At 42.5% G+C, this 112,642-nt stretch carries 123 protein-coding genes and 1 tRNA gene (1 of these 124 running past the window's edge); 29 read left to right on the top strand and 95 right to left on the bottom strand.

Going from position 1 to position 112,642, the window contains the following annotated elements:
• The first annotated feature begins 30 nt into the window (after window positions 1–30).
• Window positions 31–1,281 (top strand): ABC transporter permease, encoded by a 1,251-nt coding sequence (locus CDH51_RS08055; protein ID WP_026945283.1) that lies wholly within the window; start codon window positions 31–33, stop codon window positions 1,279–1,281.
• A gap of 204 nt (window positions 1,282–1,485) precedes the next feature.
• Here the strand turns inward: CDH51_RS08055 and recA are convergent, their stop codons facing one another.
• On the bottom strand, window positions 1,486–2,514 hold the full coding sequence (recA, locus tag CDH51_RS08060; protein ID WP_026945282.1) for a recombinase RecA: 1,029 nt from the start codon (window positions 2,512–2,514) through the stop codon (window positions 1,486–1,488).
• A gap of 171 nt (window positions 2,515–2,685) precedes the next feature.
• Here recA and CDH51_RS08065 point away from each other — a divergent pair, with 171 nt between their 5' ends.
• The 3 genes from CDH51_RS08065 to CDH51_RS08075 all read left to right on the top strand — a co-directional run bounded on the left by CDH51_RS08065 (window position 2,686) and on the right by CDH51_RS08075 (window position 5,380).
• Window positions 2,686–3,474 carry a DUF3108 domain-containing protein gene (locus CDH51_RS08065; RefSeq protein ID WP_100628168.1) on the top strand — a complete coding sequence of 263 codons (789 nt, stop codon included), beginning with the start codon at window positions 2,686–2,688 and terminating at the stop codon, window positions 3,472–3,474.
• Window positions 3,475–3,628: 154 nt separating this feature from the next.
• The gene (locus tag CDH51_RS08070) at window positions 3,629–4,318 is read left to right on the top strand and encodes a response regulator transcription factor (protein WP_024284887.1); all 690 of its coding nucleotides are present in this window, start codon (window positions 3,629–3,631) and stop codon (window positions 4,316–4,318) included.
• Between the two features lie 3 nt (window positions 4,319–4,321).
• Window positions 4,322–5,380 (top strand): sensor histidine kinase, encoded by a 1,059-nt coding sequence (locus CDH51_RS08075; protein ID WP_100628169.1) that lies wholly within the window; start codon window positions 4,322–4,324, stop codon window positions 5,378–5,380.
• A 16-nt stretch (window positions 5,381–5,396) separates the two neighbouring features.
• Here CDH51_RS08075 and CDH51_RS08080 read toward each other — a convergent pair whose 3' ends face one another.
• The 3 genes from CDH51_RS08080 to CDH51_RS08090 are packed head-to-tail and all read right to left on the bottom strand — an operon-like array spanning window position 5,397 to window position 7,459.
• Window positions 5,397–6,032: a hypothetical protein gene (locus CDH51_RS08080; protein WP_157807074.1), complete on the bottom strand. Its 636-nt coding sequence runs from the start codon at window positions 6,030–6,032 to the stop codon at window positions 5,397–5,399.
• 58 nt (window positions 6,033–6,090) lie between these two features.
• Window positions 6,091–7,206: a hypothetical protein gene (locus CDH51_RS08085; protein WP_198514287.1), complete on the bottom strand. Its 1,116-nt coding sequence runs from the start codon at window positions 7,204–7,206 to the stop codon at window positions 6,091–6,093.
• Complete coding sequence (locus CDH51_RS08090; RefSeq protein ID WP_100628172.1) at window positions 7,199–7,459, bottom strand: hypothetical protein; 261 nt, start codon at window positions 7,457–7,459, stop codon at window positions 7,199–7,201. Before CDH51_RS08090 ends, CDH51_RS08085 begins: the two co-directional genes overlap by 8 nt.
• 214 nt (window positions 7,460–7,673) lie before the next feature.
• Here CDH51_RS08090 and CDH51_RS08095 point away from each other — a divergent pair, with 214 nt between their 5' ends.
• The 6 genes from CDH51_RS08095 to tsf all read left to right on the top strand — a co-directional run bounded on the left by CDH51_RS08095 (window position 7,674) and on the right by tsf (window position 11,774).
• On the top strand, window positions 7,674–8,174 hold the full coding sequence (locus CDH51_RS08095; RefSeq protein ID WP_100628173.1) for a hypothetical protein: 501 nt from the start codon (window positions 7,674–7,676) through the stop codon (window positions 8,172–8,174).
• A 101-nt stretch (window positions 8,175–8,275) separates the two neighbouring features.
• Window positions 8,276–8,986: an RluA family pseudouridine synthase gene (locus CDH51_RS08100; protein ID WP_100628174.1), complete on the top strand. Its 711-nt coding sequence runs from the start codon at window positions 8,276–8,278 to the stop codon at window positions 8,984–8,986.
• Window positions 8,987–9,154: 168 nt separating this feature from the next.
• On the top strand, window positions 9,155–9,598 hold the full coding sequence (gene rplM / locus CDH51_RS08105; protein WP_026945277.1) for a 50S ribosomal protein L13: 444 nt from the start codon (window positions 9,155–9,157) through the stop codon (window positions 9,596–9,598).
• A 10-nt stretch (window positions 9,599–9,608) separates the two neighbouring features.
• Window positions 9,609–9,995 carry a 30S ribosomal protein S9 gene (gene rpsI / locus CDH51_RS08110; RefSeq protein WP_100628175.1) on the top strand — a complete coding sequence of 129 codons (387 nt, stop codon included), beginning with the start codon at window positions 9,609–9,611 and terminating at the stop codon, window positions 9,993–9,995.
• Between the two features lie 39 nt (window positions 9,996–10,034).
• Entirely contained in the window at window positions 10,035–10,796 is a 762-nt protein-coding gene (gene rpsB, locus CDH51_RS08115; protein WP_100628176.1) for a 30S ribosomal protein S2, read from the top strand.
• 147 nt (window positions 10,797–10,943) lie between these two features.
• A complete protein-coding gene (gene tsf, locus CDH51_RS08120; protein WP_100628177.1) occupies window positions 10,944–11,774 on the top strand; it encodes a translation elongation factor Ts in 831 nt (276 codons plus the stop codon).
• Between the two features lie 173 nt (window positions 11,775–11,947).
• Here tsf and CDH51_RS08125 read toward each other — a convergent pair whose 3' ends face one another.
• The 12 genes from CDH51_RS08125 to CDH51_RS08180 form a co-directional block, all read right to left on the bottom strand.
• Window positions 11,948–13,147 carry a phosphoglycerate kinase gene (locus tag CDH51_RS08125; protein WP_100628178.1) on the bottom strand — a complete coding sequence of 400 codons (1,200 nt, stop codon included), beginning with the start codon at window positions 13,145–13,147 and terminating at the stop codon, window positions 11,948–11,950.
• An 83-nt stretch (window positions 13,148–13,230) separates the two neighbouring features.
• Complete coding sequence (locus CDH51_RS08130) at window positions 13,231–14,196, bottom strand: L-threonylcarbamoyladenylate synthase (protein ID WP_100628179.1); 966 nt, start codon at window positions 14,194–14,196, stop codon at window positions 13,231–13,233.
• Between the two features lie 2 nt (window positions 14,197–14,198).
• Complete coding sequence (locus tag CDH51_RS08135; protein WP_232724778.1) at window positions 14,199–14,906, bottom strand: tetratricopeptide repeat protein; 708 nt, start codon at window positions 14,904–14,906, stop codon at window positions 14,199–14,201.
• A gap of 32 nt (window positions 14,907–14,938) precedes the next feature.
• On the bottom strand, window positions 14,939–15,352 hold the full coding sequence (locus CDH51_RS08140) for an acyl-CoA thioesterase (RefSeq protein WP_232724779.1): 414 nt from the start codon (window positions 15,350–15,352) through the stop codon (window positions 14,939–14,941).
• A gap of 20 nt (window positions 15,353–15,372) precedes the next feature.
• Window positions 15,373–15,924, bottom strand: a complete 552-nt coding sequence (locus tag CDH51_RS08145; protein WP_100628181.1) for an NUDIX hydrolase — start codon at window positions 15,922–15,924, stop codon at window positions 15,373–15,375.
• Window positions 15,917–16,516 carry a hypothetical protein gene (locus tag CDH51_RS08150; protein WP_026945268.1) on the bottom strand — a complete coding sequence of 200 codons (600 nt, stop codon included), beginning with the start codon at window positions 16,514–16,516 and terminating at the stop codon, window positions 15,917–15,919. Before CDH51_RS08150 ends, CDH51_RS08145 begins: the two co-directional genes overlap by 8 nt.
• Window positions 16,509–18,425, bottom strand: a complete 1,917-nt coding sequence (locus CDH51_RS08155; RefSeq protein WP_100628182.1) for a RecQ family ATP-dependent DNA helicase — start codon at window positions 18,423–18,425, stop codon at window positions 16,509–16,511. The genes CDH51_RS08150 and CDH51_RS08155 overlap by 8 nt, the downstream gene beginning before the upstream one ends.
• A complete protein-coding gene (locus tag CDH51_RS08160; RefSeq protein ID WP_100628183.1) occupies window positions 18,426–19,202 on the bottom strand; it encodes an enoyl-CoA hydratase/isomerase family protein in 777 nt (258 codons plus the stop codon).
• Window positions 19,203–19,248: 46 nt separating this feature from the next.
• The gene (locus tag CDH51_RS08165; protein WP_100628184.1) at window positions 19,249–21,165 is read right to left on the bottom strand and encodes a ComEC/Rec2 family competence protein; all 1,917 of its coding nucleotides are present in this window, start codon (window positions 21,163–21,165) and stop codon (window positions 19,249–19,251) included.
• Window positions 21,166–21,248: 83 nt separating this feature from the next.
• On the bottom strand, window positions 21,249–21,815 hold the full coding sequence (locus tag CDH51_RS08170) for a DUF3575 domain-containing protein (RefSeq protein ID WP_100628185.1): 567 nt from the start codon (window positions 21,813–21,815) through the stop codon (window positions 21,249–21,251).
• A gap of 46 nt (window positions 21,816–21,861) precedes the next feature.
• Window positions 21,862–22,296 (bottom strand): GNAT family N-acetyltransferase, encoded by a 435-nt coding sequence (locus CDH51_RS08175; RefSeq protein WP_100628186.1) that lies wholly within the window; start codon window positions 22,294–22,296, stop codon window positions 21,862–21,864.
• Window positions 22,265–23,254 (bottom strand): PhoH family protein, encoded by a 990-nt coding sequence (locus tag CDH51_RS08180; RefSeq protein ID WP_100628187.1) that lies wholly within the window; start codon window positions 23,252–23,254, stop codon window positions 22,265–22,267. Before CDH51_RS08180 ends, CDH51_RS08175 begins: the two co-directional genes overlap by 32 nt.
• Before the next feature lie 103 nt (window positions 23,255–23,357).
• Between CDH51_RS08180 and CDH51_RS08185 the strand changes: the two genes are divergently transcribed.
• From CDH51_RS08185 to CDH51_RS08195, 3 genes are all read left to right on the top strand, one after another.
• Complete coding sequence (locus CDH51_RS08185; RefSeq protein WP_100628188.1) at window positions 23,358–24,128, top strand: SAM hydrolase/SAM-dependent halogenase family protein; 771 nt, start codon at window positions 23,358–23,360, stop codon at window positions 24,126–24,128.
• A 3-nt stretch (window positions 24,129–24,131) separates the two neighbouring features.
• The gene (locus CDH51_RS08190; protein ID WP_100628189.1) at window positions 24,132–24,431 is read left to right on the top strand and encodes a putative quinol monooxygenase; all 300 of its coding nucleotides are present in this window, start codon (window positions 24,132–24,134) and stop codon (window positions 24,429–24,431) included.
• Between the two features lie 156 nt (window positions 24,432–24,587).
• Window positions 24,588–24,669, top strand: a tRNA-Leu gene (locus CDH51_RS08195).
• Between the two features lie 132 nt (window positions 24,670–24,801).
• Here the strand turns inward: CDH51_RS08195 and CDH51_RS08200 are convergent.
• Window positions 24,802–25,497 carry an ABC transporter ATP-binding protein gene (locus CDH51_RS08200; protein ID WP_100628190.1) on the bottom strand — a complete coding sequence of 232 codons (696 nt, stop codon included), beginning with the start codon at window positions 25,495–25,497 and terminating at the stop codon, window positions 24,802–24,804.
• Window positions 25,494–26,984, bottom strand: coding sequence for a DUF5687 family protein (locus tag CDH51_RS08205; RefSeq protein ID WP_100628191.1), 1,491 nt, complete (start codon window positions 26,982–26,984; stop codon window positions 25,494–25,496). Before CDH51_RS08205 ends, CDH51_RS08200 begins: the two co-directional genes overlap by 4 nt.
• A gap of 92 nt (window positions 26,985–27,076) precedes the next feature.
• Between CDH51_RS08205 and CDH51_RS08210 the strand changes: the two genes are divergently transcribed.
• Entirely contained in the window at window positions 27,077–27,808 is a 732-nt protein-coding gene (locus tag CDH51_RS08210) for a nitroreductase family protein (protein ID WP_100628192.1), read from the top strand.
• Between the two features lie 289 nt (window positions 27,809–28,097).
• Here the strand turns inward: CDH51_RS08210 and CDH51_RS08215 are convergent, their stop codons facing one another.
• From CDH51_RS08215 to CDH51_RS08300, 18 genes are all read right to left on the bottom strand, one after another.
• On the bottom strand, window positions 28,098–29,093 hold the full coding sequence (locus CDH51_RS08215) for an adenosine kinase (protein ID WP_100628193.1): 996 nt from the start codon (window positions 29,091–29,093) through the stop codon (window positions 28,098–28,100).
• A gap of 353 nt (window positions 29,094–29,446) precedes the next feature.
• The gene (locus CDH51_RS08220; protein ID WP_100628194.1) at window positions 29,447–30,610 is read right to left on the bottom strand and encodes a hypothetical protein; all 1,164 of its coding nucleotides are present in this window, start codon (window positions 30,608–30,610) and stop codon (window positions 29,447–29,449) included.
• A 115-nt stretch (window positions 30,611–30,725) separates the two neighbouring features.
• Window positions 30,726–32,042 (bottom strand): toxin-antitoxin system YwqK family antitoxin, encoded by a 1,317-nt coding sequence (locus tag CDH51_RS08225; RefSeq protein ID WP_100628195.1) that lies wholly within the window; start codon window positions 32,040–32,042, stop codon window positions 30,726–30,728.
• Between the two features lie 149 nt (window positions 32,043–32,191).
• A complete protein-coding gene (locus tag CDH51_RS08230; RefSeq protein ID WP_198514288.1) occupies window positions 32,192–32,869 on the bottom strand; it encodes a LytR/AlgR family response regulator transcription factor in 678 nt (225 codons plus the stop codon).
• Window positions 32,866–33,876 (bottom strand): sensor histidine kinase, encoded by a 1,011-nt coding sequence (locus CDH51_RS08235; protein WP_100628196.1) that lies wholly within the window; start codon window positions 33,874–33,876, stop codon window positions 32,866–32,868. Before CDH51_RS08235 ends, CDH51_RS08230 begins: the two co-directional genes overlap by 4 nt.
• Complete coding sequence (locus CDH51_RS08240) at window positions 33,873–34,775, bottom strand: hypothetical protein (RefSeq protein ID WP_100628197.1); 903 nt, start codon at window positions 34,773–34,775, stop codon at window positions 33,873–33,875. Before CDH51_RS08240 ends, CDH51_RS08235 begins: the two co-directional genes overlap by 4 nt.
• A gap of 254 nt (window positions 34,776–35,029) precedes the next feature.
• Window positions 35,030–35,575 carry an REP-associated tyrosine transposase gene (locus CDH51_RS08245; protein WP_100628198.1) on the bottom strand — a complete coding sequence of 182 codons (546 nt, stop codon included), beginning with the start codon at window positions 35,573–35,575 and terminating at the stop codon, window positions 35,030–35,032.
• A 431-nt stretch (window positions 35,576–36,006) separates the two neighbouring features.
• Window positions 36,007–37,116 carry a DUF4221 family protein gene (locus CDH51_RS08250; RefSeq protein ID WP_100628199.1) on the bottom strand — a complete coding sequence of 370 codons (1,110 nt, stop codon included), beginning with the start codon at window positions 37,114–37,116 and terminating at the stop codon, window positions 36,007–36,009.
• 55 nt (window positions 37,117–37,171) lie between these two features.
• Window positions 37,172–37,435, bottom strand: a complete 264-nt coding sequence (locus CDH51_RS08255) for a hypothetical protein (protein WP_157807075.1) — start codon at window positions 37,433–37,435, stop codon at window positions 37,172–37,174.
• Between the two features lie 97 nt (window positions 37,436–37,532).
• Window positions 37,533–38,843, bottom strand: a complete 1,311-nt coding sequence (gene rimO / locus CDH51_RS08260) for a 30S ribosomal protein S12 methylthiotransferase RimO (RefSeq protein ID WP_100629385.1) — start codon at window positions 38,841–38,843, stop codon at window positions 37,533–37,535.
• Between the two features lie 152 nt (window positions 38,844–38,995).
• Window positions 38,996–39,784, bottom strand: coding sequence for a pseudouridine synthase family protein (locus tag CDH51_RS08265; protein ID WP_100628201.1), 789 nt, complete (start codon window positions 39,782–39,784; stop codon window positions 38,996–38,998).
• A 183-nt stretch (window positions 39,785–39,967) separates the two neighbouring features.
• Complete coding sequence (locus CDH51_RS08270; protein WP_100628202.1) at window positions 39,968–40,714, bottom strand: hypothetical protein; 747 nt, start codon at window positions 40,712–40,714, stop codon at window positions 39,968–39,970.
• Window positions 40,707–41,843, bottom strand: a complete 1,137-nt coding sequence (locus CDH51_RS08275) for a DUF4221 family protein (RefSeq protein ID WP_100628203.1) — start codon at window positions 41,841–41,843, stop codon at window positions 40,707–40,709. Before CDH51_RS08275 ends, CDH51_RS08270 begins: the two co-directional genes overlap by 8 nt.
• Window positions 41,840–42,049 (bottom strand): hypothetical protein, encoded by a 210-nt coding sequence (locus CDH51_RS08280; RefSeq protein WP_024284838.1) that lies wholly within the window; start codon window positions 42,047–42,049, stop codon window positions 41,840–41,842. Before CDH51_RS08280 ends, CDH51_RS08275 begins: the two co-directional genes overlap by 4 nt.
• A gap of 486 nt (window positions 42,050–42,535) precedes the next feature.
• Entirely contained in the window at window positions 42,536–43,147 is a 612-nt protein-coding gene (locus CDH51_RS08285) for an alpha/beta hydrolase (protein ID WP_100628204.1), read from the bottom strand.
• Window positions 43,140–44,096, bottom strand: coding sequence for a ring-cleaving dioxygenase (locus CDH51_RS08290; protein ID WP_100628205.1), 957 nt, complete (start codon window positions 44,094–44,096; stop codon window positions 43,140–43,142). The genes CDH51_RS08285 and CDH51_RS08290 overlap by 8 nt, the downstream gene beginning before the upstream one ends.
• A gap of 85 nt (window positions 44,097–44,181) precedes the next feature.
• Entirely contained in the window at window positions 44,182–44,709 is a 528-nt protein-coding gene (locus CDH51_RS08295) for a YceI family protein (protein ID WP_198514289.1), read from the bottom strand.
• A 78-nt stretch (window positions 44,710–44,787) separates the two neighbouring features.
• A complete protein-coding gene (locus CDH51_RS08300) occupies window positions 44,788–45,240 on the bottom strand; it encodes a MarR family winged helix-turn-helix transcriptional regulator (protein ID WP_024284832.1) in 453 nt (150 codons plus the stop codon).
• A 362-nt stretch (window positions 45,241–45,602) separates the two neighbouring features.
• On the opposite strand from CDH51_RS08300, the gene CDH51_RS08305 reads away from it, so the two are divergent.
• Together CDH51_RS08305 and CDH51_RS08310 are read left to right on the top strand one after the other, a co-directional pair.
• Entirely contained in the window at window positions 45,603–47,021 is a 1,419-nt protein-coding gene (locus CDH51_RS08305) for a COG1361 family protein (RefSeq protein ID WP_157807076.1), read from the top strand.
• Window positions 47,022–47,085: 64 nt separating this feature from the next.
• Window positions 47,086–47,973: a glycoside hydrolase family 16 protein gene (locus CDH51_RS08310; protein WP_232724780.1), complete on the top strand. Its 888-nt coding sequence runs from the start codon at window positions 47,086–47,088 to the stop codon at window positions 47,971–47,973.
• 23 nt (window positions 47,974–47,996) lie between these two features.
• Here the strand turns inward: CDH51_RS08310 and CDH51_RS08315 are convergent, their stop codons facing one another.
• The 10 genes from CDH51_RS08315 to CDH51_RS08360 form a co-directional block, all read right to left on the bottom strand.
• The gene (locus CDH51_RS08315) at window positions 47,997–48,797 is read right to left on the bottom strand and encodes an alpha/beta fold hydrolase (protein WP_100628209.1); all 801 of its coding nucleotides are present in this window, start codon (window positions 48,795–48,797) and stop codon (window positions 47,997–47,999) included.
• A gap of 24 nt (window positions 48,798–48,821) precedes the next feature.
• Window positions 48,822–50,405 (bottom strand): amidohydrolase family protein, encoded by a 1,584-nt coding sequence (locus CDH51_RS08320; protein WP_100628210.1) that lies wholly within the window; start codon window positions 50,403–50,405, stop codon window positions 48,822–48,824.
• Window positions 50,406–50,680: 275 nt separating this feature from the next.
• Window positions 50,681–51,496, bottom strand: a complete 816-nt coding sequence (locus tag CDH51_RS08325) for an enoyl-ACP reductase FabI (RefSeq protein ID WP_100628211.1) — start codon at window positions 51,494–51,496, stop codon at window positions 50,681–50,683.
• A gap of 62 nt (window positions 51,497–51,558) precedes the next feature.
• Window positions 51,559–53,211 carry a DNA repair protein RecN gene (gene recN, locus CDH51_RS08330; protein ID WP_100628212.1) on the bottom strand — a complete coding sequence of 551 codons (1,653 nt, stop codon included), beginning with the start codon at window positions 53,209–53,211 and terminating at the stop codon, window positions 51,559–51,561.
• A 35-nt stretch (window positions 53,212–53,246) separates the two neighbouring features.
• Entirely contained in the window at window positions 53,247–54,149 is a 903-nt protein-coding gene (gene porD / locus CDH51_RS08335; protein WP_100628213.1) for a type IX secretion system protein PorD, read from the bottom strand.
• A 21-nt stretch (window positions 54,150–54,170) separates the two neighbouring features.
• Entirely contained in the window at window positions 54,171–55,385 is a 1,215-nt protein-coding gene (gene coaBC, locus CDH51_RS08340; RefSeq protein ID WP_100628214.1) for a bifunctional phosphopantothenoylcysteine decarboxylase/phosphopantothenate--cysteine ligase CoaBC, read from the bottom strand.
• Window positions 55,385–55,696, bottom strand: a complete 312-nt coding sequence (locus tag CDH51_RS08345) for a DNA-directed RNA polymerase subunit omega (RefSeq protein ID WP_024284823.1) — start codon at window positions 55,694–55,696, stop codon at window positions 55,385–55,387. Before CDH51_RS08345 ends, coaBC begins: the two co-directional genes overlap by 1 nt.
• Before the next feature lie 2 nt (window positions 55,697–55,698).
• A complete protein-coding gene (locus CDH51_RS08350; RefSeq protein ID WP_198514290.1) occupies window positions 55,699–56,607 on the bottom strand; it encodes an outer membrane protein assembly factor BamD in 909 nt (302 codons plus the stop codon).
• 66 nt (window positions 56,608–56,673) lie between these two features.
• Entirely contained in the window at window positions 56,674–57,390 is a 717-nt protein-coding gene (locus tag CDH51_RS08355; protein ID WP_100628216.1) for a T9SS type A sorting domain-containing protein, read from the bottom strand.
• Window positions 57,391–57,524: 134 nt separating this feature from the next.
• Window positions 57,525–59,198: an OstA-like protein gene (locus CDH51_RS08360; protein ID WP_100628217.1), complete on the bottom strand. Its 1,674-nt coding sequence runs from the start codon at window positions 59,196–59,198 to the stop codon at window positions 57,525–57,527.
• A gap of 48 nt (window positions 59,199–59,246) precedes the next feature.
• Here CDH51_RS08360 and tilS point away from each other — a divergent pair, with 48 nt between their 5' ends.
• The 5 genes from tilS to CDH51_RS08385 all read left to right on the top strand — a co-directional run bounded on the left by tilS (window position 59,247) and on the right by CDH51_RS08385 (window position 66,635).
• The gene (tilS, locus tag CDH51_RS08365) at window positions 59,247–60,569 is read left to right on the top strand and encodes a tRNA lysidine(34) synthetase TilS (protein WP_100628218.1); all 1,323 of its coding nucleotides are present in this window, start codon (window positions 59,247–59,249) and stop codon (window positions 60,567–60,569) included.
• Window positions 60,569–61,084 carry a Crp/Fnr family transcriptional regulator gene (locus CDH51_RS08370; RefSeq protein ID WP_100628219.1) on the top strand — a complete coding sequence of 172 codons (516 nt, stop codon included), beginning with the start codon at window positions 60,569–60,571 and terminating at the stop codon, window positions 61,082–61,084. The genes tilS and CDH51_RS08370 overlap by 1 nt, the downstream gene beginning before the upstream one ends.
• Before the next feature lie 132 nt (window positions 61,085–61,216).
• Complete coding sequence (mdh, locus tag CDH51_RS08375) at window positions 61,217–62,152, top strand: malate dehydrogenase (protein ID WP_100628220.1); 936 nt, start codon at window positions 61,217–61,219, stop codon at window positions 62,150–62,152.
• A 92-nt stretch (window positions 62,153–62,244) separates the two neighbouring features.
• Complete coding sequence (locus CDH51_RS08380) at window positions 62,245–64,941, top strand: hypothetical protein (protein ID WP_100628221.1); 2,697 nt, start codon at window positions 62,245–62,247, stop codon at window positions 64,939–64,941.
• Between the two features lie 35 nt (window positions 64,942–64,976).
• The gene (locus CDH51_RS08385; RefSeq protein WP_100628222.1) at window positions 64,977–66,635 is read left to right on the top strand and encodes a mechanosensitive ion channel family protein; all 1,659 of its coding nucleotides are present in this window, start codon (window positions 64,977–64,979) and stop codon (window positions 66,633–66,635) included.
• On the opposite strand, the gene CDH51_RS08390 is transcribed toward CDH51_RS08385, so the two are convergent.
• Genes CDH51_RS08390 through CDH51_RS08405 form a run of 4 tightly spaced genes read right to left on the bottom strand, consistent with a single transcriptional unit; the run spans window position 66,632 to window position 72,862 of the window.
• Complete coding sequence (locus tag CDH51_RS08390; protein WP_100628223.1) at window positions 66,632–68,251, bottom strand: TonB-dependent receptor plug domain-containing protein; 1,620 nt, start codon at window positions 68,249–68,251, stop codon at window positions 66,632–66,634. The two genes, CDH51_RS08385 and CDH51_RS08390, sit on opposite strands and share 4 nt — an antisense overlap.
• Window positions 68,251–69,408, bottom strand: coding sequence for a DUF4249 domain-containing protein (locus CDH51_RS08395; protein ID WP_100628224.1), 1,158 nt, complete (start codon window positions 69,406–69,408; stop codon window positions 68,251–68,253). The genes CDH51_RS08390 and CDH51_RS08395 overlap by 1 nt, the downstream gene beginning before the upstream one ends.
• Window positions 69,408–72,149, bottom strand: coding sequence for a TonB-dependent receptor (locus CDH51_RS08400; RefSeq protein ID WP_100628225.1), 2,742 nt, complete (start codon window positions 72,147–72,149; stop codon window positions 69,408–69,410). The genes CDH51_RS08395 and CDH51_RS08400 overlap by 1 nt, the downstream gene beginning before the upstream one ends.
• 2 nt (window positions 72,150–72,151) lie before the next feature.
• Window positions 72,152–72,862, bottom strand: a complete 711-nt coding sequence (locus CDH51_RS08405; RefSeq protein WP_100628226.1) for a hypothetical protein — start codon at window positions 72,860–72,862, stop codon at window positions 72,152–72,154.
• A gap of 115 nt (window positions 72,863–72,977) precedes the next feature.
• On the opposite strand from CDH51_RS08405, the gene CDH51_RS08410 reads away from it, so the two are divergent.
• Window positions 72,978–73,889, top strand: a complete 912-nt coding sequence (locus CDH51_RS08410; RefSeq protein WP_100628227.1) for a sugar phosphate isomerase/epimerase family protein — start codon at window positions 72,978–72,980, stop codon at window positions 73,887–73,889.
• Between the two features lie 422 nt (window positions 73,890–74,311).
• On the opposite strand, the gene CDH51_RS08415 is transcribed toward CDH51_RS08410, so the two are convergent.
• The 5 genes from CDH51_RS08415 to CDH51_RS08435 form a co-directional block, all read right to left on the bottom strand.
• On the bottom strand, window positions 74,312–74,815 hold the full coding sequence (locus CDH51_RS08415; RefSeq protein ID WP_157807077.1) for a hypothetical protein: 504 nt from the start codon (window positions 74,813–74,815) through the stop codon (window positions 74,312–74,314).
• 220 nt (window positions 74,816–75,035) lie between these two features.
• Window positions 75,036–75,914, bottom strand: a complete 879-nt coding sequence (gene cysM / locus CDH51_RS08420; protein WP_100628229.1) for a cysteine synthase CysM — start codon at window positions 75,912–75,914, stop codon at window positions 75,036–75,038.
• Between the two features lies 1 nt (window position 75,915).
• Window positions 75,916–76,746: a serine O-acetyltransferase gene (locus CDH51_RS08425; protein WP_100628230.1), complete on the bottom strand. Its 831-nt coding sequence runs from the start codon at window positions 76,744–76,746 to the stop codon at window positions 75,916–75,918.
• Window positions 76,747–76,766: 20 nt separating this feature from the next.
• Window positions 76,767–77,315, bottom strand: a complete 549-nt coding sequence (locus CDH51_RS08430) for a hypothetical protein (RefSeq protein WP_100628231.1) — start codon at window positions 77,313–77,315, stop codon at window positions 76,767–76,769.
• Window positions 77,296–77,583, bottom strand: coding sequence for an FtsB family cell division protein (locus CDH51_RS08435; protein ID WP_100628232.1), 288 nt, complete (start codon window positions 77,581–77,583; stop codon window positions 77,296–77,298). The genes CDH51_RS08430 and CDH51_RS08435 overlap by 20 nt, the downstream gene beginning before the upstream one ends.
• Window positions 77,584–77,775: 192 nt before the next feature.
• Here CDH51_RS08435 and CDH51_RS08440 point away from each other — a divergent pair, with 192 nt between their 5' ends.
• The 4 genes from CDH51_RS08440 (at window position 77,776) to CDH51_RS08455 (ending at window position 84,889) form a co-directional block, all read left to right on the top strand.
• The gene (locus tag CDH51_RS08440) at window positions 77,776–78,654 is read left to right on the top strand and encodes a sugar phosphate isomerase/epimerase family protein (protein ID WP_100628233.1); all 879 of its coding nucleotides are present in this window, start codon (window positions 77,776–77,778) and stop codon (window positions 78,652–78,654) included.
• Window positions 78,655–78,699: 45 nt separating this feature from the next.
• Window positions 78,700–80,058, top strand: coding sequence for a Gfo/Idh/MocA family oxidoreductase (locus tag CDH51_RS08445; protein WP_100628234.1), 1,359 nt, complete (start codon window positions 78,700–78,702; stop codon window positions 80,056–80,058).
• Between the two features lie 3 nt (window positions 80,059–80,061).
• A complete protein-coding gene (locus CDH51_RS08450; protein WP_100628235.1) occupies window positions 80,062–81,120 on the top strand; it encodes a DUF6807 domain-containing protein in 1,059 nt (352 codons plus the stop codon).
• Window positions 81,121–81,646: 526 nt separating this feature from the next.
• Window positions 81,647–84,889, top strand: coding sequence for a VPS10 domain-containing protein (locus tag CDH51_RS08455; RefSeq protein ID WP_100628236.1), 3,243 nt, complete (start codon window positions 81,647–81,649; stop codon window positions 84,887–84,889).
• 105 nt (window positions 84,890–84,994) lie between these two features.
• On the opposite strand, the gene CDH51_RS08460 is transcribed toward CDH51_RS08455, so the two are convergent.
• The gene (locus CDH51_RS08460) at window positions 84,995–85,660 is read right to left on the bottom strand and encodes a TetR/AcrR family transcriptional regulator (protein ID WP_100628237.1); all 666 of its coding nucleotides are present in this window, start codon (window positions 85,658–85,660) and stop codon (window positions 84,995–84,997) included.
• Between the two features lie 459 nt (window positions 85,661–86,119).
• On the opposite strand from CDH51_RS08460, the gene CDH51_RS08465 reads away from it, so the two are divergent.
• Window positions 86,120–86,791: a hypothetical protein gene (locus tag CDH51_RS08465; RefSeq protein WP_100628238.1), complete on the top strand. Its 672-nt coding sequence runs from the start codon at window positions 86,120–86,122 to the stop codon at window positions 86,789–86,791.
• Window positions 86,792–86,817: 26 nt separating this feature from the next.
• On the opposite strand, the gene CDH51_RS08470 is transcribed toward CDH51_RS08465, so the two are convergent.
• The 6 genes from CDH51_RS08470 to CDH51_RS08495 all read right to left on the bottom strand — a co-directional run bounded on the left by CDH51_RS08470 (window position 86,818) and on the right by CDH51_RS08495 (window position 92,529).
• Window positions 86,818–87,882, bottom strand: coding sequence for a PCMD domain-containing protein (locus CDH51_RS08470; protein ID WP_100628239.1), 1,065 nt, complete (start codon window positions 87,880–87,882; stop codon window positions 86,818–86,820).
• The gene (locus CDH51_RS08475) at window positions 87,879–88,583 is read right to left on the bottom strand and encodes an outer membrane beta-barrel protein (protein ID WP_100628240.1); all 705 of its coding nucleotides are present in this window, start codon (window positions 88,581–88,583) and stop codon (window positions 87,879–87,881) included. Before CDH51_RS08475 ends, CDH51_RS08470 begins: the two co-directional genes overlap by 4 nt.
• Complete coding sequence (locus CDH51_RS08480) at window positions 88,580–89,035, bottom strand: hypothetical protein (protein WP_100628241.1); 456 nt, start codon at window positions 89,033–89,035, stop codon at window positions 88,580–88,582. Before CDH51_RS08480 ends, CDH51_RS08475 begins: the two co-directional genes overlap by 4 nt.
• Before the next feature lie 12 nt (window positions 89,036–89,047).
• Window positions 89,048–90,784, bottom strand: coding sequence for an alginate export family protein (locus CDH51_RS08485; protein ID WP_157807078.1), 1,737 nt, complete (start codon window positions 90,782–90,784; stop codon window positions 89,048–89,050).
• A gap of 132 nt (window positions 90,785–90,916) precedes the next feature.
• Entirely contained in the window at window positions 90,917–91,723 is an 807-nt protein-coding gene (locus CDH51_RS08490; RefSeq protein WP_157807079.1) for an SDR family NAD(P)-dependent oxidoreductase, read from the bottom strand.
• A gap of 29 nt (window positions 91,724–91,752) precedes the next feature.
• Window positions 91,753–92,529: a glucose 1-dehydrogenase gene (locus CDH51_RS08495; RefSeq protein WP_100628244.1), complete on the bottom strand. Its 777-nt coding sequence runs from the start codon at window positions 92,527–92,529 to the stop codon at window positions 91,753–91,755.
• Window positions 92,530–92,736: 207 nt separating this feature from the next.
• Here CDH51_RS08495 and CDH51_RS08500 point away from each other — a divergent pair, with 207 nt between their 5' ends.
• Together CDH51_RS08500 and CDH51_RS08505 are read left to right on the top strand one after the other, a co-directional pair.
• On the top strand, window positions 92,737–93,765 hold the full coding sequence (locus CDH51_RS08500; RefSeq protein ID WP_100628245.1) for an NAD-dependent epimerase/dehydratase family protein: 1,029 nt from the start codon (window positions 92,737–92,739) through the stop codon (window positions 93,763–93,765).
• A 34-nt stretch (window positions 93,766–93,799) separates the two neighbouring features.
• Window positions 93,800–94,615: an SDR family oxidoreductase gene (locus CDH51_RS08505; RefSeq protein ID WP_100628246.1), complete on the top strand. Its 816-nt coding sequence runs from the start codon at window positions 93,800–93,802 to the stop codon at window positions 94,613–94,615.
• 236 nt (window positions 94,616–94,851) lie between these two features.
• Here the strand turns inward: CDH51_RS08505 and eno are convergent, their stop codons facing one another.
• From eno to fusA, 33 genes are all read right to left on the bottom strand, one after another.
• On the bottom strand, window positions 94,852–96,135 hold the full coding sequence (gene eno, locus CDH51_RS08510) for a phosphopyruvate hydratase (RefSeq protein ID WP_100628247.1): 1,284 nt from the start codon (window positions 96,133–96,135) through the stop codon (window positions 94,852–94,854).
• An 18-nt stretch (window positions 96,136–96,153) separates the two neighbouring features.
• Window positions 96,154–97,251: a glutamine-hydrolyzing carbamoyl-phosphate synthase small subunit gene (gene carA, locus CDH51_RS08515; RefSeq protein ID WP_100628248.1), complete on the bottom strand. Its 1,098-nt coding sequence runs from the start codon at window positions 97,249–97,251 to the stop codon at window positions 96,154–96,156.
• Window positions 97,252–97,364: 113 nt separating this feature from the next.
• Window positions 97,365–97,931, bottom strand: coding sequence for a 50S ribosomal protein L17 (rplQ, locus tag CDH51_RS08520; RefSeq protein ID WP_100628249.1), 567 nt, complete (start codon window positions 97,929–97,931; stop codon window positions 97,365–97,367).
• A gap of 5 nt (window positions 97,932–97,936) precedes the next feature.
• Window positions 97,937–98,926 carry a DNA-directed RNA polymerase subunit alpha gene (locus CDH51_RS08525; protein ID WP_026945215.1) on the bottom strand — a complete coding sequence of 330 codons (990 nt, stop codon included), beginning with the start codon at window positions 98,924–98,926 and terminating at the stop codon, window positions 97,937–97,939.
• Window positions 98,927–98,962: 36 nt separating this feature from the next.
• The gene (gene rpsD, locus CDH51_RS08530) at window positions 98,963–99,571 is read right to left on the bottom strand and encodes a 30S ribosomal protein S4 (RefSeq protein ID WP_026945214.1); all 609 of its coding nucleotides are present in this window, start codon (window positions 99,569–99,571) and stop codon (window positions 98,963–98,965) included.
• Between the two features lie 18 nt (window positions 99,572–99,589).
• Window positions 99,590–99,988 carry a 30S ribosomal protein S11 gene (gene rpsK, locus CDH51_RS08535; protein ID WP_024284790.1) on the bottom strand — a complete coding sequence of 133 codons (399 nt, stop codon included), beginning with the start codon at window positions 99,986–99,988 and terminating at the stop codon, window positions 99,590–99,592.
• Between the two features lie 15 nt (window positions 99,989–100,003).
• Window positions 100,004–100,381 (bottom strand): 30S ribosomal protein S13, encoded by a 378-nt coding sequence (gene rpsM / locus CDH51_RS08540; RefSeq protein WP_024284789.1) that lies wholly within the window; start codon window positions 100,379–100,381, stop codon window positions 100,004–100,006.
• A gap of 4 nt (window positions 100,382–100,385) precedes the next feature.
• Complete coding sequence (gene ykgO / locus CDH51_RS08545; protein ID WP_081701372.1) at window positions 100,386–100,502, bottom strand: type B 50S ribosomal protein L36; 117 nt, start codon at window positions 100,500–100,502, stop codon at window positions 100,386–100,388.
• A gap of 63 nt (window positions 100,503–100,565) precedes the next feature.
• Window positions 100,566–100,784, bottom strand: coding sequence for a translation initiation factor IF-1 (gene infA, locus CDH51_RS08550; protein ID WP_008202999.1), 219 nt, complete (start codon window positions 100,782–100,784; stop codon window positions 100,566–100,568).
• 1 nt (window position 100,785) lies between these two features.
• Window positions 100,786–101,559, bottom strand: a complete 774-nt coding sequence (map, locus tag CDH51_RS08555) for a type I methionyl aminopeptidase (RefSeq protein ID WP_026945213.1) — start codon at window positions 101,557–101,559, stop codon at window positions 100,786–100,788.
• Window position 101,560: 1 nt separating this feature from the next.
• A complete protein-coding gene (gene secY / locus CDH51_RS08560; protein ID WP_100628250.1) occupies window positions 101,561–102,880 on the bottom strand; it encodes a preprotein translocase subunit SecY in 1,320 nt (439 codons plus the stop codon).
• A gap of 4 nt (window positions 102,881–102,884) precedes the next feature.
• Window positions 102,885–103,331, bottom strand: coding sequence for a 50S ribosomal protein L15 (rplO, locus tag CDH51_RS08565; RefSeq protein WP_100628251.1), 447 nt, complete (start codon window positions 103,329–103,331; stop codon window positions 102,885–102,887).
• A 2-nt stretch (window positions 103,332–103,333) separates the two neighbouring features.
• Complete coding sequence (gene rpmD / locus CDH51_RS08570; protein WP_024284785.1) at window positions 103,334–103,513, bottom strand: 50S ribosomal protein L30; 180 nt, start codon at window positions 103,511–103,513, stop codon at window positions 103,334–103,336.
• A 4-nt stretch (window positions 103,514–103,517) separates the two neighbouring features.
• On the bottom strand, window positions 103,518–104,036 hold the full coding sequence (rpsE, locus tag CDH51_RS08575; RefSeq protein WP_024284784.1) for a 30S ribosomal protein S5: 519 nt from the start codon (window positions 104,034–104,036) through the stop codon (window positions 103,518–103,520).
• 6 nt (window positions 104,037–104,042) lie between these two features.
• Entirely contained in the window at window positions 104,043–104,393 is a 351-nt protein-coding gene (gene rplR, locus CDH51_RS08580) for a 50S ribosomal protein L18 (protein WP_024284783.1), read from the bottom strand.
• 6 nt (window positions 104,394–104,399) lie between these two features.
• A complete protein-coding gene (gene rplF / locus CDH51_RS08585) occupies window positions 104,400–104,957 on the bottom strand; it encodes a 50S ribosomal protein L6 (RefSeq protein ID WP_024284782.1) in 558 nt (185 codons plus the stop codon).
• A gap of 9 nt (window positions 104,958–104,966) precedes the next feature.
• Window positions 104,967–105,362 (bottom strand): 30S ribosomal protein S8, encoded by a 396-nt coding sequence (rpsH, locus tag CDH51_RS08590; RefSeq protein ID WP_026945209.1) that lies wholly within the window; start codon window positions 105,360–105,362, stop codon window positions 104,967–104,969.
• A gap of 82 nt (window positions 105,363–105,444) precedes the next feature.
• Window positions 105,445–105,714 (bottom strand): 30S ribosomal protein S14, encoded by a 270-nt coding sequence (rpsN, locus tag CDH51_RS08595; RefSeq protein ID WP_024284780.1) that lies wholly within the window; start codon window positions 105,712–105,714, stop codon window positions 105,445–105,447.
• Between the two features lies 1 nt (window position 105,715).
• The gene (rplE, locus tag CDH51_RS08600; RefSeq protein ID WP_026945208.1) at window positions 105,716–106,276 is read right to left on the bottom strand and encodes a 50S ribosomal protein L5; all 561 of its coding nucleotides are present in this window, start codon (window positions 106,274–106,276) and stop codon (window positions 105,716–105,718) included.
• The gene (gene rplX / locus CDH51_RS08605; protein WP_024284778.1) at window positions 106,269–106,613 is read right to left on the bottom strand and encodes a 50S ribosomal protein L24; all 345 of its coding nucleotides are present in this window, start codon (window positions 106,611–106,613) and stop codon (window positions 106,269–106,271) included. The genes rplE and rplX overlap by 8 nt, the downstream gene beginning before the upstream one ends.
• Before the next feature lie 2 nt (window positions 106,614–106,615).
• Complete coding sequence (gene rplN, locus CDH51_RS08610; protein WP_024284777.1) at window positions 106,616–106,984, bottom strand: 50S ribosomal protein L14; 369 nt, start codon at window positions 106,982–106,984, stop codon at window positions 106,616–106,618.
• A 2-nt stretch (window positions 106,985–106,986) separates the two neighbouring features.
• Window positions 106,987–107,250 carry a 30S ribosomal protein S17 gene (rpsQ, locus tag CDH51_RS08615; protein ID WP_100628252.1) on the bottom strand — a complete coding sequence of 88 codons (264 nt, stop codon included), beginning with the start codon at window positions 107,248–107,250 and terminating at the stop codon, window positions 106,987–106,989.
• Window positions 107,251–107,268: 18 nt separating this feature from the next.
• Window positions 107,269–107,451, bottom strand: coding sequence for a 50S ribosomal protein L29 (rpmC, locus tag CDH51_RS08620; RefSeq protein WP_024284775.1), 183 nt, complete (start codon window positions 107,449–107,451; stop codon window positions 107,269–107,271).
• An 8-nt stretch (window positions 107,452–107,459) separates the two neighbouring features.
• Window positions 107,460–107,879 carry a 50S ribosomal protein L16 gene (gene rplP, locus CDH51_RS08625; protein WP_026945207.1) on the bottom strand — a complete coding sequence of 140 codons (420 nt, stop codon included), beginning with the start codon at window positions 107,877–107,879 and terminating at the stop codon, window positions 107,460–107,462.
• A gap of 23 nt (window positions 107,880–107,902) precedes the next feature.
• Window positions 107,903–108,628 carry a 30S ribosomal protein S3 gene (rpsC, locus tag CDH51_RS08630; protein ID WP_024284773.1) on the bottom strand — a complete coding sequence of 242 codons (726 nt, stop codon included), beginning with the start codon at window positions 108,626–108,628 and terminating at the stop codon, window positions 107,903–107,905.
• Between the two features lie 9 nt (window positions 108,629–108,637).
• Window positions 108,638–109,030 carry a 50S ribosomal protein L22 gene (rplV, locus tag CDH51_RS08635; protein WP_024284772.1) on the bottom strand — a complete coding sequence of 131 codons (393 nt, stop codon included), beginning with the start codon at window positions 109,028–109,030 and terminating at the stop codon, window positions 108,638–108,640.
• A gap of 2 nt (window positions 109,031–109,032) precedes the next feature.
• The gene (rpsS, locus tag CDH51_RS08640) at window positions 109,033–109,311 is read right to left on the bottom strand and encodes a 30S ribosomal protein S19 (protein WP_024284771.1); all 279 of its coding nucleotides are present in this window, start codon (window positions 109,309–109,311) and stop codon (window positions 109,033–109,035) included.
• 2 nt (window positions 109,312–109,313) lie between these two features.
• A complete protein-coding gene (rplB, locus tag CDH51_RS08645; RefSeq protein WP_024284770.1) occupies window positions 109,314–110,138 on the bottom strand; it encodes a 50S ribosomal protein L2 in 825 nt (274 codons plus the stop codon).
• Between the two features lie 13 nt (window positions 110,139–110,151).
• Window positions 110,152–110,439, bottom strand: coding sequence for a 50S ribosomal protein L23 (gene rplW / locus CDH51_RS08650; RefSeq protein WP_024284769.1), 288 nt, complete (start codon window positions 110,437–110,439; stop codon window positions 110,152–110,154).
• Between the two features lie 4 nt (window positions 110,440–110,443).
• Window positions 110,444–111,073: a 50S ribosomal protein L4 gene (rplD, locus tag CDH51_RS08655; RefSeq protein WP_026945204.1), complete on the bottom strand. Its 630-nt coding sequence runs from the start codon at window positions 111,071–111,073 to the stop codon at window positions 110,444–110,446.
• Between the two features lie 3 nt (window positions 111,074–111,076).
• Entirely contained in the window at window positions 111,077–111,709 is a 633-nt protein-coding gene (gene rplC / locus CDH51_RS08660) for a 50S ribosomal protein L3 (protein WP_026945203.1), read from the bottom strand.
• Between the two features lie 246 nt (window positions 111,710–111,955).
• Window positions 111,956–112,261, bottom strand: a complete 306-nt coding sequence (gene rpsJ, locus CDH51_RS08665) for a 30S ribosomal protein S10 (RefSeq protein ID WP_024284766.1) — start codon at window positions 112,259–112,261, stop codon at window positions 111,956–111,958.
• A 12-nt stretch (window positions 112,262–112,273) separates the two neighbouring features.
• Window positions 112,274–112,642: the 3' end of an elongation factor G gene (gene fusA / locus CDH51_RS08670; RefSeq protein ID WP_100628253.1), read on the bottom strand. 1,755 nt of this gene lie beyond the right edge of the window; 369 of the gene's 2,124 nt are visible here — the last part of the coding sequence; its start codon lies off the right edge, out of view; it ends in the stop codon at window positions 112,274–112,276.

The raw sequence follows: 112,642 nt of genomic DNA on the forward strand, positions 1-112,642 counted from the left end.
TTAGAGATTGATTTCACCAACTATAATGCCATGTTATTTTTGAGACTTTCTTGGGAAAGCTTCCGGTTCGCTATCAACGCACTGAAATCTAACCTTACCCGTACCACCCTTTCTCTATTGGGTGTGACCGTAGGTATCTTCGCGATCATCGCGGTATTCACACTGGTTGACTCCCTTGAAAACAATATCAAATCATCCTTTTCCTTTCTAGGAACCAACGTAATTCGTGTTGACAAATTCCCCTTCCAGTCTGGCCCTCCCGGAAATTTCCCCTGGTGGAAATATTTCAGAAGACCGAATAGCACCGTAGAGGAATATGAGTTTCTAAAAAGCAGATTGACCACCGCTGAGGGTATCACCATCGCAGCTTCTGCTAGCACCACTGTTGCAGCAGGAAGTAATGCTTTCCAAGGTGTACAATTGACCGGAGCCTTCGAAGACTACTCAGACGTCTACGATGTACCCATCGAGGAAGGGCGTTTTTTCAACGGAAATGAAATCAAAGCTGCCCGAAACCTGGCAGTAATTGGAAAAACTATCGCCACCACCCTATTCCCTAACGAGCCTGCACTGGGTAAAGAATTCAAAATGCGCGGACTCAAGTTTGTCGTAGTAGGTGTCTTGGAAGAAGAAGGTAGTGGGCTATTTGATCTTCCATCCAAAGACGAGGCCTGTATCATTCCTTACCCAACTTTCACCAAGCTTTTCAATACCGGGAAAAATGGTATCAATCCTACCATTGCAGCCAAGGGAAAAGAAGAAGATGTGGGTTTGGTCAATATTGAAAATGAAATGATTGGTCTCCTGAGAGCAAAAAGGGCATTGAAGCCAACCGAAGACGATACCTTTTCTCTAAACAAAACCGAGTTTCTACAAAATGCCATTGGGTCTGTATTTGATGTAATCTCAGGTGCAGGCTGGGTGATCGGAGGATTTTCGATCCTTGTTGGAGGTTTTGGTATCGCCAATATCATGTTCGTATCGGTACGTGAGCGTACCAACATCATCGGAATTCAAAAGTCGCTGGGAGCTAAGAATTACTTTATCCTTTTCCAGTTCCTCTTTGAAGCGGTCTGCTTAAGTCTAATCGGAGGAGGGGTTGGAATTATTCTAGTGTACTTCCTCAGCTTTGTGCAGCTTGGAAGTTTGGACCTAGTCCTCTCCCCTGCCAATATCATTTTAGGTTTGGGTGTCTCATCGATTATCGGCGTGGTATCCGGAATCGTACCGGCAACCCTGGCCGCCCGACTAGATCCTGTTGAGGCGATTCGAACAGCTTAAAAATAATTGCTATCAAAAAAGGGAAGCTTTCAACGGCTTCCCTTTTTTTGTTTTGATAAAATTTATTCTCCGAATCGATCAAGTCTTCTGACCGCCTTGCTATTCTTCTTCTTTCTTTAGAGAATGCCTTTACTTCATGAGACTGCCACGCTTCGCTCGCAGTGACGTTCCCTCTGATAAAAACATTATTTTTTCCAAAAAACCTTATTCTTCCATATCACCTGCCGGGTCAACTGGAATCAGACCTGAAGCAGCTTTGATTTTGGTTTCTAGCTCTTCCATCAATTCAGGATTGTCTAGAATTAAGTTCTTCACCGCATCTCGACCTTGACCTAGTTTTTCTCCATTATAAGAGAACCATGAGCCGGCTTTCTTGATAATATCAAACTCAACACCCAAGTCAATGATTTCCCCTACTTTGGAAATCCCCTGTCCGTACATGATGTCAAACTCCACCACTTTGAAAGGAGGTGCCACCTTATTCTTAACCACTTTGACACGGGTACGGTTACCGGTGACATTATCAGCACTTTCTTTGATCTGCCCGATACGACGAATATCCAGACGTACGGAAGCATAGAATTTCAAGGCATTACCACCCGTAGTAGTCTCAGGATTTCCAAACATCACCCCGATCTTTTCGCGAAGCTGATTGATAAAAATACAAGAACAACCCGTCTTATTGATTGCACCGGTGAGCTTACGCAAGGCCTGAGACATCAAGCGAGCCTGAAGACCCATTTTGCTATCTCCCATTTCACCTTCCAATTCACCTTTTGGCACCAAAGCAGCCACGGAGTCAATCACGATGATGTCAATTGCTCCAGAACGAATCAGATGCTCAGCAATCTCCAGAGCTTGCTCACCGTTGTCAGGCTGTGAGATCAAGAGGTTCTCGATATCGATCCCCAGTTTCTCGGCATAGGTCTTATCAAAGGCATGCTCCGCATCAATAAATGCCGCTAAACCACCCGCTTTCTGTGCTTCGGCAATGCAATGCATAGTCAAAGTCGTCTTACCGGAAGATTCCGGACCATAAATCTCAATCACACGACCACGGGGAATACCTCCAACTCCCAGAGCCAGGTCTAGACCAAGCGAACCGGTAGAAATAGCAGGAATATCCGCTACGTGATTGTCACTAAGCTTCATGACAGTGCCCTTACCATAGGCCTTCTCCAGTTTATCGATGGTCAGTTGTAGTGCTTTTAATTTTTCTGCGTTATTACTCATGTGGATATTGATATAGATATTTCAAATAAAGTTAAAACTTGCTAAGCCATGGCCAAAATCATCCGCCGACTTGCTTTCGATAGGCAAATTCGTATTTTTCGTCACTATTCGGCATGCTTTTTCGTACCAAGCATAAAAATACCAGCTTTTTGTCAGGGATTGTCATAAAAGATGAACGTAATTACTAAAATAACATCACTTCTTCTCGCTTTGGCTCTTTTTCAGCCTTCTCTATGGGCTCAGGAAAAAAACTTTCCTTTCACCTATGGGGAGGAGTTGAATTTCGAAGTAAGCTATGGCTGGTTTAACCTTGCTGATGCCAAAATGGTCATTGCCAAAAATCCCGAGAAAATCGAGGACAAGGAGCATTTCAAAATCGACGTCTACGGAAAAACCAAAGGGGCCGCCACCATTTTTGGAAGAGTAAATGACAACTGGGGCACGATTTGGAATAAAGAAACCAAGCTTCCCTCAAGATCTTATCGACACATCGAGGAAGGCAGATACCGAAAGCATGAAAAGGTGTATTTTGACCATCAGGAGAAAAAAGCCGTCATGGAACTCTATGATCGGGAGAATAAAAATCTGGAGAAGGTTCAGGAATTTGATCTTCCCGGCAGCGTGCAAGATATCGTCAGTGGATTCTATTACCTCCGGACCCTAGACTTGTCTAAAATGAACAAGGGACAGAGTGTAAACATCAAAGGTTTCTTTGACAAAGAAATATATAACATAAAATTAATCTACGAGGGTCAGGAGAAAATCAAAACCGACCTAGGCGAGGTAGATACCTACATTTTTTCACCACAAATCCCCAAGAACAAACTTTTCCGTGGCGAATACCCTGTGACTGTCTGGGTGACTCAGGATCAAAACAAAATTCCTGTGAAAATTAAGGCCAATCTCTTCTTGGGATCCCTGAATCTGGACCTGAAATCAGCCAAAGGACTTCGCTATTAACAGTCATAAATTCTTAACCCTGTCTTAACATTTCGGTCAAGGAAAGTCGCTGGGATTGATGTAAATTGGATAATTGCTGAACTAGGCCTCAAAAACTTGCTGCCTATCCTCAAATATTCTTTAATTTTATCCAAAATCAACTCCAAGAAACCCAATGGGCGACAAGAAGAAAATCAAAGTCCTGGTCGTAGATGACGAGCCGGACATTGTTGAGATTCTAAAGTACAACTTGCAGAAAGAAGGTTACGACGTCGAGACCGCCGAAGACGGAATCAAGGCGGTGAAAAAAGCCTCCAAATTTCATCCCGATGTCATACTACTCGATATCATGATGCCCAATCAGGATGGGGTCGAAACTTGCCTGCAAATCCGGCAAATCCCTGAGTTGAAAAATACCTTCATCATCTTTTTGACAGCTCGAATGGAAGAATACTCCGAAGTGGCTGCCTTTGATGTGGGCGCAGATGATTACATCACCAAGCCCATCAAGCCCCGAGCGCTGATGAGTAGAATCGCGGCGCTTTTCCGAAGGGAATCCAAAAAAGAACAGGAGCAATCGCAAATCAGCATTCGAGATCTAGTCATTGATCGAGGCAGCTACACGATCGAAAAATCAGGCAAAACCATCACCCTTCCCAAGAAGGAATTCGAACTATTGTTTTTCCTTGCCAAAAACCCTAATATGGTATTCAGTAGAGATGAGCTTCTTCAGAATATTTGGGGTGCTGACGTTTTTGTGCTGGCCCGCACCGTGGACGTACATATCAGAAAGGTTCGCGAAAAAATCGGAGACGACTACATCACTACTGTCAAAGGTGTAGGATACAAGTTCGATTTAGGATAATTCATGCTCAATACTTCCCGGGGGATTTCTTTTGTACTGGCTTTGGCCATTGCCTTGCTCGTCGTGGCTTTTTTATCCTTGCTCGACGAGGCAAGCTTTATTCTTATTTTGGTCGCAGGCGGCTTGGCTTTTTCATCTGCTTACCTGCTGATCACGATTACGCTGGAATTTTTGGTCTTTCGGGAGATCGGAAACATCTACACCATGCTGGAGAAGATTCAGAAAAAAGATCTCTCCGAAATCTCTGACAAAAAATCAAAGTCTTCCATCTCTCCGCTGCGAAAGATCAATGCCGTGATCAATTCCTATGCAGTTGCAAGGCAAAAGGAAATCGATGCACTTCAGAAAAACGCGGAATTCAGAAGGGAGTTTATCGCGGATATCTCCCATGAGCTCAAAACACCCATTTTTGCCACGCAGGGCTATATACACACCTTATTAGATGGGGCGATTGATGATAAGCAGGTACGGATGAAATTCCTGAAGCGAGCTGCCAAAAGCCTCGACTCCCTTGATAATCTAGTCCAGGATCTTCTGACGCTCAATCAGATGGAAAGCGGAGTGATCAAATTTGTCTTTGAAGACTTTGACCTGAAAGAAGTCATCGAAGAGGTCATGGAAGAGCTCGAGCATAAGGCCAGTAAGCGAAAGGTGCAGATTGATTTCAAATACGAAGCAGATAAGAACTATATCACTCATGCCGACCGGCAAAAAATCTATCGGGTCTGTCAAAACTTGATCTTCAATGCAGTCAAATACAATCATGACAAAGGAGAAGTCATCATTGGCTTGAAAGCTCACAAAAATCATATCCAAGTCGATATCAAAGACGATGGACAGGGAATCCCGCCGGAAGACTTGAAGCGGATTTTTGAGCGATTCTATCGAGTGGAGAAAAGCCGAAACAAAAAAGAAGGCGGAACAGGCTTGGGATTAGCAATCGTAAAGCACATTCTGGAAGGTCATAAAAGTAAAATCTCCGTTAGCTCTACAGTAGGTAAAGGATCCATTTTTAGTTTTTCATTGCCTTTGGTGAAAGAAAGTAATCCTGAAAATCCGTAAAAAATAAGCCCCACCTTTACTTTCGTCTTATCATCTTTACTGTATCTGAAAACGTAAACTCTGGGTAAAATTGTCCACTTTCTAGGAGTTTTTTAAACTCTTCGGGAGTCAGTCGAATTCCGGCCTGAGTCATATAAATGGGCTCACCCATGAGCCATGTTCGATTTTCTGAATCCGGATCGTTTATGGGACCCTTTACTCCCGTAGTATACCCTTGATTTTTTAGCTCATGCCCCAAAACTGATCGCATCAAATCAAAATTATCTAAAATAATGGGGGACCCCGTTGCTGTGAGTATTTTCAAATCCTCGCCTAGAATCAAAGTTTGCTCCCCATAGTCCTCGCCCACTTCATTCTCCTGCTTGACCAATCCTTTCGAATCCAAAATTAAAGGGATATCAGAAGGCATCTTTTCCGCCCAATTTGTCCTAAATTCATCGGAGTCGTAATCCAAGACAAATAAAAATCCTACTAACTGTCGATCGATACCTGTCAAAAATTTACTCCACATTTCGATTTCTAGTTCGATACGAGGGTTTTCAACTTTGACAAATCGTACAATCGCAACCTCTTTATCCAACTCACGGCTAACTTGCTGGCTACTTTCTGTCATTACCTCTGACGGAAATAGGGGATCAAACTTTCTTTCCATTGAAGCTTGGGCAAAGGACTTTCCAAACATGAAAAAACAAGCTAAAATTAATACCGATCTAATTTTCATTACTAGGTAATTTATATATCAATAATTCCGGGTCTCTTGCTGCACTAGACGCAAAAAGAAGTTGCCCATCAGGATCGACGGCAATAGCTTTTACAGGTTGACCTAAATTTAATATAGCTTGCGGATTTCCCTCCCAATCTAATTGATATACTTGACTAGGCAACAATCCAGACTTACGGATTTGCCCATCGGCCTGTCTCACTTTTTTACCAGAAAAAAGAAAGAAAATGGAAGACTTACTTCCCGATGAAGAAAAAAAATTCAATTCTTCATCTAATAAACCAACAGCCGACCTTGTTCCATCGGACAGCTCCTCAACCTGAATGAAATCCTCACCCCAATTCCATTTCTGAATTTGGAGTTTATCATCTTTTTCGGTCAAAATACCAAATTCTGGATATGCTCGAACCCCGTATGCAATCTTAGCTTCTGTCGGATGAGCGCAATAATAGGCCTGATGAGCTAGAGATTGAGATTCTCCACCGGGATAATCCCCATGGGTTTCAAATTGCTTTGTTGCCAAAGTATAGGATGCAAATTGATGCAAGTAGGTTGAACCAATCACCTTACCCTTGGCAAAAACCCTAGCTCCGATAAAGCGATCTCCATTTGTTTCAAAAGTAAATGAATTCAGGGGTTGCGGATTCTCTTTAAATAGATCTTCAACTGAATAGGTATAATTAAATAGACCATCGCCTATTATCAACTGATTATTTTGATAATCTGTCAAAAAATAGCCCCCTTCGGCCACTAACTCATTAGGACCCTCACCTCGTTTACCAAAATTCTTGACAGCTCCAGTTTTGAGGTCAATAAGTTTAAAAGTATAATCATTGGTAAGGTATTCATTCACCACAACCACACTATCAATATAGCCTAGAATGTACATATTCCTAAAAAAGGGGCTTCCATCTGCAACTTCAAATTGGATTCTTTCGAGTTGAATCTCCTTGATTGCGGAAAAATAATCTTCAAAACTATCACCCTTTTTAAATTCTTGACAAGAAACTAATAAACAAAAAAAAGCACCTAATATCCTTAAGAGAAAAACTCCCTCTAACTTGGTTAAATTTGAAACTACAGGAACGTCCATTGATTTAAGCAAGGCACAAGTAAGGTACGCCATAGTATTCCCTGTAATCAGGATTAAAGGTAATCTTACAAATAGGTGGTACAGGTTGGCCATTAATATCATAACATATAGCATCAACATCTCCGAGTTCACCTGCCGTTAATTCATTTCCGAAATTAAATTTGACATCGAGATGACCAGAATTAGATGATTGACCAATTGCGGTCAAAAGTGATCCACCTAAAAAAAGAAGCAAGACGAGTAAACCTATAAAATAATTTTTCATGATAATGCGTTTTCTTCAATTAAAATTATGTTATTCGTAAACTAATCAATAAATAAACAAATAGCCAAGTTTTTAGTCGTTTTTTGAAGTTAAACCACTGATTTCTATCGAGCTTTCCCAAAATTTTCCGAGCAACTTCACTTTCACGGGCTGCGGTAAATATGATTTTTTTTTAGTCTCTTTTAATTAATTTTAAAAAGACTTTATTATCGATATGAAGAAACTACCACTCTTTTTTCTAGTAATTTTAGCAGGATTTCTTTCTTCTTGCGAAGAGGGTACACAACCCTGCTACCCTATTGATAACAATCGGATTAATATTCAGGTATTAGACCAAGAAGGCAAGGATCTCCTGGATCAAACTAAGGAACTTGCCTTCAGCTCTAATCAGATTAAAATCTTTTATGAGCGCAACGGATCACTGGAGGAATTCTACAATGGACAAATGACCAACATGCGAAGAAATTTTCGAATCATTCCGCTCGAGGCAGGGGAAGACTTCTATAGTATGGAAGTCATCTTGGATACCGAAAAAACAGTGATCCAATGGAATGCCTCTGAGGCCGATACCCTCTTCGCCAATATTGTTCCAATTGGTGATCCGAATTATTGTCCTACAAGGATGATTAAAGAAGTCTATCATGAGGGAGAACTCAAATGGGGTGGATCTACATCCATGACCGGAAGAGGATTTACCATTGTCAAAGAGCTATAGTTTTCTTTTTCTACTTTCCAAATCCTTCCGCGGTGAAGGATTTTTTTTGAGCTTTCATTTCCCTACCTTTGCGCTCCCCTTGAAGTGACGGGGGAGATTCCATGAAGAAAGTAGATTTTAAGGCTCTTATTCTATTTGAAAACACGGATTACCTGGTGATCAACAAGCCGCCTTACCTGTCGAGCTTAGACGATAGGCACGAGGCGCAGAACATTCTGGACCTTGCCAAGATGCATACAGCAGATGCCCAGCTGTGTCATCGCCTGGACAAGGAGACCTCCGGATGTCTGGTGATTGCCAAGAATCCAGCCGCCTACCGGCACTTGGCGATGCAGTTTGAAAATCGAAAAGTCAATAAAGTCTATCATGCTGTAGTCGAAGGGATCAAGGAGTATGAGCAATTGCTCGTAGACCGCAATCTCATCGCCTCGGCCAAAGGAGTCGCCAAAGTCAGTAAGGAAGGCAAGCCTGCCCAGACGGTTTTTCATACTATGAAAACCTACCGGGCTCATTCCCTGATCGAATGCCGCCCCATCACAGGAAGGCTGCATCAAATCCGGGTTCATCTCGCTTACCTTCAATCTCCGATTTGTGGAGATGAGCTTTACGGCGGACGGCCACTTTATCTTTCTTCACTCAAGCGTCGCTTCAATTTGAAAAAAGAGACCGAAGAATTACCCATCATGCAGCGGGTTTCTTTGCATGCTTTTTCCATTGGATTTGAGGGTTTGGACGGAAAAGAGATCATCGTAAATGCTCCCTATCCAAAGGATTTTCAAGTCTTGGTAAATCAGCTGGAGAAAAACAGCTGATAATCAGCGTGAAAAAGTATTGCGAAATTCGGGTTTTTAAGGCTAAACCAATGAAAATTAGGAAGTAGCCTTGGAAATATTTTGCATGGAAAATAAAATACTTCTATCTTTGTGTCCCTTTTTGGGGGTCGAAAACATTTAACAAGCTAAAAATTAAACAGTTACACAGTGGATACTTTAAGCTATAAGACCATATCTGCCAATGACGCGACTGTAGACAAGCAATGGGTGGTAGTGGATGCCCAGGCTGCAGTTTTAGGTCGATTGGCCAGTGAGGTAGCAAGAATCTTGAGGGGGAAAAACAAGCCCAACTTCACCCCTCACGTGGATTGTGGTGACAATGTCATCGTAATCAACGCAGACAAGGTCAGACTGACCGGTAGAAAGTGGGACGAAAAGGTATATGTACGTCATACCGGCTATCCCGGTGGTCAGCGTATCTCTACACCAAGATTGCTAAAAGAGAAATCCTCAGCTATCCTAGTAGAGAAAGCCGTAAGAGGCATGCTGCCTAAAAACAGACTCGGAAGAAAAATGTACGGTAATCTGTATGTGTATGAAGGTGCGGAGCATCCTCATGAAGCACAGCAGCCAAAAACCATCACGCTCTAATCGATAAATCATGGACGTAATCAATACAATCGGTAGAAGAAAAACCTCCGTAGCCAGAATTTACCTAGCTCCAGGAAAAGGTGAAATTACCGTCAACAAAAAAGCGATCGAAACTTATTTCCCATTCGATCTACACCAAATCGTCGTAAAGCAACCTTTGACACTCGTAGGAGAAGAAGGCAACTTCGACATTCAGATCAATGTAGACGGTGGCGGAATCAAAGGACAGGCAGAAGCTGCCCGTATGGCGATCGCCAGAGCACTTTGTGAAGTAAATGAAGAGCACAGAGGCGCATTGAAAAAAGAAGGATTCTTGACTCGTGACCCAAGAATGGTCGAGCGTAAGAAGCCAGGACGTAGAAAAGCAAGAAGAAGATTCCAGTTCTCCAAGCGTTAATCGGAACTTCCTCCATTATATTAGAAACCAATTTATTTCATGTCAAAAATCGAATACAAAGACTTACTGGATGCTGGTGTTCACTTCGGACACTTGACGAGAAAGTGGGATCCCCGTATGGCTCCATTCATTTTTATGGAGAAAAACGGAATCCATCTTATCGACCTTAACAAAACCCTTGCCTGCCTCGAAGAAGCATCCGCTGCAGTCAAGCAGATCGTAAGATCAGGAAAGAAAGTGATGTTTGTCGCTACCAAAAAGCAAGCTAAAGACTTGGTAGCTGATGAAGCACGTCGTCTCAACATGCCTTACGTGACCGAAAGATGGTTGGGTGGTATGCTGACCAACTTTGCCACTATCCGCAAATCCTTGAAGAAAATGTCTTCTTTGGATAAGATGATGAAGGAAGATGCCTTCAAAAACATGGCAAAGAAGGAGAGACTGATGATCTCCAGACAAAAGGACAAAATGGAAAACGTACTAGGCGGTATCGCTGATTTGACTCGTCTTCCTGCGGCCCTATTTATCGTAGACATCAAGCGTGAGCACATCGCCATCGCTGAAGCACACAAGCTTGGTATCCCTGTTTTCGCTTTGGTAGATACGAACTCCAACCCTAACGAGGTGGACTTCCCTATCCCTGCCAATGACGATGCGTACAAATCTGTCAATCTTCTAGTAAAAGCATTTGGTGCGGCCATCGAAGAAGGTCTAGCTGAGCGCAAGAAAGAAAAAGAAGAAGCTAAACTTACCGAAGAGGAAGAAGCTAAAAGAGCAGTGGACGCAGAAACCAAAGAGTAAAATCCACACTGATTTTGAAATATTAAAAAATTGAACATCCGGCTCAGGTCGATGTTCAATTTTTTGTTTTAACCATTCGCCGGGCACCTTAATCAAGGCGCCGGAAAAAAAGAATTTCTATCGTTTAATTCCATAAATAGATCAAAAATGGCAATTACTGCACAAGACGTAAACAAACTGAGACAAATGACCGGTGCCGGTATGATGGACTGCAAAAAAGCTTTGACAGAAGCAGAAGGTGACTTCGACAAAGCAGTAGACATCCTTCGCAAAAAAGGTCAGAAAGTATCTGCTTCCAGAGCAGACCGTGAAACTAAAGAAGGTCAAGTTGTAACGCATGTATCCGAAGACGGAAAAACCGGAACCATCCTTTCTTTGACTTGCGAAACTGACTTCGTAGCAAAGAATGATGAGTTCGGAGCTTTTGCCAATACACTTTTGGACTTGGCAGTTGAAAAAGGAGCTAAATCAGCAGAGGAGCTTTTGGCTCTTCCTTTTGAAAACATCACTGTAGCCGAGAAAATCGTCGAAATGACTGGTAAAATCGGTGAGAAAATCGAAGTATCACATTTCGAAATCATCAACTCTGAAGCAGTAGTTCCTTATATCCACTCCAATGGTAAATTAGGTGTATTGGTAGGATTGACCAACACAGGTGGTGCTGATGTAGATGAAGCTGGAAAAGACGTTGCCATGCAAATCGCTGCTATGAATCCTGTAGCTGTTGATAAGGATGGCGTGGATGCTTCTACGATCGAGCGTGAAATCGAGGTAGGTAAGGACCAAGCAAGAGCTGAAGGCAAGCCTGAAGAGATGTTGGAGAAAATCGCAATGGGTAAATTGAACAAGTTCTACAAAGAGAACACCTTGCTTAGCCAGTCTTTTGTAAAGGACAACTCCAAAACCATCGCTCAGTACCTTGACGGTGTGAGCAAAGGCATGACTGTCTCTGCATTCAAGCGAATTTCTATCGGGTAATCATCCTGAAATAATTGATATCAAAACCCTTCTGGAGAAATCCAGAAGGGTTTTTCTTTGGATCAGCACAAAGAAAAAGGTCACTGCTTCCAGCGACCTTTTTCTTATTTTTTTCCCTTCAAAAATAAAAGCTTTTTGATCTAGCTTCTTGTCTCTTATTTCTCACTTCTATCTTAGGGTTCCAATGCGGCAACTCCCGGAAGCACCTTACCTTCCATATACTCCAGCAATGCTCCTCCGCCGGTAGATACGAAGGACACCTGATCACCATAGCCAAATTTATTAACAGCGGCAGCAGAATCTCCACCGCCGATCAGAGAGAAGGCTCCCTGCTGGGTAGCTTCTACGACCGCCTCAGCAATCGCCTTGGTTCCTTTGTCAAATGATTCCATCTCAAACACACCCATCGGGCCATTCCAAAGAATAGTATTGGACTTCAATACTGTCTCGGCAAATAGCTCACGGGTCTTAGGACCGATATCAAGTCCCATCCAGCCGTCTGGAATTTCACCCTTATTGGCTAAGCCCTGCTCGGCATCATTTGCAAAAGCTTTCGAGATCACGGTGTCAAGAGGCAGTATCAAGTTTACGCCTTTTGCTTTGGCCTTTTCCATCAGTTCCAAGACAAAGTCCAACTTATCAGCTTCCAAAAGGGAATCCCCAATCGTACCACCCTGTGCTTTCGCAAAAGTGTAAGACATTCCTCCACCGATGATCAGATTATCCACCTTATCCAAAAGTCTTTCGATAATCAAAATCTTATCTGAAATCTTAGCGCCACCCATGATCGCTGTGTAAGGACGCTCAGGATTTCCGAGAACCTTATCGGCATTCTCCAACTCAGAAAGCATCACATAGCCACAAACTTTATCATTGAAAAACTGTGCAATCACAGCTGTGGATGCATGCGCTCTGTGGGCTGTTCCGAAGGCATCATTGACATAGATATCCCCCATACCAGCTAGTTTCTTGGCAAATTCAGCATCTCCTTTTTCTTCCTCTTTGTAAAAACGGAGATTCTCCAGAAGCAATACCTCCCCTGCCTTCAATCCTGCAGCCAGATTCTTAGCTTCAGACCCTATGCAATCCGGTGCAAACTTGACAGGGCGCCCAAGAGCTTTCTCCAAATCGAGAAGGATATGCTTAAGCGAAAACTTATCCTCAGGTCCGTTTTTTGGACGTCCAAGGTGTGACATCAAAATAGCCGAGCCTCCATCATTCAAAATCTTTTGGATGGTAGGTAAAGCAGCTTGGATTCGGGTATCGTCGGTTACTTTTTGATTATCATCCAAGGGAACATTAAAATCCACACGGATCAAAGCTTTCTTCCCTTCAAAACTTAAATTATCGACATTTTTAATTCTAGGATTCATAATAGAATTTAGTTTAATAGATTTCAGTTTATTTCAAAAACTGCTTGAATTTATTAAGAATTCGGACAAAAAACGACTTTCGATCAGCCTAATGCCGCTGCTCGGCGAAGACGATCATTGATCGCTCGTCCTAAGCCTTCCTCGGGCATCCACTCTGCCAAAATAAGATTCACATTGCTTTCGTCCAGACTTCGCATATAGCCAAAAAGATGGCGGGCTGCTTCGGCCAAATCAGCCGATTCACTCAGTTGATATTGGGGAAAATCTGCGGGAAGGGGAAATTTCCGAGCTAAGCTTAATACCGCAAAACGCTCGCCTTTTTCCAAATATTCAGGAATCAATTTTTGCAAATCACCCACCAAAAATGGTTTTCTTGGAGCATAGTGGCTTTTGAGTAGACCCGGTGCGGCAGGATTGGAACTGCTATGCGATCGGACTTCCACCTTTATAACAATCTTTTCAATTTCCCGAAGGTCCAAACCGCCCATTCGATAAATCACAACTTGATCTTCCTCCATCCCAACGATGGTACTTTCTAAGCCTACCTGACAGGCACCTCCATCCAAAATATACTGAATTTTATCACCCAACTGGGCTTGTACATGCCCAGCCTGCGTCGGGCTGATATACCCAAATGGATTAGCACTTGGCGCAGCTAGGGGGAAATCTAGCTCTCCAAGAAGCTCCAGGGCGATTGGATGCTGTGGAATCCGAACGGCAACCCGCTCCAGACCGGCAGTTACCAAGTCAGAAATGATTTCTTTTTTGGGAAGTAGCAGTGTCAGTGGACCCGGCCAAAATGCTTTTGCAAGCTCTTCTAGTGATTGAGGGATCTCCCTAACAAAGGACTTCACCTTTTCCAAAGAGTTGGTATGAAGAATCAAAGGATCGAATGAAGGCCTATTTTTGGCTTCAAAAATTTTGGCAACTGCCTGATCATTCAAAGCATTACCTGCCAAACCATAAACTGTCTCAGTCGGAATAGCGACTAAGTCCCCCTCTGATAATAGTTGCTTTGCCTCGGCAATATCTTTTCCGATGACAGCCATGATCAATCACAGAAATCGTTGATCCAGGTTTCAGCCTCTTGATAGCCTAGGGAAAGAGCCATTTTCAGATCCGCACAACCTTCATTCTTTTGATTGAGCGCACTCAAACGAGTGACACCCAAAAGATAATAGGCTGCTCCGTTTTTTGGATCAAGATTTACCGCATTGGTCAGGGACTCTAGCGCACCTACCGGGTCATTGTTACCCATTTGTGCTTTTCCTTTGTTGAAGTGAACTAAGGCCTGATTGGGGTTGGTCTGAAGAGCCATATCAAAATCCAAGATCGCATCCTCGTAGGATTCATTGCTAAGCAAAGCTACGCCACGATTGTAGTAAATATCGGTTTGGGCAGGATCCAGACGATTAGCCATGTTGTAATCGGAGATTGCTTCCTTGAAATTCCCCAGCTCAAAATGAGCGTTTCCACGGTTGAACCAAGGTTTGTAACTGGCGGAGTCGGCCTCAATTCCCTGAGAAAAGACAGGGATAGCTTCTTTATATTTTTGTAGTTGGAAAAGAGCCACGCCTTTAGCATTCAATGCTTGTCCTTGAGAAGGGTTTTGCTCCAATACTCGGTCGAAAAGGGAAATAGCTCCTTCCCATTCCTGAGAATCCATTTTTTCTATTCCCGCTTTCATCAGCTCCTCCTCGCTAGGTGAACAAGCAGAAAAGCCTATTAGCAATAATGCAACTATCCAGATTTTTCTCACGATTCAATTGATTTTGGCGCAAAGATAGGCAATCAGGCGCTCTTGTGCAGGTCGGATTCCAAAATAGCCCGATGTTCGGCAGGAATTGGGACTGGTTTCATATTTTTCATGGACACCGAGACCATGATGGTTTTACATTTTGCAAAAATGGTAGATTGATCTTCACTGGCTAAAACCTGCTCTAAATCAAATGATGAATTCCCAACACGGGTACAGCTAACCCAAGCGCGGACTTTGTCATCCAAATGAATGGGCTTCACATAATCAAGTTCGATTCGCGCCACTACGGTACCGATCTCCATGATGTTCCAGTCGCATTTCTCGTAAAGGTATTGAGCTCGTGCATGCTCGAAATAATTGAAGAAGATCCCATTATTGACATGCATGTAGCCATCTATGTCCGAAAAACGAACCTGAATGGGAACGGAGAATTGAAAATTTTCCAAGGGGAAAGATTGCTTTTGGGTTACAGTAGAATCTCAGATTTGCTGGTTTTCTCTAGCATGCGCAGGATGGATGGATTATATCCGATCATATCAGCCACCGCATCAAAGCTAAACCAAGCCAATGAAATACTTTCATCACTCATCTGTAGCGGCTCATTGATATCAGCCTCAATCAGAAATCGTACGTCGTAATGAAAATGCTCGGGAACGTGCGGACGCTCAGGGATGATGTGCTTGTCCAAATCAAAAATTCTTTCCTCGACAAGTATAAGGTTTTTAAGCCCGCTTTCCTCTGCAGCTTCCTTTAGAGCTACCTCGATGAGATTTTCATTTCCGTCTGCGTGCCCTCCCAGCTGCAACCAGCGCCCGAGTTTTCGATGAAGTGTTAATAGCGTATGTGTCCGATTCTTATTGACAATCCAAGATGAAGCCGTGAAATGCCCTGCCAATCGCTCCCGCTTATAGGCCAAAGGGTCCAAAGTCAATTCTGCAAAATCCTTGACAAAGGCCGCTTCCTCTTCGTAGGGAGTTCGGTAAGTTTCCAGCTGGTTTTTTAAAATCGTTCTATCCATGTTGTGTTTCGAATAATCGGTCCATCATCTGATCAAATGGTTTGGCATTTTGATAAAGGCGATCGGAATAGACCGTGACTAAGAGTTTTAGGTAGCTGGGTTTATTGTCCACACTTATTTTCTCGATGCTTACATTTCCGAAGAGCTGAGAAATCAACTCATTCTCTACGGGAGCTTGAAGCGGAGGCTTCAAGTAAAACTTTTCGGTAACTCGAACCTGATTATTGATTTCTTCCATTTTCCGGTCCAAGCTCACCTGCTTATACCCCAAAGCTAGGATGCGTCGGGAGAAAGCCAAGAAAAGTTTAGAAAAAGTTTCTGCTGTAAAGGGAGGCTCAAAGGTAACTGCAAAGCCATTCGCATAGGGAGATTGAAAAAGGTGTACCTGAGGGCTCTCGTTGATCCCTGTTCGCTTGAGATGATAGCTTCTATACACCTTATCAAAAAGACCGGCTGCTTCTTCGGTTTCTATCCACCGATCGATCTCTTCCAAGTCAGCCTCCTTGACCGCATAGTTTTCTTTATGCTTGACAGGTGATTTGGCTGGATTTTTAAAGATTTTGCCAAAAAGATCATCGAAGAAATTATTCATTGATGGGTAGTTTAAGATTCCCTTGGGATGTCACTTGAAGTTGGCCTTCATCTGTAAGTCTTCGTACCAATTGGGCAAGAATCTCAGACTTTTTGCTGCTGAGGTGACTTTGCAATAGACTCTCTTTTAACTCTCCATGCTGCCTCAAAGTTTCGAACAGCCAGGCTTTCAGGTTCCTTTCTTCCTGCTCGGGGTCCTTGGACAGTTGGATACACCAGTCACAAATTCCACATTTTCTATCGCTTTCTTCTCCGAAATACTCCTGGATAAATTGTGTCCGACAAAGAAGATTTTGATGAGCATACATGACCATGCTTTTGGCCTTTTCCAGTGTCAACTCCCTTCGAAGGTCTATTCGTTTTACATTCAAAGGCAATTTTCCCGCATCGTATCGCCCTGTCAAAAAGGTGATTTGTGGCTTGTCCTTGCGCTTTTCATAGTCAATAACATCCATTTGAGCCATCTTCTCCAGCGACTTGATGACTTGGCTTTCAGATGTTTCCAACAGCTTGGAGAGCTTCGATTCCTGGATTTTGATGTACTCTGAAAACAAATTTCCCCCATAGGTTCGAAGCAAGATTTTGATCAATGGGTCTAGCTTTGCCTGGGAAATCTGAAACTCATAAAGTTGCTGGGGATTGACCAGAAAATGAATTTTTGAAGGGCTAAAAAAGCTTTCATTCATTCCAATAAAACCTTCCTCTTCGAGAACTTTCAAGGCATAAAAAGTTTCCAGCACACCAAGGTTATAAGTTTTTGCAAACTCTCCCCACTCAAAATCGAAGCTGCTGAGCATATTACTTCCCACCGCGATCTGAAAATAATTTGCCAGGGACTGGTAAACCCGCTTGACAAATTCAATGGGAGGATAAACCAGAGCCGCCCGCTCCATCAATTTTTCAAGATTCTCCTCGCTGCAAAGCAAAACCGCATAGGCCGGCTTACCATCTCTTCCTGCTCTTCCAGCCTCCTGATAGTAGCTTTCGATATTTTCAGTTACATCCGAATGCAAAACGATCCGCACATCCGGCTTGTCAATCCCCATCCCAAAGGCATTGGTAGCTACCATCACCCGAACATTCCCTTTCATCCATTCTTGCTGACGTTTAGCACGGTCTGCCATGGACATTCCGGCATGGTAGTACGTTGCAGAAATTCCCAATTGGCCCAAAGCCTTGGCGATATCCTGAGTAGCCTGTCGGTTCCGAACATACCAAATAGCCGAACCAGGAATACGGCTTAGGATTTCCTTCGCTTTGACGAGCTTGTTTTCAACCATGCGAACATGGTATCCTAGATTTTTACGGGCAAAACTCTGTCGGAAAATCACCGGGTTTTTCATTTCCAGCTTTTCCTGGATATCCTCCACGACTTGGGGAGTAGCAGATGCAGTCAATGCCAAAATCGGCACATTCGGATGAAAGGGCTTAATCTCAGCAATTTCCAAATAAGGTGGCCGAAAATCATAGCCCCACTGTGAAATACAATGCGCTTCATCGACTGCAATCAGATTGATAGGCATTTGCTTGAATCGTTCCAAAAAAAGCTCCGATTTGAGACGCTCGGGAGACACATAGAGGAATTTATAATTCCCGTGCACGCAATTATCCAATACCCGGTCTATTTCCCGATAGCTCATTCCAGAGTAGATGGCTTGGGCCAAAATCCCCTTACTTTTGAGTTGATCGACTTGATCCTTCATCAAAGCAATCAAAGGGCTAATGACTAGACAAATTCCTTCCTGTACAAGAGCCGGAATTTGGTAGCAGAGAGACTTCCCTCCGCCAGTTGGCATGAGCGCAAAAGTATCTTTCCCATCCAAAACAGACAGGATCACTTGCTTTTGGACCGGACGAAAATCATCGTGCCCAAAAACCTGCTTTAAGATATCTTTTGCCAGCTTTTCCAATTACCAGTTAGGGGTTTCCTTATTCAAAAAAGCAGCAATTCCGTCCTTACAGTCCTGATGCGAGCGGGACTCTGCATTCATTTTTGCGGCGAGTAATAATTTTTGATCACGCCCCTCCCGATGAATATTTCGCAGCAAAAGTTTGGTTGCACGCATGGAATTGGCAGAATTTTTTTCCACAAGCTTTTCCGCAAATTCGATAACCTTTGTCATCAATTGATCTGACTCAACGAGTTCGGTGATAATTCCAAGATTAGCTGCCTTTTGTGCAGAAATCAAATCCCCGGAAAGGAGTAATTCCTGAGTTTTGGCGGCACCAATCTGCTCCTGAAGGAACACAGAGACCAAGGCAGGAATAAAGCCGATTCGAACTTCCGTGTAGCCAAAAAGTGCCTCATGCACTGCGAAAGCAAAATCACAAACTGTCACCAAGCCACAGCCACCTGCCAAAGCATGCCCTTGCACTGCGGCTATAATGGGCTTGGGGAAATTATAAATCCGATCAAACAGGCTCATCAGCCGCTTACTGTCCTCCAAGTTTTCTTCGGGAGTAAAGTCCTGCATCCTTTGAATGTAAGCGAGGTCAGCCCCGGCACAAAATGCTTTCCCTGCAGCTGCCAAAATCACCACTTTCACATCCTCCTCATTCTCCACCCGATCCAAAATTTCCAATAGCCCACTGATCAATTCGGGGCTCATGGCATTTCGCTTTTCGGGGCGGTTAAGAGTAATTTTTCCTATCCTATTAGATTTTTCAAAAAGGACAATATCGTTCATTATTCTTTGGGTTTACTTGGACAAGTTAGGACAGTGTAGGGCTTTTTCAAAAAGTCAGTCGAAGAGCAGTAAAAGGAATCTCTAAGCTTTTGGAATCTGAATGTTTAATCCATCCTTGAGAATCCCACATTTGAATATTCTGAGGAGATTTTTGACCCAAAACCATTCGCTTTTCACTTATTGTCAAATCCAATTCGGAGAAATATAAATCACCCTCTTGGGTTGAGAAAACCTGAAGTTCCTGTGGCTCATTTCCCCAATTACTTTTGACACGATTTGGAAGAATCACATAATCTGCATCTTCCGAAGAAATACTCTGATTCCATGATTTCAATTCTACTCCTGTCCAATAATCAATAGCCCAACCTTCCTCTGCCCGGTAGATGACCACTTCTGGCTTTTGATTGGAAATCAACTGAAGCATGCCACTCATAGCCCAAAAAAACAATAAAGCTACTGACCAAAAAGCAAGCTGTTTCTTTGGAACATATTCCCATGCCGCCCAAATAAGCAGCAATGACCAAACCAAAAGCATGGTAACTGGCTGAATAGTGAGTTCGTTTAAACGGAAAGGCAAAAGCCGAAAGGCCTCTAAAATCCAAAGTTCGACCTGAATTAAACTCCCGGCTACCCACCCCAAAGCTTTTCCCAAAAACGGAATCCAGCCGATTAATAACATGGGAATCCCAACCTGCATGATTAAGAATGTGATAGGAATAACTAACAGGTTGGCTGGCAGAAACCAAACCGGAAAACTATGGAAATACCAGACTGAAAGTGGAAAAGTAGCCAGCTGTGCAGCAATTGAGACTGCTCCAAGCTGCCAGAGGTATTCTAAAACTCGACTTTTGGGATACCAGACCCTTACGATGAGTGGTTGAAGCAAGACGATTCCTGCTACTGCCAAATAGGAAAGTTGGAATCCAACTTCTGTGATCACTCCTGGGTTAACGGCAATCATTAAAATCGCCGAGAAGGCCAAAATATTGAATATGGGTGGCTTGCGATCCCGAAGCTGACCGAGGACAATCAAGGTAAACATGACAGATGCCCGCACTACGGAAGGAGAAAGACCCGTGATAGTCGCGTATGTCCAAATGACTAATACCAGGACTAAGAGGTAGCTTTTTCGCGCTATTCCAGATAGTTTAAGTGGTTTGATCAAGAACAATAAAACCGCTACCAGAATCCCAACATGAAGTCCAGAGACTGCCAAAATATGCATAACGCCAGCCTCAGAATAAGCCTGCCGGGTAGATCGATCCAATTGGTTCTTTTGACCGAGAAGTAGAGCTTTAGCAATAGGCAAAGAAGACTTCTGAGGAATGTGTTTCTCTAGGAGATCACTTAGACTTTCCCTTAAATCATCAGCAAAGAAGTAGAATGATCGATTATTTACGGCAGAAATAATCTTCGATTTTCCCTCCGGGATAAATTGTCTGGCAGTGATCCCTTTTCGAGAAAGAAAGCCTTTGTAGTCAAATTCATTCGGATTTCTAGGGGCTTCAATCTTCTTCGGCTTATCGGAAACGAGTACCCATTGGCCAGGGATAAACTCGTGTGCTGATTGATGATAAATGATGACCTGCTGATTGGCTTTAGCCCATTTGGAAGAATCAAAATAATACTGGGCTAAAAGTAGATTTTCCTTGGAGTTGGGCTTTTGCAGATCATACGCTTGTACTTGGGCAAGGTAAGGACCATCCAATACAGTTTCCTTTTGCACTTCCCGATGAAAAGAAGGGAGCAACCAACCCAACACTATCAACTGTAAATAGGCTAACCAGGTCAATATGGATAGATCCGCCTTTAAACGGGCTGCCAAAAAGTAAATCAACCACAGTAGCGCTATCGAAATCAAAAAAACCAACTTAGAAACCTCCAAAGGAAATAGAAAACTCAAGCAGATTCCTGCCAAGAAAAAAAGAAGGTATCTCAAAAAAGGATAATCGGAAAACCTCATCTTCAAAAAGCTTTCCTACAATTTACGGTAAAAAAAAAGCCATCCCAAAAACTTAGGATGGCTTCATAAGAAATTTTTAGATCTTAAAACCGATAGCCAAGGCTAAACCCACCGTTGAGTTCTATTCTTGTAAAACGATCGGCGACCTCATTACTAAATCCCCTAGCGATACTGACATAGGGTCCAAATGCAAAGCTTTCTGAAAGCTCCCACTTAAATCCGGCACCAACACCAATCATAAAGGCATTCATATTAGTAGTTGCGATACCGCCATCTACAGGCTCTTCAAATTCACCAAACCGAATCTTGGCTAGTGGGTAAAGAAAGAACCTACCGTTTGGGTTGGTTCCAAAGTAGAAGTTCATCGCTGCTTGAACTGCATTGGTTTTGTAATTCTTTCCGTTAGCTTGAGAATTATACCCAAATCTATCATTGATATGCAATTGAAAGTCCAAAGCAGTATCATCTGATAAAAACTTTTCATAGCCTATTTCAATCGATCCAAGCGCAATCAGATTTGCGAAATTCAGCTTGATTTCATTCGTTCGATCTCCGCTAAAGGCATTGCCACTGCTACTGGAAACGACCGTTTGACTATAAGCATTAAACCCGAAAATGAGGGTTAAAAGAAGTGTAGTTAAATTTTTCATATCTAGATTCTAAACAATAAAAGGTAAAAACAAAATTACTATTTTTTTAGCCTAACTCCATTTTGTAATGGAGAATATTACATTCCTCGAATTGATCACCGACTTTTTGGAAACCAAACTTGGCATAGAGAGGAACAGCTTCCAATTGAGCATGTAGGTAGCGCTTTTTGCCTGCAGCTTCCGGATGAACCATAATATCTCTCAGTACGGCTGAGACTAATGCTTGCCCTACACCTTTTCCTCTGGCATCTTTTTGAACTGCAAAGCGCTCCAATTTGATGCCATCGGGAGTAAACCTCCATCTAGCAGTTCCTACAGGCTTCCCTCCTAATGACGCGAGAAAATGGGTAGATGTTTCTTCAAATTCATCGTATTCATCAGCAGCGTCCACTTTCTGCTCCATTACAAATACTTCTTCCCGAATCTTGAAAATGATATCCCTTCCGGCTTTACCGGTCACTTTTTCTACTAGCAGGCTCATTTTTTGAAATCTCTTTTTCTGTTTGATGCTTTTCGTAGGCCTCGATAATGGCTTTGACTAGTTTATGTCTGATAACGTCTTTCCCACTCAGGTTGACGATCCCGATTCCTTTCACTCCCTGAAGGATCCGAAGAGCCTCTCTAAGTCCGGACTTCTGCCTAATCGGCAAATCCACCTGAGTCTGATCCCCCGTGATAATCACCTTGGAATTAGGTCCCATTCGAGTCAAAAACATTTTAATCTGCTCAGAAGTGGTATTCTGCGCCTCATCCAAAAGCACGAAGGCATCGTGAAGTGTTCTACCTCTCATGTAGGCAAGCGGAGCGATTTCGATCACGCGGGTCTCTTGATAATACTTAAGCTTCTCCGGCGGAACCATGTCCTGCAGTGCATCATAGATGGGTCGCAGGTAAGGATCGAGTTTTTCTTGTAAGTCCCCAGGTAAGAAACCAAGATTCTCACCAGCTTCTACTGCGGGGCGAGTAATGATAATTCGCTTAACCTCGCGATTTTTCAATGCCCGAACAGCCAGGGCGACAGCAATGTATGTCTTCCCGGTACCTGCCGGTCCCAAAGCGAAGACCAAATCATTTTTGAAAGAGGCCTCCACAAGTTTACGCTGATTGGGGGATTTGGGCTTGATGACCAAGCCTTTATTCCCAAATACAATGACCTGATCTCTACTCGTCTGCTCAAAAGGGATCCCTTCCATATCAAGATAGTCTTTGACCTTGTCCGGGCTGAGATGACCGAAGCGCTCGACATGCTCCAAAAGAAGGTTGATCAGATTATTAATGCGCAGAATTTCAGGCGCACCGCCCTGAATTCGGATTTCGTTGCCCCGAGAGATGATTTTGCTTTGAGGAAATGCCTGCGCCACCTGACGGATGTTTTCATTTGCTTGCCCTAAAAATTCTGCAAGGGGCACATTTTCCAGCGTGATTACTTTTTCTACCAAATTTTTTAATCAGTTAAATATTCTTGAAGGGGCTGAGATATTATTCTATTTTTGTCTCAAAGCCCTCTCAACAAAAGTACATAATTTTAATTGACTTGCTTCTATGGCCTTGGTGACATTCATCTCAGATTTTGGAGATCAGGATCATTACGTACCTGCGGTGAAAGCCAAAATGTTGGCGATCAATCCGCAATTGAATATCATAGACTTATCTCATCATATCAAGTCATTTGATCTGGAGCAAGCTGCTTTCATTTTAAAGGCATCATTTAGAGATTTTCCGAAAGGAACAGTGCACTTGGTAGCGGTCAATACTACCGGCGAAATGACTCAGGGATACATTGGTGCAAAACTGGAAGAGCATATTTTTATCGCTCCAAACAATGGCATTCTAAGCCTTCTGGCTGATAAAGAACCAGGAATTCTGGTCAAATTTGCAGATATCCACGTGCAGGAAAGCAGTTTCCCTGCAAAAGACATCTTAGCTCCGATCGCTGCCAAAGTAGCTTCGGGAGCTGCCATCCATGATTTTGGTGGGCCTTTGGATCAATTCAAAAAAGCCATGCCCCGCAATCCCAAAGCCACCCGAGAATTTATCACCGGGCATGTCATCCGAGTGGATCGCTATGGTAATGCTATCACAAATATCAGTAAAGAACTATTCGACAAATTGAACCCCGGTAATTTCACCATTGAAATCGGTAGAGAAAGGCTTGATCGCCTTCATAATGGATTTGGACAGGTAGATCTAGGTGACTGTTTCGCTTATTTCAATAGCCTAGGACTGTTAGAAATTGCCATTAATCACGGAGATGCTGGTTCCCTTCTTGGCTTGCGCTTTGAGTCTGTGGTTACCATTTATTTCAATCCCTAACTCATGCTAATCCGAATTGTACGAATGACCTTTCAGGAAGAAAAGGTTGCTGCTTTTTTAGAAAACTTCGAATCCAATAAGAAAAAGATTCGCTCATTTCCCGGTTGTCGGCATCTTGAACTTTGGCAAGATGAAAATCAGAAAAATATTTTCATGACTTACAGTCATTGGGATAGTGAGAAGAGTCTGAATGAATACCGTGATTCTGAGCTTTTTAAATCAGTTTGGAGCTATACGAAGACCCTTTTTTCAGATAGACCTCAGGCCTTCAGCACAAAAAAGTTGGATGAAGTAGAAATCTAGGGTTGGAGAAAAATAAAATTGTATTCATATTTGCATCCCGTTTGGAAAGTAACGGGAAATTTTGAAATGCCCAGATGGCGGACCTGTCCGCCGAGAATGAGAAAATGATCATTCTTTTAAAACCCTGGAAATTTTAAATCCGCAAATAAGCACCATGCCCAGGTGGCGGAATTGGTAGACGCGTTGGTCTCAAACACCAATGCCTTCGGGCGTGCCGGTTCGACTCCGGCCCTGGGTACAAAGGCTCACAGAAATGTGGGCCTTTTTTGTTTTTGCCAATTATTAATTCAAACTCTTATCCTTGCACAAAAAAACCATGCAATTTGAAATTACATGGTTTTTCAAGCTTTCGATGAGGACTAGCCTTCTTCTACCCCACAAAATAAGCCTCCAATTCTCGCATCATCTCAGACTTTTCGCTGAGATCACGAATGATTTTCCCTTTTTCCAAAAGCACGATGCGATCGCAGATTTCTGTCACATGGTTCAGGTCATGGGAAGAAATTAAAAAGGTACGCTTAAACTCATCCTTTTCCTTAGAAATCAGTTTTTTCAGCCGAATCTGTGAACTCGGATCGAGATTTTCGAAGGGCTCATCCAAGAAAACCACCTCCGGATTTCCCAATAAAGCAGCTGCAATCCCAACCTTTTTCAAATTCCCTTTTGACAGGTCACGGATGTATTTCTTTTTGCCTCTGACTTCATCATTGAACAGCTCCGCAAACTTCTCCAGATGAACCTCCAAATCGGCTTCAGAGAGTCCATAAATCTTTCGAAGCGTCTCAAAATACTCATCCGGAGTCAGATAGGAAAGTAACATGTGTTCATCCAAATAGGCTCCTGTGAATTTTTTCCACTCCTCGCCTTGATTGACCACATGCCCTTCGAGTGAGACCTCTCCGGATGTAGGCCGCACCAAGTCCAGCATGATTCGAAAAAGGGTAGTCTTACCAGCCCCATTATTTCCTACAAGCCCAAAGCACTCTCCTTTCGGAATTTCTAAGGCTTCCACGTCGAGGACCACTGCCTCCTTGTATTGTTTCTTGAGGTTCTTTACAGAGATCATAGTTCTTGTCTAAATGAAGATGAGATTTCGTATTTATTTTGATAGACGCGTCGGATATTCAGCGCACTTAATTTTTTATAAAAGAGAATACCAAACAAGCCAAAAATTGCCAATGCCGCTAATCCCGCGAATTCATTAATCAGCAAAGCAAATGGAAGGTATATCACATAAGGAAGGATCATCATGGGAATCACCATCAGCCATTGGGCGGCGCCAACTCCCTCGTAATTGAACATGGCTCCTTTATTCAAATCCATCGGCTTCGGCTTCCAAAGCGCCAGATAAATAATGACATGAATCAGGACACCTATATTGAATAAAAAAGTAGCGATGTGAACCAGCAAAATCTGCCAACCAAAATAGACATAAGGGACTGAAGCAAGAAAGCAAATCACTGAAATAGAAATAAAAAGCAGGTATTTGCCACGTACCAATTGCTCAACACCATCCTTTCGGTTCAGGTAAAAATCGAAACTTCCAGAATTCCAGCTTAAGAAGAGTTGACCATACTGAATCATAAATATCCCAGTGATAAAAACCCCAACAAACACGAATATGAAACTAATTCCCCCATCCTCTGAGGCATACGCCGGATTGGTGTAGAAAATCAATCCATACAAGAGGAAAAAAGCAGAAAGCATCAGGTAGGTTCTACTCTTCTTGTGGCGTACGATCAACTTCCATTCTACATTGGCGAGCTCCCCTGCCAAACCAAATCGCGAAAGAAAACCTATTGATTGCCCTCGTACTTGAGAGTCATTGTCAGAAGAAAGGTCTTCGAGATAGGCATTATCCACATGATAGCGAAAGCATAGCCAATAACTCCCAACAAAAACCAAAGACAGAACTGCCAGTGGTAAAATTGAATTCACGGCCAGGTCGAATATTGGCTGAGTCAATTCACCCAAATTATACCAGCCCAAATAGGTAGAACCTCCACCTAGGACCAAAACCGCCATCACAATGATCAATCCAAGGGTAGAGTCCTCAAAGCGCTGCTTGAACCAGAGCATAAACCAATGCAAAATCCAGCTTGTAAGCACCAAAGAACCTATCCATCCCAAGGCACCCATGCTACCAAATTCGGGAGCAATGCTTTGAATGCTAAATGGCAAAAAGATCAGTAGTGCAATAATATTGAGCGGAGAAATAAATGAGCGGATCAGCAACAAATGCATAATCTTCCGCTTGCCGACAGGAAGGTGCAATAGACTTTCCAAATCTACCACCGGTAAATTTTGAATAAAGTACCGGTAAAGAAACTCGGTCAAAAAGAAAAAGATCAGAAAGCTATTTAGAAAAGCGATAGGGTCCTGACCTTCGGCAAAATTCTCAATGATCCTTCCCAAGAAAAGACCTGCAAGCAACAGATAGCTTAAGAGGAGCAGAATAATGAACCCCAAGAAAATATTGGTCATGAGGCTCTTGGCAAAAGCTGTGGACCTGACAGATTTCAGGTATTGCAGCCGAATTAATTCAAAAAACATAGGCAGTCAGATAAAGGGCTTTTGTTTATTTTGCTTGAAATTAAGGATTAAGCTTACATTTGATCGAGTTAAATACCAAAAAAATCGGATAAATGCAGGAATTAAACCAAGAGCTAGGATTTTTTGATGCTGTGGAAGCACGGAGGTCGGTGCGGATTTTTGATCAAGAAAGCTCATTTGACCATGACAAAGTCCAAAAGTGCCTGGAAGCTGCTATCCTTTCCCCCAATAGCTCCAACCTACAGTTATACCAGTTTATTCGAGTACCGGAATCCTCTCCACTTAAGGATCCGCTAGCCCAACTTTGCATGCGTCAAAAAGCAGCTACGACTGCACGTGAATTGGTTGTGGTCATTACGCGTAGGGATGTGTGGAAGTCTCGAGCCAAAGCAAACTATGACTTCATCCTCAACTCCAATCAAAATCAATCAGAGAAAAAGGTCAAGCAGGCGGGAAATTATTATAAAAATCTAATCCCTAAACTTTTTGGAAAGTACCCTGGCTGGTCACTGATCAAAAAGCTGATCGCTTGGTGGGTGGGAATGCGCAGACCCATGGTTCGGGAAGTCGGAGAAACCGAGGTACGGATTTCCGTTCACAAAAGCGCCGCTTTGGCGGCCATGACCTTTATGCTTGGAATGAAGGCTGTGGGCTATGACACTTGTCCCATGGAGGGTTTTGATTCCAAACGGGTTAAAAAGTTACTTGACTTACCAACGGGCTCCGAAATCTGCATGATTATCGGCTGTGGCCAAGGACTCCCAGAAGGGATTTATGGACCTAGATTTCGAGTGCCCAGCTCAGAGCTAATATTGAAGAAGTAGGAATAAAGTCTTCTCTGCATCATTAATGAAAGCTAGAGAAACATTCATATTTCTAAAAAAGGATAAAAGGAAGCACGTCTTTGCGAGGTGAGGAACGAGCCGAAGCAATCTCTTATTTAATAAGATGGCCGATCCTTGCAATGAATTTAGATCGTCACAGCAAGGCTTAATAATTGGGAGAATGCACAAAACGGGATGACAGTTTTGATAAAGCAATTCTAAAATGTGTCAGTCCGAGCAGAGTCGAGGACCCTTCGACTCCACTTGAACTGACAAAGTTTAGTCTTGATTAAGGGTTCAACTTTCCTAAAATATCCTTTGCCTGATGCCACTGAAGTCTTGGCCCGAATTGGCTGACGATCTGAGAACTCGCCATCGATGCCAGCTTTCCGCTTGATGCATAGCTGTGACCATTCGTGATCCCATACAAAAAGGCCCCTGCAAACATATCTCCTGCTCCGTTGCTATCAATCGCCGTGGTTTTATAAGGCTCAATATCAATAAAGGTATCGCCATCGAAAATCATCGCTCCATTTTTACCCTGTGTAATCACAAAGTGCTTCGCAGCTTTCTTCATCTCTTCACGGGCTTCCAATAGATTGTCCTTGCCAGTGTAAAGCATGGCTTCTTCCTCATTTGCAAAAAGCAAATCCACACTTGGGCCGATTACATCGTCAAAGTTTTCCTTAAAATATTTGACCATTGCAGGGTCAGAGAAGGTCAAGGCAACCTTGGTTCCGGCTTCCTCTGCTACTTTTTTGGCATGTAGCATGGCTTCTTTTCCATTCGGAGAAGTCACTAGATATCCTTCTATGAAAAGATACTTGGAGTCTTTAATCGCCGAGTCATGAATATCCTTGACAGAAAAGTTCTGGGTGATTCCCAAGAAGGTATTCATCGTACGCTCGGAGTCTTCGGTTACCATCACCAGACATTTTCCGGTGACCCCATTTTCCAATCGCTCTGGCACCAAGGCAACATCCACTCCCGAATCAATCAGGTCTTTCAGGTAAAAATGTCCCAATTCATCATCCGCAACTCGAAAGCAGTAAAAAGACTTCCCTCCAAATTGACTTACTGCCACAATGGTGTTGGCGGCTGACCCACCAGCCTGTTTCTTAGCTTCGGCAGTATTGATTACTCCCATCAGTGAGTTTTGTCGCTCTTCATCAACTAGCGTCATTAAGCCTTTTTCTACTCCATTGTCCGCAAAAAACTGGTCAGTGACTTTGAACTCGATATCTACCAAGGCATTTCCTATGCCTGTTACGTCGTATTTTTTCATTTTTAAATGGTTGGAAAGTTGTAATGTTATAAGGTTGGGTCGAAGGTTGGATTACTTCATTATTTGAAATTCGATGTTCGAAAATTCATATGATTATATTTTTTTTAAAGGCCATAACCTGTCCCGTACCTTAGGTCGGGATGGAATCTCGCATGTTTTACAATTATTCCAGTGTGTGTCTACTACGACATGCTCGATTTCATTCCATCGATTTCAAATGGAAAACTAGAATGGGGTTCGAGAAAGCCTCGTATTTCATCAATTGTATTTCGTCAATCGTATTTTAAGTAAGATAAAGCTTCTACTCTGCTCAGCCTGACATCGGACATCCGACATCTGGCATCGGACATTTTTTAATCAAATATCGGGTGTCTTTCAAAGGGCTTTTCCCGATCAAACAAATACCGATACGTATGATGTGTTTTGTATATCTCTGCTAGCAACTGCTCACAAACGCGCATCATCTTTGGGTTGAAATCCCCAATCCAGTTCATCTCGATGGTTTTGTATGGAAATTTGGGACTGTTACTCATTTTATCATAGCTGATAATCATGGCACTTTCTACGCCCTTGCTTTGATGCTCGGGCACCACCCCAAATACCAAACCGAGCATTTTATTGGGTGGGGAAAAGGTCTTGTACCAAAGAAACTTCAGCTTTCCGATCAAATCCATTTTCCCATTGACATGCTTGAAAATCTGATTGATCTCCGGTATTTGAATGAAGAATCCTACTGGCTCGCCTTTGTAAAATGCGAAGTAAATCAAACGAGGATCGATGATGGGTTTCATTTTCCCAAACATCAACTTGGCTTCCTTAAGCGCAATGGACTTCCCCATGTGACGCGCCCAAGCTTTATTGTAAACCGTCATAAAATATTCCGGCGCCTTCTCCTGAAGCTCTTTTCCCTTGATATATCGGAAAGAATAATCAGGATTATCGATCACTGCATTGGCACGCTTGATCATTTTTGCATCAAATCCCACATCCTGAACCGGTCGCATGTAGGTAAACTGCTTGAAATACAGTTTGAACCCATAGTCTTCGAAAAACTTCTGATAGTAAGGAAAATTCCAAGGCATATTATAATTCGGCTCGGAAAATCCATCCACGAGTAGTCCCCACCATTTGTCCCGCTCTCCAAAGTTTATTGGCCCATCCATAGCTTCCATCCCTTCGCTTTGCAGCCAATCTTTTGCTATATCAAAAAGCATAAAAGCCGCCTCCTGATTATCGATGCACTCAAAGAAACCCACTCCGCCAGTCGGTTGCTTTTCTTTCATCTTTGGATTGATAAAGGCCGCAATTCGACCGATTGTCTGCCCTTTTTCATCCTGAAGCAGCCAACGCTTCGCTTTGGCGCCATTTCGAAAAAGCTTATTCGTCTCAGAATGAAAAAGTCCTTCGATATCTTTATCAAGGGGACGGATCCAGTTTTTCTCGTTTTTGTAAAGCCTAACAGCCATCTCGATAAACTCTCTCTGATGGGCAGGTGTGGTGACTTCTACTAGCTTCATTCGGGTGATTTTAGATCGGCTAAATTAGGGAAAGGCAGTCAAAGGGCAAAAAGTATCTGGGAGGCGAAATTTATGTTGCCTCTGAGTAGAAGCATTTGGAAAATTAGGAATTACCTTATCTAAAAATACCAAACTGAGACCAGTAGACCTGACTATTCATCCTTGAAGTTTGATCCATAATAGTTGAATTAAAGGAGTTCCCGATACTATTCTGAGGAAGCGATCGTCCTACTCTGCTGTTTAAAACCCCAAAGTCCTTTTCTTCCAAAAAATCTCCCTCAATGGTATAAAAAGTCCATAACCCCACTTTTTCGGTTCGGATATATTTGCCGGAGCTCATGATTTGATTTGTTCCGGGGTAATAATGGTACCAGACACCATTCCTAAAGCCAGATTGAATTCTACCTTCAGCAACTTTATTTCCCGATTCATCAAAAAATACTCGCTTGCCTTTCCCATTTTTTACCTTATTCCCTGGAAGAAATTGGTCTCCAATTTGAAAATCACTGAGGGTCATGAGCTTACCTCCCTGATAATACTCCTTTTGGACCACCTCCCCATCAGAATTTAATACCAACCACTCTCCTTCCTTTTCTCCGGCCAAAACAGATCCTCTCCGCACATACTGAGGTACTAAATCTAAGCTCTCAGTCAGGCTCCCATTTGCTAATCCGTTCTCAAACTGGCCTTCAAATACTAGGTTTCCATTTTCATCATAGCTCTTCCAAAGCCCATGCTGTTTTCCTGCTAGAAACTCTCCCTGAATCTTGATAGAATGGTCAGGATAATACAGAATAAACTCTCCATCAAGAGCTCCTGATTGGTATGACCCTTTTTCCAAGAAGGATCCATCTGGATTGAAGTATGCATAATCTCCATTGAGTTCACCCTCTTGATTCATAAAAAACCACTTGATTTTCCCATCGGGGTAATAGCTCTCCACCAAACCGTCTAAAGAACCAAGTTTATATGAATAGGTCTTACTGAGTTGGCCTTCAGGAAAAAACTCCTTCCAATCCCCAGTTTTTTCACCATCCTCGAAATAACCCAAAGTTGATATTTCACCATTTTCGAAATACACAATATGCTCACCATGCATTTTTCCATCCTGATAATTACTCAAAGTTTTGATTTGTCCATCTTCAAAAAACTCCTTTAACGGACCGTTGGGCTCATCATTTTGAAAGGAAACGCTGTATTTGGGTTTAGAGTCAAATTCCGTCAATAGGATGTTCTTGTTGGCGGACTGTAAGCTTGGTTTTGCATCAGGCTCTGGATTCACTTTTTCATAAACCTTCCACTCACCTTCTTTTCCTTCAGGACCTACCAACCCTGAGCCTAGATAATTGGTAGTTCCAAAATAATAATAACCCGTATCAAGATCCTGAATGGGTGATAGGATGCTGAAAATCAGAAAAGTCAGTATTATCATGATAGAATTTAACTGTTATTTTGGAAAAAAGGTTGGAGAAAGAAATCGACAAACTAGGATGATTATCATTATCTAGTTAATGGACTGCTTTTCCTCCGGTTGGTATCGGAGCTGGAGACTTTCCTGTGCAGTGTAGCACACTTTTATACCTATTTCAATTTCCCCAAAACGGCCTCCCGATACCGTAAACCAATAGGAATCATTTCGCTCCCAATTTTCACCTGGTTTCCTTCTATAAATTCCACTTTGGAAAAATTGATAATAAATGACTTATGCGTCCGGACGAAAAGCTCTGAAGGAAGCTCTGCCTCCAGTCTTTTCATGGTCGATGTGATAATCAGTACCTGACTCAGCAAATGAACCTTCGCATAATCTCCAAATGCTTCTAAATATAAGATATCATCAAAAGCGGCTCGATAAAGCTTCTTATCTACCTTTAGCATGATGTGCTCCGGCATTTCTTCAGATGAAGTTTTGAGGCGATTTTTCACCTTTTGGATCGCCTGCAAAAAGCGATCAAAAGCGATGGGCTTCATCAGGTAATCGACCGCATCCAATTCAAAACCCTCCAAGGCAAATTCAGGATACGCCGTGGTGAATATCACCAAGGGCTTTTCGCGAAGCGATTTATAAAAATTGACACCTGAAAGCTTGGGCATATTGATGTCCAAGAGCAATAGATCCACCGACTGCTTCTCAAGCCCCGAAATAGCCTCCAAGGCATCCTTATATTCAGCAGTCAGAATCAGGTCCGGATGATCCTCGATAAATTGTCTTAAAATATCTCGGCTTAAAGGTTCATCATCGATTATAGCGCACTTGATCATGATAAAATCAATTTAACGAAAAACTCCTGAGTACTCTTTTCCACCTTTAGTTCATGCGTCCCTGGATAAATCAACTCCAGCCTTCTCTGGACATTTTCTAAGCCTATCCCTCCATACCTACCCTTTTCCATATCATCTACTTTTCCCAAGTTATTCCTTACCTCAAATATTATTTGATCACTTACGCTTAGTTCGATTTGAACAAAGCCGGCTTGAGTTTCCCCTTTCATTCCATGCTTGAAGGCATTTTCTACCAAAGGAAAGAAAAGCAAGGGCGCCACTTTGGCAGACGCTAATTCTCCTTTGACTGAAAAATCAACCCGGGAATGATCATCCAATCGTAGCTTTTGCAATTCTATATAATTCTCAAGCATTTCCACCTCTTTGGAGAGTGGTACTTTTTCTTCACTTACTTCATAGAGCATGTAGCGAAGTAGATTAGAAAGCTCCAATACCGTCTCTGCTGTCTGCTCACTTTTTCCCAAAGCCTGAGAGTAAATACTATTCAGGCTATTAAACAGGAAATGTGGATTGATCTGGGTTTTCAGGGAATTTAGCTCGAGGGAAAGATTCTCTTTTTCTACCTCCTGAAGCTTATACCATGACTTGGAAAGCTTGATCAAGGTGGTCAAAACCAGATAGATGATAAATATGAAAATCAAAATCTGCCACTCTGTAAATGAGACCATGTAATAATCTGAATCCATCAAGGGGAAAAGCACCTCGAAGGTCAGTTCATGTATCCCATAGCTTGCCAAAAGAAGCAAAGGAATACTGGCAAAGTAGAGCAGGTACTTTTCCCTTTCAAGGAATCGTGGAATCAAGACCCTCAAATTCACGTAGACCAAAAACACCAAAGGAACGTGAAACAGCAGCGAGTAGAAAAAGTCGATAAACTTGAAGAGGCTGGCTATGGAAAAATAGCTCCCGATGGCGTAAATGGATAGGACCCAAAAAGCTCCATGCTGAATCCATTTCTTTCCTAAAATTGTTCGAATACCCTTCATGAATCTATCCTTTCGTAAATATCCGCATCCTCAAATACCGTCTCATCTTCCGAATAGCGCTCGAGAAACTTCTGAATCTCTCTGGGCTGGGCCGTGATCAATACGGTACCATCTACATTTTCATGTCTGAGTCGGATAAGATTGCTTTCAAAAAGACGGTTAAGCTTTTCCAAATCGAAGGGAGTTAGCACCAGTTTTTGTCCATTTAGACGAAGCTTCAAAAAGGTATGAACTGGTAAGACATTGGATCCAAATCCATCATCAGAATATTCGGCAAGTGGAAAAATATCCAAGAAATAATCTTTCCCAATTTTCGCCACATGACCGATGTATTCGATCAATTTTCCATTGTCCATCACAGTGACTCGGTAGCTTTCCTTAAAATTAGAGTAAGCTGTACCTTTGACGCTATTGGATCGCTTGCTGACCTTGGAAACGGCTTCTACGGTATTTCCCAAAGCAGCGAAGGTTTTTCCCAAAGCGTCTACTACTTCTCCCATCTCTGAAAAAGATTTATCTGGATCGGTGACTGTCTTTTTGGCAATCTCTTGATAATACATTCGAATACTATCCTGATTGTAAATCATTTTGCCATTTACTTTTATGCCATCTGACGCATTATAGCGGATGGTCATATCACCAATAGCGACTGAATCGGTATACTTTTCTTGAGGTCCATCCGTAGATGAGTCTGCAGAACTGACCACCACATCCTCCTCTTCTGACAGGCTAGTAAATTCAATATAATCCCCATCTTCCTCTGGCAACTGCCATCGTCCGACTAGCTCGGGGATAAAAACTAGTGTCTCCTCCGTGTAAATTGGAAAAAGGGAATAGACACAGGAATTGAGTAAAACTAGGAGTCCTCCTACAGCTAAATAAGCTCTGAATCTTTTCATGATAAATCGTTTGAGTTGGTTATGAACTCAAATTGCCACAAAGCATGAAGATCCTAAAAAAATATCGATGAACTCATGAAAACCCCAGACAAACGCAAAAATATCTGCCTTTTGGCTGGATAGAAAGATTCAGCGCTATACTGCTTCTCCTCAGATTTTGATCGGACTGGACTTAGAAAATCTGCTTTCGGAAAAGCAGCACAACCCAATTTTAGTTATCCTGCTTCTGGAGAAGCAGGGTTTTTCCTCTTAGTTCAATATAATTCGATTCTCACTAATCCTTTTCTTCCAGCATAATCTCTTGCAGAGCTAAACATATATTCTTCTTCCTGCTCCACAATCATTGCTTCCACTGGATTTTGGTGGATATAATGGAGCTTTTGCTCAAAAAAAATTGAAGATTCAACCAAGATCGCATGAAGCCCATCCTTCCAGAATTTATAGTTTGAAATCCTACCTTGAGATTGACTCCGCTTCTTGAAGTACTCTAACATCCACTTGGCTCTGGGTTCTATACTTTCTTTCTCCAAACTATTTAAAATTCTCTTTGCAGTAAATTTCTTAAAATCCTGAAAAGTGTCGGAAAGTCTGAATGCTTCCTTGGACCTACATAAGAGGTGCAAGTGATTAGACATTAAACACCAACTGTAGATTTCCAACCCTTTTCGTTCTACACAAAAATTCAAAGAATCCACTATCTCTAGCTTATATTCTTTGCGTGTAAAAACGTCGACCCAACCTTCAATAGTTAAGGTCAAAAAGTAGACAGCGTTTTGATCTGAAACTTGGAAAGGCTTCATGATTTTTGAAAAAACTTAACCAAAAATAGTATAAAATTCTGCTCTCAAAAAGTAGTAGAGTAAAGACTATATTAACGGTGCTGCTTTCGGAAAAGCAGCACAACAATCCCCAATTTCCAAGCTGCTTGTTATCCTGCTTCTCCAGAAGCAGGATTCTCCCACTAAAGCAATACTTCCTTCATTCGATATTCTCCGTTGTCTTATTTCTCCTCCGATTTTGATCGGACTGGACTTAGAAAATCTGCTTTCGGAAAAGCAGATTAACTTTAAAGGGCAAAAAGTAAGTGAAGTCCCATGTTTATCCTGCTTTTGCAGTAGGTGGAACTCTAAAAATTATCCAAACTTGAGAATTCAGTTTATGGAACAAGAGTATTAAGGGTAATCAGGATTTTTTTCTGTTTATCCTTATTTGTAATCAAAAAAACTTGGGTCTAAAATTTTATGAGAAATAAGTCACCATAAAGTTTTTCCTCATCAGGTACAATGGAAATGTCTTTAGGTATCCACAAACCTTTGGAAAACACAAAACTTTTGGTTGGATCATACTGGCCTCGTGGCAATTGATGGTTTAAGAGAATTCTAAAATCGTCATCCAAAACTGTGAGATATAACTCTCTATTCTCAACAAGGAAATCATAGTAGTACTCTCCATTAACAGGAAACTTATTCAAGGGAGCTTGAGAAAACCTGTAATAAACTTTTCTAAAAGGATCATAAATCAGTTTCAGGTAATTTGGAGAAGTCAAAACCCAATTTTCAAAATACTCAGATGACCAATCCCCCCTATTTGTCTGAGGTTCTGCTACTTGCTCACCTTCAAAACTTTTAATCCTATGTTCACTCTGTATTTGAGTTATCGTATCTACTTTGACAATGGATGGATTAATTGAATATATAAAACTAAATCCATCGGGACTCCATGTTAAACTTGGATAAGTAGTATAATTCAACGGAACATTTCTATACTCTTCTGGATGATAGGAATTAACACTATTCCATTCACCGTCATTAATTTTTACGCTAGCAAAGACTTTTCGCCTTTCAACTTGACTCTTTTTAGCAAAATAGTAAAGTATTGATTTTGAGTTCTTATCATAAAATAAATGAGGAGAAAATCCATCAAAAGGATATTCTGTGTAAACATCATATGCGATTTTTTCGAGATTTTCAAAAAGCTTTACAGAATGAAATTGTTCCCCCTCATCATCGGTCATAAACAACATGCTTCCCGTTGAAAAAATGATTGAATCCGAATTTATATAAAAAAAAGTATAAGGTTCTGAATCAAAACTAAAGTTCAAGCTAAGCGCTTGTTCTTTATCTCCATTCAATGGAGTTTTGATAATTGTTTTTTGATAAGAATCAAAACTAAACAAGGTGTCATTCAAAATATGATGAGGTCTGTCAAAAATTAAATGGCCAGCTCCTGCTAAATCGTAGCCCATTACCTCAAAATTCAAATTTGTAGCGTCTTTCTTTTCAGATTTAGATTGACATGAAAGGAGTATAAAAATAGAAAGTACATTAAATAAAGCTCTCATAATTAATTGGGGAGGCTATACACCTCCCCTAGAATAGTTCTAAATTGAAAACATCTTAATAACAAGTAGTAGTACCTGAAAGCGGACAGTCTTCCCCTTCAGAGAGGTACTTGCAGGCATAATAGGTTTTTTGAGAATTACAATACATTTTTCTTAAAGTTGGCTCCCCAAAACCAGGCTCTTCTACTTCTTGGGCACCAACGAAAAAAGGTGCTGAAAACAGAATAGTAAAAGCAGACATAAAAACTAATTTTTTTTGATTTTTTGGTTGAATTAATTTTAACTGCTCCAAACAAAATAAAAAAAAAGAACTATCCAAGGCTTTTAATTACGGAAGTCATTTTTATTTAACTTTTACCTTCTGTTAAATATTAAATGAATAATTATTAAGCTAATTTCTCATATTTAAACCCTTCTTATACCACAGTCGCATATAAATCAAACTCCGTCGCCTCAGTGACTTTAGCTTGCACAAAGTCACCTACTCTACAATAATGCTTGGAAGCGTCTATCAGTACCTCATTGTCCACCTCCACCGAGTCAAATTCGGTACGCCCCACAAAGTACCCTCCTTCTTTTTTATCGATTAGGGTCTTGAAGGTCTTTCCAACTTTCTCCTGATTCAGATCATAGGAAATTTGCTCCTGTACTTCCATCAGATGGTTGGCTCGTTCTTGCTTTTCTTCCTGAGAAAGCTTGTCCTCCATTCCAAAAGCATGGGTATTTTCCTCATGAGAATAGGTAAACACACCCAATCGCTCAAATTTCATTCGCTCCACAAAATCTACCATCTCCTGGAATTCTTTTTCACCTTCACCGGGATGCCCTGCAATCAAGGTAGTACGGATGGCTATTTCAGGAATCATTTCACGAATTCTGTAGATCAGTTCCTCCTGCTTTTCTCGGGTGGTTCCACGGCGCATCGCTTTCAAAACATCGGTCGAACCGTGCTGCAAAGGAATATCCAAGTAGTTGCAAATATTGGATCGCTCTTTCATCACCTCGATCACATCCATCGGAAATCCGGTAGGATAAGCATAGTGCAGACGAATCCAGTCGATCCCTTCCACATCTGATAGCTGTCTCAGCAATTCGGCAAGATTCCGCTTTTTGTACAAATCTAATCCGTAATAGGTCGAATCCTGAGCGATCAAAAGTAGCTCTTTGGTGCCATTTGCTGCTTTATGCTGTGCTTCTTTGACCAATTCCTCAATCGGTCGAGATACATGTCCTCCTCGCATCAGCGGGATCGCACAGAAGGAGCAAGGCCGATCACAGCCTTCAGAAATCTTCATGTAGGCATAATGCGCATTATGCGTCAATAATCGCTCTCCTACCAGCTCATGCTTGTAGTCCGCCTTAAATTTTTTCAAAATGGCAGGCAAATCCCGCGTCCCAAAAAAGGCATCCACCTGAGGAATCTCTTTTTCCAGGTCATCCTTGTAGCGCTGAGAAAGACAGCCCGTCACATAGACTTTTTCTACCAAGCCTCGCTCCTTCGCATCCACATATTGAAGGATGGTATCGATGGATTCTTGCTTGGCATTATCGATAAAACCGCAAGTATTGATGATGACGATGTTATTATCATCGGAATTAGACTCATGACTGGCATTGATCCCGTTTCCTTTCAACTGCGTCAAAAGGACTTCGGAATCCACCAGGTTTTTGGAGCAACCCATGGTGATAATATTGACTTTGTCTTTCTTTAATGTTCTCGCTTTCACAGAATTCGCTTCAAATTTGGAGTGCAAAGGTAGGTAAAATTGGGTTGGAAAGTGAAGGATTCTGAAAGTTGTAAAGTTGAAGTCCGAAACTTTACAACTTTCCAACCTTTCAACCCCTTTTCTTACAAATGGAAGGACAGTTAATTATCAACTCAAACATCCAACACCGTACTCCACAAAACCAAACCCAATGCCGGCGCCGGAGGGATTTTTTCCCAGTCTTCTGAAGGCCTGTTTAGTCTATTTTCGATTTCGGACAAATCCCAATGCCCTGAGCCTACATACCAAATGGCCCGCATCATTTTCCGGACTTGATGGTGCAAAAAGCCTGTTCCTACCACTTCTAGGTAGTACACCGGATCAGTTAGATTTTTGTATGGAATCTCATCTGCCAGCAAAATCTGACATCGTGAAATTTCCCGCTCGAAATCCGTCTTGGTAGGCGATGGTGTGCAAAAAGCGCTGAAATCATGTTTCCCTACAAATACTTTGGCGGCTTTATTCATTTTACCCAAATCAAGCTTTTCGAAAACTAGCTGAAGCCAAGCAGTATGCAAAGCGGGAGTGTCGGTGGAGTCAGTGAAAAAATAGCGATAAACCTTCCTTTTTGAGGCTTTGATCAAATTAAAATCCCGGCGAACAGGCCCCATGAATTGAATCTGTATTTCTCCTCCTAGGTTTTCATTGATGGCGGATACGGTTTCCTCAGCAAAGTCATTTTTATCAGAAAGAAAAAGCTGAAAGTACCCCTGCTTGCAACTCACCCCGGAGTCTGTCCGGCTTCCACCCAACAAGCTGAAATCATCATTCCCCAAAACGAATTTCAGCACACGCTCTAATTTCCCCTGAATGGTGGGCTGTCCTTTTTGGATAGCCCAGCCCTTGTAGCGGGCTCCAAAGTAGGAGATAGAAAATAAGTAGGAGAAGGCTTTGGTCTGCATATCAACACAAATTTAATTATTCAGCCCCAGCAAAGAAGCTTAAGTTCAATTACCTAACCTTTTAGCACTTAAATCTGATATCGGAACAATTTGACCCTAATCCTGAATATTCTATTAGCTCTATTAACTTCTTTTTTAAGGACAGGGGAACAATACTCTTTTTGAGAATAGTACTTGACATTATTAATCGTTGAATTCCGCTACCTTCCTAAATGCTCGAGCCGACATGCTATCTAAAAGCAAGTATTCAAAAAAGTAAAAGGACCTTGGTTCTTTCAAAATAAGCGAGCCCTCGACCAAACTAGATCCAAATCCTTCATAAACTGATTTATCAATATTTAAAGAAGAGTCAATACCAAATCCCATTGATGATTTAAAACGAAGAAACACTTTGTTTCCTTGCTCTTCGATTTCACTGACCTCACCACTAGCCACAAAATCATAAAATTCCTGTAAATGTGGTCTTGAGGGTAAATTTATAAAATGCTCAAATAGCAGATCTTCAACGTTAACAGGAACTAATTCAATGGGAATCCACTCATTGTCTGATTTCTGAAAAATTGTTGGTTTTAAAAAAATCAATTCATTAAGAAAAAAATAGTTTTTTGAATCAAGAATCACATGTTTTTTATTTTTAAGGGAATTCTCTGTTAAAAAATTGTTTAGAACCGTTTCATCCCCAGAACTAAAAACAATCCTCAGATTTTCGGGAATTTCGAAAACTCTTGCAAATTCCACGACCTTAGAAACACAAAATCCGCAACCCTTATCAATCGGAACGACCAAAAGGTATTCAGTGTCCTCAATGTTTGATTCCGTTATTGAACTAAAGAAAAACTCGATCTTTTTACTCAAGACCTCATTATCACTAGTCTTACAAGAAATTAAGCTGAAAATCAGCAATGTGAAAAATAAGGTTCTTTTACTCATTTTTTTGAATGGAAAGAAATTGAAAATGTTCCTCACTTTTTGAAGTAATTCTTCCTAGATAACCCTTCTTATAGGGGAATATCATATTATAGCTCAAAGACTTAGAGTTAAATTCACGACTATAAATTGCTTCAAACTGATCATTATAAATAATAAGAGTTTTTTTCTTTGCCCATGACATGGACTCAAACTCACCCTCTGAGATTGGTTCCTGTAAAACACGTAGATAACTTTCACCGTCAAAAAATAAGGCATCAAAGCTTGGTTGAAATAGGTAATGCCTCATGACATAACGCATTTCGTTATTATCCTCATCCGGCAATTTTTCCGCATTTGAAAAATTGGGGCTTTTTAAGGGGATTCGTTCGAGGTTTCTTTCTTTTGAATTCAAGTCGATCTTAAACAAATCTTTCAATGGAGTAAAGGAAATCACCAATTCCTCATTCTGATTCATAACAAATGAAAAATTCATGAAATTAATGCCATAGACGTTATCAATCATTTCTTTTGGCAAATCCCCAAAACTTGATGCCACACCACTTTTCAAGTCTATTTCAACAAATGATTTCCAATTTGAAAGGTGATCACCGTTGTGAGGATCTAAATGAGGGAAAAGCCCAAAAATTAGACTATCTCCTCTTTTTATAACTGGCTTAGTACCCTGAACCATGATATCAGGGTACATTCCAAGATCGTCTAAGCTTATTTCTAACCTTTTGAAAACCTTTCCCTCAGAATTTAGGAAAATCAGCTGATTTACTCTGGCACCAATTATCGTATCTTTCGATATGTAATATAGCCCAGTTGTCCCACCAATTCCATTTGGTCCATCCACCTCAAGTCTCACTCGAGAAAATTCAGAAGTATGAAGATTATAAAATTCAAGGGATGAGATAGATTTATTAAAAACAAACAGTGCGCTGTCTCCTTGTATTAATTGACTATTTTGCGGAATAACGGTAAGGCTATCAATTTTTAATTGAAGCGTGTCATAATTAAAATCTGTGATTGCAACTTCATAAAATTCAGATGGAGCTACTTCGAATTTTTCTGAACCACATGAAAAAAAGCAACTGCAGATAACCACAATCACCTTCAAATTAAATTGGCAAGAATCAATTATTTTCACCCCATCCCTGGTTTAAAAATACCAAAGCAATCGAAAACTGAAGAGCAAACCATTCCATTACCCACGCATTCCATATTTGCCTCTTCATCACTTACAACAGTCAGCCTACAGGCTTTGGTAGGCCATTCATCTGCATTAGATTGAGGTATAAAAGGAATCGAAAATAAAGCGGCCGAACAAAAAAGACCTATCAAAGATTTTTTCATAATACTTTAATTTTAGGTTGATTCAATTTAATTGTCCTAATTTGGGAGCTGGGCATTCAGCGACTCCACTACAAACTGAACCTGCTCCAAAACAATCAACTCGGGTGGAATCAGGCGTGTCTACTGTGTATACGCAAGCCTTATCCGCTCCTACAGCTAATACCTTTTGACTTTGAATGCTTAAACCGAAAAAAGCTAATGCTATAATGGCTAGGCAAGGTCTAATATATTTTTTCATAGTATATTTTTTGGGCTTGGAAGAGTAACCAAGCGGGTTAGAAATAATTATACAGAAAAACCACTATCTGGCCAGAACTGGTTCTTTCTGCGATCAATACACCCCCCCGACTAACTTTGCAAGAGAAATGTGAACTATTTTTAATTTTTCTCAAATTTATTTGAAATGATTAAAAGAAGGCTTTGGTCTGCATGCCCAAAAGTATGAATTAAGCTTTTGACAAACACCAAAACCTTCCCGAGATTCCTTTAGCCCAAAATATGCTGATTGACCCAGTCGATCTCCTCCTGTCGAATCGTATGAGCCGAATCAGCAAAGGTCATCAACTTGACTTTTGCACCTTGCTTGGTGAGATGTGACTCCGACTCTTGCATCCGCTCAAGTGGAACATGCATATCGTGTTGGCTACCGGAGATAAGAGTGGGGGTTCCCTTGAAATCCCCATGGTAGTTTGCAGGATTGATCTGCTCTCCAATTAGGCCTCCCGTAAAGGCCACTACGCCACCAAGCTTTTGAGCATTTTGAGCTGCAAACTCCAAACTCAGGCATGCCCCCTGCGAAAAGCCTATCAGGTAAATATCGCTAGCTAGCACCCCTTCTTCGATCAAGGAATCAAAGGCCTCTTTGATCTGCTGAAGTGAATTAGTCAGAGCCGGCTGATTGGACTGGTCAGGTGCCATAAAACTGTAAGGATACCAAGTTCCTCCTGCCGCTTGGGGAGCAATCAAAGCAAAATCATCCAGCTTCAAATACGATTTCAAAGAGAGGATACTTTCTGCAGCAGCTCCTCTGCCATGAATCATGATTGCTGCTTTTTTTCCTTTTTGGGGCTTTTGTCCTTCGTTGATTAGCTTATTCATAGTCTGATAGGTTTACTTCAACTTTTGGAAGTGCTTTTTCAATTCTATCTCGAGATGGTTCCGCCCAATCGGGCAACTTCAGCAATTCACCCAAATGCGCTTCTTCCTCGTCAATTGCGAAGCCAGGCTCGTCGGTAGCCACTTCAAACAACACCCCTCCCGGCTCACGGAAATAGATGCTTCTGAAATAATTTCGATCCTTTACCTCGGTGACACCCAAACCATTTTGCATCAATAAGTGCTGCACTTCCAGTTGGGTGGCTTCATTATCCGTACGGAAGGCAATATGATGAACCGTCCCGGCGCTTTGCATTCCCCGCCTAGCATTGGGGTCCACCAAAATATCTACGATGTCTCCCGGCTTTCCTGCTGTGGCATAGCGAAAGCGATTGCCCTCTTGCCCAACAAAATGATAATTCATCAGCTCTGTCAAAAGCTTCTCAGTTGGCTCCTTGGCTTGTAAGTAAAGGGTTGCTCCAAAAAAACCCTTGATTGAATGCTCAGCAGGAATATGTCCCTGTGGCCATCCTTTTCGATCATCTCGATCACTCGCGATCAACTCCAGTCCCATCCCATCATGATCTTCAAATCGGATAAGGGAATCTCCAAACCGAGTCAAATCATCTGAAACTGCAACTCCAAATTTCTTCAGGCGGTCTCTCCAGTAAGTAAGTGAATCTTTCCCAATGGAAAAGGCTGTATAGGTCAACTCACCAGTTCCTTTAGTCCCGCGCCGAGCACCTTTGAAAGGGAAGGTGGTAAAGACTGTACCTGGCCTACCCAACTCATCGCCAAAGTAAAAATGGTAGACATCCGGCGCATCAAAATTGATGGTCTTTTTTACAAGTCTTAATCCTAAGATTCCTGTATAAAAATCAATATTCTGCTGAGGATTACCAGCTATCGCTGTGATATGGTGAATCCCGGAAATTAATGGCTTTGTGGTCATAAGATTGAAATTTTAGATGAATGAGATTTTACAAAAAACCCCAAAGGATAGCCTTCGGGGTTTTAAAACAAAACCTCGGAGGCTTTTATGCTTGCTTTACGAGCTGTACACTTAGCATTAAACGAACCTGATCAGAAACAACTACCGAGCCTGCCTCTGTGACTGCCGACCAAGTAAGTCCAAATTCTTTCCGATTGATTTTTCCTTCAATTTCGAAGCCCGCCTTAGTCTGTCCATAGGGATCACCGGCTACTCCACCGAAGTCTACATCAAGCGTTACCTCTTTCTTGGTTCCACGGATTTCTAGGTCTCCTACCAACTGATAGTCCCCTCCATTCTTTGAAATTTTTCCAGAGAAAGAAAGCTTAGGATGATTAGCTGCATCAAAAAAGTCTGCTGATTTCAAATGATTGTCACGGTCACTTTGATTGGTATCAATGCTATCAATATCCGCAGTGAAGGAGACACTAGCTCCATCAAAGTCATCCGACTCACTCTCTGCAGCACCCTCAAACTTTTTAAAATATCCAGTCACGGTGGAAATGACCAAGTGCTTTACCTTAAAAGACACTTCTGAATGTGTTGGATCAATTACCCATTTTTCTGTACTCATGATTTTTATTGATTTAAGTGAAATGAAATATTATTTGTTTTTACAATTAGTGTTTATACATGGATAAAGGTAAATTTTTTAGCCTCTCAGTTTATCAAGCAGCATATTGAGATTTCTTACCTCCGATTCGCTGAGCTTGATGTAATATTTATTCGAATCCTGAATCCGTGTCTCCAGCTTCTCCAGCAACTTCAATCCTTCAGCTGAAATCATCACATCTACCTGCCTTCTGTCAGTTGGACATTCTTCACGAATTACCAAACCTTTGGCCTTTAGCTTTTCTACCAGACGAGATGCATTGGACATTTTATTAAGCATGCGTTCCTGAATAGAGGATACAGTAGTGGGATTCCCATTTTGTCCTCTCAATATTCTCAATACATTATATTGCTCTGGAGATAAGTCATAGGGTTTCAAAAGAGCATTTTGATAGCCTACCACATAACTGTGCGTGAATAATAAATTGACCACAGCCTTATGATAAGGATCTATAAAATCTTTCTGCTGAATGGCTTCTTCTAACTTTCCCATTTTAATACAATTGAATTTAATGTATATACATGCAAATCTATAAAAAGGTTTCCGAATTGAAAAAAAATTATCTAAAATGAGCGAAAAAGAGGAAAGCATCCTTCCGAAAAAAACCTCCTAAACTGAAGCGGATTTCTTGAGTTTGATCCTTTTCAAAAGTCTTTGACCTGAGAAAATTAAAATCGGAAGTGTGAAAAGAATATCAGATCAAAACATTGATTTAAATTATGTTAAGAGGGGTTTTTACAATATTTGATGTGTTTTTGATGTAGCCAAAATCTACAATTGATGAATAGTTGTAGAAGCTTTTTATTTGGGGTCTGTGAATCGGTTTAAGAAATTAGGGAAAAAAACTAATACCCATGAAAAACAATTTTCCCAAAATTATCACAATGCTCTCCCTGCTCGTAGTAAGCTGGGCCTGCGACAACGGTTTCGCAGACATTGACGTGATAGACACTCCTCCAAAAATTACTCTAGGTTCAATTTCCTCTGGATTGACTGAAGGAGAAGATTTTAGAATTTCCGTAACTCTGGATGACGGTACGGATGACGGAGCCATTAGCTCCCTTGCCTCCCTTGACTACACCATCACTTCAGGAGGAGCCACAGTTACTTCTGGATCAGAGGCGCTAAGTGGTGATCAGCAGACAGTCACTATTAGTGTTCCGGGTGGATTTGATGCTGGTACTTACAACTTTGACGTTGTAGTTTCAGATACCAATGGCAATACGGCAACTGATAATGTGACATTTGAAGTAGCTTCAGCACAGCCAGACTTTGACATTACTGGTACTTGGGTGGTTGAGCCAGTGGCGGCTTCTCTTGCAGTGGGACCAAGTCCTGGAAGCACTGAGTGGTTTGCAATTGATGGTGCAGGAGTATCGCAAAGAGCTTGTTTTTATGACGATACCTATACTTTCGGTGCTGATGGATCATTCGTTATTGACCTCGGAGATCAAACTTGGTTGGAAACTTGGCAAGGAGTTGACTCTGACCGATGCGGCACACCGGTATCGCCTTATGATGGAGGCACATACCAATATACTTACACAGGAACTTCCCTGACAGTAATCGGAGAAGGTGCATACTTGGGACTTTCAAAAGTAAATAATGCAGGTGAAGTTTCTCAAGGAGCGGCTATTCCTGATCAAATCACGTATACGATTGTTGATCCAGTTGTTGATGGAAATACCCGCAGAATGACGCTAAGAATCGAAGCTGGTTCTGGAGTTTGGTGGGACTTCAAACTGGTTTCTGGTGAAATCGACAATGGTGGCGGCGAATCTGCGTCTATCTTCGGAAATTGGAAAATGGAGCCAATAGCAGGAGCCTTTGGTGTGGGTCCTTCAGCTGGAAGCACCGAGTTTTTTGCTAACTCCGCAGACGATGTGACTACCAGAGCCTGCTTCTTTGATGATGTCTATACATTTGCTGAAGATGGCACCTACTCTTATGATTTGGGTGATCAGACTTGGCTCGAAACTTGGCAAGGTGTCGCCGAAGACGGTTGTGGCGCTCCTGTAGCACCGCATGACGGCTCAGGAGATTACACCTTTACATTTGATGGAAGCTCTTTAAAATTAATTGGCGAAGGAGCTCACCTGGCTCTTTCTAAAGTAATCAACGGAGCAGAGTTGAGCACGGCGGGAGTAGAAGTTCCGGCGGACGTAACATATCAGGTTGCAAGTTTGACAGAGACAGATGGCGTGAAGCGAATGACACTGCATATCGAAATCCAAGACGGTATCTGGTGGACTTTCAAACTGATTTCAGAATAATTAATTTAAGTGGCATCTGGAACGTAATACCCAGATGCCTTTTTTTTCTTTAACCCAAAATAGTATGAAAACTATCTTTAACTACACAAGCCAAACTCTTTCCGCATTTTTTCTAATTGGAGTTTTATTTTCCTGTGATTCGGAAACTGCGGACAATCCCACAGGTTCAAACCCCGGTAATAACGTTACTGAAGTTCCAATACCTGACGGTGGAGCCACCTCTCCTACTTCCTATCCTGGGATGACACTAGTTTGGGAGGATGATTTTGAAGGAAATAGCCTAGATGCAGCCAACTGGTCACATGAAATAGGAACTGGCGACAATGGCTGGGGAAATAACGAGCTTCAATATTACAGATCCCAAAATACCTCTGTAGAAAGAGGGCATTTGATCATCACTGCTAAGAAAGAAAACTTCCAAGGAAGCGAATATACTTCCTCCAGAATCGTCTCATTGAACAAAAAGCAATTCCGCTATGGTAGAGTTGATATTCGGGCGGTAAACCCACGCGGACAAGGCTTATGGCCTGCTCTTTGGATGCTTGGATCAAACTTCCCTGAAGTAGGATGGCCAAGATGTGGAGAGATTGACATCATGGAGATGGTCGGTGGACAAGGACGGGAAAACACAGTCCATGGAACAGTTCACTGGGATAATAATGGGAGCCGGGCGGAATTTGGCGGTTCTTATAAGATTCCTTCAGGTACTCTAGCCGATAAATTCCATGTCTACTCAATCGAATGGACCTCAAATAATATTAGCTGGTTTATTGATGATGTGAAATATCATGAGATCGATACCACTCCTGCCGAACTAGATGAGTTCAGAAGAAATTTCTTTTTCATCATGAATGTGGCTGTCGGTGGAAACTGGCCCGGATCTCCGGATAATAGCACAACGTTTCCACAACACATGATTGTGGATTATATTAGAGTATTTCAATTTGATTAAAAAAAGCCCCGCGGGGCTTTTTTTTATGCATTTTCGCTCAACCAGTCTTTCAGCAGCTGATTGACTACTTCAGGCTTCTCAATGCAGGAACTATGACCTGCACCGGGGATCATATGAAGCCTCGATCCAGCAATTCCCATTTGAATGAATTTTGCCTTTTCGGGTTTTGTTGCAACATCTTCATCTCCCACCACAATCATAGTAGGACATTTTATGGCACCTAATTCAGCTTCCACGCCTTTTCGATAAATTACTCCCTCTACCGGTCCAGTAATAGTTTTCTTATTGGACGTAAGTTCTTTTTTCCACTTCTTAATCGCTTCCGAATTCGATTTATTGTTCAACCAGGATTGAGCAAACATGATGGGCATGACCTTATTGGCGACCGGAGGGATTACTCCAAGCCATTTGACAATTCCATTCAAGGTTTTGTATTTGGGAAGGTTCTCTACCGGCTCACTATTCGCTGAGGTTTCTAAAAGACTCAAAGTTTTAACCAAATCAGGCCTTCTAGCAGCCAAACGCATTCCCACAAATCCACCCATTGATAGCCCGACAAAGTGTACTTTGACCAAATCGAGCTTTTCTATCAATGCTGCTGCATCTTCAGCTACGGTTTCCATGTCAAATGGCTCCTTCACCTCGCTTTGGCCTTGGCCTCGATGATCGTACGCAATGACACGGTAAGACTTCGCTAATTCATCGATCTGAGCATCAAACATTTTATGACTCCAAAGTAGTCCATGAGAGAAAACCACCGTTTCATCTCCTTCTCCTTTGTCGATGTAATAGAGCTTTATTCCATTTGCTTCGATATGCGGCATTTGAATCCTTTTTAGGGTGAAAATCTACCAATCTAATCCTGGCTGAGTGATTCGAGCATTTTCGCGAGCCTTATGCTGATCTACAATTTCCTTGACATCTGCCAAAAGCTGCTTTGCATCGTAAACAACCCCGTCCTTAACTGTATATTTAACGCCCCCAACACGGATGGGTTGGTTATTTTCATCTATTCGAATCGCACCCGTTCCATAAAGGACCTTGAGGTTTTGAAGCGGGTTTTCTTCCAAAATCACAAAATCCGCCAGTTTCCCTACTTCTACGGTTCCAATCTCCTTTTCCATTCCCAAAGCCTCTGCTCCATACATCGTTGCTGAGCGAATCACTTCCAAGGGATGAAAGCCTGCCTCCCGAAGCAATTCCAACTCTCGGATATAGGCAAATCCATACAATTGGTAGATAAATCCTGAGTCAGAACCAGTAGTTACTCTCCCTCCACGATTTTTATACTCGTTGACAAAAGTCATCCAAAGACGGTAATTCTCCTTCCAAAGCAACTCTTCCTCTGTAGTCCAATCAAACCAATATGAACCATGCGACTGTCTACTTGGCGAGTAAAAACGCCATAGGGAAGGTAAGGTGTAGGCGTCATGCCACTCTGCTCTGCGAGCCCGCATCAAGTCCCGGTTTGCTTCATAAATATTGAAGGTTGGATCCAACGTGAAATCAAGTTCCAAAAGCTCATTCATCACCTTATTCCAATGCTCTGAATAGGGCTTTGCCGCTTGCTTCCAAAGTTTGCCAGCTTCTGCAAATCGATGCTGCTCATTTTGGTAATTGTAATCCAATCGGAAATCCTGAATCGTCCGATCTTCAAAAAGAGCTTCTGGAAGACCGTACCAATGCTCCATGGAAGTTAGTCCAGCTCGAGCCGAGTGCAATACATTCCAACGAGCCACGTCTAGCTGCTGATGATGCATAGCTGACCGTAAGCCTATTCGCTTGTTTTCGGAAATCGCCGCCTGCATCACTTCGGGCTTTGCACCAAAGAACTTGATCCCATCAGCACCTTTGGCTTTATTTTCATTGACCCAGGCCTTGGCCTGATCCGCTGTGGTAATGGGATTCTCAGCTCCCTGACCAAATGATGTATAGGCCAAAATTCTGGGAGCTGTAATTTGATTGGAAAGCGAGCGGTTTTTTTCATTTAAAACCCAATTAAGACCATTTCCAGCTGATGGATCCCGAATGGTAGTAACTCCATGCGCCATCCAAAGCTTATATACATACTCGGCTGGAGTTCCTTGCCCTGTACCCCCTATGTGTCCATGCATATCCACGAAGCCAGGCAGTAAATAATGCCCCTCCAAGTCTAAAACTTGCGTGTTCTCATCTGCTTTGGGTCGACGGCCTTCCGAAATAGGTAAACCGGGATAGCCCACAGTCTGAATACGCGTAATCCTGTTTTTCTCCACCACTATATCCACAGGGCCGACAGGAGGCGCCCCGGTCCCATCAATGAGTGTTACTCCTCGAATGATCAATCTATCATAGGGTCCATCACCCTCCTCCCGGTCAGGAGCAGGCATAATTTGAGCAAAGGCATGAAGCGAAAAGACTGAAAGAATCAGCCCAAGAATAATTTTCCGCATGATTTCTGGGTTAGGTGGTTAATTCAAGTCTATAAGTTAGCCGAAAAAACAAAAGGGAAAAATGACTTTTGGACCAAGCAAACAAAAAAATGGCTGTCTCAAAAGTATTATGTTCCGTCATCGCGATCCCGAAAAGTTCGAGAGAAGCCCGCCTCCCGGAGGGCAGGCGATCTTAATATTGATTTAAATTAAATCAGGATAGATTGCTTCACTTCGTTCGCAATAACGAAAGCCTTTTAAGACAGCCTCTTTTAAAATGATTCTTATCAGAATAATTATAGATCCTTAAACTGATCCATAATTTCCTCTGAAATACCTGTGTGAGAATATCCTCCATCATGGAAGAGGTTTTGCATAGTCACCATTCTTGTCAAATCCGAAAACATCGTAACAATGTAATCCGCACAAGCTTCAGCAGAAGCATTTCCAAGTGGGGACATCTTTTCGGCAAAGTTGAAGAAGGAATCAAATCCTCCAATACCTGTACCAGCAGTTGTCTTGGTTGGCGATTGAGAAATGGTATTGACTCGTACATTTTTCAGCTTACCTAGTCTATATCCATAGCCTCTAGCGATACTTTCAAGCAAGGCTTTGGCATCAGCCATATCCGTATAAAATGGATAAACCTGCTGAGCGGCAATGTAAGAAAGACCTACAATCGAACCCCATTTTTTCATGATATCCATTTTCTCTGCCACCTGCATCATCTTATGGAATGAAATTGCGGAGACATCATAAGACTTCATCGCCCAGTCGTAGTTAAGGTCTCCGTAAGAGCGGCCTTTTCGGATATTTGGTGACATACCGATGGAATGCAACAAAAAGTCAAAATCACCTCCGAGGAATTCTTTCGCCTCAGTGTATAGCTTCTCAATATCGTCCAAAACCGTAGCATCCGCAGGAATGACAATGGTATTACACTCTTCTGCAAGTTCTTTGATAGCACCCATTCGCATAGCGATAGGGGCATTAGTCAGGACAAACTTTCCACCTTGTTCTTTAACTTTTAGCGCGGTCTTCCAGGCAATGGAGTTTTCATCCAAGGCTCCGGTAATGATTCCGACTTTACCTTTTAGCAAGTTTTCTGGCATATTTCTATTGGGTTGATTTCAAAAATTCTTAGCAAAAATAGCTAAAAATTGGGGAAAGCCCCTCAATTCGCCAGAAGCTCACGAGCACTCTGCAAGGCATTCTCTGAGGGCTGTGCTCCAGCTATCATTTTGGCCAGCTCCTGAATACGCTCCTGCTCGTCCAAAAGCTTGATTTTTGATATAGTTTTGGAGGCTGAATTGTCTTTGAACACAAAGTAATGCATATCCCCTTTCGCCGCTACCTGAGGGAGATGAGTGATGCAAATAATCTGATGCTTCGCTGAAATATCTTTCATCATTCTGACCATCTGTAAGGCTACCTCTCCAGAAATCCCTGCATCGATTTCATCAAAAATCAAGGTGGGCAAAGCCATTTTATCAGCCATCAAATATTTGATTGCAAATAGAAGACGTGAAAACTCTCCTCCTGAAGCGACCTTTTTAAGTGCCTGCAAAGTGCCTCCCTTATTGGCTGAGAAAAGGACTTCAATCTGATCTAGCCCGGTACTACTTGGGCTAATTTCCTGTCGCTGAAATTTGATTTGCGCATTTTCCATCCCCAAATCTTGCAAGAGGCCTTTCATGGATTTTTCAAAGTCGGAGAAACAACTTACACGCTTCTTAGTGAGCTTTTCTCCAAAAGATTGCATTGCCTTCTCAGCTTCTGCAAAGTCCTTTTCAGCTTTTTCCAAACTTTCATCCAAGTTCTGAAATTCGAATACCTGATCGGCTAACTGCTGCTCAATCTCGATCAGTTCTTCGACGGTAAGCACCCCATGCTTCTTTTGAAGTTGGTAGATTTTACTCAGACGCTCCCTGATTTCTTCCAGTTTTTCAAAGTCAACTTCGATTTGCCCATCCTCTTCCTCGAGTGTAGCCAAAATATCCTTGACCTCAATCAAGGCAGACTGAAATCGCTCTCGAATAGACCCAAAAGTATGAGCCAGTCTCTCCAGACTTTGCAAGTGCTGCTGTATTTGCCCCATCCCCTGCAAAATCCCAAACTGCTCATCTTCAAAAAGACCACTAGCCTCCTGAATCTTAAGCTTGATCTCCTCGGCATTTTCGAGGATTTCTTGCTTGGATTCCAATTCTGTCTGCTCCCCTTCCTGAAGCGAAAGGGCACTTAATTCATCCAGTTGGAATTGATTGAAATCAGCCTCTTTCTGAAGCTCCAAAGCTTTCTTCTTGAGTTGGTCTAAGTGTTTTTTTGCTTTTCGAAAGTCATGGTAGGCTCCTTGATAAGCAGCCAACTCCCGATTGGATTGAGAATAAGCATCCACCAAGCCCAATTGATAGGCTCCATCTCCGAGCAAAAGGGTGTCATGCTGTGAATGTACATCCATCAGCTTTTCACCAAGACTTTTCAGCACATCCAATAATACAGGCGTATCATTGACAAAAGATCTTGATTTACCGGAAGGGCTGATTTCTCTACGAATGATACAGGGCTCTTCGTACTCCAAATCATTCTCTTCAAAAAATCCTTGCAATCCGTAAGATCCAAGTTCAAACCAGCCTTCCACAATGCATTTTTTATCCTCGTGAAGGAGCACTTTGGTATCGGCTCGTTTTCCAAGTAGCAATCCCACGGCTCCAAGCATGATGGATTTTCCTGCACCCGTTTCACCGGTAATCATATTCAGACCGGCTCCAGGTTGCATTTTCAGATCATCAATCAGTGCATAATTGGATATACTGAGGGATTTGAGCATGGATTTTACGTTTGTACAAAGCTAAAAAATCAAGCTTAGCTTTTCAGCAGCTCATTGTACTTTCTCGCATTATTTGGATCCACTTCCAAAAGCAATTCTACTGCTTCTGTCCGTATCTCAAAAGGGGCATTCTTTAATACCTGTGCAATCTCATCTCCTTTGGCATCCATAAAAGAAATCGTGAAGATCCCATTGGGTTGTGCCTTATTGGCCTCTGCCACCAAGCGAATGGCTTCCAGCATATTTTGGTAGGCCTTCTCAGGGTCTATCTGCAAAATATCCAATCCCTGTCTATGGTAGAGGTAATACGCCTCTCGAATCGAGGAGTAAACAGAGGAGGTATAAATATCATTGATCAACCAAAATCGATTCCTTCGATCGGAGTTACTTTGTCCCCAGCCTGCGCGACCTGATTGTTGAGCATTATTCACTATGTCATTTGCTACAGCAAAAAAGGGATCTCCGCCTTTGTTCTGAAAACTATCGTAATCTAAACCAAGAGCGATATTGGCATAGTAAGCTAAAAGCGAGGAGATGTTATTAAGGAAGGTGAAGCGATTAAACTCTAGGGGTTGAGATTCAATAAACTCAAAATTCCAAGTTCGATCGGCAAAATTGAAAAGGAGACTTTCATAATTGGTTCCATAAACCGGCCGTACGGTTTGTACTTGTACCGTTGCAGAAAATGACCCTACGGTAGTGGCCTCATTGATGGTGATCAGCAAATTTCCTTTGATCCGCTCCTCCGGCCGAAACTCGTCAGTAGTCCAAGATCGTCCATTAAGGAACTGCTCAAAACTAGCCTTCATTTGGTTAAAAATATCCGTATTCTGAAGATTGGAGCGCTCACTGTTGATCGTGACTGTAAAGTTGAGCTCTTGGGCCTTTACAATTCCGACCAGCAGAAACAAGGAAAGAAAGCTGATTATTTTTATCATTCTCATACAATAAAGAAAAAATCAGATCAGCGTCCAACTGCTCTCCCGCTTGATATGATCCAGGATCAATTGGGCGATTTCCGACTTAGATGCGAGTGGAGATTTCCATTGGCCTCCATTTTTGGAGAAAACAGTCACCCGATTGGTATCCAAACGAAAACCTGCGCCACTTTCTTTCATGGAGTTAAGAACAATTAGATCAAAATTCTTGCGCTGAAGCTTCTCCTTTGCATGAAACTCTTCATTTTCTGTTTCGAGCGCAAAGCCTACATGGAATTGTTTAGGCTGCTTTTTACTTCCCAGCTCTTTGGCGATGTCAACATTCTTCTTCAGGCGAATCTGCATAGCATCCTCATCCTTTTTAATTTTTTCGGTAGCGACGGTAGCTGGTGCATAATCTGCCACCGCAGCCGTGAAAACAACGATGTCCATCTGACTATGAATAGCTGAGGCTGCATGAAACATCTCCTCGGCACTGTTCACATCTTTCCAGTGAAATTTCTCTTTATTAACAGGAATAGCCACAGGGCCTGAAATCACCCAAACCTCCGCACCTCTTTCCAAGAACGCCTCGGCGAGTGCTAGTCCCATTTTACCGCTTGAATGATTGCTGATGAAGCGAACAGGATCAATCGCTTCTTGAGTCGGCCCCATGGTGAGGGCTACCTTTTTTCCGGAAAAATCACCTTTGGATTCAAAAAATCGTTGTATTTCTTCTAGAATCTTTTCAGGTTCCATCATCCGACCCTGACCAGATAGCCCGGAAGCTAATTCTCCGCTTTCGGCATCCAGTAGTCGGTTTCCAAAACCTTGAATAGTAGCTAGATTTTTTCTGACGGATGGATGCTGATACATATCAAGATCCATCGCAGGAGCTACCCAAACCGGACATCTTGCTGAAAGGTAGGTAGCTAGAAGTAGGTTATCACAAAGCCCATTTGCCATTTTGCCGAGGGTATTGGCTGAAAGAGGCGCAATGATCATCAAGTCTGCCCAAAGCCCCAATTCCACGTGGTTGTTCCAAGTGCCCGTTTCATCTTTTTGGAAAGTATGTAAAACTGGATGTTTGGAAAGGGTAGCTAGGGTCAAAGGGCCTATAAAATCAAGAGCAGAGGCCGTCATAATGACTTGGACCTCTGCTCCTGCCTTTACTAATAATCTGACCAAGAAAGCGGACTTATAGGCAGCAATGCTACCTGTGACTCCAAGAAGTATTCGCTTTCCTTCGAGATTCATTATTCAGTTTCTTCTTCAGGATATCTGTGGTATAATTTTCCATCCAGATATTCTTCCATTGCCAAAGTAGATGGTTTTGGCATACGCTCATAAAACTTGGAAATCTCGATTTGCTCCTTGTTTTCGAAAACTTCTTCAAGGTTATCTACTGTAGAAGCAAACTCAGAAAGCTTGCCATTCAATTCCTCTTTAAGGTTATTGGAAATCTGCTTTGCACGCTGACCTACCAAGTGGATGGACTCATAAATGTTCCCGGTTTCCTCGGATACTTTGTCCAAATCTCGGGTAATGATTGATGGATTAACTGCCATGTTTATCGTTGTTTAATTTCTTCTGTTGGTTTTATTGCGCTGACTGAAGTAGTATCAGCAGCTTTTTCGGATCGCTCCGCAATATCTCTTTTTACCTTTAGGTGACTATTCAACTCTTCACGAGCTGTATTTTCATAATCTTTCACCTCTGCCGTGAAATTACTATCTGGATATCTTCGATAGAAATTCATCGAATATTGGAATACATCGTTGAGTCGTTCTTCTTTTTTGGAGAAAATACTGTTTACAGCATACTCTGTACTTACCTCTACCAGTTTGTAAGCCAACTCTTCGTTGTATTCACTTTCAGGATAATCCTTTGCAAAATTCTGGAAATTGACAATACACGCTCTCAGGAAGTCTCCTGGAAATAAACCGTCTTTCAAACGGTAATACATCATCGACTCTTCATAGGCTTTCTGCTCAAACCGCTTCTCTAAGTCGGTCAGCATTTCCAAAGCTCGCTCATAACTATCCGAGCCGGGATACCTCGTCACAAACTGCTGAATTGCTGCTACTGCCTCTTGGCTACTCTGCTGATCCAAATTGAAATCAGGAGCATCTAGGAAAAGGGAATAAGCATGCATAAACAGGGCTTCTTCTGCCAAAGGGCTTCGGTTGTATGTCCTGTAGAAATTATTGAAATAACCAGCAGATTCGATGTAGCGCTTAGTTTTGAAATGGCAATAGGCGTAATTGTAATCCGCCAATTCTGCCTTTTCGCTACCTCTGATGATAGGAATCACCTTGTCATAAAGAATGATCGCCTTATTGTATTCTCCTTTTTGATAGTAGTCATTGGCACCTTCGTAGAGCTCCTCCCAGTTGGTACTTTTTTCCAACTTGGCAAATGGGCCACAGGAGAGGCAAAGTGTGACAAAAACAAGTAAAATAAAGGGGACTTTTCGCATATTCATTTTCAAGACCGCAAATATACGGGATAATAGTTGGTATTCAAATGGATAGGATTGCTTAGGTTACTTCTTAACAACGAGTTTCTTTGTAACAATATTTTTATTGTCCAAAAACAGTGTGTAGAAATAAACACCTGGATGAAAATCAGAAACGTTGATTAGCAAGGAGGATCTGTCAGGATCTAGCTCATATTCTGCTACAGGGTTTCCGATAAAGCTATTTATGGTGATTTTAGCTAATGTTTCTCGCTTTTTCAGCTTGTAATCTAGTTGTGCTACCCGATTGCTTGGATTAGGATAGACCTCAGAAATGGTAATTGCGTCATAATCCGATTCATCGATTTTCTTGGCAGGGTCAGTGACATCGTATTGGGCTTGAACAACAAATGATTCCCGAATATTAGACGTATTCACAAAGATCAAATCAAAGGCTCCACGAGTCTCTGCAATACCAAGAGAAAACTCCAAATAAAGATCCGTAATAATCTCACCCGGAGCTAGCGTTACTTTTATTTTGGCTAAATCTCGCTTTGCATCAAAACAGGCATCTCCGATACAGATTTTCATCTCCTGTGAAGAACCAATATCTCCACTGATATTTTTCAGGAAGTAGGTTTTTTCAACCTCGGATTCGTTTTGAAGGATGATGGTTTTCCGCTGGGATGCACCGATGTCGCCATCGAATGAAAGTCCCTCACTTAGCACACGGACCTCTTGTGCTTCCGCCAGTAGCGGAAGGGTCACAAAAACCCATGCAAAAATTCTAAGGAAAACTTTCATGTAAAATTCTATTCGATAAGCCTGTCGTCTGATACTTTCGAGAAGTAATATACTCACAAAAATACGCAGTAGGTAATCTTGGGACGAAAATTTGCGGTTAATTGTTGTTAACCTTTATAAAATATTTCCGGCTTTTATTCGTTCGAAAAATCTTTAACCTTTTTCAAGGGGATCAAACCGCCTTTATTGGTATTTGTATCCCACTTTTCTAGTGACTTTTGCATTTCTTCATCAGAAGGCATTCGGATTTCTGCCTCTGGAACTTCAAAAAGATTTTCGGCTTCCAGATCCACCTCATTGACAGACCTCCAAGCAAATATTTTCTCCATAGTAGGCTTTTCTTCTTTTCGCCAGACAAAACCTTCTAGCTTTCCTCCCTCTTCACCGATATCCTGCACAGGTATAAACTTTCCCTCGGGCTTTACGCCATAGTTGACTTTTTTCAATTGTCCCTCCACAAAGGTCATTTTGATCGTGGCAGAAAGGGTCTTATTGACTCCTTGCACCAAGGTGTCACCCTCCAAGGCATAATACAAGGATTCCCCATTTCCAGTGATGTCCAATGTATTCAGATCGCCATTCTCGAAGAGCCCTGTCATAGACCTGCCTTTCATTTGATTGAAATTGACCAGGGTGTCAGTCATGACGGCAAATGCATTGTTTTTTACAAAAAGCTTCCGAAGCTGTTCGTTTTCAATGAAAAACGTCATGGAATCTGCGGTAATCTGACTTCTATTATCCCAAATAGCAGGATCTTGAAAAAGGCGGATAGTCGAATCTGAATAATTGTAAGACAGCGAATCGGCTATTCCTGACATCTGTGACTTCACCAACTGTATGGATGAAAAAGCCAAAAGGTATTTTAGTGAGTCTGATTCATGATCCTGAGAAATCAGCGTATCGGCAGTCATGTACAGGGTATCTGTTTCAAAGTATCTTCTGACCAGAGCTTTGCCATGGACCAAGCTGTATCCACGATCCTCCCAATATTGTCCCTGATCGCCAAATATTTCGACCTCCCGTTCCTTGTTCAATACTCTAACATCTCCCTTCCCCTCATAGTAAGCCTCATTTTCCCGATAAAGCAATTCATCGGCCTTGACCCGACTTGTCTCGGTCTCCACCAAGCCATCAAAGAATCGGAAATTTTTCGCTTGCGTATCATAGAAACTCCCCTTCGAAGCATCCAGGGTATTTCCATCTTTGGAAATCAAATTGGTTAGCCCTTTGGTTTCAGCAGTTTTGGGAATGGTGAGATAAACCAGAAAATTGGTTTTCATCGTGTAGTCAGGATTGACCAAAACCACGTCATCGGTGAAAGTAATCCGTTCCCGATTCACTTCATATCGCCCTTTCTCACTAGTCAAGACATTGGTAGAGTCTACCACCCGACCATCATTGAAATAATAAGCAATATTTCCAGCCCGGTCATAATCCAAATAATCAGTGTAAACGGTCGTCTCCATGTTAGTGAAGACTACATTGGTTCGGAGTTTTGCCAGTTTCGTATTCCCGTCATATTCTGCATAAGCACTTCGTGTGGTAACCGAATCTTCTTCACTTCGGATAAAAACCCGACCATATAGTTTTGCTTTATTATCTGCTCTGAAAAAATGAGCAGAATCACACTCGATCAAGGTGCTTTGATTTTTCATTCGGACAGAGCCTAGCAGTCTTTCAAAACCCATAGCACCCTTTAGCGAGTCTGCACGAAGGATTTCCAGGGCATTGTTTTCCTGAGCCCGAATCATAAAAATCGGAAGGAAGAAAAAAGCAATCAGGCAAAATGATTTCAGGCTGCTGTTCATAGACTTGTACAAGTGGGCAAAATTAGTAGAAAAAGCTATTTTTGATCAATGTTAACAGTATTTAAGGAGCATATCGAAAAACGGAGCCTTTTGTCTCCTTCTAAAACCTACCTACTCGCCTGTAGCGGAGGAGTGGATAGCATGGTTTTGGCACATTTGCTTTTGGAAATAGGAATCCCTTTTGAAATCGGCCATGTTAATTTTGGCTTGCGAGGAGCAGAAAGCGATGCAGATGAATCCTCGATTGAAAAGTGGAGCAAGAAAAATAGCATTCCTTTCCACAGCCATCACCCGGACACTACCAGTAAAGCCACGGATGAGAAAATCTCCATACAGATGGCCGCTAGGGACATTCGATACGCTTGGTTTGATGATTTAATAAAAAAGCGATCCTTGGATGGAATCGTCCTTGCCCATCATCAGGACGATCAGTTGGAAACGATCTTTCTAAATCTCCTGCGTACCACAGGATTGGATGGGATACAAGGCATGGCGGATAAAAAGGGCTACTTGATCCGTCCACTACTCCCTTTTTCAAAAGAGGAGATTCTGGCTTTTGCCAAAGAAAATGGAATCATTTGGCGAGAAGATGCTTCGAATCAAAAAACAGAATATAAGCGAAACAAGCTCAGGCTGGAAGCACTCCCCGCTCTCTACGAAGTAAGTGAAGATGCCAAGCAAAACCTGCTAAGCAGTTTTAACCGCTTACAGGATGCCGGTAAGGCACTGGGAGGACTATCAGAAATCTGGCTAGAGCAAAACCTTCAAAAAGATTCAGAAGTAGAAAGCTTGCCTTTTCGGAGTTTTATCAATCTGGCAGGTGCTGCCACTTTGCTTTTTTACTGGCTTCGGAGCTACGGATTCAACTCGGATCAAGCCGAATCAACCCTCCACTCGGCCAAAAATCAGGAAAGCGGGAAAGTTTTCTTCAGCGCAACTCATCAGTTGACAGTAGACCGGGAAGCCTTGCTTTTGGCGCCAATTTCAGAGCAGTTTGACCCTGTCATCCTAGATGAAAAAGACATCGAGCTCGTAATTCCGGAGGGCACCTACGAATTACTGAAAGAACCTTTTGACCGGAAAATTGACACGTCCCGTCAGAATGCCCAGTTGGATTTGGATCGGCTTAGTTTTCCCTTGACTATCCGAACTTGGGAGTTGGGAGACAAATTCATTCCTCTAGGGATGAAAAACGGAAAAAAAGTCTCTGATTTTTTGATAGATTTGAAAATAGACCGTTGGCACAAAGATCAGGTCAAGGTGCTTGTTTCGGAGGGAAAAATCGCCTGGGTGATCGGCCACCGGATTGCAGACTGGGCCAAGTGCGACGAGGCTACACGGATTGCTTTACATTTCAAAAAGAAAAACTGATGCAAAATCCTTTTACCAAATCCTATACAGAATCTGAGCTTCAGACTTTTGATTTTATGAGGCCGATCAAATTTTTTGAAAAGTTAAAAAACAAGGAGCTATCGCGTTTTTTACCAGCCATGCATGTCCGCAAATATGTCAAAGATGAGGTAGTCTTTTTCAGTAAAGACCCTAGTCAAGCCATCTACTTGATCAAGAAAGGACAAGTGCACCTGACGATAGATGTAAAGGACAATTTTGAGATGATCATGGAAATCAATCGTGGCCAGGCATTTGGAGAAAACTCCCTTTTACAAAACACCAAACGAATCTACACCGCGATTGTCAGTTCGGATGAGGCAGAGTTGATCGTGATCCCGCATTTTGCTATTCAAGAGATCTTCGAAAGCAATCCAAAAATCAAAGCCAAGGTGATGACAGCGCTTGCAGAATATTACAACGAAAACAATCAGCGACTCTTCCGCTCCTATCGGGAGTCCTTCGGATTTTTTAGCCTTCGGCAAATGTTTGAGTGACAATTGACAGCCCCTTAGCCTTAAGTCAAATACCATCCAACAAAGTATTTCCTTTCGGGTTTCTAATCCTGTCATTGTTAATTAACTTAGCGGCGCTTTTTAGGCAATTCATTCATAAAAATTTATAAAATCATGAGCAAAGTAACCGTAGTTGGGGCTGGAAACGTAGGAGCAACTTGCGCTGACGTTTTGGCCTATCGCGAAATCGCGGAAGAAATTGTTTTGGTAGATATCAAGGAAGGCGTAGCCGAGGGCAAGGCTTTGGATATCTGGCAAAAGGCCCCGATCAATCAATATGACCCGCGTACAGTCGGCAGTACAAATGACTACAGCAAAACTGCTGGATCAGATGTAGTTGTCATCACTTCAGGCCTACCACGCAAGCCAGGGATGACCCGTGACGACTTGATCGAAACCAACGCAGGGATCGTGAAGTCTGTAACAGAAAACGTAATCAAGCATTCACCTGACGCCATCATCATCGTCGTATCTAACCCACTCGATGTGATGACTTATCAGGCTCACCTCTCTTCCAAGCTGCCACGTACCAAAGTGATGGGTATGGCTGGAATTCTAGACACAGCACGCTACAGAGCTTTCTTGGCAGAAGAGCTGAATGTATCAGCAAAAGAGATTCAGGCTATCTTGATGGGAGGACATGGTGACACGATGGTTCCACTTCCTCGCTACACGACTGTTGCTGGTATTCCTGTGACAGAGCTTGTCGCTAAAGATAAATTGGACGCAATCATCGAGCGAACAAAATTCGGTGGCGGTGAATTGGTGAAATTGATGGGAACTTCCGCATGGTATGCACCTGGCTCTGCTGCTGCTCAGATGGTAGAGGCAATCCTTAAGAATCAGCGTCGCGTGTTCCCAGTCTGCATCAAGCTTGATGGCGAATACGGTATCGATGACTGCTATCTTGGCGTTCCTGTCATCCTCGGCAAAAACGGAATCGAAAAAGTGATCGAATTGGATCTCAACGAAGAAGAAAAGGCTCTTTTGGAAGTTTCCAGAGGCCACGTCAAAGAAGTAATGCATGTACTTGACAATTTGTCCAAGTAATTGAACTTCTAAATTCAAAGACCCGGGATCTAGTTTGAAAAAGCTGCATTCCGGGTCTAATTTTTGTACCTTAACCACAAAATTCCAGCCCCTTGAATATTGGTAAAAGTGCATTGATTCTCGCCATTATCTTGGTCGCCGCAGTTGCGGGCTACCTGCTTTATTCCGATTATTTTTCCTCATCTACGCTGGAAAACAAGCAGTTAATCAGTGATAATGCCGTTTTTGTTCTAGAATCAGATCAAGCTGATCAAAGCTGGAATAAGCTGGTCAATCACCCACTTTGGGAAAAAATCAAAACCATCCCAAGCTTTGAAAAAATCGCCACTAATCTCTCGACCTTAGATAGCCTCACAGGATTCCAAGGTCAAATCTCCCGATTACTCAATGGGAACAACCTAACCATCTCCTATCATCCCACAGGAGCTGAAAGTTTTGATCTACTCTATATTTTACAATTGGATCAGTCCTCTCTTGAAAACCTTTTATCAAGTATCAAATCCAATATCTCGGGAGAAACAAAACTGGTAGCAAGGACTTATTCTGAAACTGAAATTACCGAAGTCACTCAAGGCCCCGACTCCCGACTGATGAGTTTCACCTATTTAAATGGGCTCCTGGTCCTTTCCGAATCATCATTTCTAGTGGAGGAGGCAATAAGAAAGTCTCAGGTCCCCGCAGAGGAATTGATCCCGGCTGACTTGACAGCTTCCGGCGAAAAGGGTTTGGCTACGCTTTGGCTCAGAGGAAAAAGCCTTGCAAGTTTTCTGAAAGGTGTAAGCAAGGAAAGAGAAAGTCAGCAAATTCGGGCCTTGGAAAATCTTGATGCATCTGTCGCTTACGAACTCTTTTTGGATGATAATCAAATCAGATTTGAGGGGAATTTGGGTTACAGCGAAGCACCTTCCTTCACCCCTTCCCTTGCTGCGAATATTTCTGAAATTCAAAAAGCTATCTCTGCCAGAACGGTCTCTCTGACCCAATTCAATTTACAAGGTATAGCAGAAATTCAGCAGCTAGAAAATCGAGGTTTCGTCCCAAAATCCACTATCCAAGCCGAAGTACAGCAAAACTTGATTGATCAAGGATTTTTGGATGGGTTTGGTGGGGAATTTTACCTACAAGAACTGGAAGCGAGAGCTGATGGTAGCTCAAATCTAGTCTTGGTCGCGAGACTGCTCAACGACAATGAACCCCTCGAGATTCTAAAAAACTACCTACAAAAAGAAAGTGAAACCTATTCTGATTTTTATGGAAATGATGAAGTTTTCTACGTTCCCACGGAGGAGCTTCCCGCCTATCTTTTTTCGGGAAAGTTTGTAGGCTTTCCACAGACTTTTGTAATCCGTCGTGGTAATATCATTCTATTTGCCAATTCGCAAGAAGCCGTCAAAATGCTTCTTGACGATCTTAATAGAGGCTATACCTGGGATAGTAATGCGCTTCCAGATTATCTGAAGGCAGCTTTAAGCCCAAGCGTTGGTTTCTCGCAGACCTATCGAATCAAGGAAATCTGGAATAAATGGACCACCTTAACCAACAGTTCCTGGAGTTCCTATTTCCAAAAATACAGACCAGTATTTAGTGCTTTTCCTTATCTGACCCTCCGGGTAAATCAAATCGGGGAAGAAGTAAAGAGCAGCATTTTAATCACTTTTGATGAAACAGCTCCAGAAATAGAAATCGCCGAAAATCAGGTCAATCTCCAATCAGATCAGATCTTGAGATTCAATCAAAGGCTAATTTGGGGACCAAAGGAGATCATCAACTACCAGGACAACTCAAAAGATTTGATCCTTCAAGACCAGGACCATACTCTATACCTCATAAACTCAGCTGGAGAAATAGTCTATCGGTATCCACTATCTGGCCCCGTTATCAGTGATGCTTTTCAAGTTGACTATTTCAAAAATGGAAAACTTCAGTTGCTTCTTGCCACCAAGGATAAAATTTATGGAATTGACCGGCTTGGAAATCCATTGACCGGCTATCCTTTTGATCTCAAGGAATCGATTACTCACTTGCAGTTGGTTGATTATGACAATACCCGAGACTACCGATACTTTGTAGCAACAGAGTCTGCGAACCTCCTTTTACTGGATAAATCCGGAAATAAACTGGAGGGTTGGAACCCAAATCCAATCTCGGAGAATAGCCTTCAAAGTCCGCGACACTATCGGGTACCGGGCGTAGGAGACTACATGGGCACGCTCACTCCATCAGGCAAGCTTCATCTTTTCAATCGAAGAGGGGAAAAGCAATCCGGATCGCCTTTCGACCTTAGTGCGGGCTTCCAGTCTGAATTATTCTTCGGAAAATCTGCCACTTCCAATCGATTTGTCCTCACCGGGGTCAGCACAGATGGACAGGTAATCGAAGTGAACTTCAACGGAGAAGTGGTCAATCGAAATCAACTGGAAAAAGATGATCGAGACAGCGAATTCAAGTTAATCCCTGATCAAAATCAGAATCAGTTTATCATCCTTTCCAAAACCTTCAACCAGCTCAAGGTCTTCAATTCCAAGCAGGAGGTTTTATTTAATATCCGCGTCTCTGAAGAAAGACTTGTGTATCAATATTTTGATTTTGGATCGGATAGACAGATTTTTGCAGTGACAGACCCTCTGCAAAACTTCACTTATCTCTATGATCTTTCGGGTAACCTGCTGACCAACTTGCCGTTGGATAGTTCAGGTCCGATTCAGATTAGTTTTGACCAAAGGGCAAATCAGTACGCCATACACACCATCATGGGTGATCAAATGATCACTTATTTCCTTTCGGCCTAGTTGATTGGATTTTACATTAGAACTAAACCGGAGCTATGTTTCGCAAAATATTTATAAGTTTTTACCTTCTATTTGCCATTTCCCTACAGATTCAGGCACAGTTGATTCGGGATAATACGGCAGCCATCACCGATCCTGCAAGATCCAACCTGAGTACGCCATATCATACCACACTGACTTTTTTTTACAATCTAGAGGACTCCAATTTTGCTCCTGAGCAGGCTGCAAAAGCGCTAAATCTCTCGGATGTTTCAAAGGACGAAGGGGAAAGTCTAAGTATCAAGCTTAAGCAGATTTTTGAAGGGCAAGGGATCATTATCCGAGCAAGTCAAATCCCAAGAATCGCAGACTATCAGGACACAACGGGAATAGTCGCAGAGAAAATCTACTATTTTGACCGCAATAAGCTTCCGGGAGTATTCCTGGAAAAAGTGGGCTCTCAGTGGCAGTTTTCAGCATTTACGGTAAGTCAGATCGAAGAAATGCACAAGAGCACCTACCCTTACGGTACGGATCGATTGCTCAACCTTCTACCTAAGATTGGAAACGAGCAATACCTTGGCTTCTATCTCTGGCAATTAGTAGGGCTCTTTTTCATTATTTTATTTGTCTTTATTGCCCATTTCTTTTTCACCTTTTTGGTGGATAAAGGTTTGGTTTTCCTATTCAGAAAACTAAATATTCAGAAACTCGGAGAGAGCTACCTCCTTCCTGTTGCGAAGGTGGTCAGTTACTTTTTGATCGTTCAAATCCTATCTATTTTACTCCCAGTGCTACAGCTTCCGGTAGAGATTTGGTCATGGCTTGTGGTGATTCTACGGACGCTGAGGCCACTCTTGATCACCTTGATTTTTTACAAGTTGGTCAATGTCCTGGCTATGTACTTTGCCCGATTGGCTACCAAAACAGAGTCCACGCTAGATGATCAGCTCGTTCCGCTTTTGAGAAAAACCCTTAAAGCATTTGTAGTCCTCATTGGTACACTTTTCATCCTAAAAGATGGGTTTAATCTCGATATCATTCCTTTCTTGACTGGTCTTTCCATCGGTGGTGTAGCCATTGCACTTGCCGCCCAAGACACCATCAAAAACTTCTTTGGTTCTGTCATGATCTTTATCGACAAGCCCTTTCAAGTGGGGGATTGGATCACTTCCGGAGAAATTGACGGTACGGTAGAGGAAGTGGGGTTTCGATCCACCCGGGTTCGAACCTTTCGAAATTCCGTGATGTACGTTCCAAACGGGAAAATGGCTGATGCCATCCTTGACAATCATGGACTTCGCGTCTATCGAAGATTTTACACCACTCTGACTGTCACCTACGACACCCCGCCGGAATTGATCGAGAAGTTTGTCAAAGGGCTTCGAGAAATCGTTTTAGCTCACCCCGACACTCGAAAGGACTATTTTCATATCTACTTCAATAACCTTTCGGCATACAGTCAGGACGTGATGCTCTACATTTTCTTCACAGTTCCTACCTGGCCAGAAGAGCTTCGGGCTCGGCATGAAATCCTGATAAGCACCGTCAAACTAGCCAATGCGCTTGGAGTTCGATTTGCATTCCCTACCCAGACTCTCCACATGGAAACTTTCCCTGAGAAAAAATCCCTGGTACCCGAATATCCGGATGAGGCTACTTACCAAAAGAAGCTGGGCGATTTCCTATCGAATGAATTGAAGAAAAAGGATTAATCAGGAGACTGAACCATGAAGTAAGCCCTTCGGATCACCTTTCCATTTTCTAGCAATTCCACCTCAAAAGGCAAGGACAAATCCGGGGTTTTAAGGTTAAGTGCATCACCATTCAATTTTGAAGCCTTCGGATCATTTGACCAGAAAAGGACGGATCTAAAATCACCGCGATTTATGCTTGAACCTCCAAAGGTCTCTTGCTCCAATTGAACCGGCACTTGTATGCCAGGTGTCTGCTTGAAGAAGGCATTGGTAGGTAAGGGAAAGCCTCCTACATTACTTTGATAGGAGGAGAAACTCATCACCCCCTCGTAGCGCTGATCATTGAGATAGAAGACTCGAGACAGAACCTCCAGCTTTTCAAAGTTCTTCGGATTAAAAGCCGCAAGCTGATCCGAGTCAAAAACAGGCATCCCATCTACAAGCATCAAAGGATTTCCGGTGAAAGTATTCCCAAACTCATTTACTGATCGAAACTCCTTTTTTCCCTGCCTAGTACGCACCGAAACCATCGGTACGTACTCTTTGATCACAGTTTCTACCGATTCAAAGCGGGTATAATCATCCAAGAGAAAAGTCCGATCTGCCACAAAGCCTGTCACGACAGGAATGGGTTCTTGCTCATACTTTTCGGTGTAAAAAGTCTGCACTCCACTACTGATCAACAAATCCTGAAGGAAAGGCTGATCATTGGGACTGATTTTCAATTCTGGAAAAGAAAACCCACTCGCAAATTCAGTTCTCACAGCAGGGCTGAGGAATTCAAAGTCTAGCATATCCCCATTTTGATCTGCCTGAGCAATCATAAAATCCCAATGCTTCAATCCCCCAATATCGAAATACAATTTCCCCTTTTCATCAGGTCTATCCGTGTACAAAGCAGACTCCCTTCCATGCACTGAAAGGAAATAAACCTTCGTCGTATCGACCGTTCTCGGATCAATCTGAGCAGCTACTATATGCCCAAACAACTCAGGCAAAAATTCACCTTGAGCCTTTCCGGAATAAATGGCTGAAGAAGGCAAACCCTCAGAATCTTTCAGGTAGGGATTGTAAACTTTCACAAAAAGTTTCGTGGATTCTTTGAAAGCATTTGATCGAATACTAAGCTCCTCTCCTGCTTTGGGAAGAGGCTTCGAAATGCTGAGATCGGTATCAGATTTAGGCAGATTTTCAAAAAACCCAGGATGATCTTCCGCTATCGCTGGTGGGATTTTTGGATTGAAAATAGTCACAAACTGCTGTTTGAGCCCCTTTTCCAAGTCCACCAAAGGACTAATTCGGGTAAACACCCGCAAAAGATAATGGTCAGAAGGAATATCCTTCGGGATTTCTAAGAAATGAAAAAGCTCCCCCTTTTCGAGTAAGAATTTAGACAAGTAAACGGATTGATTTTCCCGATTGAGGAGCTCCACGTAGAGAACCTGTGAGGTACTTGGCTTATCGTTTTGATACGCCGAAGCTTGAATCCAAACTTTCTCCCCAGTGAAGAAAATATTCTTGGGAACTGAAAACTCTACTGTTTCAGGGACGGCATTTTGTGCAAAAAGAGAAAGCGAAAGGAAAACCAAGCAGCAAATAGCTGCGAAATATTTAAAGCGATAGAATCTATTCATCAGAAGTCCTCCCAAAAATCAGGTTTCAAATTCGATCCTCTGCGTGTACAGTCTACACAGGAAGCCCGCGCATAGCGGTAGCCAATGGGAACAAAGCCGTTTTCAAGGAAAATCGGAGTAGTCGGTATATTTCCCCCTGACCTGAAAAACTGATCATAATTAGCAACCAAGACGGTATCCGGCTCCAAAACACAACCAAAATATTCCTCCACTTCTGCAGTCCAAGGAGCTACCTCCCGAATATCGATGTAAAGACGTTTTTGCTTTACCACCCCCAAACTGACCTGTCCGATGACTGGTGCATCTGGATTTTGATCCATGGTGATATTCCCCCCGATGATGGATGGAAGCGGGCTGAAAATAGATCCCAAATCATCCGAATTCTCTTTCAGAATCTCCCAAAACTCCACATCATCCTTGCTGATTGCTTTCTGGGAAATCAAAATACTATAGCGAAGCGAAAGTCGCTCGTCTCCCTGATTGATCTGTCGGATAGCCTGCCGGAAAACAAACTGATCCTCGAATCGGGAAGAAGTTTCCAGCAAAAGATCCGAATTGGGACGACTCAAGTAGCAACGGTCAATTCGCTCCTCATCTGTACGAGGCACGATCTCTTGGGTCTCTGGCACATATTTGTCCAAAGATGTAAAAGGAGGCCTGAAAGCCCATGTTTCCTCGTAGGTCCAGAGAAAGTCATCGGCATTTTCATCACCCTGTGTGGTCAGGAAAATCTCCACCCCATCTTCATTCTTATCAAATCCCACATCGATGATATCAGGGGTGATAATGGGTCTTAGTTCCTCCGAGGTATAGCTTGCTCCGTTTTGCAAAAAGATCCGAAGCCGATAGACATCCGATTCTGAAATATCATGTGCAAATTCATACTTACCATCTCCCAACTCAGTGAACGAGAAACGAGCCCCCGAGGTATTTTCCAAATAAATGGTTGCTCCATTGACCAAGTTATTGGTGAATCCATCACTCTGAATATTGGAGGTCAAGCTTAGAGACAGCTCACTGGGAATCCCCTCTGAGTCCAGGTATCCTTCCACCACGAGAACATCCAGATCGACCGGATCGATCTCGGGCTCGAAAGGCTCCCGACAGGCCGAAAACAGTCCAAGGAAAAATAAAATATATAGAAAGTTATACCGCATCAGAATTTGAAATTGTAGGTAATAAAAGGAATAGGTCGGGCGAAAATAGAAAGCTGATAGCCTTGGAGCTGCCCTTCTACTGCTGTGTAATAAACCGAGTAAGGATTGCTTCGTCCTAGCAAATTATAGACGCCCAAGGACCAGGAAGAATGTGCCAGTTTCTTGACCTTATGATTTCCCTCCAAATTGACTGAGGCATCCAGTCGGAAGTAATCAGGAATCCGATAGGCATTTCTTTCAGAGAAATAAACCCGCTCCGAACCCGCGTATTCAAACTTAGCAATCGGCAAAGTCACCGGTCTGCCTGTGCTGTAATTTCCATTCAAGGAAACGTTGATCCGCTTGCTGAGCTCATAATTCGTTACTAAAACCACATGATGGGGTTGGTCAAAATTACTGGAGTAAAATTCCCCATTATTGATCTTTTCGATACTTGGTTCATCGGAAGTCCTCAGCAAAGAACGGGAGTAGGTATAGGCCAAGGATCCTGTCAAAAGGCCGGAAGTCTTTTTCATCAAAAGCTCCACTCCATAGGCTTTACCGATAGAATTCAGGACATCCTGCTCAATATTTTCATTCAGAATCAAATCTGCCCCAGACCGATAATCCAGCAGATTATTCATGTAGCGATAATAGACTTCACCGGAAAACTCCAAGGTATTTCGCGCCATGTTTCGATAATAACCTACAGAAGCCTGACCTCCGGTTTGAGGTTTTAGATAGCGGTCACTCAGCTTCCAGCTATCTGTCGGTGCAATCGCTGAGGTATTGGACAGCAGGTGAAGGTTTTGCCGCATGGTGGTAAAGCCTGCCTTGATTGAGGATTGATTATCCAAGGTGTATCGACCCGATAGTCTAAACTCCGGACCATGATAGGTCTGAACTACCTGACCTGCCCCGAAAGTCTCCTCCCCTATCACATTGCTCTCCGTGATTGGAGCTCCAGGCACATATTGATTGACTGTCAAAGGTCCAAGAAGCTGATAGAGCATATAGCGTCCACCATAGCTCAGGGAAAAGCGCTCATTGATCGTCCATTCATCTCCGAAATACACCGCAATCTCCCGCGCATTTTCATCTTCCAAATCCTCCGGGATCACGATAGACTCCGAGCCGAAAGGTAGATTGGTACCGGGATTGAGTTGATATTGAATACCATGCACCCCAAACTTATACAGGTGATCTTCCCCTTTTCTGTATTCAAAATCTGCCCGTAAGTGCCATTGCTTGACATCGAAGCTGAATTCGTAGGCGTTCAGAGGATTGTCTTCTCCGATGATCCCAAACTCATAGCCATCATAACCCACTGTAAATCTACCTTCCAGTTGATCATTGAAGTAATGTCGCCAGGTCGCAGCCAAGTTAGTATTGCGATAGGAATAGGTCGTATCAGCGTCAAAGGCAAAATCATCCTGAGAGATATAGGAAGTGATTTCAAGTTGATTCTTATCATTGAAGGTATGACGGAGATTGGCATTCAGATCATAAAAGGAAGCATTCGATCCTTCCAAGGCTGCTTCATCCTCCAGAAGATTCAAAGCCCAATCCGAGTAAGTAGTTCTTCCGCCCAATATAAAGGTGGTATTCTCTCCGATAGGTCCTTCCAAACTCAGTCTACCGGTCATTATTCCAATACCTCCGCTTCCTCCGATTTTATCGGTTCGCCCAAATTTGGGTTCCACCTGAAGCACGGAAGAAAGCCTTCCTCCATAATTGACAGGCACTGAGCCTTTATAAAGCTCCACTCCTGAAACCATATCGGGATTGAACGCTGAGAAAAAGCCAAAAACGTGTGCAGGATTGAAGACCGTGGACTGATTGTAAAGTATCAAGTTTTGATCGGCCGCACCACCGCGGACATTGAAGCCGACGCTGGCTTCTCCGACGGTATTCACACCCGGCAGGGTCAAAACACCTCTCAAAATATCTACCTCTCCCAGAATCGCAGGTAACTTCCGGACATCGGCTATGCTGATAGCCTGCACGCCCATATCCAATTTATTGATATTGTTCAAAGCCCCCGAACTCACGACTACTTCGTCTAGGGAAAGGAAATTCTCCTGCACCTCCATATCCAATATCCCATCCCCAAAGAGCTCGATTTGACGTTGCTCTTGATAGCCTCCTGGATTTTGGACGATCAAAGTATGTCGGCCCTTCGGCAGTTCCAGTCGGTACGTTCCATTTTCGTCGGTAATGGCTTTCTGATAGTCCACCTTTTCGAAGATCACTGTCCCCAACATCGGTTCACCATTGTCGATATTGGTGATTTTCCCTCGTAAGACGGCCGTCCTCTTTGCTGGATCTTCATTTTCCTTACCAATTTCAAAGCGCATATTTCGAGCAAAGGCACCCATGGCAGAAGCATTCTTCCCGGAGGCACCTTCCACATCTACTTTCGGGTCAAAATATCCTCTAGCGAAGTCCACCGTGAACTTTTCACCCTTGGTGATAAAAACCTTTCCATCAGGAGAAATAGAAAATTCCAAATCCGTTTCTTCCAAAACGCTACTCAAAAGATCCGAAAGCCCGGTTTCATTTACCTGAATATTGACCGTAATTCCTTCCACCAACATGGGATCGAAATAAAAGCGAAAATCGCTCTCGGACTCGATCTTTTCGGCAAATCGCTCAAAGCTCAGGCCCGCGTAGAAGCCGGTAAACTTTGCCGAAGTCTGTGCCCAAACCTGCGTCACAGCGAGTCCAAGAATTAAAATAAGTGAAATTCGTATCGCTTTCATTCTTAATCAGTTTTGGAGGAGTTGGCGAGTTGGAGCAAAGCGACTAGGTATTTTCTTCGATCTTTATTGTAGTAGATCCGTTGTCGAGTGAGATTTTCCCGGATCGCCTTTTTTTGTACTCCGAGCACCTTAATCGCATCTTTCTTTTTCTTGACTGGGTAAAAAGCTCCTGCTTTGTACAAAAAGAAATCTTCGTACTCATCGTAATAGCCAATATAATCCCCCAATTCCCTTGCGCGTCTATCGACTTTGTAATGCTTGGACAAAAGCCTGAAATCTCCGGAGGCAATCACTTCATAAAAGCCATTTTTGTCATACAGATATCCTTCATTACCGCTCAGCTGTACAAACTCTTTCCCGTCAGACAGTACAAAACCATCAATTTTGGAAGGCTTGATCAAAAGCTTTTGTGAAAAGAGGGGATGAAAAGTGATCACCTGATCATAGCGAATATCATAAAGCAAAGGCACATCGGGATAAAAGACCCGATTGATGGTCAGTCCTCCATTTTCGAAGGAACGGGTATCCAAAAAAGGAAACCCATCATAATTCCTCGGAGGCTCCGGATACTGCGCACCAGTGATGAGCTCCTGAAAGAAAGGAAGCTGCTCCTGGTACTTATCCAGATTTTGAAGATTCTCGCTGACAGCTTGACCGAATGACGAAACCGTCAAAAATATCCAGCTACCTAAAGAAAAAATTATTTTATGCATGGTCGAAATTACAAGAGTTTCTAATCCGAGATTTTCTATTTTTAAAAATATCTTTAAGTGGCTTCCTTTATCGATAGAAGGGAAAATGCCTCCACCAAATTGTTAAAAACCTATTATGACCAATCGCCGACAAGCCCTCAAGACCCTCGCTCTTACTTCCCTAGCCGCAACTGCCCCGCTTATACAGACGAAGGCAAAAGACCAAAAGCTACAGCAATTTAAATTTTCCTTGAACACCTCCACGATACGGGGGCAAAAGCTGAGCCTCTCAGAAATGATTACTATCACCGCACGGGCAGGCTATGATGGAATCGAACTGTGGATGATGGAAATCGATGCCTATTTGGAGTCTGGAAAAAGTCTCCAAGCCTTGAAAAAGGAATTGGATGATGCGGGAATCGAAGCGGTGAATGCCATAGGCTTCGCGACTTGGATGGCGCAGGATCTGGAGAAAAGCAAAAAAGGCTTTGCCCAAATCGAAAAGGAAATGAATCAGCTCGCAGCCATTGGTTGCAAGCGCATCGCCGCTCCTGCAATCGGTGCGGAAGCGCCAGTGGACTTATTTGAAGCTGGAGAAAAGTATGCTCAACTTCTGGAGCTTGGCCGCAAAACCGGCTGTATGCCACAATTGGAGTTTTGGGGAGCCTTTCCACCTTTCTATCAGTTGGGGCAGGCTCTGGCGGTCGCAGCCATGGCTAATGATGCGGATGCCCGATTGCTGCCGGATATTTATCATCTTTTCCGTGGAGATTCCGGTTTTGATGGGCTGAAACTGCTCAGTGGGAATGCGGTAGAAGTATTTCATATGAATGATTTCCCCGGCACCCTGGCCAGAACAGAGCAAGAGGACAAGCATCGGGTTTTTCCTGGGGATGGGGTGGGGCCTTTGGCGGAAGTAGCTCAGACCTTAAAGAATATGGGCGGAAACAAAATTCTCTCCCTCGAGCTCTTCAATCCTAGTTTGTATGCCATGGATGCTGATGTAGTCGCCCGGACAGGTTTAGAAAAAATGAAGCAGTTTTTTTAAAAAGCACCAAGCCTTGAGGTTTTAAAATCTCGAGGGTATACTATGTTTTTCTTTTTATCCTTGATCATGCATTTGCCATATTTTCTTTGCTTGGCTTGTTGGAAGACCGATGACCGATGACCGAAGTCCCAGCCACGGCTGGCAGGCGAAGCTTCCGGATTTGGATCTTTTCAGCAGAAAATAAGCCTTCTTTTTGTCAATACTGATAGGAAATCCGATAGCCTTTCGCCGACGTGAGTGTCTCCACTCACGTGGACGTAAATAGGAAGTTTATCGGTTCGTGAAGACACGAACCTGGGCGGGGTGTAAATACACGAACCAAGACCGGGAATAAACTATCAACCCTTAAAACTTCTCCTCTTTACAACTTCCTCACAATCCAACCTTTTTCAAAGCACACTCGAAATGGGTACTTAAAAAAACTAATCAACTTTTATAAAGGTGCGCGAAGGGATAGGAATGCAGTTAACGTCAGAGTTAGCGTTAAAACAATTTTCCTGAAACGTAAACTGGCGCCGATTATTACTGAAAGACAAGGTTCCTTCAGGAATCCTAAAAAAATCAATTACTCCTGGTCGAAGCTCCTCCTTTGGTGCATATAAAGGAGCATTCCTATCTTTTGGGAAATAAAACAATCCATCAGAATAATAATATTGAAAAACATCTCCTTCTAAGTTATACCATGCGGTCGAAATCAGTCTATAACCTAAATCAGCCCCCGTTTCGATCTCTCTTACAGTCGATTTTAAATCAAAAAGACTGTCATTTTTAAAGGTATAACTGTCTACAAACCAAATATCCAAAGAATCGACAAAGGTTCGATTTTCCCATTTTCCTATCAGTGGGGACATTGGGTCTTCAGATTCACTACAAGAAAATATGCTTAGTATTAAAAATAAAGAGGAAACAGATAAGGGAGTTTTCATAAATAAGGTTTTGGTTGTGTAAGTAAAACGCGCCAATTTGATAAAGTGATACAGCTCCTCAAATATTCCTCCTCGCCGACGTGAGTGTTTCCACTCACGTGGACGTAAATAGGAAGTTTATCGGTTCGTGAAGACACGAACCTGGGCATGGAGCTTTCCAAATTTTTTCAATCTTCTAATCCTCCCAGGCGGACAAGTACTTTCAATTTTCCAATTCCTCTCACCCAAACAAATCCGAACTTAAATACCGGTCTCCACGGTCGCAGGTAATGCAGACAATTAGGCCTTCTTCGAGTTCTTCGGAAAGTTTGATAGCCGCGGTCAAAGCTCCTCCGCTACTCATGCCGGCTAGAATTCCTTCTTCCTTAGCCATTCGACGTGTCATTTGCGTAGCCTGTTCTTGGGACACATCGATCACCCGATCTACCCGTTCCTTTTCAAAAATTGCCGGCAAAAACTCTGGTGACCATCTTCGGATGCCGGGGATACTGGATCCATCCGTTGGCTGCGTACCTACGATCTGAATAGCTGGATTTTTTTGTTTCAAAAAGCGAGATACTCCCATGATAGTCCCGGTCGTCCCCATTGCCGAAACAAAATGAGTAACTTTTCCATCGGTATCATTCCAGATTTCGGGTCCAGTGGTTTTGTAGTGAGCTAGGTAATTATCCGGATTGGCAAATTGATTGAGCATGAAATATCCCTCTTTCTCGTTCATCTCTTCTGCAAGGGTACGGGAATACTCGATGGTTTTGGCAGCAGGCGTCAAGATGACTTTGGCTCCGTAAGCTTCCATGGAAAGTACCCGCTCTCGGGTAGAATTATCCGGCATAATCAGGGTCATATCCAGACCCAAGACCTTTGCCACCATAGCAAGGGCAATTCCGGTATTTCCGCTAGTAGCCTCCACCAATTTATCGCCCTTTTTGATCTCCCCTCTATCCAAGGCAGATTGCAGCATATTAAAAGCAGCTCGGTCCTTCACACTTCCTCCAGGGTTTTGACCTTCCATTTTGCAGAGAATCTTGACCTTGGGATTGACAGGAATATGCTGGAGCTCCACCAGAGGTGTATTTCCAATTAATTCAAAAAGCTTCATACTAGTCGTTTTTAAAGATATACAAATCCGTTTTGGATGAGTCGGCGTGGTGCATTTGGGCTTGGTAGTAGACCTTTGAGCCCGGATCAACTGACTTGGTAAGCCAGACATTTCCACCAATCGTACTATCTTTTCCGATGACGGTCTTCCCTCCCAAAATTGTCGCCCCTGCATAGATCACCACTCCATCTTCGATAGTTGGATGTCTTTTGCTATCTGCATCGGCCTTGTCCACACTCAATGCCCCAAGGGTAACGCCCTGATAGATTTTGACATGATTACCGATAATAGTCGTTTCTCCGATCACAACTCCTGTTCCGTGATCGATACAGAAATATTGCCCAATTTGAGCTCCCGGGTGAATATCAATTCCGGTTCGACTGTGAGCGATCTCCGTGATCATCCTAGGAATCAGTTTAATCCCCAAAAGATGCAACTCGTGTGCAATCCGATAGGCAGCAATGGCATAAAACCCTGGGTAAGACCTCAAAATCTCTGTGCGTGATTTGGCCGCAGGGTCACCTGCATACATGGCGTCCACATCCTGATTGATCCAATCGTAGATTCGCTCTAAATTGTCGAAAAACTGTCTTCCTAACTTCAGTCCGTCCTGCTCATGCAGATGGGTATTTCTCTGAAGAATCTTTGAAAGCCGCTCCTGAAGTTCCTCTATTCGGGCTTTGAGCTCGGATTTTTCTTTGATTTTCTGCACGGAATGCTCCGGGAACAACAATCCCAATAAGCTTTCAAAAAACTGCTGAATAACCTGTGGCGATGGACAATCCGAGCATTCTTGATGAGATTGATGGAGTTTTTCGAGAAATGAATTCATAGAATAGGCTTGATGTGCATTTACAACACAAAACCCACTCGAATCACATAAGGTTCACCATATGGCGAGCGTCGATTATCATGGAGAACATTGTAGAGAAAGGTAAAGTTGGCTCCGCCTCTACCACCTCCGAAGGGTGCAAAATAACCACCTCCCAGAAAAAGTCCATTTACCCAAATGCGCTCAAACCGTTCAGAGGCCAGATTGTAATTCTCAAAATTGATGGATTCATACTCGGCATGTAGGAAAATATTGGGGAGGACATTGTAGCGATTGAACAAGCGCCCGCCATAAGTGGAAGAGGATCCTCCTATAAATCTGCGATCGTCAAAATATTGATAAGTGATTCCAATACCTGCTGAATATTTATCAGTAATCATCACCCCCGCCAAAGGAGAGACATCGATCAAAGTCACAGTTCCAAATTGCATCCCAAAATTTCCTCCGAAATACAATCTATCCTTGAATGAGGTGCTGTCGCTATAGATCGGGCGCTGCGCAAAAGCTAAGCTTGAAAACAAAAAAAGGCCAAAGAAGATGGCCAGGAATTTATTTTTTGACAATAACATAGAGATCTTCGCTTTCTTTCTTCATCAGGTATTTTTCACGGGCAAACTTCTCCATAAGTTCCGGATTACTCATCAATTCTTCCCGCTCAGCTTTAATTTTTTCTTTCCGCTCCAGGTAATATTCTTTTCTATCCTCCAATTCAGAAAGCTTTCTGCTCAGTTTGAATTGATTGATCAAATTATTGGAGTCGATAAAAATCATCCAGCAAAGAAAGAAAGCCCCTGCCAAGAAATAGAAATTGGTGGTGAGTTTGAAAAATCTCTTCATGATGCTACAATTTAAAACAAAGGAGTGCAAAGTTCATGCAAATTTTAAAAGATCGTGGAAAAAAGAATCGCAATCTCTTTGATCATAGCTCCTGACTCATGCATGATAAATAGCCCGATTTTCCCGAATCGATTCCGAAGATTTTCAAGCCTTTAGGAATATTCTCCTCTCTTTTATCTGTATTTTAAGTGCATGGAAGTAGAAAAAATACACCGGAGAACATTCCTTAGAAATACTGTTTTGGTCACGGGATCTCTAGGCTTGCTGCCCTTTTCATCGGCTTTATCCGCAGAAAAGCGGTCCAAAATGCGTTTTGGGCTAGTCACCTATGAGTGGGGCAAAGACTGGGACCTTCCCACCCTTATCAGCAATTGTGAAAAGACAGGTGTGCTCGGGGTAGAACTTCGCACTCAGCATGCCCATGGTGTAGAAAGCAGCCTGAGTAAAGCCCAAAGAGCGGAAGTCAAAAAGCGATTTGCAGATAGTCCAGTTACTTGCTTGGGTTATGGAAGCAACTACGAGTACCATAGCCCTGACCCGGAGAAGCTCAAGCAAAATATTGAAGGAACCAAGGCTTACATCCAGCTATGTCATGATATCGGCGCCACTGGCATTAAAGTCAAGCCCAACTATTTACCCCCTGAAATCCCTCGAGAAAAGACCATTTCCCAAATTGCTGCTTCCTTCAATGAAGTGGGAAAATTTGCTCAGGATTATGGGCAAGAAATCCGGGTGGAAGTCCATGGACAGTACACCCAAGAGCTTCCGGTGATGAAAGCGATTTTTGACGAGGTCACCGAACCCAATGTGAAAATCTGCTGGAATTGCAATGAGGAGGATCTTCTTTCCCCAGGCCTGAAAGCCAATTTTCATTCAGTGAAAAATTGGTTTGGGGATACCGTGCATGTACGGGAATTCAACGTCGGGAATTACCCCTACCCGGACTTATTCAGGCTTTTCAAGGAAATGGATTATGAAGGCTGGATTTTGCTCGAAGCCAGAACCAAGCCAGCCGACCGAATAGAAGCCCTTCGAGAGCAACTCGAGCTTTTTAATGCACTAGTCAAATAGATTATTAATAAATCAGAACCCAAAATACCAAAACCCATACTAACCATGAACGATCAATCCAGAAGAGATTTTCTGAAAAAGTCCGCTTTGACCACTGCCGGAATCGGCTTCGGTGCGATGGCTTTTTCCCCGAAGAGTTACAGCCGCATCATTGGAGCAAATGATCGGGTGAATGTCGGCATAGTTGGTTTTTCTGACCGTGCCAAATATGCCTTGATTCCGGCTATGCTTGTCCATGCCAAAGAGATGAATTATCAGTTTACGGCCGTATCAGACATCTGGAGTCGGCGCCGAGACGAATGTCAGACTTATGTGAAGGATAAGGCGGATCTTTCGATTGCTGCCTGTAGAAACAATGATGAACTCTACGATCGAAAAGATGTGGATGCCGTCATCATCAGTACTGCAGATTTTCAGCATGCTCTTCATTGCAAAGAAGCCGTGGAAGCCGGAAGGGATGTATATGTGGAAAAGCCATTTGCCGAAACAATGGCAGACAATCGGGCGGCAAAAGAAGCGGTCCTCCGCACCGGAAAAATCGTACAGGTTGGTTCTCAGCGAAGAAGTGGTGCCAACTACCACGCTGCCAATAAATTTATCAAGGACGGCAAGTTTGGAGATATCGTAGCAGTGGAAATGACCTGGAATGTCAATCAACCGGGTCGCTGGAGACTACCCGAATTGACGCAGGAAATCCGCCAAGAGGATACAGATTGGGATCGCTTTCTGATGAATCGACCGAAAATAGCCTGGGACCCTAGAAAGTACCTGGAATTCCGCCTTTTTTGGCCTTTTTCTTCCGGGATTCCAGGACAGTGGATGGCGCATCAGATTGATACCGTGCATTGGTTTACCGACTTGCCGCACCCAAGAAGTGTAGCAGCCAATGGAGGAATTTACCTTTGGAAAGACGGACGGGAAAATTTTGACACCATGACTGCTGTATTTGATTACGGACCATTGGACGATGCCAGCAAAGGCTTTCAGGTGATCTATTCGTCTCGATTCACTAATTCGGCCGGCGGGACCAAGGAAATTTACTATTCTAATGCCGGAGAGCTCAATTTGGATACTAATAAAATAACTCCAAATGGCGGGCTGCGAGAAAATCATGCAAAACGAATGGGAATGAAAGAAAATTTACTTCCTGAAATGTCCCTTGCCGAGGCCGCTGCGGTGGAAACAAGCGCCAATACCGGTGTAGACAATCTCACATCAGCTCATATGCGAAACTGGATGGAGTGCGTTCGTTCCCGTCAAAAACCCAATGCAGATGTCATGGCTGGCTACAATCATTCCATCGCTAATATCATGACCACCGCTGCACTTCGCACCGGTCAGTTTGTAACTTTCGATGAGACAAAGCAAGAGGTCTTGGCAGGCGGTAAACCTTTCCAATATTAGGCCATGATTTGGATCAAAAAAATCAACTGGGGGACAGTAGCCATACTGCCGTCCCTCTTTTGGGGTACTCAAGGAACACTTCAGGCACAAACAGATCAAATCAAACTGGTCCAAAAGGATGCTGAGAAAAAAGTGGAGGTACTAATTGGAGACCAGCTTTTTACCAGCTACTACTATCCAGAATCCATCGCCAAGCCGGTATTATATCCTATCATTAGCTCAGGAGGAAAGGAAATCACGCGAGGATTTCCCCTAGCTCCAAGACCAGGAGAACGAGTGGACCACCCTCATCATATCGGACATTGGATGAATTATGGGGATGTAAATGGACTTGACTTCTGGAATAATTCAGATGCTATACCTGCTGATAAAAAAGAGCGGTATGGAACAATCAGGCATACGGGAATCTCCGAGATAAAGGAAAATAAAAATAGCGCAGAGTTAGCGGTGACCATGGATTGGTTGACTCCCGATAGCAAAGTTTTATTGAAAGAAAAAACCCGGTTTGTGTTTTTCTCCGAAGGAAAAAAACGAGGTATAGACCGAATTACTACCCTGACTGCTCAGGGAGAGCCGGTATTCATGAAGGACAACAAAGAGGGTGTCTTTGCTATTCGTGTAGCTAGGGAATTGGAGCATCCATCTGATAAGCCCGAGCTATTCACTGATGCAAACGGCAATCCTACCAGGGTTCCCAGCCTAAACAATGAAGGAGTTACGGGAAAATATCGAAGTAGCGCAGGAAAAGAAGGAGATGAAGTTTGGGGAACGCGAGGGGAATGGGTGACTCTGGATGGGGAAATTGATCAGGAAAAAGTCTCTGTCGTAATTTTGGATCACCTTGACAACCCGGGTTATCCCACCTATTGGCATGCTCGGGGCTACGGACTTTTTTCAGCCAATCCTTTGGGTCAAAAAGAGCTAAGCGGTGGAAAAGAAATTCTGGATTTCAAATTAAATCCCGGAGAGTCGGTCACCTTTCGATACCGGATTTTGCTTTACTCAGGAGAGCATCCCGATGACAAAAAATTGAATTCGGAGGCGAAGAACTTTTCAAAGTAATCTGTGCTATCTACCCGTATGAACTTGCCTAGAAGCGGTCATTTTTAGCTTTAAAATGAGACATTCTATTTTTTCATAGAATTTTCATAATGATTATCCGCAATCATGCCAGTAGTTCAAAATGGCCTCATCCCGATACATCGGGACTGGCCTCCGGATTCGCGGTTAATTTTAGGAGGGGAGGAAAATGCGGCTAAGCCGCATTTTCCTCCCCTCCCCAACTTTACACAGTAACGTTCGCCGAGCGAAGTCGAGGTGAACCTAATAAAATTTGGTTACTGGTAAGAAAGCGGACATTCATATTTTCCATTTCCCGATTTCAAAATTGCCACGATCTCACTATTGGCTGTTCTTGATTGTTTTTTTTGAATGATCTCTAGAAGAGCAGTGACCCTACTTTTTTGATGAAAGCTCTCCAATAAACTAATCAGAATTCGCCGCTTAGCCAGTTGAATTATTTAGGCTGAGAAAATTTAGCGATATTAATTGCTGTAGAAAAAACAATCACTGACCAAGTACTAATCACATGCGTAAACTTTATCTAATCATTTTGTCCTTTGCGCTTCTTTGGAGTCCTTCTTTTGCACAGAAGAAAAACTCCGAGGAAAAAGCCAAGGATCTAGCTTCTCAAAGCTTCTCGGCATTTGCCTGGAGAAATATCGGGCCTGCATTCACCTCAGGCCGAATTGCTGACATTGCCATTCACCCAAACAACCGTAATGTCTGGTATGTAGGCGTAGCATCTGGTGGCGTCTGGAAAACCGAAAATGCAGGTACTACCTGGACTCCTATTTTTGACGATCAGCCTGTATTTGCCATTGGCTGTGTCACTATTGATCCTGTCAACCCAAATCGTGTTTGGGTGGGAACTGGTGAAAACAACGGCGGTCGACACATCTCTTTCGGGGATGGGGTCTACCTCAGCGAAGACGGTGGATCCACCTGGAAAAATATGGGGCTGAAGGATTCGCAGCACATTGGAAAAATCATCGTTCATCCCGAAAATTCAGATGTGGTCATGGTTGCCTCTCAGGGTCCGCTTTGGAGTAGCGGAGGAGATCGTGGATTCTATCGCTCCGAGGATGGGGGAAAAACTTGGGAAAAGACTCTTGGAGATGAGGAATGGACAGGAGTAGCGGATGCTGTGATCGACCCAAGAAATCCTGATGTCGTGTATGCTGCCACTTGGCAAAGACACAGAACAGTAGCCGGATATCTTGGCGGCGGACCTAAATCTGGAGTTCACAAATCGACAGATGGAGGAAAAACCTGGACCGAATTGACCAATGGTATTCCCGGAGGAATCAAAGGAAAAATCGGTTTGGCGATCAGCCCTCAAAATCCAGATTATGTATATGCAGCGATTGAATTGATTAGAAGAACCGGCGGGGTATTCTTGAGTACCAATCAAGGCGCTTCCTGGACAAAAATGTCAGAAACTGTTTCCGGTGCAACTGGCCCTCACTACTATCAGGAACTGATTGCTGATCCTCATCGCTTCGGAGCGATTTACTTGATTGATGTTCGCATGCAGGTTTCCTACGATCATGGAAAAACCTTTAGCCTATTGAACACTGACGCTACCCACTCAGATAGTCATTCTCTGAATTTTATAGCTGATGAGCCTGATTTTATGCTTTTGGGAACTGATGGTGGTATTTACGAGACGCTTGACGGCACCAAAACTTGGAGATACATTAAGAATCTTCCGGTGACTCAATACTATAAAGTAGCTGTGGATGATGCAGCTCCATTTTATAATGTCTATGGAGGTACACAAGACAACGGATCTCATGGAGGTCCTTCCAGAACAGATGATGAAAATGGAATTCGCAATGCCCACTGGTCACGAGTGCTGGGTGGGGACGGACATCAGTCTGCCGTAGAACCAGGAAATCCAGATATTGGATATGCCGAATCTCAACAAGGATATTTGAACAGGCTGGATCGAATCACCGGTGAAGCGGTGTATATCCAGCCACAGCCAGGGGCTAATGAAGGCGAGGAGCGTTTCAACTGGGATTCTCCGATTTTACCAAGTCAGCATGTACCGAGCACCATTTATTTTGCTTCGCAAAGAGTATGGAAATCTACAGATCGAGGAGATTCCTGGACGGCGATTTCCGGAGATCTTACTACCGGTCGAGACCGAATTACAGAGCCCATCATGGGTAAAAATCAAAGTTGGGATCATGCTTGGGATATGTATGCTATGTCTGAATTCAGCACTATTTCTTCTCTCGGTGAATCCCCAATCAATCCCGATGTCCTTTATGCAGGTACGGATGATGGACTGATTCAATACACCACCGATGGTGGAGAAAACTGGAACAAAGTGCCAGTCAGTAGCATCCCCGGCGTTCCTAAAAATGCCTTTGTAAATGATATCCGTGCGGACCTCTTTGATAAGGCGACCGTTTATGTGGTCTTGGATAATCATAAGGAAGGCGATTTCAAGCCTTATGTCGCAAAGAGCACCAATTATGGGGCTAGCTGGACTTTGATTACAAATGGACTCCCTACTCCCCTACTTACTTGGAGAATCGTGCAGGATCATGAGAAAGAAGGGCTTCTATTTCTGGCCACCGAATTTGGGGTTTACTTTTCCATCAATGGAGGAGGAAAATGGATGGAGCTGAATGGTGGCTTACCGACCATTTCTTTCAGAGATATCACTATACAGCGTAGAGAAAATGATCTGGTAGGAGCTTCATTTGGAAGAGGCTTCTTCGTGTTGGATGACTACAGTGCCTTGAGAGAAATCTCAGAGGAGATGCTGGATCAGGAAGCACAACTTTTCACTCCTAGAGATGGCTATTGGTACGTACCCAAAAATGCTGTGAGATATATGGGCGACGACTATTGGTCAGCTCCAAATCCTGAGTTTGGGGTCACTTTCACCTATTTTATCAAAGAAGGTATGAGTACCCTAAAGGCCAATCGACAAAAGGCCGAAAAAGAAATGGGGGATGCCTCGATACCTTTCCCAGGTTTTGATGCCATTGAGGCAGAGATGATGGAAAAAGCTCCAGAAATCCACCTTGAGATTTATGATGCCGATGGAAACTTTGTACAGCGGGTGAAGGCAAAAAATGCTGCCGGCATTCACAGAATGACTTGGGATCTGACGATGGCAAGTCAGGGAGTCATTGATCCAGATCGTCTTCGAGCAGGAGGTTTTGGTGGTATGATGGCTTTGCCGGGCACTTACTCTGCCAAATTAGTAGCCTACAAGGATGGGGAAATGACTCCGATGGGAGAATCTGTTTCATTTGAAGTCAAACCACTAAGAGAAGGCGCATTGGAAGGAAAGAGTCTTGCTGAAATCAAGGCATTCCGAGCTGAGTTAAGTGAATTTGCCAACGAATTGACTTTGGCCGAATCCGACCTGGAGAAAGCTCTCAAGCAAGTTCAGGCGATGCAAGTGGCCGTCAGCAGATCCGAAAAAATGGATGCAGCTTTGGTCAAAGATCTCCATGAAGCTGAGATGGCTTTGAAAATGCTGGAAAGCAAAATGAATGGAAACCTGGCTAAGCGTGAGCTACAGGATAATAAAGCACCAACAGTCACTGATAGACTCTATGCTGCATACGGAGGCGCAACCGGAACTTATGGCCCAACAGGCATGCAAAAAGGAGCTCTTGAAGCTGGTAAAACAGAATTTGCTCCACTCAAAGCGGAATTAGGGCAAATGAAAGGAAATACCATCCCAGCTCTTGCCGCACGAGTCAAAGCCTTGGGTGCTCCACCAATTGATGGTTTAGATTAATCTTAAAAAAACCCGAGTTGAAAAGCTCGGGTTTTTTCTTCTAAAGACATAGAAAGCTGGAATTTTAAGCAGGAAGATTTCAAAAAAACAGGCCTTAAATCAAAATCAAGCCTCTTCTTGAGCAAAAAACTCTTCTACAGCCTTGGACTTTTCTTCCTTGCCTTTTTTGGTTAGGTATGGGTTAAAACACGCTAAAATCGCCTTTAAATAATCAGGCTTTGATTCAAAATAACTTCTTTCACTTTCTACTCTTTGGAAAATATTAATCCAAAATGAAGCGACAGAATAATACTGTAGCACAAATACATTAAACTCAGATTGATCCAAAAGACTGCTATCAATCAACCCCTGATTAACCATGAACTCTATCCGCTGATGGATGATCTTTTTATTATTGAGGTAGGATTCACGGATGTGTTTATTCACTTCAAAGTTATTATCCTCCACCAATGAAAAATTGATGACAGCTCTATACTCATACATCAAATCCATAACTTTTGAGATATAGCTGACATACCAAGAAAAACTGAACTGAATATCTCCCTGATGATATTGTAAAAAAAGGTGTTGCGCTTTTTCATTATACTCTTCTAAGATGGCTTTGAAGAGAATTTCCTTTTTTGGAAAGTAATTGGTGATCTTACTTTTTCCTAATCCAGTTTGTTGGCCGATTTCGGTGATTGTACTATTGATTCCATTTTTATTAAAAAATTCATTAGTATCTCTTAAAATCTTATTTCGAGTTAATTCCCCTTTACTTGCTTGCGGCATTTCTTACTTTTTGCTCTAGTTAACAAATGAATTTCAAAGATCAGCTTTTTTGATATTCCAACACAAGAATTCTCGATACAAGCGGTCAGAAATCACGAAAATCATACTAATTATTCCTCACTAACTCTTTGATCATTTGGATTTAAAAGAAAAAAACATTGCCAAATGAGCTCTTTCCTTGGTTCCTTTTAGTATGAATTCGCAGTTGAATGATAAAGCTAATTTGGGGAATGTAAACCGATCGGACAAAGCAAGTTAGTCTAAAATTAAAAATAGATTAAATCAATAAAGAAGGTGATTAGCAAAGTAAAAATATAACCTTATAAAGAAATGTATTGTAAAAAATAAAGTTGTATTTTTACAGGATTAAATTCGTTAAAAACAACTCTATACCTCCTTTAAAACTATTCAAAAGAAGATAGGAAAAGCAATAGCGTCAAGACCCAAATAAATTCCAAAATGACCACATTGAAAAAAAGTAAAGGAAAAAAAACCCGTGAAAACATTCTTTTGGAATCAAGAAAGATTTTGAATGAAACCGGAGTATTTTTGACCCTTCGAGAACTATCAAAAATCATCGGGATCACAATTGGTGGTATTACCAACTATTTCCCCACTAAGGATCACCTGTTTATGGGGCTAGCAGAAGTTTATGAAAAGGAGCTATCGGCACCTGAAATTTCAGAATCATTTAAAAATGACCCTTCGCTATATAGTATGTATACACTTTTGTCCAATATTATGGATATACAATTTGCAAACAGATCCACTATCCGTTTTATCTCTATAGCAAGTCAATCTCAGAAAACCCTTTTTGAAAAAGTGACGGAGACATGGAATAGCAGAAAAGAAAGACCAATAGCAATGGTAGAAGCTTTAGTACACAAAGGGTTTCTCCTTGATTCAATTCTGGATGAATTTCACCTTCGGGTATTTCGATTTCAATTTATCAATACATTGACGACCTGGATTTCATCGTATTCACTATACGACTTTGATATACCTTATAATCAAATGAAGCCAATTTATTTAGCTGGAATGTTAAATACATTCGAGCCATTTCTTTCACCAAAAGGAGAAACTCAATACCGAGAAATATTAAAACAGTTGACAGAGAATTTAGAAAACTAATAACTAGTATATATAAAACTCTCTATTCAATAATTTAACTGAACAGAATTAATAATTAAAGTACTATTCACTCCACCTTCAAAGTTTGCCCCCTCTGCACTCGATGCAAACACTAAGCTAAGGTGGGTCACTTCATCATTTTCAGATCCAAACTGACCATTTGCAGGAAACCAATAACTAGGTGAGTCAGAAGGTATAGTACCATAGATGATGGGCACAGTTACTTCTCTGAATTCACTGATAGCTTCTCCGCTTCTTAGCCAGCCTGTTCCGATACGCTTAACTTCAGATCCGGATCTATTTTCGAGTAAAAGATAAATGTCTGCCTGATCTTCTTTCTCCAAAATCTGCCCTTGGCCGTTTCGGTAAACTTCCCCAGGAGAGTAGGAGTAACTTACTGTGAAACTTTTAGGTTTTCCGGAAAAAGCGATCCCAAACTTTGGGGAGTCTAGCGGATTAGAGATGTCTAAGACAAACTTCCCTGTAAACATCGAACCTGCAGCCATTCGCTGCCGAACCAACTGAGCCAGAGGTCCCAAATCCCGAGTAATCAATCTAGCCGCGAAATCCCCAGGAGCTACTTCGAATTTCTCAACATTGGCCTCCCCTAGTGTCACAACGCCTGCATTACCAGAAGCCCAGATCGTATTCTCGTCTTTTCCAGGTTCTTCATAGTTTTTACCTTCTGGAGTATACCAATCATCAAATCCAGAATTCTCCAATTGTTGATTTTCGGACTGCTTACTAATAAATACTTGATAACTTACAATCGAGCCATCTTCAGCCTCAACTTGATAAATGACGGGCTGATTAAAATCCTGAGGCTCACCTACTGCAGGAGTGACTCTAGCATACGAGCTCAGGCCTATAGAATCTGCTGCCAACTGAGAGATATCTACTCTCGAACCTACAGAGAGCCTAATCAATAAACTATCTTCCACAATTTGGGTATTCCCCAATTGGCCAGGAACCGTAAAATAGCGGATTTCTTTAAGTGAAGACTTACCAAAAAAATGCTCATCTATACATGAAAAGGTAAGTAATGAAATACTCAAAAGTGATAGGATGGTATATGCGCTTAATTTTTTCATAGGTAGACAGAAAAGCCAAGTGATAGTTCCAGTAAATTGATTCTCAAATTGAGATCACCAGTATTTACCTTTGAATCTGGTAAATCGGTTGTTTCGTTTGTAATAACAGTTCTGCTAATGCCCAATGCCCCGACATTCACCTCAAACCCAAAGTTTTTGTGGATAAAAACGAGCATTCCCGGCCGCATTTCCAATCCATAATAGAATCCATCCGTAAACTCCCTGGTCAATAAGCCGTCTGTCGTGGTTTCTTTGATACCATTCCCAAACCCAATCTGTAACTCCGTAGGGATGACGATGTAAAAGCGGTTGGTATTTCCTAAAGGGATGAAATTTTTAATATAAGGCCGAATTTCAAATCGTCTATCAGCTGAATTGACTTCAGATATAATCCCATCCGATGAGAGTTGTATATTTTCATCCTTGCGACTTCCATATAACAGACCGATTCCAACCCCTAAATTGTCTTTAATTATATAACCTGGATCTAGTCGAACATTGAATGCATTTCTCTGCTGCTCGACATAGGTAGCAAATAGCTGCCGATCATTTTCACCCACTCGGGAGTTGGCAGAAAGGCTCAAACTGCTGAACCAAGTACCTTTGGTGATAGGCACGCCATTAGAATAGTCCTTTTTACTCTGCCCTAAGGCAGACAAGGACACTAATATCAAAAGGGGAACAATTAGTTTTAATTTCATCTCTTCGTTAAATCACTTACAACCATTAAGTTAACCACAAAAGCTACAATTCCCGCAATTATTCCAGCCCAAACGGCTGCCATAACCGGAGAAATTTCTATTGAGCCTACCCATCGCTGCCACAGGACACCGAGTGTCACCACCATTCCAAAAGCAGAAAAAGCATATTGGAGCGATTTCAAGAAATATCTTGGGAAATAGGGAGGTTTATTCGGGATCTTGGTAGTGGCATAGGCTACACCCGAGAGGATAAATGCCAAACTTACGGCAAGAGGCACGGCTCCGGAGAAGAGCGTATGCGCCTCAGAAGAGATCAGATTGTCTGTAACCAAGACAGAATCCAGATTTTTCACCTGAAACCAATTAATCAGACCGTTAATAATGGCATTGATGACTCCTCCTGTGAGGGCTCCTTTCCATATTTCAGTTGGCGAATAAGTTTGTGTTGACATAGTTGATTATTTTTAGAAGAAGAGAAAAACAGTACCCTGAAAGGATAGCCAGTCTGGGGTTTTGGTTTCGAAGTTTTCAGTAATTGCTGCTCCAGGATCACCCCAGGTGAAAATTCCCAAAAACAGATAGTTTTTTGCAAAGAAATAGCGGAAAGTAGCAGTGACTTCCTGTCCAATGGCATTCGAACTGTAGCTTGTGATCGGAGGCAGTCCCCCTTGATTATTAAGTTGATCTGCTCGAAAATGGAAGTAATCTAAGGACACTTCTAGGTTTTGTTTTAGGTAACCTTTCAGCTCAACTCGGTGGGTAATGAAATTTCCATCTCCTGAAATTTTTCTGAAGTTCAGCCCTTGCACCCAGTTTCCTAGGCCGCCTGTGAGCAATGCATCATATCTCTCAAAAGTAGGCGTAGTGGGATCATCGCCTTGCATGTATGCATATCTGTAATAGAGCGATGGCCCTCCTTTCCATTCTTTCTTCAAAACCCCACCTCCTAGATACCAGCCCAAGGCCTGCATGTCAGCTGTTGCATGGGTTTGATAGGCAAGTTCAGATTTAATAAAAAGCCCCTTTTGTCCAATATTTTTAATCCAGAGTTTAGGATTGATGACCCGCAGCCCCTCCCAAGGAATTGGGTCTGTTGGTGTACCATAGCGAGATAGTGAATTGATAATGGAAATATAGCTTAGACCAACATCCCAATGTTGATTATCCTGAAATTGCAATGAAGACCCTAAGTATCGGGTGTCTGTCTGCCGATCTTTGAATAGCTCCTGTGGCTCTAAGTAAAACCCATCGAGATGGAACTTCCCGTAGCGGATTTTTGCCAAGCCCGTCATTTGGAAAGTTGTCCGCGAATTGAGGTACACACTTCCTCTATCTCCAGCATTAGCCGAACCGGAAAATTTGGAAAATAAAAACCCATCATTTAGTTGGAAAAATTGTCTTCCTGCCGAAATATCAATGTGTAAATTCTCCTTAGCTCCTAGCCTAGGAAGAAGTATACCGCCATACAGACGCTCCACCGCACCAAAAGCTGTTGCCCCATCAGAATATATATCGCTACTGTTTCTCCCCGAAAGCAAAAAAGAAACGGATGCGTAAGGGAAAATCTTAGAATTACCTAACTGGGTAATGCCGGCCAACCCAGGTTCGAGATAAAACTCTCCCCAAAACCTAGGCCCTAAGCCTGCTGGATTGGTTGCCACTGGATTCCCTTGAGAAAAAGCCTCCCCTTGTGCAAAAAGACCATTTTGCTCATGATAAAAACCACCTCCTCCATTCAGTAGCCAAGACAATTTGGACTTTTGTGTTTGGGAGATGACTGGAAATTTGGTTTTCTCCTTTTCTACCGGAGCTTTGGACTCACCTTCAGAAAGAAATGTCGCGGTAACCACAATGGTGACCGGGCCTCCAAGCTCAGTGTTATACAATTTATAGCTTGCAGATTTGATTTCCGGTTGTCTTTTCACCACTTCTAAAGCCAAATCCGCTGTAAATTGCCTAAAGCTTCCACCAGGTTGGATATGGAAGGATTCTGTGAAATTCGCCAATTCAGCTGAGTCAGCTAGGTATGTTTTTCCTTCTTTTTCTAGCAAGATAATCACCGAGCGAATAGGAGTTCCTTCCGAATTGGAGGGAATAGCCTCAACCCCAAAGGCGTTATTTTGCTGGGCTAGACTAGGTGAAGTTTCCAGAAAAAAAAGAAAAACGGCGCAGAAGAATAGTAATCGGTATAGTTTCTCCATATAAGTGGAGTTTAAAAGGCTGTTCCAAAAAGTCATATCACAAGGAGAACTTATTAATGTTTAAGGTGAAAAACCTTAGCTTCTAACAAACGAAACGGATATGAGAACTTTGAAACAGCCTGAGATTAAAGATTAATCCTCTTTTTTCGGCATTTTACTTTCATATCGACCGCCACCATCAAGTGTCAGGTCGACTCCGGTCACCCAGGATGCCGCTTTACTCATCAAAAACATGATACCGTGGGCTATGTCAGCTGGAAAGCCTCTACGCTTCATCACAATAGAATCGTTGATTTTTTGCAGCATTTCCATGGTAAATCCTGCATCTAGAGTAGACTCTCCATTGTCTACTGAGCCTATGATTACGGTATTGAATCGGACCTTGGGACCAGAAATTACAGCCATACTTTTTGCCATATTCAGCAAGGCAGCTTTCGCAGTACTGTATTCAATGAATTCCGGAGAAGGAGTATTTCCTACTCTTGAATTGGAAAAAATCACAGAGGCATTTTCTTCTTTTTCCAAGTAAGGCATACAAAACTTGGTCAGGTTGTACGCACTCAGCGTGTTTAATTTGTACGAATTGACCATCTTCTCTGTATCCGACCCCCAAATCGGAGTAGCAGCTCCCCAGCCTACATTATTGACCAGTCCTGAGATCTTTCCGAATTTAGCTACCACTTTATCTACCAATTCCTTCATTTGGTTTTCATCCGTAGAGTCGGCTACTAACCCAAGTGTTTCTTTTCCTGTTGCCTTTTGGATCTCTGAGGCTACTTTGTTTACCCGCTCCTGATTGATATCCGTGATGACTACATTGGCCCCGAGATTTCCAAGGAGCTCAGCAAGGGCACTACCAATAGCGCCTGCGCCACCGGTGATGATAATTACTTTGTTTTCGAAACTGAATAGGTCATTCAGCAATTCTGTCTTTTTCATGGTAAAAATATTTAAGTTGAGAATAGGTATTAATCGAGGGTTTGGACACCACCACCATTTACAAATAGTACCTGACCGCTTACCCATTCAGAAATAGGGGCAGCGAAATAGAGGACAGCCCCAGAGATATCTTCCACTTCTCCAAGTCTCTTGATCGGTGTACCTGCTAGCATTTTTTCTTCAATTTCCGGTGTAAGTACACTTGCTAATGCAGCAGTTTTTGTAGCTCCCGGTCCGACGCAATTGACTCTAATCCCAAAGGGACCATAGTCATAGGCAAGATTGGCCGACATATGGTTCAGTGCTGCTTTTGATCCAGCGTATGCACTCATGTTTGGACTTTTATTGATGGAGCCCATCGAAGTGATATTGACAATCGATCCATATCCACCGTCCTTCATATGAGGAGCGCAGAGCTGAGATAATCTCCACGCAGAAAAAAGATTAAGTTCAAAAACCCAAGCAAATCTTTTTACATCGATCTTGAAAGGGCTCTCCCTTCCTCCTCCTCCGCCACCGGCGTTATTGATCAGAATATGAACCCCGCCTAGTTCTTTGACTGTACGCTCCACGAGATTGACCAAATGATCATCGTCGGTAACATTACACTCCACCGCAATGGCTTTTCCGCCACCTTTTTTGATTTCTTCAGCTACTTCTTCAGCATCTGAAAGTTTCAAATCGCTTACTGCTACTGCAGCACCTGCCTGTGCAAGAATTAAGGCGCTTGCCTTACCGATGCCATTTCCACCTCCCGTGACGATGGCAACTTTGTTTTTTAGATCGAAAAGATTTGTAAGTGACATATAATTTAAAGTTTGAATAAAAATAAAAGTTTTTTTTTCATAATTAAGGAAAAATAAAAAGTTTTTTTTTAAATAATTATATTTCTATTGAAAACAGGATGGATTAGAGTTTCAGTTCACAAAGTCAGTGTCCTACAAACCTTGGTTCAAATAAGGCTAATGAGTCTTCTACCCTGAGTATTTCACAGATTAAATCAACAAATCGCTATGAAAAATGAGCATCAACCAAATCCCCTCTTAGTATCAATTATCGGTGGTACAGGTCAATTAGGACATTTTGTTGCCAAGCATCTATACAGCAGAGGTCACCTCGTTCAGGCTATTGGGATAGGGGAGCCTCCTAAGCCTGGTTTTTTACCAAAAGAGACAAAAATTGAACTTGTAGATACAAGCACATTAAGTATAAAACAGTTGGCTGAACTTCTAAAGGGAAGCGATGTGGTGATCCACGCGGCAGGTGCCGATGGGCGTGCTCTATTTGATATTCCGGCTATAGAAGGTTATAGGAAACAGAATGTGAAACCCATTGAAGACCTCATCGAAGCAATGAAACTGATAGGATCTAAGAAGCTCATTGTGTTGGGCTCTTATTATACGTATATGGATCGAATCTCTCCAGATCTGAGAATTCCTGACTACAGCCCATATGTCAAATCCAGAGTAGAACAAGCGGAATTAGTAATGAACCAAACCCCACCAGATTGGGAAGTAGGTGTTTTAGAGTTGCCCTATATTTTTGGAGCTGCGCCGGGAAAAGGTACGCTATGGAATTTTTACATCGATATGATCCAAACAGCAACGGAGGAAGTTGCCGTCCATAGTGGAGGAACTGCATGCATTACAATGAATCAGGTGGGGATTGCTGCTGCAAATGCCTGTGAACTATCAATTGGAAAAAGGTTCTTTCCTATCGGAAATGTCAATCTCAAGTATCGAGAGATTTTTGAACATTTTGCTTCAGTACTTGGCTCTAAGGTGCCAATAAAAGATAAACCCGCTGAATACTTTTTGGAAAAAGCGAAAAAGCAAGCAAAAGCATTGAAAAGCATGGGTAAGGAAAGTGCCTATGATCCTATCAAATTGCTGGAGTGGGAGAGTTTGGACTTTTATATCACTCCTTCTTATTCGATGAACTTCCTTCAATTTCAAGAGGAAGATATTCACAAAGCTATTCAAGAAAGCGTGGAAGCTACATTAAAATATGAAAGTAAAGGACCGGGTTCGCTAATGAAATGATTTTTGAAACAGTCACATTTTAAACTCATAAAATATGCAAGAGCAAAAAAACATCATCGTCACTGGTTCAAGCAGTGGCATGGGAAAGGCCAGCAAAGAACTTCTCCAAGAATTTGGAGCCAATGTGATAGGTATATCACAGGTAGCGGGTGAAGAAATACAGGCAGATTTATCCTCCCAGGAAGGAGTAAAGCAGGCAATCGAACAAATCATCCACCTGACCGGAGGAAAAGTTGATGGAGTGTTTGCAAATGCAGGTATGGATAATGAAAATGCTGAGTTGGTTTTTGGATTGAATTATTTTGGCATCATCCAATTATTGGAAGGGTTGAAGCCGTACCTCTCTAAAAATAAAAATGGAAGGGTTTTGATCAATTCGTCTAACTCAGTGGTAGTGACACCTGAAATTCCATTGGAACCCGTAGAAGCTTTGTTAGCAATGGATAAAGCAAAGGCCATGAAGTTGATGTCGAAATACCCTCATTGGACTTATCAAGTCAGCAAAACGGCCATTACATTTTGGGCTAGAAAAGCGGCGTCTTCTTGGGCTGAATCAGGCATTAGTATGAATATCCTTGCTCCTGGAGCCGTACTCACACCTTTGATAGAGAATGACCTGAAAGATCCCAGAAAGGCAGCGGGAATAAATATGCTTCCTAAACCTCTTGGAAGCATTCCTAAGCCTGAGGATATCGCTCCTTTGGTCAAATTTCTTTTACTGGATAATTCCAAATTTATTGTCGGTCAATACATCATCATCGATGGAGGTACTGAAGCCACTTGGAAATCTGCTGATTTTCCAAAAACCTGGGATATCAGCCTAGATGATTTTCGGAAAAAGTTAAGTTAAGGCAAATATCTTCATCAAAAATAATTCTGATTTGAGGACCGTTTTTTTTTTAAATCACAGCCCTTTTCAGCGCATATTACTTACAACTGACAGAATTGAAGCCTCTGGATTGACTTCAGAGAGAATATTTGTTCCTATAGCATCAAAGATTAAAAAATGAAAGGCAGCCAATCAGCTGCCTTTCCATATAAAGTCTGTCTTAAAGCTTAAATGCTATTCATCGATTGAAATCGAATTTATTTAAGGCGTCCTTTAAATACAGCTGATTCACCTAATTGCTCTTCGATTCTTAGCAATTGATTGTACTTAGCCATACGATCAGATCGAGAAGCTGATCCAGTCTTAATCTGTCCAGTATTTAAAGCTACCGCCAAATCTGCGATGGTAGAATCTTCAGTTTCACCGGATCTGTGAGACATCACAGCGGTAAACCCAGCCTTATGAGCCATATTCACAGCATTGATCGTCTCAGTTAATGTACCGATCTGATTAACCTTGATTAAGATTGAGTTGGCAGATTTCTCTTGGATTCCACGCTCCAAAAACTTCACATTAGTCACGAAAAGATCGTCACCAACTAACTGCACACGATCACCGATTTTGGCAGTCAGCATTGCCCAACCTTCCCAGTCATCTTCTGCACACCCATCCTCGATCGAGTCGATTGGATACTTTTCAGTCAACTCAGCCAAATAAGCCACTTGCTCTTCTCTGGAACGAACTTGACCAGATGGACCTTCAAATTTGGAATAATCGTACTTGCCATCCACAAAAAACTCAGAAGCAGCGCAGTCCAAAGCGATTGTGACTTGCTCTCCAGCTTTGTAGCCAGCTTTTGAGATTGCATCTAGAATACTTCCTAGTGCTTCCTCCGTTCCACCAGAGAAATTCGGCGCAAATCCACCTTCATCCCCTACTGCAGTCACCAGATTTTTATCGTGAAGAATCTTCTTCAAGTGATGGAAAATCTCAGCTCCCATTCGGATGGCCTCAGAGAAACTTTCTGCTCCAACGGGACGAATCATAAATTCCTGAAATGCAATAGGTGCATCAGAATGAGATCCTCCGTTGATGATGTTCATCATTGGAACTGGAAGTGTGTTGGCATTTACGCCACCGATGTATCGGTATAAAGGCTGTCCTGATTCCATCGCAGCAGCTTTTGCCACAGCAAGTGAAACACCCAAAATAGCATTTGCCCCTAATTTGCCTTTGTTTGGAGTGCCATCAAGCTCAATCATGATCTGATCGATCAAGTTTTGCTCAAAGACATCAAAGCCAACAAGCTCGGATGCGATGATATCATTGACATTGGCAACGGCTTTTAGAACGCCTTTGCCCAAGTATACATTTTTGTCTCCGTCTCTAAGTTCTACAGCTTCATTGGCACCGGTAGAAGCACCACTAGGTACTGCAGCTCGGCCAAATGCGCCATTTTCAGTAACGACATCTACCTCGATAGTAGGATTTCCTCTAGAGTCGAGGATTTGTCTTGCATGAATTGATTGAATCAAAGTCATAGTATAAAAGGTTTGAGATTAGTTTTTATTGATTAATGCGATAAAGTCATCGAAAAGATAGCGGGAATCGTGCGGTCCCGGAGAAGACTCGGGGTGGTACTGTACAGAGAAAGCGGGTTTGTTATTAAGCTTGATCCCTGCCACGGTATTATCATTCAGATGAACGTGTGTGATTTCGACTTCTGCATGTTTTTCGGCGTCCTCTCTTACGATATTGAAACCATGGTTTTGAGAGGTGATTTCACTTTTCCCTGTAAAGAGATTCTTAATCGGATGATTGATGCCTCTATGACCATGGTGCATCTTGAAGGTAGAAATTCCTACCGCTTCTGCAAGCAATTGATGTCCAAGGCAGATCCCAAAGACAGGCTTATTCGTAGCTAAAACATCCTTAACAGTTTCCACCGCATAATCCATGGCAGCAGGATCACCAGGTCCATTGGATAGGAAGTAAGCATCAGGTGCCCAAGTCTCCATTTCGGCTAGCGAGGTTTTAGCGGGGAAAACCTTGCAGTAGACACCACGCGAAGCGAGGTTTCGAAGAATATTCTTTTTGATTCCGAAATCCAGACAAGCAACGCGGATAGGAGCATCCTCATTGCCAAAAAAGTAAGGTTCCTTTGTACAGACTTGAGAGGAAAGTTCCAGCCCATTCATATCTGGAAGCTTTTCTAATTCCGCTTTAAGGCCTTCCAAATCTCCTTCATACTCAGAACTGATGATGGCATTCATCGCACCCTGAGAACGGATATGTCTCACGAGCTTTCTAGTATCAATATCTGCAATTCCGGTGATGCCATTGGAAACCAAATAGTCCTGCAATGAACCATGACCATCTAGTCTAGAGTAGATCTCGGAAAAACTATTCACCACGATACCACCAATCGTTGGATGGTCTGATTCTACTTCCTCATTATGGACACCATAATTGCCTATATGGGAGGTAGTGGTCACAATCACCTGTCCGGTGTAGGATGGGTCGGTATAAATTTCTTGGTATCCAGTCATACCGGTGTTGAAGCAAATTTCTCCACCATTTGTACCTGGATTTCCGATCAGCGAGCCATGGAAAATTGTTCCATCTGCAAGTAATAGGGTAGCTTTCTTTTTTATCATGATGTGAAGGATTGGCCAAAGTTAAATATTTCTGAGAAGGTGAGGAATCTATGGGCATAAAAAAAGGATTGAACTAACGTCCAATCCTTTAATTATATTCAGAGATCAACCATTTAGTTTTTCTCAGATTCTTCATTTGACTCATTAGAAGCATCATCTGCCTCGTTTGTAGGCTCTTTAGTTGAAGTTTCAGCTGCTTGAGCTGCTTCCTTCTTCTCAGCCGCTGGAGCTGCAGATGCAGTTTCAGTAGCCTTAGAACCTGAACCTCTACGAGATCTTCTGGTAGTCTTCTTAGCTGGCTTGCTATCTTTCAACATCAGCTCATTGAAGTCAACCAATTCGATGATACACATCTCAGCATTATCACCAAGACGAAATCCAGTTTTGATGATTCTAGTGTAACCACCTGGACGAGTACCCACTTTCGCGATTACTTCACCAAATAGTGCCTTGATACCATCCTTATTTTTAAGGTAAGAAAATGCAACTCGACGATTGTGAGTAGTATCTTCTTTTGCTCTCGTAATAAGAGGCTCTACGTATTTTTTTAATTCTTTAGCCTTTGCAAGCGTGGTAGAGATACGCTTGTGAAGAATCAAGGACGTGGCCATATTGGAGAGCATTGCTTTCCTGTGGGCTGCCTTTCTTCCAAGGTGGTTGAATTTCTTGCCGTGTCTCATTTTATTTATTCTTCATCAAGTTTATACTTTGAAATATCCATCCCAAAGGTCAATCCTTTGTCTTGGATCAACTGCTCCAATTCTGCAAGTGACTTCTTACCGAAGTTTCTGAATTTCATCATATCAGAAATTTCCAACTTAGCAAGATCACCCAAGGTCTTCACGTCAGCTGCTTTGAGACAATTGAATGCTCTTACGGAAAGGTCAAGATCACTCAATGAAGTTTTAAGAAGCTTACGCATGTGAAGGAATTCCTCATCAATTGGCTCTGGCTCAGCAATTCCCGTTGAATCCAAGACCATGGTCTGGTCAGAAAACAACATGAAGTGTTGAATCAGAATTTTAGCAGATTCTTGAAGTGCTTTCTCAGGGTGGATCGATCCATCTGTAGAAACTTCCAAGATTAGTTTTTCGAAGTCAGTTTTCTGCTCAACTCGCGTATTTTCTACACTATACTTTACATTCTTAATCGGTGTAAAGATGGCATCGATTGCGATTTGACCGAACACTTGCTCCTTTGGTTTGGACTCTTCAGCAGGTAGGTATCCTCTACCCTTTTCGATAGTGAGTTCAATTTCGAAAGTTTTGGACTCGTCAATGTGACAGATTACCAAATCCGGATTCAAGATCTCAAAAGAAGAGGTGAACTTGGCAATGTCCCCAGCAGTGAAGACAGACTGGTTTTTTACCTCCACAGTGATTTTTCCGTCAAAAGCTTCGTGAACTTTCTTGAAACGCACCTGCTTCAGGTTCAAAATAATGTCGGTCACATCTTCCACTACACCTTCGATGGTAGAAAACTCATGCACCACTCCAGGAATCTTGATGGAAGTGATGGCATAACCCTCCAGCGAAGAAAGCAATATCCTTCTCAGAGCGTTACCGATAGTAACTCCATACCCTTTTTCTAGTGGCTTAAAAGTGAAGAGGCCATGGAAGTCATCGGCTTTCTCCATTACCACTTTCTCGGGCATTTGAAATGCTAATATGGACATATATTGTTCGTTGTTTTTTGCTGAAAATAGGAAATATTACTTAGAGTAAAGTTCGACGATCAGCTGTTCTTTGATATTCTCAGGAATATCGTCACGAACAGGGATGCTAACAAACTTACCCGTCAAAGTAGGCTTATCAAACTCAAGCCAAGAGTATCTCTGCGCACCAGAGTTGCCTGCAAGACTACTCGTGATAGCTTCAAGAGATTTCGAACGCTCACGTACTGAAACCACGTCTCCGGGCTTCAATGAGTAAGACGGAATATTTACCACCTCACCATTCACAAGGATGTGCTTGTGAGAAACAAGCTGTCTTGCACCTCTACGAGTAGGAGCGATTCCCATTCTGTAAACGGTGTTGTCAAGTCTTGCCTCTAGAAGTTGAAGAAGGTTTTCACCGGTGATACCGCCCTTACGAGATGCGATGTCAAACATTTTGGCGAACTGGCGCTCCAATACACCATAGATGTATTTTGCTTTTTGCTTTTCAGCAAGCTGGATTGCGTATTCAGACTGCTTCTTTCTTCTACCTCTTCCGTGCTGTCCAGGAGGATAGTTTTTCTTCTGAAGTGCTTTGCTGTGCCCTTCGATAGGCTCGCCAAATTTTCTGGCGATCTTGGATTTAGGACCTGTATATCTAGCCATTCTTTTTCTTTTTTAAAATTAAACTCGTCTACGCTTAGGAGGTCTACAACCGTTATGTGGCATAGGAGTCACGTCGATAATGGTAGTCACATCCAATCCCACATTTTGCAACGTACGAATAGCTGATTCACGACCGGAACCAGGACCTTTGACAAAGACCTCAATTTTTCTCATTCCCAAGTCATAAGCAACTTGTCCGCAGTTTTGAGCGGCCATTTGCGCAGCATAAGGAGTGTTTTTCTTTGAACCTCTGAATCCCATTTTACCGGCAGACGCCCAAGAGATCACTTGTCCAGCATTGTTGGTAATGGAGATGATGATATTGTTGAATGAGGCTTTGATATGAGCTTGGCCTACTGCTTCAACTTTTACAACTCGCTTTTTACCTTTCGATTTATCGTTTCTTTTCTGAGCCATAATCTAATTCAGGTTTTATTTAGTTGCCTTCTTCTTGTTAGCAACAGTTTTACGCTTACCCTTTCTTGTTCTGGCGTTGTTTTTGGTCTTTTGACCACGCACAGGAAGGCCTTTTCTGTGTCTCAAGCCTCTGTAGCAACCGATATCCATCAATCGCTTGATGTTCAGTTGAACTTCAGATTTCAAAACACCTTCAGTCCGGAATTCTTCCGAAATGATATTTCGGATAGTAGTGGACTCGTCGTCATCCCATTCGCCAGCCTTCTTGTCAAAGGAAATTCCAGCTTTACTTAGGATCGCTCTGGCTGAGCTTCTACCGATACCGAAGATATAGGTAAGCCCGATTTCGCCTCGCTTATGGTCTGGTATATCTACACCTGCAATTCTAGCCATAATCTTAACCTTGTCTTTGTTTAAACTTAGGATTCTTTTTGTTGATGACGTAAAGCTTTCCTTTTCTTCTGATCACCTTACAGTCAGCGCTTCTCTTTTTGATAGATGCCCTTACTTTCATATGCTTATTAGTTGTTTTTTTAAGGCAATATAAAACCTGGTTTGAGGCCAGACTTTATTGCTTTTACTTATATCTGTATACAATTCTGCCTTTGGAAAGGTCGTATGGAGAAAGCTCCAGCTTAACCCGGTCACCTGGAAGGATTTTGATATAATTCATCCTCATCTTTCCAGATATGTGTGCAATGAGCTGATGTCCATTTTCCAGCTCTACTTTAAACATCGCGTTGGACAAGGCCTCGATTATAGTACCGTCCTGTTCGATTGAAGTTTGTTTAGCCATATTAGAATTTATAGTTCTCTTCTATGTACTTATGCGAAGTCAATATTTCAGTACGATCTTCAAAGATCGCAACCGTATGCTCATAATGTGCTGACGGCTTTCGATCGGCAGTCCGAATAGTCCAACCATCTCGTTCTTGCACGATATTTCGTGTACCAAGATTGACCATCGGCTCGATAGCTATGACCATGCCGTCTTTAAGCAATGGACCACTACCTTTTTTGCCATAATTAGGGACTTCAGGTGCTTCATGAAGATTCTTTCCTAGACCATGTCCTACCAGCTCGCGAACGACGGTATAACCTTTGGCCTCTACAAACTTCTGAATGGCATTCCCAATATCTCCAATACGATTGCCAAAAACTGCCTTTTCGATTCCCAGATATAATGAATCTTTGGTGGCGCGCAATAAATCTAAGACTGGGGATGATACTTCACCTACGGGATACGTATAAGCGGAATCGCTATGAAAACCTTGGTGAAAGACTCCACAATCTATCGAGATTATATCGCCATCTTTCAATTCATACTCGCTGGGAAATCCGTGAACTACTACTTCATTCACAGAAATACAGAGTGAAGCGGGGAAACCGCCATAACCTTTGAAAGAAGGAACGGCTTGATGATCCCTGATAAACTCTTCAGCAATTTTATCTAAGTAAGAGGTCTTTACCCCTACTTTGACATGCTTGGCTACTTCCCCGTGGGCTTTCGCCAAGATATCAGCACTCTCTTTTATCTTTTGAACCTCCTCAGAGGTTTTATAATGAATCATGTTAAGCTACTTGGTAATTCGAAGCGTTGTTCTTCATATTACCGCTCTTCATCATTCCTTCATAGTGACGCATTAGCAAATAACTTTCAATCTGTCTAAGCGTATCCATAATCACACCTACCATAATCAAAAGCGATGTACCTCCATAAAACTGAGCAAACTCACCACCAACACCTGCGATAATCGCAAGAGCAGGAAGAATGGCAACTACAGCTAATAGGATAGAACCTGGAAGCGTGATCTTAGAAATGATACCATCGATGAATTCAGAGGTAGGAGCACCAGGCTTGATACCAGGTACAAAACCTCCATTTCTCTTCATGTCTTCAGCTATTTGCTCAGGATTAACTGTAATAGCGGTATAGAAGAAAGTAAAGACGATGATCATCACTGCGAATACAAGATTGTACTGCCAAGAAGTAAAGTCAGAGAAGGTAGTACCAATGTAATTGGCAATATCACTCTCTCCAGCCCAAATCTGAGCGATCAAGGCAGGAACAAACATCAATGACTGGGCAAAGATAATGGGCATCACACCAGAAGCATTAACCTTAATAGGAATGTACTGTCGCTGTCCACCATATACTTTACCACCTACAACTTGCTTAGCGTATTGTACAGGAATTCTACGTGTAGCTTCTGTCAATGCCACTACCCCGACAACTACGAAGAAGAGAACGGCAGCTTCGATCAATAGTAGAAGTAGACCTGAAGATCCCTTTTCAAGAACCTCGGCGATAATTGCACCTGGGAATCTAGAGATGATACCGATCATGATCAGCATGGAAATACCATTACCGATTCCTTTTTCAGTAATCTTCTCACCCAACCACATACAGAACATAGTACCTGCAGAAAGCAATACCAATGAACTGAACATGAACAATCCGGTACTTACCATAACTGCGCCTGTCGGCAAAATCGTGGCAGTAACGTAACCGATACCTTGAGCAATAGTGATCAGAATAGTCAAAACTCGGGTTATCTGATTGATTCTTTTACGACCAGATTCACCCTCTTTTTGCATCTTCTGGAAATAGGGTACTCCGACAGTCAAAAGCTGCAACACGATGGAAGCAGAGATGTAGGGCATGATACCCAATCCGAAGATGGATGCATTACTAAAGGCACCACCTAGAAACGTATCAATCAAACCGAAGATACCTTCCTGAGGACCTCCCAACTTAGAGGGGTCGACACCAGGTAAAACGATAAAGGAACCTAATCGGAAAATAATTAGGAACCCAATCGTATTGAGAATTCTCACCCGAAGGTCTTCGATTGAAAAGATATTCTTAACTGTCGAAATAAACTTTTTCATTTAATCAAATCTTATTGACGGAACCGCCTGCTTTTTCAATAGCTTCAACGGCAGATGCCGAGAAAGCGTGTGCAGAAACAGCAACTTTTGAACTCAATTCACCACCACCTAGAACTTTTACTCTGTCATTTTTAGAAGCAACACCATGTGCAACCAAAGTAGCAAAGTCAAGCGTTTCTAGATTGTGAGTTTCTGCAAGGGCCTGCAAGGTATCCAAATTAATTGGCTTGTACTCTACCCTATTCAAACTTTTGAATCCAAATTTAGGAACTCTTCTCTGAAGTGGCATCTGACCACCTTCAAATCCAAGCTTCTTCTTATATCCAGATCTAGATTTAGCACCTTTGTGACCTCTTGTGGAGGTACCGCCTCGTCCAGAACCAGGACCTCTACCGATTCTCTTTCGGTTTTTAGTAGATCCTTCAGCTGGTTTTAATGTATGTAATTTCATGATTAAACCTCCTCTACTTTTACTAGGTGATTGACTTTCTTAACCATCCCTGCAATCTGAGGAGTATTTTCTACCTCTACAGATTTGCTAATTCGTCCAAGGCCCAAAGCAGTAATCGTAGCTTTTTGATCCTTTGGTCTTTTGATGGTAGATCTAACTTGCGTGATTTTTATCTTGGCCATGAGATTATCCGTTAAAAACTTTAGACATTTTCACTCCTCGCTGCTGAGATACTGCAATAGCATCACGCAAATTCATCAAAGCGTCGATAGTAGCTTTCACTACGTTGTGAGGATTGGAAGATCCTTTAGACTTAGCCAAAACGTCAGTGACGCCAGCTGATTCCAATACTGCACGCATCGCACCACCGGCTATTACACCTGTACCTGCTGCTGCTGGCTTGATAAGAACCAAACCACCACCGAATTTACCAATTTGCTCGTGAGGAATTGTACCTTTAAGTACTGGTACCTTCACAAGGTTCTTTTTAGCATCTTCGATTCCTTTTGTAATTGCATCAGTTACTTCATTGGCCTTACCCAATCCGTAACCTACTACACCGTTACCGTCACCTACTACCACGATAGAAGAGAAAGAGAATCGGCGTCCACCTTTCACTACTTTCGCTACTCGGTTGATAGCAACGACTTTTTCCTTAAGTTCTGTATCTGTAGCCCTGATAGGCTTTTTTCTTAGTTGAGACATCGCTGATTAAAATTTAAGGCCACCTTCTCTGGCTCCATCGGCCAAGGCTTTGATATTACCGTGAAACAAATAACCGTTTCTGTCAAAAACCACAGAACTTACACCGTTTGCAGTAGCTTTCTCAGCAAGTTTCTTACCTACTTCCTTAGAAATCTCTACATTGATATTACGCTCAACTCCCAATTCTTTGGAAGATGCATGCGCAAGCGTATGTCCTTTAAGGTCATCGACCAATTGTGCATAAATACCCGTGTTACTTTTGAACACAGATAAACGAGGTCTGGAATCGGTACCGGAAATTTTTCTACGGATACCCTGCTTGATTCTAAGTCTTCTGGAATTCTTATTAAATGCCATAACCTATTATTTTTTAGCGGCAGTTTTACCAGCCTTACGTCTAATTTGTTCACCAACAAATCGAACACCTTTACCTTTGTAAGGCTCGATTTTTCTAAGAGACCTGATTTTAGCAGCTACTTGTCCGATCAATTCCTTGTCGATTGCCTCGAGGGTGATGATCGGGTTTTTACCTTTAGCAGTCTCAGTCTTCACATTAATAGTCTCCGGCAAAGCGAAGAAGATATTGTGTGAATACCCTAAGTTCAACTCAAGAACTTGTCCTTGGTTAGTGGCTTTGTAACCTACACCCACAAGCTCAAGTTCTTTCTTATATCCTTCAGACACGCCGATGACCATGTTATTGATCAATGATCTGTAAAGACCGTGAAGCGACTTATGTCTTTTGGATTCAGTAGGACGAGAAACGACTACATCATTTCCCTCTACTGTCACTTTAATGTCAGGATTGACTTCCTGCACTAGTGTACCCTTTGGACCTTTAACAGTGACTACTCCATGAGCAGACACGTCTACAGTAACACCGCTGGGTAGATTTATTGGTTTTTTACCTATTCGTGACATGATAGTAAATTAATATACGTAGGCAAGTACTTCTCCTCCGATCCCTTCGGAGCGAGCTTCTTTATCAGTCATTACCCCTTTAGAGGTAGAGATGATGGCCACACCCAAACCGTTGATCACGCGGGGTAGCTCATCGTGTTTTGCATATTTTCTAAGACCTGGCTTACTTACGCGAGTCAGGTTTACGATTGCATTTTGCTTAGTAGTAGGATTGTACTTCAAAGCGATCTTGATCGTGCCTTGAGGTCCGTTATCTTCAAACTTATAGTTTTGGATATATCCTTTGTCATGCAATACTTTGGTGATCTCCTTCTTAATATTAGAAGCAGGGATCTCCACGATACGATGAGAGGCCTTGATGGCATTTCTCAATCGAGTCAAGTAATCAGCTATTGGATCAGTCATGGTATTTTAGTCTAGCTCCACCCTATTTTTGGGCGTGCAAAGTTACGAATTGATTTTTTAAATAAAAACTACTGTCGTGATTTTACCAGCTGGACTTCGTGATACCAGGGATCTTACCGGCAGAAGCCATTTCCCTAAATGTCACACGGTTGATACCAAACTTTCTCATGTATCCTTTCGGACGACCGGTAAGTTTGCATCGGTTGTGAAGTCTTACCGGAGAAGCGTTCTTCGGAAGCTTGTCAAGCGCCTCATAATCACCAGCTGCTTTCAGCTCAGCTCTTTTTTGGGCATACTTGGCTACCAAGCGCTCTCTTTTTCTCTCACGAGCTTTGATGGACTCTCTAGCCATATTATTCTGGATTATTTTTGTTTACGAAAGGCATTCCGAAAGCTTTCAAAAGTGCAAAGCTCTCTTCATCTGACGGTGCAGAAGTCACGAATGTGATATCCATGCCTGAGATTCGATTTACTTTTTCGATAGAGATTTCAGGGAAAATGATTTGCTCAGTTACTCCCAAAGTATAATTTCCTCTTCCATCGAAACCTTTGTCAGAAATTCCTTTGAAGTCACGTACACGTGGCAATGCCACTGTCATCAAACGATCAAGGAATTCATACATTCTGTCGCCACGCAAAGTCACTTTCGCTCCGATAGGCATTCCTTCACGAAGCTTAAAGTTGGATACGGATTTCTTAGCAATCGTAGCAACGGCACGCTGACCGCTGATCAATGAAAGCTCTTCTACTCCCTGATCTACCAACTTCTTGTCAGCTACTGCAGCACCGATACCTTTACTGATTACAATTTTGCTCAGCTTAGGAACTTGCATTACAGACTTGTACTGAAACTTCTCTTTTAGCCCTGGAACGATTTCGCTCAGGTACTTATCTTTCATTCTAGGATTAGCCATTGATCACCTCCCCAGTTTTCTTTGCGTATCTTACTAATTTACCGTTGTCGCCCATTTTGCGACCTATTCGGGTAGCTTCACCGCTTTTAGGGTCTACTAGCATCAAGTTACTGATGTGTACAGAAGCTTCCTTCTTTTCGATTCCACCCTGTGGTTTAGCGGCAGTAGGCTTGACATGCTTGGTCACCATATTGATTCCTTCTACAAATGCTCTTTGCTTTTGGGTATCAATAGCCAGGATTTTGCCTGTTTTCCCTTTATCATCACCAGCGATCACTTTTACAGTGTCTCCGGTTTTCACGTGCAGTTTTGTCTGCTTGTTGATTTTACTTGCCATGATTATAGTACTTCAGGGGCCAAGGAAACGATTTTCATATATTGCTTTTCACGGAGCTCACGAGCAACTGGGCCGAAGATACGGGTACCTCTTGGCTCATCGTTGTTGTTCAACAATACAGCAGCATTGTCTTCAAAACGAATGTAAGATCCATCTTTACGTCGTATTTCTTTACGAGTACGGACGATAACCGCTTTAGAAACGGTACCTTTTTTCATATTGCTGGAAGATAGGGCTGATTTAACAGTCACAACCACCTTGTCGCCGATGGAAGCATAACGCTTTCGCGTACCTCCCAAAACACGGATCACCAATACCTCTTTGGCACCGGAATTATCCGCCACGCTTAGTCTTGATTCTTGCTGTATCATGATTATTTAGCCCTTTCAATAATTTCAACTAATCTCCAACGCTTGTTCTTACTCAGCGGACGAGTTTCACTGATCTTAACGATGTCACCTGTGTTACATTCGTTTTTCTCGTCATGAGCCATGAATTTGGTAGTCTTCGCAACGAACTTGCCATAGATGCCGTGCTTCACACGACGCTCTACTGCTACAGTAATGGACTTATCCATTTTGCTGCTGATGACCTTACCTACTCTTTCTTTTCGAAGGTTTCTTTCGATCGTAGCCATTTTCTTTTCTGTTAGCTATTATTTGGATGCTAATGCAGTCTTCAATCTTGCGATAAGACGCTTAGTTTCACCAATTCGGTTAGGATTTTCAATTGGAGAAATTGAGTGAGCAAATTTCAACTTGCTCAGGTTCGCTTTCTCAGTGCTGATTCGCTCAGCGATTTCACTTGCGGAAAGTGAAGATATTTCTGCGTATTTCATTGTTCTGATTATTCTGCGTAATCTCTACGGACAATAAACTTTGTGCTAACTGGCAATTTCTGCTGAGCTAATCGGAGTGCCTCTTTGGCAGTCTCAATTGAGACTCCGGTAGCTTCAAACAAGATTGTTCCAGGCTTGATCACGGCTACCCAATACTCAGGAGCACCTTTACCTTTACCCATACGTACTTCAGCAGGCTTCTTGGTCACAGGCTTGTCCGGGAAAATCCGGATCCATACCTGACCTTCACGCTTCATAGCACGGGTCATTGCGATACGGGCTGCCTCAATCTGACGGGATGTAATCCATCCTGCTTCTAGAGACTTGATGCCAAAGTTGCCAAAAGCGAGCGTATGCCCCCTTTGTGCAATGCCTTTGACACGGCCCTTTTGCATTTTTCTATATTTAGTTCTTTTCGGCTGTAACATGATTTCTCACTTATCGGTGAAAATTAGCTATTTCTTTTTCTACGTCTTGGAGCTCTATCTCCTTTACCTGGTCCACGGCCCTTAGGATCCTGACCGGCACCTACGTTTGGAGAAAGGTCACGCTTTCCATAAACTTCCCCTTTGAAGATCCAAACTTTGATACCGATGATTCCATACACAGTCTGTGCTTCAGAGATCGCGTAATCAATGTCTGCTCTTAAAGTATGAAGTGGAATTCTTCCTTCTTTGTACATCTCAGATCGAGCCATTTCTGCTCCACCAAGACGACCGGAAAGCTTCACTTTGATCCCCTCGGCTCCTACTCGCATAGAGGCAGCAATAGCTTGCTTCATAGCGCGACGGAAAGAGATACGTGCCTGTAGCTGCTGAGCGATAGACTCACCTACTAGTTTGGCATCCAGTTCAGGTCTTTTGATTTCAAAGATATTGATCTGAATGTCCTTGTTAGTAAGCTTTTTCAATTCCTCTTTAAGCTTATCTACTTCGGCACCACCTTTACCAATCACTACTCCTGGACGGGCTGTGTGAATTGTCAAGGTGATTCTCTTAAGCGTGCGCTCAATGATCACTTTTGAAATTCCACCCTTAGGAATTCTGGCAAGGACGTACTTTCGGATTTTTTGATCTTCGTATAGTTTGTCAGCAAAGTCCTTTCCTCCGTACCAGTTGGAGTCCCAGCCCTTGACAATACCAAGTCGCAATCCTATTGGGTTGATCTTTTGTCCCATAGTTTGTTCTTAATTTGCCTGTTCGTTTGTTTCAACTATATCAGCGGTAACGTCCATGTCGTTGAATGCATCAACTACAAGAGTCACATGATTTGATCTTTTGCGGATTCTATGTCCACGGCCTTGGGGAGCAGGTCTCAATCTCTTGAGCGCTCTTCCTTCATCTACCATGATGGTTTTGATGTAAAGGTCTGCTTCTTCCAATTTGGCATCAGGATTCTTAGCCTGCCAATTGGCCACTGCGGAAAGAAGAAGTTTCTCCAGACGGATTGCTCCGTGATTTGGAGTGAACTTCAAAATGCTGAGGGCCAACCCTACTCTTTTACCTCTGACCAAGTCAGCGACAAGTCGCATTTTGCGCGGAGAGGTAGGAACGTTTTTTAATCTTGCTACTGCTTCCATGATTATCTCTTTCCTTTATCTTTTTTGGCAATGTGGCCTCTGAAATTTCTCGTCGGAGCAAATTCACCCAGCTTGTGTCCTACCATATTGTCTGTGACAAATACAGGAATGAATTTATTTCCATTATGCACAGCGAAGGTATGACCTACGAAATCCGGAGAAATCATGGAGCGTCGAGACCAAGTCTTGATGACAGATTTTTTGCCGGACTCGTTCATCGCGTCCACTTTCTTTAGAAGGTGATGCTCGATATAAGGACCTTTTTTTAATGAACGTGCCATGATTATTTAGATCTTTTACTAATGATGAACTTGTTTGAATACTTCTTAGGCGAACGAGTTTTCTTACCCTTGGCAAGAAGTCCGTTACGTGATCTTGGATGACCTCCGGATGAACGTCCTTCACCACCACCCATTGGGTGATCGACAGGGTTCATTGCTACACCTCTTACTCGAGGTCTTCTTCCGAGCCATCTCTTACGACCAGCCTTACCAAGCACCACGTTCATGTGGTCTCCATTAGATACCGTACCGATAGTGGCCATGCAAGTACCTAATACCATTCTCATTTCACCAGAAGGGAGTTTCAAAGTCACATATTTGCCCTCACGAGCAACGATCTGAGCATATCCACCAGCACTTCTTACCATTGCTGCACCTTTACCTGGCTTCAATTCCACACAGTGTACAATTGTACCCATTGGGATGTTAGCCATTGGCATAGCGTTACCCACTTCAGGAGCTACGCTTTCGCCAGCGATGACAGTCTGTCCTACTTGCAATCCTTCCGGAGCAATGATATAGGCTTTCGCACCATCGGCATAGTAAAGAAGTGCCAAACGGGCAGTTCTATTTGGATCATATTCGATCGCTTTGACTGTAGCAGGTACTCCAAACTTATTTCGCTTGAAGTCTACAATTCTCAGTCTTCGCTTGTGACCACCACCGATATAGCGGGCAGTCATTCTCCCTTGATTATTTCTACCGCCTGATTTCTTCAGTGGAGCAAGAAGGGACTTCTCTGGCGTTGACTTGGTGATCTCGTCAAACGCCGGAGCTACCCTGAATCTCGTTCCTGCTGTTACAGGCTTCAATTTTTTAATTGCCATGATCTTGATTCAATTAAATTTCTCCGTAAAAGTCGATTACCTCTCCGTCAGCTACCTGTACGAAGGCTTTCTTGAAAGCATTGGTAAATCCTGAAACGATACCTGCTTTGGTGTAGCGATTCTTACGCTTCGCAGCGTAACGCATGGTACGAATAGATACCACTTTGACACCATAAGTCTTTTCTATAGCGTTTTTGATTTCCGGCTTTTTAGCGGTACGGTCTACGACGAATCCATAGACACCACGCTCGTTCATAGCGGAAACTTTCTCTGTGATCAAAGGCTGCTTTAGAATGTCCATTGTCTTATTTTGATAAAATGGTTTCCAACTTACTTACAGAACCTTCGCAAAGCACCAAATGATCTGCATTAAGGACAGCGTAAGTATTTACATCATTTACATTGACAACTTTTGCCTTTGGGATATTACGGCTGGACAGGTAAACGTTTTTGTTGTCTTCTGGGAGAACCAACAGCGTCTTCTTATCGGATAGCGCCAATCCATTAAGCAATGCCAGGTAGGATTTAGTCTTGGGTGCTTCAAAGCTGAAGTTTTCCAAAACAGAAAGACTATTTTCTTTCACCTTGTATGCAAGGGCAGACTTTCTGGCAAGTTGTTTTACTTTTTTGTTCAATTTGAACGAGTAGTTTCTGGGCTTAGGACCAAAAACTCTACCTCCACCTCTGAAAATCGGAGACTTCAAAGATCCTGCACGAGCTGTACCGGTACCTTTTTGCTTCTTGATCTTCTTGGTAGATCCTGCGATTTCGTTTCGCTCTTTTGATTTATGTGTTCCCTGTCTCTGATTAGCCAGGTACTGCTTCACATCCAGATAGATGGCATTGTCATTCGGCTCAATCCCGAAGATTTCGTCTGACAATTGTACCTTTCTACCGGTATCTTGGCCTTGTTGATTTAATACTGCTAATTCCATGGCTTACTTCTCTAGAATTACGAAAGAGTTTTTGTGACCTGGTATTGAACCTGAAACCAACAGGAGGTTTTGCTCAGGGTAAATTTTCAATACTCTGAGGTTCAATACTTTCACACGATTTCCACCGGTTCTACCGGCCATTCGCATTCCCTTAAATACTCGGGATGGCCAAGAACAAGCACCAATGGATCCTGGGTGACGCTGTCTGTTGTGCTGACCGTGAGTTTGACCACCCACACCGGCAAAACCGTGACGCTTCACTACACCCTGGAAGCCTTTACCTTTAGAAGTACCGATAGCATCTACGAAGTCTCCTTCAATAAATACCTCTCCGGCCTTCACCGTAGCTCCAAGATCAACCTGGCCTTCAAACTCGACCCGGAAATCCCGAAACTCAACAACTTTCTGCTTTGGCGTGGTGCCGGCCTTTTTAAAGTGACCGATCAGTGGCTTAGGAGTATTCTTCTCCTTTCGCTCCCCATACGCCATTTGCACTGCGTTGTACCCGTCTGTTTCAACGTTTTTTACTTGCGTCACTACGCAAGGACCAGCCTCTATTAACGTGCATGCGACGTTACGTCCATCGGCACTGAAAATGCTAGTCATTCCTACTTTTTTTCCTATTATACCAGACATCTTTTGGAGATAATTTGATAATCCACAAGCATTTATGCGCTTGGGCCCTTTTTAAGGACTGCAAAGTTACTGAAATAAAATTCTGTAGCAAACCCCAACTCCTATATTTTCAAACAATTAGCTAGAATTTTGCGTAGCAGAGACTAATTTCATTTGGTTTGCAGCCGGATTTCTTCTGGAAATCTTTAGACAAAGAAAAGACCCACCTATTGGCGGGTCTTTGAGTTCCCAGAAATTTGTTTTCTGTCAGACTTTGATTTCGACGTCTACTCCACTTGGAAGTTCGATTTTCATCAAGGCGTCAACAGTCTTAGAAGAGTTTGAGTAGATATCTACCAATCTCTTGTAAGTACAAAGCTGATACTGATCTCTTGCTTTCTTATTTACGTGCGGAGACTTCAATACGGTGAATTTCTCCTTTTTGGTAGGCAAAGGAATCGGTCCGACTACCACAGCACCCGTCGCTTTGACGGCTTTCACGATCTTCTCTGATGACTTATCCACCAGGCTGTGATCGTATGATTTTAGTTTTATTCTGATTTTCTGATTCATCACAAATATTGATTAGGCATTCTGACCTTTTACGTTTGCTATTACAGTTTCCGCGATGTTGTTCGGAACAGGCTCATAGTGAGAGAATGTCAATGAAGCTGTAGCTCGACCTGAAGAGATGGTTCTCAAATCAGTGATATAGCCAAACAGTTCGGACAATGGAACAGAGGCTTTCACTACTGTAGAAGTCCCTTTGGTATCCATTCCTTTCATGAGTCCTCTTCTTCTATTCAAGTCACCGGTGATAGGACCCGTGTACTCATCTGGAGTCACCACGTCTACTGACATGATAGGCTCTAGGAGCTGAGGCTTACATCTCTTAGCTGCCTCTTTGAATCCTAGTCTTGCAGCCAATTCGAAAGAAAGGGCATCTGAATCGAC

Source organism: Algoriphagus formosus (assembly GCF_002807035.1).
Lineage (GTDB): Bacteria > Bacteroidota > Bacteroidia > Cytophagales > Cyclobacteriaceae > Algoriphagus > Algoriphagus formosus.

What these genes read in the sequence shown, in the direction of transcription:
- CDH51_RS08215 (WP_100628193.1), bottom strand. Translation starts at nt 29,093, where the DNA reads ATGAAAAAATACGACGTAACAGGCATAGGAAATGCCTTGGTAGATATC.
- CDH51_RS08205 (WP_100628191.1), bottom strand. Translation starts at nt 26,984, where the DNA reads ATGTTTTTTGAATTAATTCGGCTGCAATACCTGAAATCTGTCAGGTCC.
- recA (WP_026945282.1), bottom strand. Translation starts at nt 2,514, where the DNA reads ATGAGTAATAACGCAGAAAAATTAAAAGCACTACAACTGACCATCGAT.
- CDH51_RS08325 (WP_100628211.1), bottom strand. Translation starts at nt 51,496, where the DNA reads ATGCCAGAAAACTTGCTAAAAGGTAAAGTCGGAATCATTACCGGAGCC.
- rplX (WP_024284778.1), bottom strand. Translation starts at nt 106,613, where the DNA reads ATGGCAAGTAAAATCAACAAGCAGACAAAACTGCACGTGAAAACCGGA.
- CDH51_RS08240 (WP_100628197.1), bottom strand. Translation starts at nt 34,775, where the DNA reads ATGAAAAGATTCAGAGCTTATTTAGCTGTAGGAGGACTCCTAGTTTTA.
- CDH51_RS08400 (WP_100628225.1), bottom strand. Translation starts at nt 72,149, where the DNA reads ATGAAAGCGATACGAATTTCACTTATTTTAATTCTTGGACTCGCTGTG.
- CDH51_RS08390 (WP_100628223.1), bottom strand. Translation starts at nt 68,251, where the DNA reads ATGAATAGATTCTATCGCTTTAAATATTTCGCAGCTATTTGCTGCTTG.
- rplF (WP_024284782.1), bottom strand. Translation starts at nt 104,957, where the DNA reads ATGTCACGAATAGGTAAAAAACCAATAAATCTACCCAGCGGTGTTACT.
- CDH51_RS08300 (WP_024284832.1), bottom strand. Translation starts at nt 45,240, where the DNA reads ATGGGAAAGTTAGAAGAAGCCATTCAGCAGAAAGATTTTATAGATCCT.
- CDH51_RS08170 (WP_100628185.1), bottom strand. Translation starts at nt 21,815, where the DNA reads ATGAAAAATTTAACTACACTTCTTTTAACCCTCATTTTCGGGTTTAAT.
- secY (WP_100628250.1), bottom strand. Translation starts at nt 102,880, where the DNA reads ATGAAAAAGTTTATTTCGACAGTTAAGAATATCTTTTCAATCGAAGAC.
- CDH51_RS08130 (WP_100628179.1), bottom strand. Translation starts at nt 14,196, where the DNA reads ATGGCTGTCATCGGAAAAGATATTGCCGAGGCAAAGCAACTATTATCA.
- map (WP_026945213.1), bottom strand. Translation starts at nt 101,559, where the DNA reads ATGATTCATTATAAAACCTCTGAGGAGGTTCAAAAGATAAAAGAGAGT.
- rplQ (WP_100628249.1), bottom strand. Translation starts at nt 97,931, where the DNA reads ATGAGACACGGCAAGAAATTCAACCACCTTGGAAGAAAGGCAGCCCAC.
- CDH51_RS08210 (WP_100628192.1), top strand. Translation starts at nt 27,077, where the DNA reads ATGCAGGAATTAAACCAAGAGCTAGGATTTTTTGATGCTGTGGAAGCA.
- CDH51_RS08430 (WP_100628231.1), bottom strand. Translation starts at nt 77,315, where the DNA reads ATGTTATTGTCAAAAAATAAATTCCTGGCCATCTTCTTTGGCCTTTTT.
- tilS (WP_100628218.1), top strand. Translation starts at nt 59,247, where the DNA reads ATGTTAACAGTATTTAAGGAGCATATCGAAAAACGGAGCCTTTTGTCT.
- CDH51_RS08480 (WP_100628241.1), bottom strand. Translation starts at nt 89,035, where the DNA reads ATGTCAACACAAACTTATTCGCCAACTGAAATATGGAAAGGAGCCCTC.
- CDH51_RS08370 (WP_100628219.1), top strand. Translation starts at nt 60,569, where the DNA reads ATGCAAAATCCTTTTACCAAATCCTATACAGAATCTGAGCTTCAGACT.
- CDH51_RS08485 (WP_157807078.1), bottom strand. Translation starts at nt 90,784, where the DNA reads ATGGAGAAACTATACCGATTACTATTCTTCTGCGCCGTTTTTCTTTTT.
- CDH51_RS08315 (WP_100628209.1), bottom strand. Translation starts at nt 48,797, where the DNA reads ATGCCGCATATCGAAGCAAATGGAATAAAGCTCTATTACATCGACAAA.
- rplC (WP_026945203.1), bottom strand. Translation starts at nt 111,709, where the DNA reads ATGTCTGGTATAATAGGAAAAAAAGTAGGAATGACTAGCATTTTCAGT.
- tsf (WP_100628177.1), top strand. Translation starts at nt 10,944, where the DNA reads ATGGCAATTACTGCACAAGACGTAAACAAACTGAGACAAATGACCGGT.
- CDH51_RS08305 (WP_157807076.1), top strand. Translation starts at nt 45,603, where the DNA reads ATGAAAAACAATTTTCCCAAAATTATCACAATGCTCTCCCTGCTCGTA.
- CDH51_RS08090 (WP_100628172.1), bottom strand. Translation starts at nt 7,459, where the DNA reads ATGAAAAATTATTTTATAGGTTTACTCGTCTTGCTTCTTTTTTTAGGT.
- CDH51_RS08265 (WP_100628201.1), bottom strand. Translation starts at nt 39,784, where the DNA reads ATGCAGACCAAAGCCTTCTCCTACTTATTTTCTATCTCCTACTTTGGA.
- CDH51_RS08465 (WP_100628238.1), top strand. Translation starts at nt 86,120, where the DNA reads ATGACCACATTGAAAAAAAGTAAAGGAAAAAAAACCCGTGAAAACATT.
- CDH51_RS08310 (WP_232724780.1), top strand. Translation starts at nt 47,086, where the DNA reads ATGAAAACTATCTTTAACTACACAAGCCAAACTCTTTCCGCATTTTTT.
- CDH51_RS08295 (WP_198514289.1), bottom strand. Translation starts at nt 44,709, where the DNA reads ATGAGTACAGAAAAATGGGTAATTGATCCAACACATTCAGAAGTGTCT.
- CDH51_RS08385 (WP_100628222.1), top strand. Translation starts at nt 64,977, where the DNA reads ATGTTTCGCAAAATATTTATAAGTTTTTACCTTCTATTTGCCATTTCC.
- CDH51_RS08435 (WP_100628232.1), bottom strand. Translation starts at nt 77,583, where the DNA reads ATGAAGAGATTTTTCAAACTCACCACCAATTTCTATTTCTTGGCAGGG.
- CDH51_RS08470 (WP_100628239.1), bottom strand. Translation starts at nt 87,882, where the DNA reads ATGAAAAAATTAAGCGCATATACCATCCTATCACTTTTGAGTATTTCA.
- CDH51_RS08450 (WP_100628235.1), top strand. Translation starts at nt 80,062, where the DNA reads ATGATTTGGATCAAAAAAATCAACTGGGGGACAGTAGCCATACTGCCG.
- CDH51_RS08220 (WP_100628194.1), bottom strand. Translation starts at nt 30,610, where the DNA reads ATGAAGCTAGTAGAAGTCACCACACCTGCCCATCAGAGAGAGTTTATC.
- CDH51_RS08505 (WP_100628246.1), top strand. Translation starts at nt 93,800, where the DNA reads ATGCAAGAGCAAAAAAACATCATCGTCACTGGTTCAAGCAGTGGCATG.
- rplB (WP_024284770.1), bottom strand. Translation starts at nt 110,138, where the DNA reads ATGGCAATTAAAAAATTGAAGCCTGTAACAGCAGGAACGAGATTCAGG.
- cysM (WP_100628229.1), bottom strand. Translation starts at nt 75,914, where the DNA reads ATGAAGCTTTTTGAATTAATTGGAAATACACCTCTGGTGGAGCTCCAG.
- CDH51_RS08055 (WP_026945283.1), top strand. Translation starts at nt 31, where the DNA reads ATGTTATTTTTGAGACTTTCTTGGGAAAGCTTCCGGTTCGCTATCAAC.
- CDH51_RS08415 (WP_157807077.1), bottom strand. Translation starts at nt 74,815, where the DNA reads ATGAAAACTCCCTTATCTGTTTCCTCTTTATTTTTAATACTAAGCATA.
- CDH51_RS08230 (WP_198514288.1), bottom strand. Translation starts at nt 32,869, where the DNA reads ATGATCAAGTGCGCTATAATCGATGATGAACCTTTAAGCCGAGATATT.
- rpsD (WP_026945214.1), bottom strand. Translation starts at nt 99,571, where the DNA reads ATGGCTAGATATACAGGTCCTAAATCCAAGATCGCCAGAAAATTTGGC.
- eno (WP_100628247.1), bottom strand. Translation starts at nt 96,135, where the DNA reads ATGACTTTGATTCAATCAATTCATGCAAGACAAATCCTCGACTCTAGA.
- coaBC (WP_100628214.1), bottom strand. Translation starts at nt 55,385, where the DNA reads ATGAATCTCGAAGGAAAGCGAATACTTCTTGGAGTCACAGGTAGCATT.
- CDH51_RS08065 (WP_100628168.1), top strand. Translation starts at nt 2,686, where the DNA reads ATGAACGTAATTACTAAAATAACATCACTTCTTCTCGCTTTGGCTCTT.
- CDH51_RS08175 (WP_100628186.1), bottom strand. Translation starts at nt 22,296, where the DNA reads ATGAGCCTGCTAGTAGAAAAAGTGACCGGTAAAGCCGGAAGGGATATC.
- CDH51_RS08490 (WP_157807079.1), bottom strand. Translation starts at nt 91,723, where the DNA reads ATGAAAAAGACAGAATTGCTGAATGACCTATTCAGTTTCGAAAACAAA.
- CDH51_RS08500 (WP_100628245.1), top strand. Translation starts at nt 92,737, where the DNA reads ATGAAAAATGAGCATCAACCAAATCCCCTCTTAGTATCAATTATCGGT.
- CDH51_RS08145 (WP_100628181.1), bottom strand. Translation starts at nt 15,924, where the DNA reads ATGGATAGAACGATTTTAAAAAACCAGCTGGAAACTTACCGAACTCCC.
- CDH51_RS08355 (WP_100628216.1), bottom strand. Translation starts at nt 57,390, where the DNA reads ATGAAAGTTTTCCTTAGAATTTTTGCATGGGTTTTTGTGACCCTTCCG.
- rpsM (WP_024284789.1), bottom strand. Translation starts at nt 100,381, where the DNA reads ATGGCTAGAATTGCAGGTGTAGATATACCAGACCATAAGCGAGGCGAA.
- CDH51_RS08095 (WP_100628173.1), top strand. Translation starts at nt 7,674, where the DNA reads ATGAAGAAACTACCACTCTTTTTTCTAGTAATTTTAGCAGGATTTCTT.
- rpsE (WP_024284784.1), bottom strand. Translation starts at nt 104,036, where the DNA reads ATGTCTCAACTAAGAAAAAAGCCTATCAGGGCTACAGATACAGAACTT.
- CDH51_RS08425 (WP_100628230.1), bottom strand. Translation starts at nt 76,746, where the DNA reads ATGAATTCATTTCTCGAAAAACTCCATCAATCTCATCAAGAATGCTCG.
- rpsH (WP_026945209.1), bottom strand. Translation starts at nt 105,362, where the DNA reads ATGACTGATCCAATAGCTGATTACTTGACTCGATTGAGAAATGCCATC.
- mdh (WP_100628220.1), top strand. Translation starts at nt 61,217, where the DNA reads ATGAGCAAAGTAACCGTAGTTGGGGCTGGAAACGTAGGAGCAACTTGC.
- CDH51_RS08225 (WP_100628195.1), bottom strand. Translation starts at nt 32,042, where the DNA reads ATGATAATACTGACTTTTCTGATTTTCAGCATCCTATCACCCATTCAG.
- CDH51_RS08075 (WP_100628169.1), top strand. Translation starts at nt 4,322, where the DNA reads ATGCTCAATACTTCCCGGGGGATTTCTTTTGTACTGGCTTTGGCCATT.
- CDH51_RS08125 (WP_100628178.1), bottom strand. Translation starts at nt 13,147, where the DNA reads ATGAATCCTAGAATTAAAAATGTCGATAATTTAAGTTTTGAAGGGAAG.
- rpsN (WP_024284780.1), bottom strand. Translation starts at nt 105,714, where the DNA reads ATGGCTAGAGAGTCCATCAAAGCTCGTGAGAGAAAAAGAGAGCGCTTG.
- CDH51_RS08200 (WP_100628190.1), bottom strand. Translation starts at nt 25,497, where the DNA reads ATGATCTCTGTAAAGAACCTCAAGAAACAATACAAGGAGGCAGTGGTC.
- CDH51_RS08165 (WP_100628184.1), bottom strand. Translation starts at nt 21,165, where the DNA reads ATGAGGTTTTCCGATTATCCTTTTTTGAGATACCTTCTTTTTTTCTTG.
- CDH51_RS08150 (WP_026945268.1), bottom strand. Translation starts at nt 16,516, where the DNA reads ATGAATAATTTCTTCGATGATCTTTTTGGCAAAATCTTTAAAAATCCA.
- CDH51_RS08290 (WP_100628205.1), bottom strand. Translation starts at nt 44,096, where the DNA reads ATGACCACAAAGCCATTAATTTCCGGGATTCACCATATCACAGCGATA.
- rplD (WP_026945204.1), bottom strand. Translation starts at nt 111,073, where the DNA reads ATGGAATTAGCAGTATTAAATCAACAAGGCCAAGATACCGGTAGAAAG.
- rpsJ (WP_024284766.1), bottom strand. Translation starts at nt 112,261, where the DNA reads ATGAATCAGAAAATCAGAATAAAACTAAAATCATACGATCACAGCCTG.
- CDH51_RS08100 (WP_100628174.1), top strand. Translation starts at nt 8,276, where the DNA reads ATGAAGAAAGTAGATTTTAAGGCTCTTATTCTATTTGAAAACACGGAT.
- CDH51_RS08190 (WP_100628189.1), top strand. Translation starts at nt 24,132, where the DNA reads ATGCTAATCCGAATTGTACGAATGACCTTTCAGGAAGAAAAGGTTGCT.
- CDH51_RS08410 (WP_100628227.1), top strand. Translation starts at nt 72,978, where the DNA reads ATGACCAATCGCCGACAAGCCCTCAAGACCCTCGCTCTTACTTCCCTA.
- rpsB (WP_100628176.1), top strand. Translation starts at nt 10,035, where the DNA reads ATGTCAAAAATCGAATACAAAGACTTACTGGATGCTGGTGTTCACTTC.
- rplE (WP_026945208.1), bottom strand. Translation starts at nt 106,276, where the DNA reads ATGGCTAATCCTAGAATGAAAGATAAGTACCTGAGCGAAATCGTTCCA.
- CDH51_RS08350 (WP_198514290.1), bottom strand. Translation starts at nt 56,607, where the DNA reads ATGCGAAAAGTCCCCTTTATTTTACTTGTTTTTGTCACACTTTGCCTC.
- rplO (WP_100628251.1), bottom strand. Translation starts at nt 103,331, where the DNA reads ATGAAATTACATACATTAAAACCAGCTGAAGGATCTACTAAAAACCGA.
- rplW (WP_024284769.1), bottom strand. Translation starts at nt 110,439, where the DNA reads ATGGACATTCTAAAGCAGCCTTTGATCACAGAGAAAGTTTCCGCTATG.
- rpsK (WP_024284790.1), bottom strand. Translation starts at nt 99,988, where the DNA reads ATGGCTCAGAAAAGAAACGATAAATCGAAAGGTAAAAAGCGAGTTGTA.
- CDH51_RS08345 (WP_024284823.1), bottom strand. Translation starts at nt 55,696, where the DNA reads ATGGCAGTTAATCCATCAATCATTACCCGAGATTTGGACAAAGTATCC.
- CDH51_RS08070 (WP_024284887.1), top strand. Translation starts at nt 3,629, where the DNA reads ATGGGCGACAAGAAGAAAATCAAAGTCCTGGTCGTAGATGACGAGCCG.
- rpsI (WP_100628175.1), top strand. Translation starts at nt 9,609, where the DNA reads ATGGACGTAATCAATACAATCGGTAGAAGAAAAACCTCCGTAGCCAGA.
- CDH51_RS08445 (WP_100628234.1), top strand. Translation starts at nt 78,700, where the DNA reads ATGAACGATCAATCCAGAAGAGATTTTCTGAAAAAGTCCGCTTTGACC.
- rplV (WP_024284772.1), bottom strand. Translation starts at nt 109,030, where the DNA reads ATGGAAGCAGTAGCAAGATTAAAAAACGTTCCTACCTCTCCGCGCAAA.
- CDH51_RS08455 (WP_100628236.1), top strand. Translation starts at nt 81,647, where the DNA reads ATGCGTAAACTTTATCTAATCATTTTGTCCTTTGCGCTTCTTTGGAGT.
- CDH51_RS08160 (WP_100628183.1), bottom strand. Translation starts at nt 19,202, where the DNA reads ATGAACGATATTGTCCTTTTTGAAAAATCTAATAGGATAGGAAAAATT.
- CDH51_RS08440 (WP_100628233.1), top strand. Translation starts at nt 77,776, where the DNA reads ATGGAAGTAGAAAAAATACACCGGAGAACATTCCTTAGAAATACTGTT.
- rpsC (WP_024284773.1), bottom strand. Translation starts at nt 108,628, where the DNA reads ATGGGACAAAAGATCAACCCAATAGGATTGCGACTTGGTATTGTCAAG.
- rplN (WP_024284777.1), bottom strand. Translation starts at nt 106,984, where the DNA reads ATGATACAGCAAGAATCAAGACTAAGCGTGGCGGATAATTCCGGTGCC.
- rpmD (WP_024284785.1), bottom strand. Translation starts at nt 103,513, where the DNA reads ATGGCCAAGATAAAAATCACGCAAGTTAGATCTACCATCAAAAGACCA.
- CDH51_RS08250 (WP_100628199.1), bottom strand. Translation starts at nt 37,116, where the DNA reads ATGAGAGCTTTATTTAATGTACTTTCTATTTTTATACTCCTTTCATGT.
- porD (WP_100628213.1), bottom strand. Translation starts at nt 54,149, where the DNA reads ATGATAAAAATAATCAGCTTTCTTTCCTTGTTTCTGCTGGTCGGAATT.
- CDH51_RS08270 (WP_100628202.1), bottom strand. Translation starts at nt 40,714, where the DNA reads ATGAGTAAAAGAACCTTATTTTTCACATTGCTGATTTTCAGCTTAATT.
- CDH51_RS08245 (WP_100628198.1), bottom strand. Translation starts at nt 35,575, where the DNA reads ATGAAGCCTTTCCAAGTTTCAGATCAAAACGCTGTCTACTTTTTGACC.
- infA (WP_008202999.1), bottom strand. Translation starts at nt 100,784, where the DNA reads ATGGCTAAACAAACTTCAATCGAACAGGACGGTACTATAATCGAGGCC.
- CDH51_RS08495 (WP_100628244.1), bottom strand. Translation starts at nt 92,529, where the DNA reads ATGTCACTTACAAATCTTTTCGATCTAAAAAACAAAGTTGCCATCGTC.
- CDH51_RS08395 (WP_100628224.1), bottom strand. Translation starts at nt 69,408, where the DNA reads ATGCGGTATAACTTTCTATATATTTTATTTTTCCTTGGACTGTTTTCG.
- rplR (WP_024284783.1), bottom strand. Translation starts at nt 104,393, where the DNA reads ATGGCATTTAATAAGAATTCCAGAAGACTTAGAATCAAGCAGGGTATC.
- rpmC (WP_024284775.1), bottom strand. Translation starts at nt 107,451, where the DNA reads ATGAAATACGCAGAAATATCTTCACTTTCCGCAAGTGAAATCGCTGAG.
- CDH51_RS08460 (WP_100628237.1), bottom strand. Translation starts at nt 85,660, where the DNA reads ATGCCGCAAGCAAGTAAAGGGGAATTAACTCGAAATAAGATTTTAAGA.
- rplP (WP_026945207.1), bottom strand. Translation starts at nt 107,879, where the DNA reads ATGTTACAGCCGAAAAGAACTAAATATAGAAAAATGCAAAAGGGCCGT.
- rpsQ (WP_100628252.1), bottom strand. Translation starts at nt 107,250, where the DNA reads ATGGCTACGATCGAAAGAAACCTTCGAAAAGAAAGAGTAGGTAAGGTC.
- ykgO (WP_081701372.1), bottom strand. Translation starts at nt 100,502, where the DNA reads ATGAAAGTAAGGGCATCTATCAAAAAGAGAAGCGCTGACTGTAAGGTG.
- CDH51_RS08320 (WP_100628210.1), bottom strand. Translation starts at nt 50,405, where the DNA reads ATGCGGAAAATTATTCTTGGGCTGATTCTTTCAGTCTTTTCGCTTCAT.
- CDH51_RS08280 (WP_024284838.1), bottom strand. Translation starts at nt 42,049, where the DNA reads ATGAAAAAATCTTTGATAGGTCTTTTTTGTTCGGCCGCTTTATTTTCG.
- CDH51_RS08475 (WP_100628240.1), bottom strand. Translation starts at nt 88,583, where the DNA reads ATGAAATTAAAACTAATTGTTCCCCTTTTGATATTAGTGTCCTTGTCT.
- CDH51_RS08405 (WP_100628226.1), bottom strand. Translation starts at nt 72,862, where the DNA reads ATGCATAAAATAATTTTTTCTTTAGGTAGCTGGATATTTTTGACGGTT.
- carA (WP_100628248.1), bottom strand. Translation starts at nt 97,251, where the DNA reads ATGATAAAAAAGAAAGCTACCCTATTACTTGCAGATGGAACAATTTTC.
- CDH51_RS08360 (WP_100628217.1), bottom strand. Translation starts at nt 59,198, where the DNA reads ATGAACAGCAGCCTGAAATCATTTTGCCTGATTGCTTTTTTCTTCCTT.
- CDH51_RS08185 (WP_100628188.1), top strand. Translation starts at nt 23,358, where the DNA reads ATGGCCTTGGTGACATTCATCTCAGATTTTGGAGATCAGGATCATTAC.
- CDH51_RS08285 (WP_100628204.1), bottom strand. Translation starts at nt 43,147, where the DNA reads ATGAATAAGCTAATCAACGAAGGACAAAAGCCCCAAAAAGGAAAAAAA.
- CDH51_RS08525 (WP_026945215.1), bottom strand. Translation starts at nt 98,926, where the DNA reads ATGTCCATATTAGCATTTCAAATGCCCGAGAAAGTGGTAATGGAGAAA.
- rpsS (WP_024284771.1), bottom strand. Translation starts at nt 109,311, where the DNA reads ATGGCACGTTCATTAAAAAAAGGTCCTTATATCGAGCATCACCTTCTA.
- CDH51_RS08080 (WP_157807074.1), bottom strand. Translation starts at nt 6,032, where the DNA reads ATGGAAAGAAAGTTTGATCCCCTATTTCCGTCAGAGGTAATGACAGAA.
- CDH51_RS08235 (WP_100628196.1), bottom strand. Translation starts at nt 33,876, where the DNA reads ATGAAGGGTATTCGAACAATTTTAGGAAAGAAATGGATTCAGCATGGA.
- recN (WP_100628212.1), bottom strand. Translation starts at nt 53,211, where the DNA reads ATGCTCAAATCCCTCAGTATATCCAATTATGCACTGATTGATGATCTG.